Consider the following 115,343-nt stretch of genomic DNA (forward strand, 5'->3'; position numbering starts at 1 on the left):
CTTTTATTATTTAATGCATGTACTGAACGAGCTTCCGAAACAGCCTGATGACTTAGAACCGTTAATGCCGTGGAATGTTGAGTTGAACGGTTAAGTCAAGTGTGTGTTTGCTCGGACGTTTACCAAAGGCACTTCTATCGCCAGCATTTGCAGCGATTACACCGACCGTGAGTAAATCCTTTTCGAGACAGAGTTGACGGGGTAACTCTTACGCCAAAAAATTTACTTCAATCTCTATTTATGCGTCGGAAGCTTAAACCCCAAGCCGAATTATCTGCCTTCCTCAGTTCTGCGAATGCGCATAGGCAAAAACTTTTTTAAAGAAACCAAAACTTGTTTAATTGGACTCGATATCCAGTATTTTCCAGCTATAAACATAGTCATCCAAAGCATATGTCGGCGAGTGCCATAGTACATTGAGCACCAAGGAGCATGCGTTATCGGTCCTTCATAAAGCACTTTTTTAAATACTTTTTTTTGTAAGTTAGCGATTTTAGGTTCCATTGAAGCCCCCATCATATACCGCTTGCCCAATGCTAAATAATCGTACAATGTCATAAAATAAATAAAGCCACGCTTAAAAATGCCAACCTCTTTATTTATCCAGATGCACGAACCTTCAACCAAATCATTGAGCGGTGGAAGTTCACTTACTAAATCAGCATTCTTAGGTATGTCGGATAAATAGCGATGGGGGACATTTGCGTTAAGCACATAACCGCCTACTACTAAATTACCGTCAAAAAAAACTCTTACCACTGATGCCCTTTTCAAATACTCTAGACTAGCATTATTCCCAGAAGCAGAGCGATATAAGTTGCTGTACTCGTTCAGTTCGTTTTCTTTTTTAATCACTTTTGTCAACTGCATTTTTTATCCTTTATAACATTCGTATCGGCCTGGAGAAATAATGTTGTTAGGGTCTACTGCTTTCTTAATAACACTCCGTAAACTTAAAGCATCGAATTCCAGCGCATTAGGTGTTAGTGGCATTTCATCAACGGCACGTCTATAAGGTATCCAGCCCTTATCAATGTATTTGGCTCTTAGTTTTTTTATCGTATTTTCTGCTCGTTCTGTTTCCTGATGGTCTGATGCGTTGTAGTACAGGCTGATAATGGCTTGGCAAAGTAATGGCGTTACAGCGGTTAGTGTGACTGCCATTTCAAAACCTTGTTTTCGAAACTCAGATTCCGTTAATGACAAACACGCTTCGACATCCTGTTTTGTCATTGGCAAAGAAGGAGCTAACCATACAAAACCGCAACCACTATTGACCGGGTCACAGTCGACTCTCGGTGTAGATGTTTGATGCCGCCAGTAACATCCTTTAAGTGCGATATTATCCGGATCACCGCTAAAGATACCCATAGCTCTACATATTTCATTTGTTTTAGTTTTCAATGATTTAATATTGGGTAACCAGCTCGCATTCTCAGCCAGCCAATTAACCAACTTTGACGATTTTTGAAAAATTGAATAGGGAAGGGTGTATACATTGGCAATGCCGCTGAGTCGTTTTTTTATTCTTTTGGCTTTTGCTTTAGCTACCGTTTTACTGCCAAATACTAAAAATGTAGCCATCCAAGGAGATATTTTTAGTTTGTTAAGTAACTCTTCTAACTCTTTTTCTTCAGGCCCAACGTTCGGGTTCCATTTTGAAAAGTCAAACTGGGCAAATACACCAAGTGTGCGGTAATGATTTCCAATATGTGGAAGTGCATCAACCGTTCCTTCAGCCTTCAGCTCTCTCATTATTTCAATATATTCACCAATCGAGGATTTGTCTTTGAGTTTGACAATACATCGAAGGTTGCTTTCTGTACGAGGAACCAGTTCAAAGCGAATTCTTACTACCACACCAATATTGTTTTGGGTAAATAGTTCATGAAGTCCTGCGGCTGCTCCAACGCGCCCAATATATCGGCCTGTACTCGGCAACAATGAGTATTCCTCTCCATTGGGTGATATCAATTTGGTGATCGCAAAATGTCGTACCCTATATCCAAGTGGAGAATGCCCAAAACCTCGCTCCATAATATTCCCGACCACACTGGTGTTTTTGCCAGCGCCTGTGCAGTCCATCATCCAATTTGTATCTTTAAGAAATTCCGACAGTTGACCTTGTGTTACACCAGGCTCAATCTCTACGCTGCCCAAAACAGGATCAAAATCAACGATTCGATTCATTTTATGCATATCGAGAATGACACAGTTGTCTTCAGATGGGCAGCTTTTGCCATACCCCCAGTTTTTTCCGCACGAAACTGGGTATACCGGTATGTTATGCTCGTTCGCCGCCGCAACCACCTTCTGTGCCTCATCAACATTTTGCGGATAAACAACGCCGTGAACATGACGGCGATGCGAAAACAGTCCGCTGTTCGACCGATCGTCTTGAAGCTCAACTGACTTCACTACACTAATGCCAGCCAAACTATCTGGCACGCTACTCTTATCTTTCTTACTAGAATTCAAAGTTTCTCCTTTCAATAAATACTTATTTTTTCAAAGCGATTAAGACCGTATAATTTTTTTTTAGACGAACACCCTTGAAAAAACCATACAAAAACTTAAAGTGCACAAGATTAAAGTAACTGCTTTCGACAAATAAGACGTTAGAAGTCAAACGATTCCTGTGGGAGAGCAGATTACTAAAATTAAAATCTTTGAGTTTGGGAAAAAATCATGTCAAAGTTACTTGGTTAATGATTTTGAAAATTTATGCAAAACCGGTCGCTTTTATGTTGCTCAACTGTTAAGCAATTACCTTCGTAAGTGTTTTAAATCATTCATTTTTTACGCGCGAAAGTCTATGCATTTTATTAGTAGACTCTAGTGTAATAATCACACTTGTGAATAATACCGATAACATCATAAAGGTCGTTTGTATCGCCTCGAATTTAAACAAGTATTGAACGTAAACAATGTAAGTTTGAAGTTGAAGGTGTATCGCAAATATGGATAACTGTTTGCATTGCGAAAGAAGGTGATGAGGGTAACTTAGATGTTTTAACTTAGGATAAAGTGCAAAGATGAAAAAGATAGGTGAAGTCGTGGAGTTTGTGTGGTCGACAGTAACCTAGAGTTAACACTCGAAAAATTGAGTTAATGTTATGGCTATTTGAAAATTGAAAGTCGCTAGGCGTTGATTATTTATAGCGCTTTGATTAAAAAACTGATTAGACCGCTTGATTTTGAACTTGTAATGTATAAATAGAATTTACAGCGGCAGTTATGCATAAGCATGGCAAATCAATTCCATATCAAAAAATGGTTTCCAGGTTCATTGATGAAGAAGATGAGGAAAAAACAGGCCAAGAAGTGGAGAAAGCCTTATCGATTTTTGGAATGACATTGCAACAATGAAACTTTAGTTTGGAAAAGTGGATGAAGGTATGTCTCAATCATGTTTATGATTTATGGACCCAATAAATGCATTTCTATCTGGCGAAATCCATTTTTAGAAGTAATGCTTAAAGTCTCTTAATTAATCTCAAGTGTATGCTGAATAGATCTTTATTTGCCAAGGTAGCGCGGAAAATTAAGCGCAGGTAATAAAAATCTGTTTGTTATTTTTCTAGAGGATAACTGTTAAGTGAATTTGTTTTATATTCCGCTTGTTTGTGTGGAAATATAAATATTTTGAACTAGAGACATCGACTCGTTCACTACCTGTATGTATAATTGCTCAAAATTCGGTCGATACTACAGTGCTAGTTGCTAATTTGTATGGATTTTGAGTTCTTAACAGTAATAAATTCCTTAAGGAATCGCAAAACTTTTGTTGATTCATGATTTAGTATTTCTAAGTATTCCGATAAATTGTCGTGACTTATAACTGTGAATATTCATTACAAGTTGATAGTTATTATATCGATTAATTATTCGACTCTTTAGTTGGTTTTTAGAATAAAGCTTTCTATTTAATCTATAGTGGATTTTATTAGAAAAGAACCATTCTTTGGAAAATATTGATGCTTTGTTGTTTTTTCGAAATGAATTTTAGTTTAAGTACCAAATAGTGAGCTTAGTAGAGTGATTTTGAGGTTAATATGAAAAAGTTTGTTATGTTTTGTTTATTAATGCCGTTATTCTCATGCATACATAAGTCAAAGCTAAATCCAGGTGAGCCATTGCAACCATTGATGCAATCGCAAGGATATCTTGGTGTGGTGATTAATACTCTCGATAGTTTAAGTAATATTCAGTTTAAGAATATGCAAACAAATGAAGAGTTTTACGTTGGTAGCGTGAAAAAAGGTTCGTCTCATATTACGCTGCAGCTTGATGAAGGTGAGTATTGCTTTGTTGGCTTTGATGTGTATGGTATGAGGATGGATTACAAAACTAATGGTTTTTGTACTTTCGTCGAGGCTGGTGAGTTAAATTATTTTGCTGAGTTCGTGGTAAGGGATCCTGTGACGACAACGATTTTTAATTTTGATAAATATATTAGGTTGTTGAGCAAAGATTTTCCGAAATTGTGTACTGAATTTGTTGGTAAAGGTTGTGAATCATGAAGTATATACTATTGATTTTCTTTTCATCAATTTCATACGCAGCGCAAGTTAGTCGATCTGATTTTTGTGAAGCAGAAAGTGAGCTACGGTTTTATAGGGCTGGTATAGAAGCCGAAAGACATAACTTTCAAGAAGAGGCATTTGATATCTATTGTAATTTAGCGTTTTTGGGAGACTATCGGGCGCAGTATAAAATTGCACGGTACTATTATAGTGGTATTGAGGGATATAAAGAAAAAAATATTTTGTTCGCTTATTTATGGGGAAAGTTATCTAATAGTCAAGTTTACAGTAAAAAGCGTGCTGTGTTTGTCGACAAAATAAAAAAGGAACTTGATGAGACAATGAAGCAAAAAGAGAAAAGAGAACATATTGACGATAGAACAGAGCTGTTCATTAGTATTTACTCTTCAATCCCATCTGGAGTTCGTATTGACATGAAGTATGAACCAATTGATATCCATAAAATATTAAAAGAAAAGAATAGGAAAAGAGCACACGTTGGATCACGTATAAAAAAGTGATGCTTTTGTGTTTGAAGTGAGTGCTTTAAAAATGTTTAACTTAGGTAGTTAATAAGTAGTAAGTAGATCCTGAATTTATACAATAAACTAAGCATTCGATAAAATATCGGCTTACTTAAAGCCGATGGAGTAAAGTCTATGAGGGCTATTGCTCAAGTAATTTAGGTACAATTATGTTCGAAAATAATCGATACGAAAGATATATTCAACCCTAATATAAAGTTTAGCTTTTCGAGTAATTAATATAGAGGAAGCGCATTGAAACAGTTTATCATTTTAATTGTAGTTGTTTTCGGGTTCATAGCAGGATGTAAAACAACAACGGTAGATGGTGTTGAGGTTCTAACCAGTAGAAAGCTATCTAGTATAAATAAGAAAGAAGGTGTGGTTGCATTTGGACTTGATTCAAATTTGAATATAACGCGCCTTGATATTAGAAAAGGCGATGAACTGTTTTCAGTGAAGTACGAGAATGACTTCGTTGTTACTGCATTGTCTTCTGGAAACTATAGAATAGAAAAAATATACATTAATGACTTCCAATACTTTGATCTGGATGATAAGAGTAATTGGAGCTTCAACATTAAACCTGGAATTATTAATTATGTCGGTCATTTAAGAATTAAAAGGCTCCCTTATCAGAAGTATCATTTAGATGTAACTAATCGAGCATCATTTATGTATAAGTTTTTAGAAAGGAATCACTCTGATTTACTTGTAATATATCGAGTGGTTTACTCGAATTTATTTAATGATGACTTTTTTAATTTGGTTCAGGGAAAATGATTATGTTTAACATTAACAAGCATCTTCGGTTATTACTTATCATTATTTTAAGTATTGGTTACTTAAAAGCTGAAACAATTCCTGTTGATACATTGATTAGCAATGCAGATTACTCTTCGTTTAAACTATCGCCAAACGCAAAATATATCGCAGGACAAGGCTTTCACAATAATTCGCATACCATAGAAGTTTTAAAATCATGGGATAGTCAATCTTATGTTGTTCTGAGTTTAATTCATAATTCTAATGCGAAAATAAATGACTATATTTGGTTAGATAATAATACTTTGGTCGTTGATTATGTGAGTCAAACAGGAGCGGACTTGTTTGAGTTGATTGATATTGTAGAGCAACCAGAGTTGGATTTTCATAGCAAAGCAATCCCGTTTAAGGGAGAAATACTATCTGTCTTAGACGACAGTGAAGAAGTTATACTTAAACACGCCAATAGTCAGGAAAATGACTTTGACCTCTATCGTTTAAACTTAAGGACTTTTAGTCGAATTATTGACTTAAAAGACAAAAAACTCAATTCAGAAGGAAAAGCGAGGCACTTTTGGCTAGATGAACAAAATAATCTTGTAATGAAAAAAGTTATCGAAAACGATCAACTCACATACTATAGGAAAGTCGAAGGACGTTGGGAAATTTTTTATCGAGTAAATGGACTTGAAATATTTCAACCTATTAAGCTACTGGGAAACGAGAAAGTTGCTGTATTAAGTAATAGTGGTCGAGACAAAGTCGAGCTAGTGAAATATAATTTAGTAACGAGCGAATTTGATGAAGTAATTTACAGTAATGAACAGCATGATATCGAGAATGCTGGGTTTTGGAAAGGAACTGATCAACTGGCATATGTAACTTACCATTCGGAAGGTGTTCCAAGAACTCATTATTTTCAATCTTATAATAAAATACTTTCTAAATATTTATCAAAAGGTTTTAAAGGAAAAATCAAATATATTTTGAGTAGAGATGCAGCTGGTAAAAACGTTATTGTAAAAGTAACAAGCTCATCAGACTCTGGATATTTTTATTTGGTAAACCCCGATGAAAATAAAATAATGGGGTTGACACCCAGTTACGAAAAGTTACAGCGCTATAATCTATCTGAAACAGTTGTATTCAATATTACAAATTCGGATGGAAATAAAATTGAAGCGTTTTTTACCCCTCCAGTTGGAATAGATGAAAAATACCCATTGTTGGTAATGCCACATGGTGGTCCAATTGGTGTTCGAGAGTTGAATGATTACGATCCAGATTTACAGTTTTATACCTCGCGTGGTTATGGTGTATTAAGAATGAATTTTAGTGGCTCTTTCGGCTACGGTAGGAAATTTTTAGAAGCCGGTATTGGTGAGTTTGGGCGTAGAATAGAAGCTGACATTAATGAAGTTGTTAGTGAGTCATTTAGGCGATTTCCTATTGATGAAAGTAAAGTTTGTATAATTGGAGCCAGTTACGGAGGCTATTCAGCGTTAATGTCGACAGCGCAATATCCTGATCTTTACCGGTGTGCAGTATCCTCCTATGGAATATTTGATCTAGAGCTGCTTTATAACCAGTCTATTAGCTTCAATACGGAAAAACAGAATCAGAAAATAGCTAATGTTATCGGAGCGGAGGAAGATATTAAACATCGTTACTCAGAAATGTCTCCAGTGTATCATGCACATAAAATTAACGTTCCAGTGTTGTTTATTGTTGGAGGGGTGGATTATATTGCGGACTTAGAACACTCCTATCGTATGGCATATTTATTGGAAAAAAATAACAATAAAGATATCGAAATTATTACCTACCTGAGAGCAGGGCATGGTCCTGACAGTTTAATATCCCATCGTACTCAGCTGGTCATTATTGAGTCATTTGTGCGAAATGCACTTGGTTTTGAACAAACATTCGATGAAGTCATTAAAGAAGAGTTGGAAAATACGCTTACATATTTAAATGCTCGCAATGTAAATGAGGAAGGCCGCAAAATCAGCAACCGGTTGTCACGAATGCTAAAGTCCTATCATTAAAGTATCTCGTATTTTTGCTGCGGAGTGTAAATAGTTTAAGAAGTTGGAGATTGACTCATGAATAAACAAAGATTATTTATGACTGTTCGAACTCAATTTTTGAGTCCCTTTTAAAAATAAGAAATCAAATATTAGTATGATTCATCTATTTTTTAGAGCTCAAATTTCATGTTTTCCATCATTTTTTAAATGGAATAATTCATAGCCACTCGGAAATTAAGTATTCTGCCCGCCATGGTATGCGAAACAATGTGTAAAAAAATGCATGATTCGTTATTTCACTTTTCTCTGGCTAAACATTAGGGCTTTTTCATTTTACCTAGCTGTAGAACCACTTTCTTCGGACTTAAGTCCTATTTTATTATCGGATATTTAGATTTTTGAACTCCCTCATTAATTGATAAAAAAGATTCGCTCGAACGTTATAAAAATATTGCAGATTTCAATCAAGTTCTACACTATAAAACGCACAATATTGTGACTCAAAATATTCCATGGAATTGCCTGAAAGAGAGTACGAAATTCGTCAGTCGAACTATTAATAATAATTTAACTTGAAGGTGTAAATATGAAAACTTACATTGAAGTAGCTATGTTTGGCTTACTTTTATTTTTTCATTGTCAAAATGTGGAAGCCAGTACTGAAATAGAAAACGCGTCCAGTCGTAGCTTAAGTGTATCTTACAGTTCTATTACGGCACAAAATGGTAAGTGTTTAGACGAGCATTGGGATCACTATCGAGACGTTACAAACCCTGGTCGTATACAAGTTTGGGATTGCTTTGAGCCGAATGCAAATCAAAAGTGGTTTTATAACCTAAGTACTCAAGAAATTCGGTTGCAAAACGGTCAATGCCTAGACGTTCATTACCCTGATTATGTCAATAAACCTGCGGTGGGCAAAGTTCAGGCTTGGTCTTGCAGTGGGCAAAACAATCAAAAATGGATTTATGAGTCGAGTACAAAGCTTTTAAAGTCAACCAATGGCATGTGTCTGGATATTCAAGGCTCGGCCTACAATAACGGAAGCAATGGCCCTTTTGTACAACTGTATCGTTGCAAGTCAGCGTCGGAGTGGCGAGAAAACCAAAAATGGAATTTATCCGGTGCATCGAGTGGAACGATTGATCTCAAAGACTATTTATTTAACAGTGACCCTCGATCGGCCAATGTTCATCGAATATATGGAGGTGAGTACGATGGGGCGTCTAAGCCAATTCGGGCTTATGTACCTTCCAACATTCGTATGACCACGCCTCCCGCTGGAGCTACCGGTTTTTACATCGTTAAAAACGACGACGGTACGCATTTCGAAGAGTATTATTATGATAACAGTCACTTTTACTTAGTGAGAGACACTTCATGGGATAGACACTGTCACAGCAGTAACGTCAATGAAGATGGAGACAGTTTTGAGCTGCGTGATGCGGGGACAAATAAGTTAGGCGGTAGGTTTTTACCACGATATGTGGTCCCAAACGGCCAGCCTGTAACGGTAGGTAACTTTAGAATTATTGCGCGTTCCGATCGCAATGGACTGGAATGCGATAGTAATTGGGCCAATCCCCAGCAAGTGACAAACAGAACATTAACGTTTACACACCATAATAGCCTAACTTTGGATACCGGTTTGACGTTTAACGATGTTATCGAAGTCAATGTAACGAATGGTCCCGGAGTTGGAGAAAAATATTTCTTTGCAAGGAATAAAGGATGGATTGGGTTTGTGGGTGTAGGCGGTAATGTCAGTAGCTATGTGTTTGAAATGCCTTCTCCAAGAGAATATGCTGTGAGCACCAATGTTGAACCATATCGAAGTTGCACAACCAATAATACATACGGTTGGTATTGGTCGAATCCTCCGATGTATTCGTTCTACGGTAAAGACGGTAATGATTATTATGCGAGTACGTTTTGGCACAACAGCGGGTATTTGGCTTATGGACCATACGATCGTAGTTTTGGCAAAGGGATGCATACCGCAAGTTTTTACTTAAGAATTGGTTCCTATTCTTCGAGACAAAAAGTGGCAGTTATCGATGTAGTGTCTAATGTTGGTAAAAATGTCTTGGCTCGAAAAGATATTTACAGCACTGATTTTGGTGGCAGTAATAAGTGGGGAACTTTTACACTCGACTTTTATGATCCTTGGTGTGGCGATTTAGAAACTCGAGTGCATTGGTTAGATAAAGCCAATATGCATTATGGTCAATCGTGGATTAATAAAAGATAAGTCAATATTCATGCTAACCATTGAAAAGGGCTATTTCAATGAATAGCCCTTTTCAGTTCAGTTACATTATTAATGCGATTAAGATTGAGTTGATTTTAATAGTTGATGCTCTTTAAACGATTGATACGTTAACCATCCCAAAAGTGCAATGATGAAAAACGTAATGGGTGTCGCACCGCCAAAACGTAAGCTGATCTGAAAGTACAAATAGGGAATGAATATCACGGCAAACATTGCGGACCAATAAGATCGTTTGAACAACCCTATAGTTATTCCTATCAGCAATAGGATATTGATAAAAAAGGAGACCGGAATTATAAAAAAACCTCGGCTTTGTGCCAGTGACTCAGGGTAGACGATCTTTTCTCCATCCCATTCTGCCTTTGGTTGAGGAGTGTTCTCTAGATGGTCTTGGCTGACTATGCTTACGCCAGCCCATTGAAGTGTCTGGTTTTCATCAAGGTGGGTTAAAATTTTACCATAGAGTAATAAGTGAACAATTAACGCTAAACTGCAAATCAATAAGCTTGCATTCAAGCGCCAATTAAATGCTTTAAAACGAGATTGAGCTGGTTGGTTTTTGCTCACTCCTTGCTTGTCTTCCAGTACATTTCTTTCAATGTTAAATACGGATAATAACGAGTTTAATGTCTCCATTGAGCAAGTATGGGTATTTTCGACTCGTTGTATCGTTCTCAAGTTCACATTGCAAAGTTCTGCGAGCTGCTGCTGTGACCAACCTCTCTCGCCTCGCATGTTCTTAACTACATTTTCTTTTAATTTCATACACATCACGTGTTCCCCCGGTAAATCAAAGTAGACTCAATATACCGGGAGCACGGCTCCTTTTTATACGACATTTGTACGACTGTCGTAATGATTTCACAGTGTTACACCTGTTATTCACACAAGACTAGTCGTTTTCACGAAACGCTGGTGTAATCCTCCCAAAAAAATTGAAGCCGTTAAAAGTAAAAATTCACATTCTTTTTAAGGCATGTCGACTTTCAGTTCACATTGATAGGGATACTTGACTGAAAGGGCTCGTTAATAATATTGAGTATTGTACTTTTCACAGCCAGAGCTTGCGATTCAGGCTTGGTGATATTGTCGTTTGTATTTTTTATTGTTTGGAAAAACGTAGGTTTTGGGATGGAATGTCACCTGTCTTGTTACTAAATTCACCTACGGCTTCTAAATTAACATTATCAAACAAAACGTTTCCTTTTCCACTCAAAAAGAAGCCATACGCTAATACGCCCGTTTTTTCTGGCACGTCAAGCGATAGTGTCATCTCGGTCCAATCGGTGTCCGATTCGATAGCCGAACGTTCAATTTCAGAGTTCGTAAAGGCTAGGACATCATGGCCTTGAAGGTGACTGTCTGCCCGGAGGAATAGTGAAACGGTGCCGTCAAGATTATCGGCTTTAACCTTCAGGCTAAGCTCGACTTTTCGATTTCGAAAGTGCTCTTGCCACCCTTTTTGCATTAATGTGATAAATCCTTTGGGGTTGTCGTTTGTATGGTAAATGAGAGCGCTTGGGGCGGGTAAACCTTCAGCTTCTTCTAAACAAACTTTATAGTCCGTTGGGTTGCTTCCCGAAATTATCCAGCCTGAAATCGGCTTGCAGGTCTCATTCACTGCTTTGTGCGTGAAGCCCATATATAAAGGAATAAAAATGAAACAAAACAAAATAGGCAGTCGAAAGGCCAGATATCGCACTTGAGTTGTTGTGTACCACTTTTTTGCTTTTCTCGGTACGACTTGAGAGTAAGAATCACTCTGAGTCTCAAGTTTTTGAATCGTAGGCACCGAGACATTGTCGAGGCTTTCATTTTTCCTTGTTGTCGGTGAATTGAGTTTAACGTCGACAATGAGTTGATAGCCACTTTTGGGTATTGTTTTGATATAGGGCTGCTTTGACGGGTCTGCAGCAAAGGCCTTTCTAAGAAGGGCAATCAGTCGATTTATTGCGCTATAAGAAACAACCTGTTGTGGAAAAATGTTGGCTAAAAATTGTTCGCGCGTAACAACATCCGGAGCCCTTTCAATGAGTATCATCAGTGCTGCTGCACTTTTGGGCTCGAGCGTAATTAGCCGGTCATTCAGTGCGAGTGTTCTGTTTTCTAAGGTGAACGTAAATTCACCAACTTGATAAGTGCGCAAAACTAAAACCTTTTATGACTTTACACGTCCATCACATTTTCCTCTAATTTATATCAAACATTTGCGATTAAAAATATGGTTAATATTGTCTTTCGTTACTAATTTCCTAAGTAGTGCGATTTGTTTACATCTAAAAAGGAGTAAATTTTATGCGAAAAAAGAAATGGGTCATTGTTCCAATATTGTTGAGTTCGTTTATTTTCAGCTGCTCATCGAATAACTCTCAACCCAACCAAGAGCAACAAGAATTACCCCAACAAGCGCAGCCTTTGCCCGTTGTTGACTTTAGTAGCAAAATTGATCGGCTTGTCACCTTTGCCCGAGTGGCGACGAATATAGAGTTTTTTTATCCAGGAGATGGCGCCAAGGCAACGGATTGGGATAACTTTCGAGTTTATGGAATGTATCGTATTAGCCAAACCAATACCCAAGAAGATTTTATCAATGAAATGCGATCATTGTTTGAGTCCATTGCGCCCGATGTTACCTTCAATGATGCGAATAAAAAGATTCCTCAATTTGAGGCCGGTGACACCATTGTACTCTTAGCGCAAGCTGGGTATTTAGACAAATTTAGCACTAAACCTTCCGTGTATTTTCGAGAGTATGAAACCCTTGATTTTTCATTACTGGGAACAGAAGCGTATCATCCGTCCTCGCTTAATTATCAGTTTGACTATGGCAATTTAACTTTCGATATGCCGCTGGTGCTTGAGTACCAAGAGGGGCAAAGTGTCCCTGAAGGCAACGCTTTTACCGATAGTACCGAGTGGGAGCTGCCGATGAACGTTGAAAACCCCTATGCTTGTTTGTCGGCGTCAGCCAAATTATGGGCCGTAATACAAAATTACTGGCCATATTTCGAAACGATTACAGTCGATTGGGAGCAAGAGCTTCCGTTATTGCTTGCCAGCTGTGCGTCGGATAACCGAGGTGACGCTGTTCGTCAAATGATGCAGTCACTCACTAAACTGGAGGACAATCATGTTGGTCTTGCCATCAATGCGGGTAATCCCTTCAGTGACTCATTTGGCCTTTACACTTTACCTGTAAGTTTCGATTGGATAGGAAATCGGTTAATTGCGATATACAAACATGGTGAAACCGCACCAAGCTCAATCCGTTTAGGTGACGAATTATTAGCCATTGACGATATAGCCGTTAACGAAATCGTAGAAGAATTTGCGCCATTTACTTTGAAGTCAACGGACAAACGGAGACATTGGGCTGCGATGTTTTATATGTTACGTCGTCAGAAAGACACCATGGTAAAGCTTACTCTTAAAAACCATCAGGAAGAGGTTTATGACTTAGAGCATCCTGCGAGCGAGGCGATTTATGAGCTTATTATTCCGGCGATGGAGTCTTATGCTCATTTTACCAACACTCAACATAAGGTACTGGAAAACAACATTCACTATGTTGATCTTTCCATTACTTACGAAGACGATGTTGAAGAGACCATTGAAAAGCTGCAATCGGCCGATGCAATTGTTTTAGATTTTCGCAGTTACCCAGAAAGTTGGAATGGCTGGCGTAACACTTTGGCGCACTTTTCCGATAACCCGATACTTTCGGCCCCTATGTATATCAATATGCCCGCGGCACCTGACCGGAGCGATGTGTATAAGCACTTTATTCCACAAAGCATTGAGCCCGCACTGCCTAGAATTAATGTGCCGACGGTGGTGTTAGCGTCTCGATACAGCCAAAGTTCAAATGAGCATGCACTTGCCTATATTCAAGATGCTCAGTTACCCATTATGGGTGAACCTACTTCAGGTATAAATGGCAATATCACGGAAGCTTTTGCCAATAAAGGTAAGAGTAATGGAGGGCTTCGGTTGATATTTACAAGCATGGAAGTGACACAACATGATGGTAGCCCACACATTGCGACGGGGATTGTTCCTGATATTTATGTTGAGAGATCGATCCAAAGTTTTCAGCAAGGGGAAGATAACCAACTGCAAGCGGCTATTGATTATTTGTTAAGTCGTCTGTAATGCTATTGCGAGAAAAGTAATGACAGGTGTGCTTTTCTCGCTCTTTCAATAACTCAATCATCTTCCGAAAGCATGTATTCATCTTGCTTTATTAATTCAGCAATCTTTTTGGCCAGATCAATACGAACTTCGTCGCTGCACAGTCCTTTAGGAATTTGTGTTTTTATAAAGTTGTCAGCGATAAAGCCACCATAACGAACGCCTTGCACAAAAGCTTTGAATTTTATTTCAACGTCGGCGGCAATTTTATTGGCGCTGTAATTTTTAACCTTGGCGTAACCTGCGAATTTTTTAATGTTTTCGTGAAGTTTATCGTTGAATGCTTTCGAATTGGTGTTGACATCCAAATAAGTGTCTAACGCGCATAATTCGGACAATAGGTTAATATTAAGTACGTAATTATAGCTTTCAATCATATAGCTGTTAACGGTATTGCCGAGTTCTGTATTTTCATCGGCAGCGGTAGCCGATAAGGATAAAACGGAACACCAGGTGACGAGTATTTTGTTAATGGTTTTCACATCGGGCTCCCGGAGTAGCTAAGTCTTTGAAAACTATAGCCTACGCTGATTGAATTGCCAATGGCGTAGGCGCTAACTTGATTAACGCAAGTAAAACATATAAATCAGTTTATGGATCCAACGGCCATAAGGCGGCAGGGCTAATTTAGTGGAGTTGATGCGCCCACGTTTAAATACGGCCTTAGCTTTGGAAAAGGTTAAGAAGCCTTCGCGTGCGTGATATTGGCCCATTCCTGAGGGCCCAATACCACCAAATGGCAGGTCTTCCTGGGCCACGTGCGTAATAGAATCATTGATACACACTCCACCAGCATGAGTCTCGCGTAACACTTTTTTCTGAAGCTTTTTATCAAACGTCATAAGATAAAGTGCGAGTGGTCTTGGCCTTTTTTGGATTAAGCGAAGGGCATCGTCTATGTTTTCATAACTCATTATGGGGAGTATTGGACCAAAAATTTCTTGTTGGCTGAGATTTAAATGTGAAGGCGGGTCAATCACCAACGTTAGTGGAATTTTACGCTTGCCAGGCTCGAACGTTTCATTAGCAGGGTTTATCTGTATTAAGTTGCAACCGGCGGATTCCGCCTCGGCGATCCAGGCTTGCAGTCGACCGTATTGCGAGCCATTGACAATGGCCGTGTAGTCGGGGTTTTCTGCGATATGTGGATACATCGTCTGAAATTGATTCTCGAGCACTTCAATTAAGCCTGCGACTCTGTCTTTTGGACACAGAACGTAGTCGGGTGCGACACAGGTCTGTCCGGCATTGAGGCATTTACCATAAAGTAACCGTTCGACCGCGATATCCAGTGGTATGTCATCATCGATAATAACCGGTGATTTGCCGCCCAGCTCTAAGGTCACAGGGGTAAGATTATTAGCTGCTGAGCGCATGACATGTTTACCCACTTGAGTGGAGCCGGTGAAGAACAAGTGATCGAAAGGTAAGGCGGAAAACCCTGCAGCAATATCGGCATCGCCTTCTACGATTGCAACTTCGGTGTGATCGAAAACTTCTTCAATCATTTCACGAATGATGCGATTGGTATAGGGGGTAAACTCAGACATTTTTATCATGGCGCGATTACCCGCCGCTAATGCACCAATCAAAGGTCCGAGTGAAAGATAAATGGGATAGTTCCAAGGTACAATAATGCCGACGACTCCCAGTGGTTGGTATTCGACCCAGGCTTTTGCGGGTTGGAACAACCATCCTACGTGACGCTTTTCCGGTTTCATCCAACGACGCATCTTTTTTAATGCGTAATTTAACGACATGACGGTCGGAAGGATATCGGCAAGTAATGAGTCGTCGTTAGAGCGATGTGAAAAATCCGCGCTTAAACTTTTTAATAAACGTTCACGATTTTTCAACAGGCTTTTTTTCAGAGCGCGTAACATTTCTTTGCGCTCTTTGAGACTTGGATAGGGCTGTGCAGTAAAGGCATGCTTTTGCTGTTCAAAAGTATCCTGCATAAACACCCGACTGTCGTTACTGCGAGCCGGTTGCAAATCACTTAATGCGGTATCATCAATCGTAGCTTCGTTTTTTTTGACGGTCATAGGTTCAGTGACTGACATGTTGTTGTTGCTCAAAGTCATGGATTATTGAGTTAATCCTTGGGTTAAACGACACGATTTTTCAGTTGCCCATTCTGAAAGGCTAACACATTTTGTGCAAGTTGGTTGACTAATCTTTGCCGTGCTTCAACACTTGCCCAGCCGATGTGTGGCGTGAGCATCAAGTTTGGAATATCCTTTGCTAACAGTGGGTTATCCGCGGAAGGTGGTTCTACCGACAGCACGTCGAGACCGGCTGCAGCCAGTTGCCCTTTTCGCAGTGCTTGTGCCAGTGCGATTTCGTCGATCAGGCCACCGCGTGCCGTATTGATCAGCACCGCACCGGGTTTGAGTTGCGATAAAAACGATTGATTGACCAGTTTTTCTGTTTCTGATGTTAAGGGACAGTGCAAACTGATGACATCGCATTGAGGTAGCATTTCGTCCAAGCTGATTTTATTAAACGCTTCAGGTCTACCGGGCAATTTTGCAATAAGTATTTTCATCCCTAAGGCGCGAGCGACATCGCTCACGGCTTTTCCAATGGTGCCATAACCGATAATGCCTAAGGTTTTTCCCGACAATTCATGGAATGCCTGTGGTAAAAGGACAAACTGCTTTTGATTGTGCCAGCCCTGTTCTTGTAACGCTTTCTGAAGTTGCGACAGTTTTGAATAAAGCGAAAGCAGCAAACTGTACGTGATTTGCACCACACTGTGGGTGGAATAGTCGCTAACATTGCTAACGGCGATGCCCAACTCTTTAGCGGCGTTCAGATCCACATTGTTGGTACCGGTTGCGGCAATGGCGATGAGTTTGAGCTGCGGTAATTGACTTAACACATCGCGATTGAGCGGCACTTTATTGCTGATAATCACTTCTGCATGTTGGCTACGCGTTAGCACTTGTGGCGGTTGAGTATAAGCGTGAAGCATGAGGGGATCGCAAGCTGTCCGTAAAGCAGAAATATCGATGTCCCAGTGCTGATCGAGCAGCTGCTCACCTTCAAACTGAGGTATCATCGTTGCGGCGTCGAGAAAAACCGTATTCATGGTATTTCAGCCTATTCAATGAAAAAGGAAATTTGCCCCAGAGTACCAAAGTCGGCGTGATAATTTCCGGGAGTTGCTGGTATCATTTTACCCAGTGCACCAGTGATCAGCAGCTGTTCTTTTTCTAACGAATATCCGTTATGTAGCAATGTATTAACAAGCCACAGTAAGGCTTGCCATTGATCACCGAGCGCATCGCTACCCTGTCCGTTGTTGATTGCTTTGCCATTGAGCGTCAGTGTCACCTGTAACGCGTTTAATTCGGCGACGGCGTCGATCGATTTGGCCTTGCCAACAATGAACCCATTAGCGGCGACATTGCCAGCGATAATATCAATGCCCTGTAATTGTTTGAGATTGGCAAAATCAAGATTGGGTAATTCGATCACCGGCAAGACTTCTTTGATCAACGACTTAAGGTGCGACACATCTTTAACCGGTTGGGTGATGGGTTGCCCAAGTCGAAAGCCGATTTCCGTTTCGAGCATTAATTTTCCAAATTCGTTGTGATGAATTTTCGTGCGTTCAGTAAAGTCTCCACTTTGAAACAAAACACCCGTCAGCGATGATTTTACGTTGAACTTTTGTTGCCCGGCGGTGGAGGTTAAGCCGGCTTTATAACCGGCGACGGTGTCATCTTTCTGTCTAAGCTTTACGTAATTGCGCTGTATCTGGTAAGCGGTATGGGCATCAATGTGGGGTTGACTGAGGGATTGTGAAAGAAGCGGGATTGGCTCCTTTTGCTGCCACTGTTTGAATAATTGAATGGCAAAGTCGTCCTCAGCAAAGAGTGTTTGTGTGCCAGCCAGTATAATGAATAGCTGAATAAATAGCGCTAAGAGATGTTTCATGGCGTAAGTGAGTGTTTGCATTAAAGGTTGTGCGAGCATAACCGAAAATGAAGTTTTAACAAAGCCTGCATGCTACTCGTTTAACTGGTAGAATGCCGCCATGAATACGCATCCTATATTACATTTTCTAAACGACGCTCAGCAGCAAGCGGTGACTTCCGATGCGCCGGCGTTGCTGGTATTAGCTGGAGCTGGCTCGGGTAAAACTCGCGTGCTGGTGCACCGCATAGCTTGGTTGATCAGTGAGTGCAATATTTCACCGCACGCGTTAATGGCGGTTACTTTTACCAATAAAGCGGCGCATGAAATGCGCTCACGAATCGAGGACTTGATGGGTCGGCCAGCCAACAGCATGTGGATTGGCACCTTTCATGGGCTGGCACATCGACTGTTGCGTGCACATGCCAAAGATGCCGGATTGGACGATAACTTTCAAATTCTCGATTCCGACGATCAATTGCGCATTGTCAAACGGGTGGTGCGTGAAATGGGGCTGGACGAAGATGAGTGGCAGCCTAAGCAGGCGCAGTGGTTTATCAGTGCGAAAAAGGACGACGGCTTACGACCACAGGACATAGCCCACAACGGTGACCTTTTTACCTCAACCATGACCAGCATTTATTCCCATTATGAGGATGCATGTCGCCAATCTTCCTTGGTGGATTTTGCGGAATTATTGTTACGCGCTTACGAACTATTACGCGATAACGAGCATTTACGAGAACATTATCAGCAACGCTTTCGTCATATTCTGGTCGATGAGTTTCAAGATACCAATGCCATTCAATACAATTGGATAAAACTGATAGCACATCGTCACAATGAAATCACCATTGTGGGAGACGACGATCAGTCGATTTATGGGTGGCGTGGAGCACGTATTGAAAATATTCATCAGTTTCAAAAAGATTACGCGGATTGCGAAACCATTCGCTTGGAGCAAAATTACCGTTCCACATCGACCATTCTCCAAGCCGCCAATGCCGTAATTGCCAACAACAATGATCGACTGGGTAAAAATTTGTGGACGAGTGGTGATCAGGGCGAACCCATTTCATTGTACGCGGCGTTTAATGAACAGGAAGAAGCGCGGTTTATCGCGGCACGCATTCAAGATCACGTTAACCAAGGTAACAATCACAGCGAATGCGCAATCTTATATCGCTCAAACGCACAGTCGCGAGTACTCGAGGAAGCGTTATTACAACGTAATATTCCTTATCGAATTTACGGTGGACTACGATTCTTCGAGCGAGCGGAAATTAAAGACACGTTGGCTTATTGTCGCTTAATAACCAATCGAAATGATGACGCTGCGTTTGAGCGTGTCGTTAATACCCCAACTCGTGGTTTAGGACAAAAATCCATTGAAACAGTGCGTGAAGTGGCTCGAGCCCGACAAATTTCTTTATGGCAAGCCGCCAGTGCGGTTGTTGAAGAAAGTCTGTTGCCCGCTCGTGCGAAAAATGGCTTGATGACGTTTCAAATGTTGGTTCAAAACCTGACGTTTGAAACTCAAGATCTTGAACTTCACCAACAAATTGATTTTGTGATTGAAGCATCCGGTTTGTTGGAAATGTATCTGAGAGAAAAAGGCGAAAAAGGCCTAGCACGCAAAGAAAACTTACAGGAGTTGGTGTCGGCCGCGCGTGAGTTTGATGCCGATGAGTATGGGTATGACGATCCTGATTTTGAAGCCGAAGATGAGGGCATGCCTCCACTGGTTGCTTTTTTGTCTCATGCATCTCTGGAAGCGGGTGATACGCAGGCCGAACAATACGAAGACAGTGTTCAATTAATGACTCTGCACTCCGCGAAAGGACTCGAGTTTCCTATTGTGTTTATGACCGGAATGGAAGAAAAATTGTTTCCGCATCAAATGTCGATGGACGATGCCGATGATCTCGCTGAAGAACGCCGTCTTTGTTATGTGGGTATTACTCGCGCCATGAAAAAGTTGTACTTATTACATGCTGAAAAACGTCGTTTATGGGGTAAAGAAACTTATCCTTCCATTTCTCGTTTTGTGCGTGAAATTCCCCAGCAATTGATCGAAGAAATCCGTTTAAATGCTCAAGTCTCACAGCCCATGTTTAATCGCAGTTCGTTGTTCGACAGTGATGATGGCCCGGAAGGTTTTCAACTAGGACAAATGGTGGAGCACCCAAAGTTTGGGCAAGGGGTTATTTTAAATTTTGAAGGGAGTGGTCCACAGGCTCGGATCCAAATTAATTTTGAGTCGGTTGGGCCGAAAACATTGGTGATGGCTTACGCTAAATTGGAGCCGGTGACTGTTTAAGGGTTTTAAGATGCATTCGAAATTGATGATGAAACGTCTGGTTTCTATGAATATGGTTTTAACCGTATTTTTATTATCGGGCTGTATTTCTATTGAAACACCCAAGCATTTGGTAAGAGATACGGTTGAAGTAGGTAAAGAGGCCTATCGCGGCATTCGAGATTGGATAAACGAAGAGGACGCACAAACCAGTGACCGTCAGTTCCAGCATCAGGTTGTACTGTCTGAGTCCATGACCGAAGAAGAAGGGTCGTTGCAATGTGTAAAAGAGCTGAAAGAGCAGGCACGGGAACAGCTTAATGTGTACAAGCTGGAAATCACGCACCTGGCATTACAATACCCGCACGACTCCGAATCAAAAATGATTCAATGTCAGCTATGGGCTAAATCATAGGTTTGGGTAAGACCTTTTCGTATCACATCCACATCCCAACTGGTAATTTCGTGATTGTGACCAAACGGATCGTTGAAATACAGCGAGCAAGTGACCTGGTGATCGGTGTATCGTGTCAGTAATCCTTGTTGTTCCAAATAGCTTTTCCAGTACAAGAACCCTTCACCGTCCACTTTAAACGCTAGCGCGGAGAGTTTTGGGTATTCGTCTCGTTGAAATATCGCCAGATGAATGGTTTCGGACTCATCTTCTAAAGTAAGTGGGCCTTTGGCGTCGTCCCATATTTTCAGTTTGTCCACTATATGAAACCCGAAATGACGTGTATACCAGTTTACGGCTTCGTTTTTGTCAGTGACGTATAAATGAATGTGATCAATACCCTGAAATTTCGGTCGCATACATGACTCCTTATTTATTGGCCATGAGTGAATTGAAGTATCTAAAAAAAGCTAAATCGTCAGACGGAGTCGCTGGTCGTTTCGATGGGTGTAAAAGGCCGTTAAAACGCGTTTTCAATGAGCTGGTCTCGCTTTTATCTGTGGATTGCATAAAAACCTCGGTCGGTTGAATGTTGATGAGAATCAGTGTAAAACCTCAAGTTAACTTTAGGTCAAGGGGGTTTTATGGAAAATACGAAAAAAAGCTGGAGCGTCGGTAAAGTGGCAGAGCGCTCAGGAGTTTCTGTGGCAACGCTGCACTTTTATGAAAAGGAAGGTTTGATCAGCAGTTGGCGCAATGCGGGCAATCAGCGGCGATATGATCCGGCCGTCTTAAGACGCATTGGTGTTATCAAAACCGCACAACGATTGGGTATATCGCTTAAAGAAATTGCTGAAGAGTTGGCTCGATTGCCGGACAATCGGACACCTACCACCTCCGACTGGAAGCGGTTATCAACACATTGGCGAAAAAGCCTGCAACAGCGTATTACCCAATTGGAACAATTACGTGATTTGCTCGACGGCTGTATAGGCTGCGGGTGCTTGTCTCTCAAGAAATGTAAGTTGCGCAACCCTGATGATGAAGCTTCAAAAATTGGTGATGGTGCGGTTTTTCTAAAATAAATCCAACTGTTTTAGAACACAAAGCTTTCACTATCGTTCCTTTAAGTATCACATCCTTTTCCGTAAATGTGGTGGAATGGATGAACGGTTAAGTTTACGTTTTGGTTATCACCATTTGAGTCGAAGTCATAGGTATTGTTCAAGCCGCTTAAATTGATTGGACGAGAATGTTTAATAGCGTCCATCATTTGACCCCATTGTTGATAAGAAACCACATTTTCCTTTTTATTGGTAACTGCACGTAATGCGGTTGAAAACCTCAAAGAGTCGATTTCACTCTTACCTAACGCTGCCGCAATTAAGTATACCGAGTCATACACAAAACTTGCCGTATAGGTTGTACTGGATATTTCTAATGTGTCTTCAATGCCTTGTATAAACGTTTCGTTTTTACGGTTAAAGTTAGGAACGACCGAAAAAACACAAGCTTGATATTGATCGATATTATGATCGCTTAACGGGACTTGTCTTGCGTGTTCCGCAAACAAAATAGTGGGTAGTTTTGATTGTGTATTATTTTTCCATTGTTGAAAAAACGGATTAATATGCTCAGGGGCAACAGGAAAAAATATTAAATCAATGTTTAAACGTTCCATTTTTTTTATTTCTTCACTGAGATCGTAAAGATCATAATTCACAATCTTGCTAAGCGAATGATCGAACACTACTCGACTTGGCGATTCTATGAGCTTTTGCTTAAGTTCTTTTGCGAGCTCCTCGCCAAAAACATCACGCTGATAAAGAATGGCTATATTTTTAAACTTATTAGCTTCGATAAATGATTTTGCTTGCGCGGTTATTTGTCGGTTGGTAGCCGTGACCCTAAACACTAAGTCATTATCATCTAATTCACTGATTGCATTGGCATTTGAAGCCGGAAGAATCATCGGTAAATTTTTACGTACAGTAACTTGTTTCGCTAAAGTCATTGCATTATCAGAGCTTAATGGGCCGATTAAAGCTTTAATGCTGTATTTTTCTAGCATGTGTCTTGCAACTTTAATGCTATCGTCTGCACGACGATCGTTATCCGCTTTAATGATGATCAGTTGTTTACCAAGTACGCCTCCTTGCTGGTTGATCTCATCTGCGGCTATTTCTGCCGCCGCGTAAAGTTCAACCGATGTACTCTGTTCTCTTGAAAATGGGGCCATGATGCCGATAGCGATTGTTTTTTCGTCCATTTTGAGACGATGGGCTTGCAAAATACCGAGCCCGCGTACCTGACTTACTGGTACCGCAAGTAATTCACGCAAGGACAATTGCATCAACTCGCTGTCAGACGGCTCTGAAGCTGAGCTAAGCAGTAGGCTTAAGAAAAAAATAGGTTTAATGCTAATCATAGTGAATCGTCTTTCTCACCAAATTACCAGCGAATGGTGCTTGTTAACAGTATAGTTCTTTTAACAAATTCCCGTTTAGAAGAACAATAATAAATGTATCTTTATTCGGTGATCGGTGCAAAAAGTTGTGCCCAATCAACATCACTGATTTGTTGTACGGAACTTAAACTGCTTTGATAAAGCCCTTCCGCCAGTTGTTGCTTCTGCAATTGCATTTTCAAAATGCGTTCTTCGACCGTACCTCGAGTGATCAATCGGTACACAAATACGGGTTTATCTTGTCCGATTCGGTAAGCGCGATCGCTGGCTTGATCTTCCGCTGCTGGATTCCACCAAGGATCAAAGTGAATCACCGTATCTGCGGCGGTGAGATTGAGCCCTGTACCACCGGCTTTCAGGCTAATTAAAAATACAGGGTAAGCACCCGATTGAAAGCGATCGACCAATTCACCACGTTTACGAGTTTGACCCGTTAGCATCAAAGTGTCGATGTTTAATTCGCTCAAGTGTTGGTGGATGAGATCCAGCATGCGAGTAAAGGATGAAAAGATCAGAATTTTACGTCCTTCTTCGATCATTTCTGGCAAAACCGTGAGCAACCAATTCAGTTTAGCCGATTGATGGACTTGTTCAGTCGCAGAAAACTTGACTAATTGAGGATGGCAACAAATTTGCCTGAGTCGAAGTAAAGCGTTACTGATCAAAAGTTGATTTTTATTACCCTGTTGATGCAATGCCTTTTGGATCTCTTCCGACATGGATAAACGGACCGCTTCATAAATATCGGCTTGCGTTTGTTCCATCTCAACGAATTGTTCAAATTCAGTCTTAGGAGGTAATTCGTTCGCTACTTTATCTTTGGTTCTGCGCAACATAAATGGCGCTACGCGATCGGCCAAAGCTTGTTGCACTTTATGATCCTGTTGCTTTTCAATAGGATGACGGTAAAGACGATTAAATTGTGCTTCGTTGCCTAAAAAACCGGGCATGAGAAAATGAAACAGACTCCAGAGCTCGCCGAGATGATTTTCCATGGGCGTTCCCGATAACGCGATTCTATGGTCGGCTTTTAATTGATAACAATATTTGGCTAACTGGGTTTTTGAGTTTTTTATTGCTTGAGCTTCATCGAGAACTATGGTGTGAAACACCAATTTTTTGAGTTGATGAAAATCGCGCTGTAAAACTCCGTAACTGGTAATGACAACATCATGATCCTCAATCGCTTCAACCCACGAATGTCGATCGGAGCCATAAAAAACCAGCGAAGATAAGTCCGGTGCAAAGCGTTGACATTCGTTACGCCAGTTAGCGAGTAGACTGGTGGGTGCTAGAACCAAACAGGGACGATTCAATTGCTGATTGTTTTTGGTGCGTAATAGCAGTGCTATGGTTTGCAATGTTTTACCGAGTCCCATATCGTCGGCCAAAATGCCTCCGAGTTGATGCTTTTGTAAAAACTGAAGCCATCTCAACCCGTCCAATTGATATTCACGCAATTCAGCCCGTAAGTTATGTGGTGCTAGAATATTGGAGTCGGTCGTGTGATGACTGAGTGATTGTGCTTTTTTCAATAGCCATTGATCGCCTTGCCAGAGCAGTGGTTGTTGTGACGAATCGAGCTGTGCGAGTCGATTGAGTTGGCTTTTGGGGAACTTTAAATTTTGAGTATCGGTAAGTGGCTTTCTCTCAAACAATTCGCGTAAAATGGTAAGGATTTGCAGCAGACGATCACTTTCCAGTAACACCTGCTCTCCGGTTTGTAGTTGCAAATTTATCTGGTTCACAGCGTGCAGGTTTTTCCAGTCAATTTGTTTGCTTCGAATGGCTTGTACCAAATCGGGTAAAATATTAACGGACTGACCATTAATTTTAATGCCCAGTTCTAACGCGAACCAATCTTGTTGATCGTAAAGCTCGACGTACCAGTCCTGAATTTTTTGATGATCGAGACGGAAACTGTGATCGAATTCGATACGCCAGTCATGATGAATCAGGCCCCAAAGCCATACTGCGAGTTGACCAAAATCCAAATTGAGATCGCGATCGGCTATGTCAAACTTATTTGCAATAGGGTACTCTTGAGTTGCCGGAATACTGGCAACCGACTGCAGTTGTCGCCAGGCCGTAGCAACTTGTTGTTTTTGCGAGTCATCAAGAAGTTGATGGTGAGTAATAAGCTCCTGACTGGAAAACGACTGATTATTTTCATCGACAAAGTAAAGTTTTCCAGTATCCATAAATAGCGGTTTTTCACTGCGCCAGGGAAAAATAAACTGATGCGATTCCAATTTTAGCCATGGGATTAATTTTCCTTGTACCGAGTGAATAGGTTGCGCCTCGAGATGTTCGATGGCTCGATTATTTGAAACATCAAAATAAAAATCATTCACAATTTTATTTGAATTTGTGGTAGGCGCCGATTGCTGCTGGCGTTTTATCGGCGGTCGTGAACTGGCTTTCCAAAAACACCGGCGACTGGCGAGAATTTGACGAACCAGTTCTTTGCAATGAGCATCGCTTTCCGATTTTATTCGTATCAAGTGATCTTGTTGATGCACAGAACCTACGGCTGTCGCTTTTTGTATTAAGTGCAATATGGATTGATCGAGCAAAGAGATAAATTTAGGGAGCTTTAAAAAGTTTAATTCATCGACTTTTAACTTATCTTTCATCAGGTATTTTTTATCCTGAGTTAGATACCCTTTATAAAGTGAGAAATAAAATCCCTCATCATCGAGTTTTAACAGGTAAAGTAATCGATGTCTTGCCATATTGGGGTAAGGGTCGACGCTTTGTTGTTGCAGCCACTGCAGTCCGTTTTGCCACAATGAAGCGTTATCGCTAAAGTCTTTTACGCCATAGATGATTTGATGCAGTCGATGTTTCGACTCTATCGCCAGTGCCGCCATGTGAATACAAGGGCTCGCTTTCATGCACTGGCAATGATTGCCATCTTCGGTAAGTGGCCAGCTGATTTCGGTCTTAATTTTTTTATCGCCGATTAAAAATTCCGCTTCGATCCAGTGTGTTGAACTTTCATGGTGCCAATACAAGATCTGGCTTTGCATTAATATTCGCAAAGCGTCAAATAACCGCTTTTCGCCAAAGAGATTTGAGAGTTGATCTGTTGGACCTTTATATGCCAGTGGCCGGATCAGCATGAAAGAACGTATTCTCTGATAAAAAATTAAGTTAAGCTGACCATGCTATCAAATTTGAAGATAAAGTATTAAGGAAAAATTGTGATAGCCTTGGAGCTTTTCCATACCGGCTTTATCGGTGTGTCTTGCATCTCCGTGCACGAACGGGAATAATCCCTACCCAATAAAATTAAGATTAAGGGGAAAAGGTATGAAACGTCGTGCTTTTGTTGGGGCCATGGGAGTTGGCGCAGCCGCAACCTTGGCTGGATGCCAGTCTCAAACGCAAGAGTGCTCTGAAAGTACTCAATCAAAATCCGGCAAAGCCATCGAGTGGACCATGATCACGACCTGGCCGAAAAACTTTCAAGGGTTGGGTGAAGGGGCTGAATATCTTGCGCATAAAATAAATGAACTCAGTGGTGGCCGATTAAATGTGACTGTGATGGGTGCCAATGACCTGGTGCCGGCCATGCAGGTGTTTGATACGGTCGCATCGGGTACTGTTCAAATGGGCCATGGTGCGTCTTATTATTGGAAAGGTAAATTACCGGCTTCTCCCATTTTTTCCGCGGTTCCTTTTGGGTTAAATGCGCAAGAAATGAACGGTTGGTTATTTAAAGGCGGTGGTCTTGAACTCTGGCAGGAACTTTATCAACCGCTGGGATTATTGCCAATGCCTGCGGGTAATACTGGCGTACAAATGGCGGGTTGGTTTAATAAAGAAATCCACTCACTCAAAGATATTCAAGGATTGAAAATGCGCATTCCTGGTCTTGGGGGGGAGGTTTTTAAACGTGCGGGTGGTACACCAGAGTTAATTCCTGGTGCTGAACTGTTTTCTGCGTTAGAACGTGGTCGTATCGATGCAACGGAGTGGGTTGGACCCTATAATGATTTGGCTTTTGGATTACATAAAGCGGCAAAATTTTATTATTACCCAGGTTGGCATGAGCCCGGCACGACGTTAGAAGCCATTATTAATTTGGATGCCTATAATGCCTTACCATCCGATTTACAAGCCATTGTAAAGTCGGCTTGCATTATGGCTAACTCCGATATGCTAGCCGACTTTACTGAAAAAAATAATGCTGCTCTAAAAACACTGATCAATGATCACAATGTCGTAATGAAACGACTTCCCGATGATGTATTAAAGCGCTTTGAAGAAATTTCACAACAAGTCGTTGAAGAGCTTGCTGAAAGTGATGCGTTTGCCCGTAAAGTATACGAGTCTTACAAGCAATATAAATCGCAGGTTTATAATTGGCATAAAGTATCCGAACAAGCGTTTTACGCGTTACGTTAAAAAATCGCTATGCAATACAGAACATTTGGAAACACAGACCTCACTTTATCTCAGATTGGATTTGGCGGCTGGGCGATAGGCGGACAAAGTTTTGGTAAAGTTTCGCGTCACGATGCTTTGGCAGCCTTAACGCAAGCAGAAGATCTGGGCTGCAACTTTATCGATACCGCTCCTGTGTATGGTGAATCGGAATCGATCATCGGTGAGTTTTTACGAGGTCGCCGCGATAAGTGGGTGTTGGCCAGCAAATACTCCAGCGTTAAGCACTCTCTTGAAGATACATTGAACTTGCAACTGCAACGGCTCAATACGGATTATATCGATTTTTACCAAATTCACTGGGCTTCCAATGATATCGCACTTTACGAAAAACTGTATCGATTAAAAGAGCAAGGTAAAGTGCGCTATATAGGTGTTTCGTTGGCCAATATTACCGATATTGACTATGTCATCGATAAAACAGCAATTGATGGTTTTCAAGTTCCTTTCAGTTTGCTCGATCCTTTTCCTTTATTACAAAAGCTCGATAAAATTCAAAAACATAATATCGGCGTGATTGTGCGATCTTGCTTACATTTTGGCTTTTTAACGGGTAAGTATTCTGCGGATGCAAAGTTTTCGGACCCGAATGATCAGCGAAGTCGTTGGACTCAATTACAGATCGAAAACGCGGCCAAAAAAGCGCAAACTTTTTCTTTTTTGGAAAATGCAGAAAGAACTTTACTAGACGCGGCTATAGCCTACCCACTCGCATTTGAACAAGTTTCTAGCGTTATCTTGAGTCACAAAAATCAGCGACAAGCCAATCAAAACTTTAGTATTCAACCGGTTTTGAGTGAGGTTGATTTAAAGCAAATTGAGCAAGTTCAGAAACAAATGGGGTTGCGACGCTTTCCTATGCGAGAGCAAATGAAATACTGGTTGTCTCGAATTAAGCAAAAATTAAGGTAGTGTGAAAGGAAATAATCCATTTTTACTGGAATGGCATTTTTACCACTTATTTTGTTAATTATTACCTTACTTTTCAGTCAATGCACACGTACTTGACACTTTATAATTTAAAATAACTGATTATTACTTTTTAAGGAGTAAATCGAATGAAAGGTTTAAAATGGCTTGTAAGTGGACTCGTTTTAATTTCATCTGTATTAGAAGCTAAACAAGGTGAAATGTATATTGGACCGGAAGTCGGTCGTGAAAATTTTTATATCAAAGAAAGTTACTCGATTGCTGAAGGTAAAGACCAGGCGGATAATGTGAGCTTGGGCGTAAAGGTTGGTTTTCGTTGGTACGAAAACTTTCTAGTCGAAGCGGTGTACAGTTCCTCGACTAATGAAGGCATATTTAACTTCGATGGCGATTATGACCTTGATCAGCTAAAAGTATCTGCAGGTTATTCTTTTAGTATTTCAGACACGGTTCGTTTTACCCCCGTTGTTGGTTATAGTGATTGGGCTTTCGAAGCGCATGAAGGTCAGCTATTAAATCCAGGTGATGAGGAAATAAAGCGTCGAGAAGGCGGCGATTGGCTTTATCAGTTGAATCTGGAATTCGAGTTGAGTCAACTGGTGCTCCTTAACTTTTCTTACTCCGATAACGATTACGACTTTGGAAATGTTGAGTCTTTAATGGTAGGCGTTAAATTTGAATTTTAATATAAAGCTCAGTGAATGGAGTGAAAAGTATAAACACGCTCTATTCACCGTAAATGTGTTAAAGATATTATGTTGCACCAGAGTAAATATACTTGGAGATTGTACATGAAGCTAATAAAAAGCCTACTAGCAGTATCACTCATTACTTATCTGAGTGGTTGTAAGCTTTATACGCCACATAAAGTCATCCCAGTGAGTAAACGTTTTGAACAACAATCCAACGTCTATTTACTCGAAAAACCTACGTTTACCGTGACCGGCTCTGAGTACGAAAGAAACATAGGAAAATATCGAATTGAAAATGTGAATACTTCTTTTCAAACCAATACCGATGAGTTTCAGGTGACCTTAGACGACCTGCTGAATAATGGCACTTTTACGGAACATCAGTTTCATGAAATTCATTTAGGTATATGGAATAACTTTGAATTAGCGCAATCGATGTCGTTTGATTTTTCATTGAGTGATAAGACTTTATGGCAAGCTCAGTGCAGCTATTTTATTATGGCGCAAAAAAGAGAAAGTATGTCTTCATTAGATAGAGAGTCACGCTTCATCTATGGAAAGTATGAGTGCTTGTATGACAATGACAATGAAAAATTATTTCTCACCTCAGAAGGTAATCGTTTTAACCAGTGGCGTGTTGATTTTACAGGCGACACTCACCATATCTCTATTATTCCGACCACTCGAATGGGATCAGAACTTATTACCGATTCAGGCGAGCGTTACTTGAAGAAAGAGAAATCACACCCTGACAATAAAGCAACCGGATATTATTTTAAATTGAACGATAAAATTGTAGCGGCTGTTGCAACTCATGGGTACAAGTCTAACTTATGGATTCATAGAGAAGTGCCTGAAAAAGAGAGCCAATTAATTACCACCATCGCTTACAGTTTATTGCTTATGGAATGGGAAGCGAATTACGATGAAGGTGAATCGAATTATGCCGTCCTTGAGTCGTTAATTGAAAAACAGGGATTCAGGAAAGTTAACCAAGAATAACGCAGATCGTGAGCCAATAGGGATTTCTATAGGCTCACTGCGGCGCTGAGCTACTCTTTCAATTGCTGTGGTAGCCAAGTTGCCAGTTCTGGAAACACGCCTAACAAAATTAAAATGCCAATTTGAATAGCGATATAGGGTAATATTCCTCGATAAATTTGACTGGTGGCCACGCTTTGTGGCGCTACACCACGCAAATAAAACAAAGCAAAACCAAAAGGTGGTGTTAAAAAGGAGGTTTGCAAGTTAATAGCGATCAATATGCCCAGCCAAATCGGATCGACGCCCATTTGCAGCAGTATAGGTGCGACAATGGGCACCACAACATAGATGATTTCAATAAAGTCGAGAATAAATCCAAGTAAGAACATGATTAACATCACGACGATCAATGCACCAACCACACCGCCAGGCATTTGGCTCAGGAAATTTTGGACTTGGTGATCGCCTCCCAATGTCCGAAACACCAACGAAAAAATAGAAGCACCGACCAGAATCATAAAGACCATCGATGCTGTTCGGGTGGTGGAGAGCATGACTTCTTTAAGCTTTTCCCAATTGAACTGACGCTGAATAATCGCGAGCAGCATGGCTCCCGCAGCGCCAATACCTGCCGCTTCTGTTGGTGTTGCTTTACCCGTAAGGATTGAACCTAATACCAAAAAGATTAAAATCAGTGGAAGAAATAAACTGACGACCAGTTCATCGAAAGAAATGCTTTCTTTATGTTGCACCTTGGGTGCTATGGAAGGATTGATCCAAGCTCGTATTAACACGTAGATCATATAGGACATAACCAACAATAAGCCGGGAATTAAGGCGCCAATGAAAAGGTCTCCTACGTTTACCGGTTCACCACCATAAGAGCTCCGATAGGCCGATGAGATCGCTTCGCCGAGCAAAATCAGAACGATGGACGGTGGTATGATTTGGCCTAAAGTACCAGAAGCACAAATGGTTCCCGTTGCTAATGCTGGGTTGTATCCTCGTTTAAGCATTACTGGCAAGGATAACATCCCCATGGTGACCACTGTTGCTCCTACAATGCCGGTACTGGCAGCGAGCAGCATGCCTACAAGGATCACCGAAAGCGCGAGACCTCCGCGAATGCCACCAAACATCCGTGACATTGAATCGAGTAAATTTTCGGCTATTTTTGCGCGCTCTAGCATAACGCCCATAAATACAAACAGTGGTACGGCGACCAATACCTGGTTGTTCATAATGCCGAAAGTGCGATCAAAGGTCGCATTGAGTAGCAGTGGGTTAATCCAGTCGAATGCGACACCAAGCCCAGCAAACAGTAAGGCACAGCCCGCAAGAGAAAAGGCTACCGGGTATCCTGCCATCAACGACAAGCACACCAAGGCAAACATAATAAAGGGTAACCATTCCATCAGGCTTGCACCTCCGTTTTATTGCTACGCCATTTTTCGGCGTTTAACATCAGTTGATGCAGGCCTTCGATAATCAAAAGAGCTGGCATGATAATCACCAACGACTTCAGCAGAAAAACACCAGGCAACCCCCCGGCTTCTGGAGACGCTTCCTGCAGTTTCCAACTGAGCGACACGTACCGCCAGCTGCTGATCAAAATAAACACAGAGACCGGAATTAAAAATAACAGTGTGCCGGTTATATCGATCAACGCTTGCGTGCGCTTGGAAAAACGATGATAAAAAATATCAACTCGAACGTGCTCGTTCGATTGCAACGTGTAAGCTGCGCCTAGCATAAACACGGCGGCATGCATCCAAGTGACGGATTCTTGAAGCGCAATAAAGTTAATATTAAACAAGTTGAAGTTGCTCATTATGGAACTGGCGAACATGCCCAGTACCATCAGTAAGGTCAAAAAAGAGACGCCGCGGCCGCTGTAAGAGCCAACGGCCGACAGAAAGCATTTTGTACGGTTCCACATGGTGGTTGGATCCCTGAAATTCGTTTATAAACAAAGTTATCCACAAGGCTGTATTTGGCCCGAGTTTTTGCGAAATTGTGAATGTATATGTGGATAAGTTTATATCTTTTTGTTTTTTAAGTACTTTTTTTATTTTGCGAGGTCGCTTACTTTACCGGATTTTTACGAATTTGTGAATTGTCATATTGTCAGAGCATTTACGATTAAAGTTATTCACAAATGATAAAATTATTTAAATCTTTTAAAAATAACAAGTTATGACACTTTGTTTACAGTTTACATGAATATATAAAGCTAACTTACTATATCTCGTAATTATATATTTACCAGTCATTGTTCATTATGAACGATCTTTCCTTTTTTCGTAAAACAGAATGTCAGATGGTCCTAATACTCGCAACCTGAAAAAGAATCGGTAAAATGTGCCCTCAAACTACAATTGCACTCTCTCCGCCAACGCCTTAGCCGTTTGACGGTTCGATAGAACAGGAATTATTTGATGCCTTCTGATAACCCAGTGATCCTCGTGGATGGCTCCTCTTATTTGTTCCGGGCTTACCATGTCCCTCAATTGCAGCGCATGTCCAATTCTGAGGGCATGATGACCGGCGCTATTTTTGGCGTGATCAATATGATCAAGAGCTTGATGAAAAGCTACCCGAACTCGAAAGTCATTGTGGTATTTGATGCTAAAGGCAAAACGTTTCGTAATGATCTTTATCCTGAATATAAAGCCAATCGCCCGCCTATGCCCGATGAATTGCGACTGCAAATTGAGCCGATCCATAACATCATTCGTGCGATGGGGTTACCGCTTTTATGTATAGAAGGGGTTGAGGCGGACGATGTCATTGGCACACTCGCGCATCAGGCTACAACTCAAAAACAGGAAGTGGTCATTTCGACTGGCGATAAAGACATGGCGCAGTTGGTGAATGAGCACGTTACGTTAATCAATACCATGGACAAAAATAATCCGATTACTGATGTGGAACGCGTCGTTGAAAAGTTTGGCGTCAGGCCCGAACAAGTGATTGATTACTTGGCGCTGATGGGTGACAAGGTAGACAACATTCCTGGTGTTGAAAAATGTGGCCCGAAAACCGCTGCAAAATGGTTAAACGAATACAATACGTTGGAAGGTGTGATCGCCAATGCCGACAATGTGAAAGGTAAAGTCGGTGAGAATTTGCGTAATGCCTTAACTCAACTGCCACTTTCCAAAGATTTGGCTACCATCCGACTGGATATCCGTCTGGATCAGGATCTCGACAACATTACGATGCAGGCAGAAGATCACGACGGTTTAGTTGAGCTCTATAAAACTTATGAGTTTAAAACTTGGCTTCGAGACGCTATGGCCCATTCAGCGAATGAAACGCCAATAAGTGAAAGCGAATCGAACACCCAAAATGCAGAGCGACAGTACCATACTCTTTTGACTAAAGCCGATTTTGCCAAGTGGAAAGAAAAGCTAGAACAAGCCACGTTATTGGCTTTTGATACCGAAACCACCAGTCTCGATTATATGACTGCAGAACTGGTAGGCATGTCTTTCGCTGTAAAGTCAGGAGAGGCCGCTTACCTTCCTTTGACCCACGATTATTTAGATGCGCCAGAACAGCTGGAGTTGCAATGGGTGTTGGCGGAACTTAAGCCGATTTTAGAATCGAGCACCATTAAAAAAGTCGGGCAAAATTTGAAATACGATGCCAGTGTACTCGCGCGATATGGGATTGAAATGAAAGGCATTGCCTTTGACACCATGCTGGAATCTTACATCTACAACAGTGTGGCAACGCGCCATGATATGGATTCATTAGCATTAAAATACTTGGGTGTTGATACCATTCATTTTGAAGACATTGCCGGTAAGGGAGCTAAACAAATCACCTTTAATAAAGTCGAGATTGAAAAAGCGACTGAATACGCTGCAGAAGATGCCGATATTACGCTGCAATTGCATGAAAAACTATGGCCTTTATTAGCAAAAGAGGAAGGACCCAAAGGAGTGTTCGAACATATTGAAATACCGTTATTAAGCGTGTTATCAAAAATTGAGCGTACCGGAGTATTGATTGATGCACAGCTGTTACGAGAGAAAAGTCAACAGTTTGCTGCGCGCATGTTAGAGCTTGAAAAAAAAGCTTATGACATTGCGGGCGAAGAATTTAATTTGGGTTCGCCTAAACAGTTACAGCGCATTTTATTTGAAAAACTGGAGCTGCCAGTGATTAAGCGCACACCCAAAAAACAACCGTCTACGGCCGAAGAAGTGTTGCAGGAATTAGCACTCGACTATCCGTTACCGAAAGTGATCATGGAATATCGCGGACTCTCAAAACTAAAGTCGACTTATACCGATAAGTTGCCAGAAATGATCAACCAACAAACAAAACGCGTGCATACTTCTTATCATCAGGCGGTTGCCGCAACCGGACGTCTGTCGTCGACCGATCCAAATTTGCAGAATATTCCGATTAAAAGCGAAGAGGGGCGCAGTATTCGCCAGGCGTTTATTGCGCCAAAAGGCTATAAAATTATTGCGGCGGACTATTCGCAAATTGAATTGCGTATCATGGCGCACTTGTCACAGGATGACGGTTTGCTCGACGCGTTTGCACACAACAAGGACGTCCATCGTGCGACTGCGGCTGAAGTGTTTGGTGTGTCTCTTGAAGCTGTGAATAGTGAACAAAGGCGTCGTGCAAAAGCGATCAATTTTGGGCTTATTTATGGAATGTCAGCATTTGGCTTGGCAAAGCAAATAGGCGTTGGGCGTGAAGAGGCTCAGCATTATATCGATACTTATTTTGCTCGCTATCCAGGTGTCGAAGCCTACATGAATGACACTCGTTTGTTAGCGGCGGAAAAAGGTTACGTAGAAACGCTTTACGGCCGCAGGCTTTACTTACCAGAAATCAACTCCAGTAACGGTATGCGTCGCAAAGCGGCAGAGCGAACCGCTATCAATGCACCGATGCAGGGGAGTGCTGCCGATATCATTAAACTGGCCATGTTATCCATTGATAATTGGATTAATGAAGCAAAGCCCGATTGCAGAATGATCATGCAGGTACATGATGAGCTGGTATTTGAAGTGTCAGAAAGTGCGGTGGATACCGTTTCAAACACCATTATTGAGTTGATGCAAAATGCCACTGAACTCAGTGTTCCTCTGTTGGTAGAGGCCGGCATTGGGGAGAACTGGGACGAGGCGCATTAGTTGATATCTCATTGGAGAATAAATAAATGACTGGTCATACTGCAATTGACTAAGACACATTTTTTTACATCTGTGCATACCAAATTTTTGAAACCTTTTTGCCCGTTGTTCGTCTTAATACACAGATGCCAATGACGGCGTCTTCCCGCGACACCCTCCTTCTTGCGGGATATTGGATTCGGTTTCCCCAAGCCGAATTCGTATTGCCTCCAACGTGCTAGCGTGTGGGGGCTTTCTTTTTATGGGCCAAGCATAAATTATCGTTTTCTCTAACGGTTTACATCGCAACAAAACCGGGCAAAGCTTTTACGCGTTTTAACCAATGACAAATTTGAGGAAATGGGCTTAAGTTAAACCCACCGTCGCTCGCCGCGTGTGTGTACGCGAACAAGGCGATATCCGCAATACTGGCCTGATTGGAACCAAACCAATTCTGACTTTCAAGGTGTTGCTCCATTACCGACAATGCCTGTTCACCTTTTTTAAGCAAGGTTTCAAGTTCACTGTTTCGCGGATGATCAATCGGTAGAAATTTTTTGATAAATCGTGCCACAGCAATTGCAGGCTCATGGGTGTATTGTTCGAAGAACATCCATTGCAGCACTCGCGCTTGCGCTATTTTACTTTGCGGAAAAAATTCGCTGTCACGAGCCAGATAAAAAAGCCCTGCGTTGGATTCTGGCAAGCAGGTACCATCTTCTAATTCTAATACGGGAACTTTTCCGTTTTTATTTTTCGCTAAAAACTCAGGTGTGTGCGATGCGCCCGACAATATATCAACTTCTTCCCAGTGATAATTGAGCTTGAGCAGTTCAGCCATGAGCTTTAATTTGTAGCAGTTTCCGGATTGTGCCATTCCGTAAATGGTTATCATGGGATGCCTTTTTAAAATTTCAGTGATTCGATGTGAAACACGTGCGCTAATAATATCAGTGCAGACATGGTAATAAACGAGGCGAACATATAGGCGATGAAAAGTAAAAGCGAACGCCATAATGCTTGCCAAAAACTTAATTGAAACAGTTTTAGCGTTGTCCAAGTTAGATAAATGGGTGCGATTATAAAACGGGTGTACTCAAATTTAACTGGAAGAATCACCGCGATAAGTGAAAGTAATATCGTAAACAATAAATAGCCACTCCAGCAGTAGCACAATATGACATAGCTCTGCGCCCAGTTTATTTGAAATTTTCTAAAGATGACTTGAAACGCGAAAGCGGTGAGCGCCAAAAATACAAACATTAAATAGTTAATTAAAACAATGATTGATTTAGCGATATCTTTTTTTCCGGCGAAAGTTACGTTGATATCCAGAGAAATGATAACAAATGCATAAATTGCAGCGACAAAAAATAGAAATTTAAAAGGATTGGTGTAAATTACTCTTTTGCCATCGAGATAATCGCGGATCATTTGTCCGGGACGTGTTAGCAAATCGCGAATGACGCGCACAAATCGAAAATCCAACTCGCTGGTTTTACTGAAAAACTCACCGAGTACCGGTCGAACAGCAATCTCTTGTTCTGCCTTCTGCCCGCAAAAAGAACAGATGGGGCCATTGAGTGGTTGATTGCAGTTCAAGCATTGTTTGATATCAGGCATATTATTTGTACTGTGCTGTGGCCTAGCCTCAGTATAGTGGATAGCCCATATCGCAACAATCAGCTTTGCAATCTGTTGATGGATGATTAGTATTAACTGTACTTAGGCCCAAGTTAATTCAGGAGTAATCAAGTTATGAAAGTTGCGGTGATATTATCGGGTTGTGGAGTATTTGATGGGGCAGAAATTCATGAAAGCGTGCTGACCCTTTGGGCACTGGAACAACAAGGCGCTGAATACCAGTGTTTTGCACCCGACATGGAACAGGCCCATGTGATTAATCATTTAACCGGTGAAGAAATGCCGGAAAAGCGCAATGTGCTGGTTGAGGCAGCACGTATCGCGCGGGGTAAAATTAAAGATATAAAGCAAGCCGATGTGAACCAATTTGACGCATTGATTTTACCGGGGGGTTTTGGTGCGGCAAAAAATCTTTGTGATTTCGCGTTTAAAGGCAGTGAGTGCAGTGTTAATCCCGATGTTTTACATTTTTGTCAAGCGATGGCAGAAGCTCGAAAACCGGTTGGCTTTATTTGTATTGCTCCGGCGATGATCCCTCATGTGTATGGCAAAGGTACCAAGCTGACGATAGGAACCGATGAGGAAACCGCAAAAACGATTGAAACTATGGGCGGTGAGCATGTGGCTTGCCCGGTCAATCAATTTGTGGTGGATGAAGAGCGAAAGGTTGTTTCAACCCCGGCTTATATGTTGGCTGGTAATGTTTCTGAAGCGGCCAGTGGTATTACCAAGTTGGTGACAGAAGTGGTGCGATTGGCAAAAGCTTAACCGTTGGTATTTTTAATTTATCGCGTCTTTAGTATAAGCTTCAGGCGCGATTTCTAAACACCTTTCAATTTCCGAAAAACAAGTAATGCGCTGATCACTATAATTGGCAACAAACTCACCAATAACACACCTTGCCATTGAAACTGAAATAATAACCAACCGGAACTGAGTGCTGCTAATGCTTGTGTTCCAAATACACTAAAATCATTAAAAGCTTGAACTTTAAATTTTTCGGCACTGCGATAGGTGGTGGGCAACAAGGCGGTTCCGGCGACAAACAAAAAATTCCAGCCGATTCCAAGCAGTACCAACGCAGTCCAGAAAGCGACAAAGGTTTGAGATCCGTAAGCGATCATTAGGCATAAAATAAACGCCAATAATCCCAAAAACATCACGCGATAATAGCCGTATCGATTCACCAGTTTTCCTGAAAAAAATGAGGGTAAGTACATGGCCGCAACATGAGATTGTATTACCCATTTGGTTTCTTCCAGTGAATGATGAAAGTGGTTGTGCATGCTCAATGGCGTCGCGGTCATTAGAAAGCTCATAACACCATAACCAACCGCTGCCGCTGCTACGGCAACAACTAATTCGGGTTGTTTTAAAATCAAACTTAAAGGTCGACCTTGTAAATGGGCGTCGGCAGCCTGCAGTGTAGAGTTTTGAGTAAAACTCAGGAGCAACAATCCCAAAACATAAACCAGTGTGAGAAGTAAAAATGAACCGGCATAGTCTTGCGGTAAAAGATGCTTTCCCAATAAGGAAAGTTCAGGTCCAATAAACGCGGCCAATATGCCACCGAGTAAAATGGTGGATGCGGTTTTGGCTACTGAATCCGGAGAGACTAACTCGATCGCAGCAAAGCGGTATTGTTGAACCGCCGCAACGGATGAGCCGATACCGGTCGCGGCCAGACAAAATAGGGTGAAACTTTGTAAGGATAGGCTGTAACTGGCAAGCAAAGCAGAAGCAACGCCTAATAGTGCGTAGCCTAAAAAGACTTTTTTACGGCCGAACAGACTCATCAACCAAGAGGTTGGTAAAGTATTGGCGGCTAGACCAACGATTCCGAGCGCCACAGGGAGAGTTGCGAAAGACGGATCCGGTGCGATGTCACTGCCGATTATGCCGGCAATTAAAACCAGCATGGAAGTGCCTGAGAGCATGAGTGCGTAGCAGAGAGTAAACAGCCAGACTTGTGACGGAAGTTTTTCAGACAATGAATCTTGTTCCATTAACCGCAGAAAGGCATGCAAGGTAACTGGAAAGGCCACGAAAGGCAAAATTTTGCGGTTAAATTTGACCTTGTCGCTGACAACTGGTTTGATCGAGCACTTTAACAATAAAATCAAATTGGTGATTCATTTATGAGCCAACCGTCCAAAGGACTCGATCCCAAAGCCTATCGGCCGCTTAAGCCGGGCGAAACCTATCAGCCGTATATTCCAGCACAGGAGACTCTCGCCGAGTTTACATTTAAATCACTGGGTTTAGGTATTTTATTTGGCATTATCTTCGGAGCTGCTAATGCCTATTTGGGCCTTAGAGCTGGATTGACGATCAGTACATCCATTCCGGTGGCCGTTATGAGTGTCGCTGTATTTCGATTGCTCGCTAAAGGGGGCATTAAAAGTACCATTCTCGAAACGAATATTGCTCAAACCACTGGCTCGGCGTCTAGTTCGGTTGCCAGCGGCGTCATTTTTACCCTTCCTGCACTCTTTATGTGGGGGGTTGCACCCGATTTGCTACAAATGACGATTCTCGCCATGAGCGGTGGTTTGCTTGGCATACTGTTTATGATCCCACTGCGTAAATATTTGATCGAAAAAGAACATGGCAATTTGCCTTATCCAGAAGGAACCGCTTGTGCAGAGGTTTTGGTGGCGAACGAAGCCGGAGGCAATCGCGCCAAGTTTATCTTCCTGGGTATTGGCGTTGCTGCTTTGTTTAAAACGTTAACGTCTTGGATAAAAGTCATTCCCGATCATGTTTCTTTTAACATTCCGTTTGTTAAAAAAGCGTCGGTGGGTGTTGATCTTTCGGCTGCGTTATTCGGTGTCGGTTACATTTTAGGACCTCGTATTGCGCTGATTATGGTGGGCGGAGGACTTTTGTCGTCGCTGATCATTATTCCTTCGATCGCATACTGGGGTGACGCTCGGACCATTCCCCTTTTTCCGGAAACGATTAATCTGATCAAAGATATGTCGGCCAGTCAAATCTGGACTCGTTATGTTCGTTATATTGGCGCTGGCGCGGTGGCAACGGCGGGTATCATCACTTTAATCCGCAGCATTCCGGTGATGTTAGAAAGTTTTAAAGTGGGTGCTAAGCAATTAGAACAACGTTCTCATGAACACCAATCGGGCGCGGTGCCAAGAACCAGCCGCGATTTACCACTGAAAGCTGTGGGCGTTGGTGTACTTGCTGTGGTATTGGTTTTGACAATAACCCCCAATGCCTTTGGCGCAGTAGGGGGCATTGATACCCGGTTAGTGGCTGCTGTTTGTGTCGCAATCTTTTCATTTTTCTTTGTTACTGTGGCGTCTCGAATTGTCGGGCTGGTGGGAGTGACGTCAAACCCAACCAGTGGAATGACAATCGCGGCACTGTTGGGTACGGCGACTTTATTTTTGGCAATGGGATGGACTGACAGCAGTGGAAAAGCAGCTACGCTGATTGTCGGTTGTGTGGTTGCCATTGCGGCGTCGATTTCTGGCGATACGTCACAAGATCTTAAAAGTGGTTTCCTACTCGGTGCAACGCCGCGTAATCAACAAGCGGCAGAGTTAATCGGCGTTCTCACGTCGGCTACTTTTGTTTGTTTGGCTGTTTTGCTGTTAGCCGAAACGTTTGGTTTTGGCAGTAAAGAGTTACCGGCACCACAAGCGACATTGATGAAGTTGGTGATTGATGGTGTCTTGGACCAAAACCTGCCTTGGACTTTGGTTGCCATTGGTGCGGGTATCGCAATTGTTTGCGAACTGTTTAAAGTGCCATCTTTACCTTTCGCCGTAGGCGTGTATTTGCCGGTATCGACAATGACACCCATTTTTATCGGCGGCATGATCCGACATTACTTTGAGAAACGCACTAAAAACCAAGAGAAATTGGAAGCTCGACGCGAAAAAGGTGTGCTGTTAGGGTCGGGCTTTGTAGGAGGCGAGGGTTTACTGGGTGTTGGGATCGCTGCGGTAGCTTTTATCCAATCGCAAAAGCCTGCAGGTATCGGTACTGGATGGGCTGGCAGTGATTGGTTTGCGATGGTTGCAGGTGCTGTTGCTTTCACTTTGCTGGTGGTTTGGTTTTTCCGATCGATCAAACGGGCAGAAGTGGAGTAACCTGTAGCATAAGCTTCGACCCTTTCAGGTCGAAGCTTATCAATAAGTAAAACAATCGAAATTCGGGATACGAACTTTCTCTGTTTTAAATGGGTAAATATTTTTTTACCTATTGAGTGTTTTATTCCGAGTTGGAGTTACAATAGCGTTTTATTTAAGAAGGATCCTTTTATGGCTATTATCTCGCAAGTCGCTTTATTTCGTTCCAGGCCATTGCAAATAATAATGGCGCTGACCACCGTTATACTTACGATTTTATTGTTTTTTGGAAAACCCGATTACTACCAGAGTCGCAGTATTAAACAACTCTGGGAATCCGGACACTTTGTTCTGTTTTTCTTATTAACTTTATTATTACTTATGATCCCTAAACTCTACCGCGATAATCGGCCTCGTTGGTGGTTGATTCTTTTGATCGGTGTTGTGTTGGGTTTTGCAACCGAAGCGATACAGCTGTTGGTTGGACGAAATTTTGAGTGGAAAGATTTGCTGAATGATGGCCTGGGTATTTTGGCCATGTGTTGTGTGTACTGGTTGTTTGTTAGCAACAATAAAGTGATTAAAGTTGTTGCTTTGTTCATCGCCCTATGTTTATTCGTTGTAGGTATGCGTGATCTGATTTACTCGCTGATTGATGATTACGATATTGAATCATACCCCTATATTTTGTCAGACTTCGAATCACCCTATCAGTTATCACGCTGGGACTTTAATTCAGCGGAATTGAGCTTAAGCTCAGAATTTCTAGTCGATGGTAATTGGGGAATGAAAGTTCAATTTTTTCCTCACCAATATCCGGATATTACCTTAACAGAATTTCAACACAACTGGAGTCTTTTTAATTACGTTGAGCTTACCCTGTATAATCCGCAAAGTTTTGCATTACCCTTTGTCTTTAAAATTTATGATCGCGCACATCCCGATAGCGACTACGCGTTCAGTGACCGTTTTAATCGTGAAATTGAAATGAAGCCGGGAGTTAATAAAATTAGAGTGGCTTTAAAAGACATACAAAACACGCCAGTAAATCGAAAAATGGACATGCAACAAGTCTTATCGATGAGCTTGTTTATGATCGACTTACAACAGCCCATTACGTTTTACATTGATGGCGTGCAGTTGGTGAAGTAATGTTGAGTTCCACGAAGCGTTTATTTATTTTGCGATGTTAACTGTTGCTCCAAATCGTCTAATGAATAAACCTCAGGTAAGCAGGCTTGAACGGTGCATACTTGAGCGTAAGCCTGATGACCCACAGGAAACTTATTCTTTAATATTTCTGGAAGCTTTCCAGAATTAGGAATAAACAATACGCAATGTTGATAATTAAATTTTTCATCCAGATGCTGCTGCCACTTAAGGCCTTGTTCCTGCTCGGCGCGGATCACTACCAGTTTTAAATGCTGCGCATTGAGCAGTGCTTCGATCATGGTCGCACAGGAAATTGGCGATTTGTTCATGTGTTTTGCCGCAGAGGCTAACACCTGGTCAACAATTTCCTGATAAGTTTCGTTAGCCAATAACAAGCCAAGCGGTAACAACACTTTCGCTGCGATCGCATTGCTATTCGGTAACGCGTCATCATGAAAGTGAGTCGTTGCGACGGGTAATTCACCAGAATTAGAGTAACAAAACGCACCATCTTGAAAAAAGCGCGTGATCATTTGCTCGACGACTTGCATAAGCCATAGCATCCGATCCGGATCCCATTGATACTTTAATGACTCCAGTAGCGCTTCTGCCAAAAACGCATAATCGTCCAAAAAAGCACTTTGATACGATTCACCGTCTTTATAACAAGACAGTAGACGAAAATTTTGCCACATAAACTGATGAAGGAAGTCGAGCGTATGAGTTGCTGATTCAATCATCAGCTCGTTATTTAGCAGTCGGCCAGACTTAAGCAAGGCAGTCACCAATAATGCATTCCATCCGGTTAGAATTTTATCATCTCTTTCGGGTCTTACACGTTGATTGCGATAGTTCAGTAACTTTTGCTTGATTGGATCAAATTGCCATTGCACTTGTTTTAAAGGCAAGTCGAGTTTTTCAGCCAATGACTCGAGGGAATACCATTGATGCAAATGCCACTTGCCTTCAAAGTTAGGCGCTTGTTCCAGACCGAAAGCAACTTTCGCTAATTGCCATTCTTCATTAGTTAATAAAAAAGAAATTTCTTGCTTATCGAATAGATAAAATTTACCTTCTTCTTTTTCACTATCGGCATCCAGAGTTGCATAAAACCCACCTTCAGAATGATGCATTTCTGTGATTAACCAATGAAACGTGTTTAAGCAAACTTCGGCAATGGAAGGCTCCTTGTTAAATCGTGCGAGTTCGGCATAAAAATCCATTAGTACGGCATTGTCGTACAGCATTTTCTCGAAGTGCGGAATACCCCAGTAATGATCAACACAGTAGCGAAAAAATCCGCCTGCCAGATGATCGAATAAACCGATGCGAGACATACTTTGCGATGCCAACATTATGGCTTTGTACAGCTCTTCACTTTGCTCGGGACGCTGTAAAATGATAATTTTTAATAACGATTTTAATAGAGCACTTTGTGGAAATTTGGGTGCTCCTTGTAACCCACCCCATTGTGGATCGCAATGCTTCAAATATTGTTCGATAAATTGTTTTTGTATGTTATTGGAATCCAAAGGATGAGAGCTTGTTCGATTGAGTTCGCTTAACTTGTGCGAGATATGCAGACTCATGTTTTGCACATCGTCATATTTATTGTGATAAATATCGACAATGGTCATTAAAATTTGCTGCATTGATGCCATTCCTTGCCGTGGCGTTGGCGGAAAATAAGTACCGGAAAAAAATGGAATCAGAGATTGAGGCTCAAGAAACAGCGTTAGTGGCCAACCACCACCACGTTGATTTAATAACTGATGGGCTTGTTGGTAGAGCTTATCAAGATCGGGGCGCTCTTCGCGATCAACTTTTATACTGACAAAATGTTGATTCAAAATTTTGGCGGTTTGCTCATCCGCAAAGGATTCATGCGCCATGACATGACACCAGTGGCAAGCCGAATAACCAATCGACAAAAAAATCGGTTTATTTTGCTGTCTTGCATATTCGAGAACTTGCGGTTGCCATTGTTGCCAATGCACCGGATCATCCCGATGTTGAAGTAAATAAGGGCTTGGCGCAGTTTGCAAATTGTTTTGACTAAACGATGACACAATCACCTCAATTGTGTAAATTGACGGTTACCCAAAGCAAGGGGTGAATCACATAACTATACACCTTTTCATCTGCCGGCTGTGAAAACTATGCCCGAAATTTTATCGTTACTCGACTGGTTTGCGTTGTTCTGGTTTTGCATTTGTTGGCTGGGTTACGCTTTATTTGCTTACCGGAATGCGAAATCGAGTCCAACGTTGGCTTCTGCACTCACGGGTGTACGCGGAATTTGGATGTCGCGTGTATTGGATCGCGATGTACGTATCGCCGATGTCACTGCACTGGGTATCTTACAAAGGAATGTCACGTTTTTTGCGTCAACCACCATTTTTATCCTCGCAGGATTATTAACCGTTTTGGGTGCTACCGAGCAAGCGATTGAGTTGACCAATACGTTACCATTCATCATTGAAAATACACGAGCCAGTTGGGAAATAAAGTTACTGGTATTAGTATTTGTGTTTGTGTATGCCTTTTTTAAATTCGCCTGGTGCGTACGTCAGTATAATTTTGCCATTGTGATGCTCGGGGCTGCTCCTGCAACGGATGCCATCGACTCTGATAAAGCGTGTTTTGTGGTCAATGCGAATTTGCTATTAACTCGAGCCAATAACTCTTTTGCACACGGTTTAAGAGCATACTCGTTTGCGATGGCCATTCTTGCATGGTTTGTACAGCCCTGGTTATTTATCATCGCAGCAACTTGGGTTGTCGCTGTTTTATATCGACGCGAGTTTCATTCGCATACATTAGAAGCTCTAAATGCTGCGAGCAGTCTATCGAAGTAACGAGATAGGCTCCGTCGCTTAGTTTAAGCTGCCGGTTGGACGCTCACAGCACACTTGATTGCGACCTTTCTCTTTTGCTCGATAGAGTGCGCGGTCTGCTCGTTGAAAAACATCGCTGCTGGTATCTGTGCCGACAAATTCCGCGACTCCAAACGATGCAGTAATCTGTAACGTGCGAGCACGAGTTAATTTTATGGTTTCTTGGCCGACTTTAATTCGCAATTTGTTGATGGCTTTGGTCGCTTCTTTGAGCGGTGTTTCCGGCATTAAAATCACAAACTCTTCGCCACCAAAGCGGGCAATAAAGTCGGATTCCCGAATACCGAGCCGCAAAATTTCCGCAACTTGTTGCAAAACTTGGTCACCAGCATCGTGCCCCAGCTCATCATTGACCTTTTTGAAATAATCAATATCGACCACTGCTAGACTCAATGGGCTGCGATAGCGGCGCCAACGTAAAAACTCTTGTTCCAATCGTTCTTGATAGGCGTAGCGGTTGGGCAATTGCGTTAACGGATCGTTATGGGCGCGGTAGCGCTGTTCTTGCAAATTGTTTTTCAACAGCTCGGCTTCTTCTTCAGTAACCTGAAGTTGCTCTCGCATAATCGTCAGCTCTGCAAGCGAGGCTTGTACGCGATTATTTTGTGCTTTTTTAAAGCGATTAACACTGTTGATGATGTGTTCAAAACTGGACAATAACCGAACTTTTAAGTTACCCAGGCCGCTGGCATCGCTGATTTCTTGCTGAAGTTCTGCAATCGTACGTTTGAGATCATCATCCAGCTGCTGAGTATCGGCAATCATTCCATCGTGACTGACGGCTGCTTGGTTTAGATAAGACGCCACATTTAATAATCGTTTATTCAGTTTTTGCAAGAAGCTTTCGAACTGAACATGCTCTTGGCTGGCGGCTTCCAGTAAAGCGGTTGCGATCTGCTCTATCAGTGGGGACAGCTGTTCGTATTGTTGCAAACCCGACAATTGTTCTTTGATAGTACCGGTGGCTTTGCGATACACGTCGATAGTGCCGAGTTGCTCGACAAAATTATTGAGCGCATCGCGCAAGCGTTCGGGAATGGAGCTGGTTCTTTCGGCAGTGGGGCGTTGTTCTAAATGAACATCGGATGCTTGGAAATCTTCCTCTTTAGGCTTTGAAGATTGGCGCCGGAACAGATCCCAAACACTCTTTTTTGCGGTAGGTTTTGCAAGTTCCGTGATTGTTTCGGTCAGTTGTTGTATGAGTTCAGGTAGTGAAGACTGTGCCGCCTGCTTTTTCAATCGACGCAGTTGTTTTTGGGCATTGCGAGGCAGGTTGGCGGCTAACAGCTGATCGATCAACATGAACAACAGGGCTTGCGGATCACTTTCTGGATCGATTGATTTTTCATGATCTTCTTCAATGTCACGCAAACAACGCGTAATGTCATCGACGATGCTTTTCAATGTGTCGTTATCGACATTTTGTTTCAGTTGTTTGCGTAAATGGCTCAAGTGTTGATCCAAGGTCGGATCGACCCCCATTCCGCTGTAGCTAACGAGCATCAAATAACGGCGCATTTGTTCCATGCCGTCGGTGTTTTCGTTTGACTCTGTCATCATAAAATTAAGCGTAACTGCTCAAGGCATAATCCGGCGCGCGCGCCTGAATTCGGTCGGCCAGTTCCTTCGGCAGTTTGATGTCCATGGCGATTGGCAAGTGATCGGAAATCACATCGGGCAGTACTTCAACTCGTTCCACCATTAAATTAGGGCTAACGATGATATGATCCAGTGATTTACGCGGTTTCCAACTCGGGAAAGTGGGTTCGCATCGATCGGCGATGCGTGTCGTTAATCCTGCCTGTTGAAATTGCTCAGTGATCCAGTCGGGTTCGCAATTAAAATCGCCCATGATGGCAAAGTAATCATGGGACTGCAGAGCTTCGGCAATGTAATGGATTTGCCGACGTTGTGCTTTTTTCAGTAAGGCCAAATGCACAACCATGACCACTAACGAATGTTGGCCATCACCAAAGCTGACTTCCAGCGCGCCGCGCCCTGGAATAATTCCGGGCAGACTGTGGTCGACCACAAGCTCGGCGGGTATTTTCGATAGAATACCGTTGGAATGCGCCGCGATGGTAGCCAGGTTGCGGTTGCATTGCAGGTGCCAATGTGGGAATCCGGCATGATCGGCCAAAAATTCCACTTGATTAATGTAACTGCTGCGTAAACTACCGGCATCGACTTCCTGTAAGGCGACAACATCGTAATCTTTAACCAAATCGGCAATTCGCGTGAGATTGAGATGTCTTCCAGAGTGAGGCAACACATGACGCCAGCTTTTGCGCAGGTAATCGGAATAGCGCGCGGTGTCTATACCTACCTGAATGTTAAAGCTCAACATGCGTAAGCGTTTAAAACCATTGGTAGTCTTAAGGCCCGGTGTGTTTGCAAGTTCGACCATGGATTTTTGTATTACATCGCTTCACTTTGTTGTAAGTAGCGAAGGATCTCCAGTAAACGGGCGGGTGTTTTGGCCTGATTGGCATTAATGCTGTAACGCCCTTTAAAAATAATAGTCGGCACAGTCGAAATAGGGTAACTACGAAGACGATTTTGTATTGATTTTAACCGTTTCGGTAATTCCGAGTCGTATACAGCTTGCTCAATACGCTCTTTGTCGTCACTGAGCGCGGAAAGGAGTTGCTGGTAAACTTTGGCTTCGCTCCAGTTGGGCGGTGTTGACTGAATGGCTTCGAATAATTGTAGGTGATGTTCGGTATTCGCATTCAGCGATTGCGCCATTAATGTGAGCCGGGCTGGCGGTCGCCAGGCTTCACGAAAAACCGCAGGCCACAAAGTGACCGAAAACTGGCTTTCGCTCAGTGCCTGATAAACATGGTAACTGGATTGTGAACCGTACCAAAACACCAGTACCAGTTCGGGTGCGGATTTATCTATTGAGGTGAATAATGTGTAATCTTTGCCTTCGATAACGGAAGGAATTTCGGTTGTCAGACTGTTTGCTGTCGCAGATGATATTGCTACGGATAAGCACAACGAAATAATAGCGATAAGTTTTTTCATAGCGTCGAATTTTTTCTCATTTTCAATTTTTTTAACTGTTAAGTGCTTCACGCCAGCGGCATTCCATCCGACAATTGAATTTGGTGTCAGTTCGCTGGCGCTACCTGCTAATAATATATGAATGATAGGCATTTGAAGCCTTGAAATATTGACTTCAATCTTCGAATTATTGGAGCCTTTCAGGCACAAAAAAGGCGACCCGAAGATCGCCTTTTTGATTGACCATTCAATGCAATTAATGCAAACCGACCAAGTAATAAGCCAACGCTTCGATCTGTTCGTCACTTAATTTTGCTGCAATATCACGCATCATACGGTTACTGTCATTATCTCGCTTGCCATCACGAAAGTCTTTCAGTTGTTTGATGGTATAAGCTGGATTTTGACCGCCTAAAGACGCAAATCCTGCTGAATCAAGACCATTTCCTTGAGGTCCGTGACAGGCGGCACAAGCCGGAATTTTACTCGAGGCATCGCCAGCGCGGTAAAGGTTTTGGCCCAGAGTAATGTACTTATCCGGAACCGCTGCGTATTGAGTTTCTAAATTGGCATAGAATGCGGCGATATTGCGAATATCCTCTTCGCTTAATGCGGTCGCCTGTGCGCTCATGAGCGGATCGCTGCGCTCGCCGGATTTAAAGTCGTGCAATTGTTTCTCAATATATTTGGCGCGTTGCCCAGCCAGTTTTGGGTATTCCTGAGTCATGGTTTGATTGCCATCGCTTCCGTGGCAGGCTGCACATGGACCTGCTGCGAGCTGGCCTTTAGCAGCATCGCCGGTCGCGACAGAAACGCTTGCAAACCCCAAACAGGCAAATAGAACTGCGAATTTTTTCATTGTTTGTCCTTATTATGGCGGAGACTTTTCAGGGCTGATGTTCGCCCTTCTAATTATTTGTTCAGAAACTGGCTTTCGTACCCGGGGCGCCGTGCTAAACTTGCGCCAAATTAATGAAAGTGGCTGAATTATAGGGAAACTGCCTGTAAAAAGCCATAACCTGAAACGGGACTTCTGATGAGTTCACAAAAGCAGAAACCGAAAAAAATTAATCCTTTCCACCAAGCGGTCTATCTTAAAGGCGCAGCGGAACTGATTCAATTACCTCCGGACGGCGGAATTGAAGTGGCGTTTGCTGGTCGTTCCAATGCTGGAAAGTCGAGTGCATTAAATGTGTTATGCGAACAAAAGTCATTGGCACGTACCAGTAAAACCCCTGGTCGAACGCAGTTGATTAATTTGTTTACCTTGGACAGCGATCGCCGTTTGGTCGATTTGCCTGGATACGGATTCGCCAAAGTGTCGCTTGATGTCAAAGAGCGTTGGCAAGCAACGTTGAGTCAATATTTGCAGCAACGCAGCTGTCTGAAGGGGTTGGTGGTGCTGATGGACATCCGCCACCCACTGAAAGAGGTCGATCAGCAAATGCTACACTGGGCGGCGGAAGTGGGGTTGGCAACGCACGTGTTGCTGAGCAAGTCCGATAAATTAAAGCAGGGTGCAGCCAAAAGCACGCTCTTAAAAGTAAAAAAAGAAGTTCAGACCATTCATCCTGAATTCACTGTACAAAATTTTTCATCATTGAAACGTCAGGGATTTGATCAGTTGATGCTAAAGCTTCTCGACTGGTTTGAGTATAAAAACGAGGCATCGAATGAGGGTGAAATGAAGGGATAAAGGCGATTCGGTCTAAACGATTGTGGTTTTATTACGACATTTTTTATAACGAAAAACACCGCTATCTGCGCAAAAAATACGCGAAATGGTTTGATTTTTGCCCCTTCGGTTTGAGAAAATACGCGCCATTTCAAAATGGGCCCACAGCTCAGGAGAGTTCTATGCCAACCCGATTCGAATTAGCTAATGCTATCCGTGCGTTAAGTATGGATGCTGTACAGCGAGCTAACTCAGGCCATCCCGGTGCACCCCTTGGAATGGCGGATATCGCCGAAGTTCTCTGGAACGACTACCTCAATCATAGCCCGAAGAACCCTCAATGGGTTAACCGCGATCGCTTTGTCTTATCCAATGGTCACGGGTCCATGTTGATTTATTCTTTGCTCCATCTGACCGGTTACGCTTTGACATTGGACGATTTAAAAAACTTTCGTCAATTGCACTCGAAAACACCTGGACACCCCGAATACGGTTATACACCCGGTGTCGAAACCACCACGGGGCCTTTGGGTCAGGGGTTGGCCAACGCGGTTGGTATGGCCATCGCGGAAAAAACGCTTGCCGCTCAATTCAATCAAGCGGAATTTAATATGATCGATCACTACACCTACGTGTTTTTGGGTGATGGTTGTTTGATGGAAGGTATTTCACATGAAGTCTGTTCTTTGGCCGGTACTTTGGGACTCGGCAAGTTAATCGCATTTTATGACGACAATGGCATTTCTATTGACGGCGAAGTGGAAGGCTGGTTTTCCGACGATACACCAAAACGTTTTCAATCTTATGGTTGGCAGGTGATTTCTGCAGTGGACGGACACGATCCCGATGCAATCAAAGCTGCCATAGAGCAGGCCCGAAGCGAAACCAATAAGCCTACGTTGATTTGCTGTAAAACCACCATTGGTTTTGGCGCGCCAACCAAAGCCGGTAAAGAAGAATGTCACGGTGCACCGTTGGGAGCCGATGAAATAGCCGGTACACGAAAGAATTTAAACTGGCACCATGGTCCTTTTGAGATACCGGATAACATTTACGCAGGTTGGGACGCACGCGAAAAAGGTGCGACGCTGGAAGAAGAATGGAACAATCGGTTTATTGCTTATCGGGATGCGCATCCCGAACTGGCTGCGGAACTGGAGAGACGGCTAAACGGCGCTTTACCGGCCGATTTTCAAGCCAAAGCGATGGAATTTATCCGTAACACACAAACGGAAGCGGCCAAAATTGCCACGCGAAAAGCGTCGCAAAACGCCATTGAAGCTTTTGCCGCGGAATTACCCGAGTTATTAGGCGGTTCGGCCGATTTGGCTGGTTCTAACCTGACGTTGTGGAGCGGCTCAAAAGGCATCAGCGCCAAAGAAGCCGACGGCAATTACCTCTATTACGGCGTGCGCGAGTTTGGCATGGCAGCGATTATGAACGGTATTGCTTTGCACGGCGGATTCATACCCTACGGCGGTACGTTTCTGATCTTTATGGAGTACGCACGAAATGCCTGTCGTATGGCTGCCTTAATGAAGCAGCGTGCGATTTATGTCTTCACCCACGATTCTATCGGTTTGGGTGAAGACGGTCCGACCCATCAACCGATCGAACAATTGACTAGCCTGCGCACCACTCCGAATATGTCGCTATGGCGGCCTTGTGATGCGACTGAAACGGCGATTGCTTGGAAAGCAGCATTGGAACGAAACGACGGTCCGACGGCTTTGGCTTTATCTCGTCAGGGATTGCCTGGCTTAAAGCGTTCCGAAGAACAACTGGAAAATGTCGCTAAAGGCGGTTATATCCTGCGTGATTGCAACGGTACACCGGAGTTGATTTTGTTGGCAACCGGCTCAGAAGTGGAGCTGGCGCTGAAAGCCGCAACCGAACTCGATAAAAGCGGTTATCAAGTACGCGTGGTTTCCATGCCGAGTACCGATTTATTCGAGCAGCAATCGACTCAATACAAAGAAAGCGTCTTGCCTTCAGCCATCATTTCGCGCATTGCGGTAGAAGCTGGATACCCGGATTTCTGGTACAAGTACGTCGGTTTGCAGGGCAAAGTATTGGGTATGCCGACCTTTGGGGAATCGGCACCAGCCGGTGCGCTGTTTGAAGAATTTGGTTTTACCACCGAAAATTTGGTGGCAATGGCTGAAGAAATGCTAGCGAAAAACGCCGAATAAATACATTACAACCAAGACACAAAGTGAATGCGGGTGATCACCGTTCGTTAGAAATCGGGACACCGCACTCAAAAGTACCACGGCGAAATCCGAGAGGCTTTCGCTTTACTTTTTACAAGTACCCGTCATCAACAGTGAGGTAAACAATGACAGTAAAAGTTGCCATTAACGGCTACGGCCGTATTGGTCGCATGGTTTTACGTGCTATTTACGAGCTCAACCGTCAGGATGAAATTAAGGTTGTGGCTATCAACTCTTCCCATCCTATTGAAACCAACGTTCACTTAACTAAATACGATACCACTCACGGTCGCTTTGAAGCGGATGTTACGGGTGATGAAACGCACATGTATGTCAACGGTGATCCGATCGCTATGTTGGCGGATCGTAATCCGGAGAACCTTAAATGGAGTGATTACGACGTTGACGTGGTGCTTGAGTGTACCGGTGTCTTTAATGACAAAGCGGGTGCGTCGAAGCATTTTGTTGGTGGTGCCAAAAAAGTATTGATCTCAGCACCAGGTGCAGCGGATGTCGATGCCACCATCGTTTATGGTGTTAACGACGATATCCTCACTTCTGATCATCAGGTGGTTTCCAACGCATCTTGCACCACGAACTGTTTGGCTCCTGTTGCGAAAGCCTTGAACGAAGGTTTAGGTATTGAGAGCGGTTTAGTGAATACCATCCACGCGTATACCAATGACCAGCGCATCATCGACAACCAGCACAAAGATTTACGTCGTGCTCGTGCCGCGGCGATGTCTGTCATTCCAACCAAAACCGGTGCTGCCAAAGCGGTTGGTTTAGTGTTACCTGAATTGAACGGTAAGCTCGACGGATTTGCGATGCGCGTGCCTACGGTTAATGTTTCTGTTGTCGACTTAACCTTTACTGCGAGTCGCAATACCACGGTGGAAGAAGTGAATGAAATCATGAAAAAGGCGGCCGACGAGCATGTGTTGTCGTACAACGACGAGCCGCTTGTTTCAGTGGACTTCAATCATCACTCGGCGTCCAGTATTTTCGATGCCACACAAACGCGTGTGATTGGCGGAAACCTGGTTAAAGTGGTTTCCTGGTATGATAATGAGTGGGGCTTTAGCTGTCGTATGCTGGATACCGCCATCGCGATGATGAAGGTTTAGTACAGACACTAGAAACAGTGCGTCGCTGTGGCGACGTACTGCGCAACCGTTACAGGACTAACCACAGCATTGCGTTTTTCAGTTACAATATCGCCCCAACTCCATCCAATCAATTCAATTCGAAAAGGCTTTCCATCATGTCAGTGTTACGAATGACCGATCTCGATCTTCAAGGCAAACGCGTACTGATCCGCGAAGATCTCAATGTACCCATCAAAGACGGTCGAGTGACCTCCGATGTTCGAATTCAGGCCGCAATTCCGACCATAAAACTGGCGTTGGAAAAAGGCGCCAAAGTGATGGTGATGTCACATCGGGGGCGCCCAACGGAAGGTGAGCTCACTGCCGAAGACTCGATGGCGCCCATCGCCGAACACCTTAATCAATTGCTTGATGTTCCGGTTCGATTGGTTTCGGATTATCTTGACGGCTTAGACTTGAAAGAAAAGGAAGTAGTGCTGTTTGAAAACGTGCGTTGTAATGTCGGTGAAAAGAAAAACGATGACGCCTTATCAAAACGTTATGCAGCACTGTGTGATGTGTTTGTCATGGATGCCTTTGGTACTGCCCATCGGGCACAGGCTTCGACCCATGGAGTCGCTAAATTTGCACCCGTTGCTTGCGCCGGTCCTTTACTTGCTGCAGAACTGGATGCCTTAGGTAAAGCGTTAGATAACCCAGCACGCCCAATGGTTGCTATTGTTGGTGGCTCCAAAGTATCAACCAAATTGACCGTGTTGGATGCGCTTTCTAAAATTGTTGATCAATTGATTGTCGGTGGAGGCATTGCTAATACCTTTATTGCTGCAAAGGGTCATAACGTTGGCAAGTCCTTGTACGAAGCAGATTTGATACCGGAAGCCAAAAGACTGATGGAGCAAGCCGAAGCTCGTGGTGGCGAAATTCCGGTACCGACAGATGTGGTGGTCGGTGAAGCATTTTCCGAAAGCTCGCCTGCAACCTTAAAGTCGGTCGAAGCCGTCAACGATGATGATATGATTTTTGATATTGGACCGGAAACGGCAACCAAGTTGAACGACATTCTCGCCAATGCAAAAACCATCGTCTGGAATGGTCCTGTAGGTGTGTTTGAATTCGAACAGTTTGCCGAAGGCACCAAATCGATGTCGCACGCAATTGCTGAGAGTTCTGCTTTTTCTATTGCTGGCGGTGGCGATACGCTGGCTGCAGTGGATCAATTTGGCATCAAAGACAAAGTTTCTTATATCTCTACCGGTGGAGGGGCTTTCCTCGAGTTTCTCGAAGGCAAAACATTACCCGCGGTAGACATTTTGGAACAGCGTGCAGCGGAATAACTTTTAAAATATAAGATTACCCAACATCAGGAAGAACAGAGGAAACCGAAATGGCTTTAATTTCAATGAGACAGTTACTGGACCACGCCGCTGAGCATGGTTACGGCGTACCTGCATTTAACGTGAATAATTTGGAACAGATGCGTGCCATCATGGAAGCAGCTGATAAGACGAATTCGCCAGTGATAGTGCAAGGCTCGGCTGGCGCTCGAAAGTACGCCGGTGCACCCTTTTTACGCCACTTGATACTTGCAGCGATTGAAGAGTTTCCCCATATTCCTGTGGTGATGCATCAGGATCACGGAACCAGCCCAGCCGTTTGTCAGCGCTCTATTCAGCTCGGCTTTTCCTCGGTGATGATGGACGGCTCCTTACGTGAAGACGGTAAAACGCCAGCCAGCTACGAATACAATGTGGATGTCACGCGTCGTACCGTTGAAATGGCACACGCCTGCGGTGTTTCGGTAGAAGGTGAGCTTGGCTGCTTGGGCTCATTGGAAACGGGTGAAGCCGGCGAGGAAGACGGAATCGGTGCCGAAGGCAAGTTGTCACACGATCAATTGTTAACCGACCCAGACGAAGCTGCCGATTTCGTTAAGAAAACCAAAGTTGATGCCTTAGCAATTGCGATTGGTACTTCACACGGTGCGTACAAATTTACCCGACCACCCACAGGCGACATTCTAGCGATTGATCGTGTGAAAGCCATTCACGAACGTATTCCTAACACACACTTGGTGATGCACGGTTCATCTTCTGTTCCGCAAGACTGGTTGGCGGTAATTAACGAATTTGGTGGCGAAATTCCGGAAACGTATGGTGTTCCGGTGGAAGAAATCGTTGAAGGCATCAAGTACGGTGTGCGAAAAGTCAATATCGACACGGACTTACGCTTAGCATCAACGGGCGCCATTCGTCGTCATTTGGCGCAAAACACCAGCAATTTCGACCCGCGGAAATATTTTGCTGAAGCCACTAAAGCCATGACCGAAATTTGTATCGCACGTTATGAAGCTTTCGGTACGGCAGGTAACGCTTCGAAAATTAAACCGATTTCTTTAGAAGGCATGTTTAATCGCTACGAAAGTGGTGAGTTGGATCCAAAAATCAACTAATCGATTTGGCATGTATTCGATTATGTAACCCGGGAATGGCGTAGCGTCTCCCGGGTTTTTCTTTCGCTTTTTCATTGCCACCGTTCTTTAAAACTTTTAAATTGCCTTCATGGAAGATAACAATCCCAATCCTTACAAGACCAGCAACACCATTGAAGTTTCGTTGGAGCAACGGTTAATCGACGAGCAAAACCTGTTTGGCACGATCCTGGGCTCATTTGTTGGAGCAGTACCTGGATTCATCCTTTACCTATTGATCATTCCATACCCCTTTTACGCTGTTGCTGCTTATTTTGTTCCGGGGTTATTTATCGGCTTTTTTGCCGGATTTATGGGCCGAGGACTTCATAAATTACATCGGATTGCCAGTGCTCTGGTCACTTTGTTTTGTGTGGTAGTGGTTAGTTGGTATTTTGAAATACAAGGTATTGGTGTAGGGCTGTCCCTCATCAATTGTGTCGTCGCTGCTTTCTTGGCCAATCGACATTTATCGCGTGATGAGGAAAATGCGGTATTCGAATACAAAATAGGAATAAAACGCTAATCTTACTTTTTGTGAGCTGTTATAAATAACAGAAAGGCGACCCAAAAAAATCTAAATTAAATGCAGCATTCGTTGATCGCATCTGGTAGATTCCTTTATTAATACACGGTTTTTGCATCGAATAAATAACACACACTGGTCGTCATTTTTGAATGTTTTTTGATCAAAAAAAGAAAGATTTTTTCCGCCCGCTAACCAGCAAATATCGCGAACAAATTGTAGGCTGTTTGCAGGCTCTTTATGCGCAACTATATACCGCGCAAGCCGATTATCAATCGATAAACACAAGGGAAAAAATTGTCTCCCTGTTTCAGGAAACCGTTACACGTTCACCCGTATTCGATTCCGATAATGAAGACGACAGCTCATTGCCAGTAAAAAACGATCGCGAACAAGCCAATTGGATCCTTAATGGTTTACTGGAATACGGATGGCTGGAAAAACAAGTCGATGAAGCAACGTTGCAAAGCTCTTACGCTTTTACTCGCGTAGGTCGGCTATTTACTCAAGCGATTGTCGAAACCAACGGCGCGGCATATCGCACGCGTCATCGCAATACGCGCAATGTGCGTAATGCGTTAAAAGTGTTTGTGGAGCAAGGTGATGTGTATGATCTGCTCGACGCCTTCGAGTTTTCCGAGCGCATTATTTCGGATTTTAGTGATACCATTGCCGAACTTGACGAACGGAAACGTCAATTGGTGAAAGAAGTTGAAGCGCAACAACTGGTGCAAAAAGCCAGCGAAGAATTCTTCGAGTTTATGGAAAAGCGATTTATGCCGGATTTGGCGATTCGACTCTCGGCAGACAGTGTCGAAAAGTGGCGAGATGAAATTCAAGACTCCATTAACAAAGCACGTCGAAAGCGTAAAGAGTTTAAGGCGGATGCCGAAACCGGCTTAAGAAAAGTGGCGCCGGAGTTGATTGAACATCCCAAAGCGTCGGTCTACCTGATGGTGCTGGAACGCATTGAACAACGCATTCATCGTGCCTCTGAAATCATGTTGCCAGCATTACGTCAATCGTTGCATGGCTTTACCCGACGTGCCGATATCATCATGCGTCAATTGAGTTTTTCAGCGCAAGGTCGACAAAATGATATTGCGGAAGTTTGTCAAACCTTATCCCAACAGGATGAAGGTACCGTGAATCAAAAGCTGAAAGCAGCGGGCGAAAAACTTGCGCAAATTCAGGTGGCATTTTTTGATCCACAGCAAGTCAAACTTTACAATCGCCAGAAGAAACGCGTGGTTGATGCGCGCGCCGAAGAAGGTGCCAGTATGGATGACAGTGCACGAAAAGATTTATACATTCGACAAACCATCGAGCGCGCTTTTGCACTGAGTAATCAAGATATGGCAGAGTATCTGGTGAAATCGTTAGGCGCGGGTCATCGAATCTACTCCCATCAACTTCCGATCGATTCAGCTCGAGAATTATTAATGCGAGCGCATGCAATCGAAGTTGGTTCTGCCGGTCGACAATCCAGTGAATTTCAATTTCAGGTTGAGCCCACAGGCAAACGAATTCGAGATTCATATTTTGAGGCGGATGAGTTTTCGATTACTTTAGTTAAAAATTCAGATTCAACAATCAATAATTAACAATGTAGGATGGGCGCTAACCCATCAAAGTCAAATAAATCAAATGATGGGCTAGCCCCATCTTACGAAAAACGAACTATGAAATTAAGTCGAAATCTAGAAGAGTTATTAGAAGCTTACCACGTATCTTTCGCCGAGTTTCAGGAGTTGGTCATTCGGTTAATGAACTATTCTGTTTTATGCCGAAACGAAAATGCTATCGAACAGGAGCTGTATGACCGCTACGTACGAGTTGAAGAGCTGGTTCGTGATTATTTGTCGATCGCACAAATTCGATTGCATCACGACGGTCATTTTCAATACGTTCGTTTGTATCCGCCAGCAGCAGAAATTCCAGGCATTCGTGAGTCGGAAGAATCAAATTACAGTGGCAGCCTGCGCCAACGATTAACGCAAAACGAAGTAGCCTTGGTGTTAATTTTTCGATTGCAATACGATAAAGCCTTGCGAGAAGGTAAAATTGATGACAGTGGTTTTGCATTAGAGTCATTGGAGTCAATTTCCATAGCGATGAAAAATATGTTGCGTCGGCCGTTACCTGAAAAGCTCACTGAACGGAAAAAGATTTTCCAACGACTGCGTCAATTACGACTCATACAGTTTCGCGCCGATGAAGAATTTGAAAGTGGTGAAACCTGGATCAAAATTCATCCAATGATCGTCACTTTTGTAAACGAAGACGCTATAGAAGCTTTGTCGTTTGATGAAGAAATTAATGAACCGGAACAAGAGACGGAAGTATTCGAAGAATCGTAGCGGCAGACCTGTGTGTCTGCTCGGGTTCGAACATGTTTGACAAAAAGGGGTGGATGCATTGAACCGTCCCTGCAGCGATCGAAATCAATTGAGATAACACGATGGGTTTACACCCATCCTACGTGCAAAAAAAACTATTATGTATCTAAAAAAATTAATTTTAATTAACTGGGGCAATTTACCGAATTCAGAGTTTGAGTTTGGTCCACTGAATCTTTTTTCTGGCGGTAACGGTTCCGGTAAAACAACAGCAGCCGATGCGATCCAAACGTTAATGACGGCCGCGCATGAAAACTTGTTTCAGTTTAACCCGGGTCAGGACGAAACCACACAACGCGGTCGAGGCGGTAAAAAAGTACGTACTTTGGCGTCCTACATTCTTGGGTGTGACGATGGCAGTTATGCACGCTTGAATCCGACCGACGGTTACATTGTTGGTCTATTTCATCCGACTGACAATGAAGATGCGGTACCGTTCGCTGCAATGTTAGCGGTACGAGCTTACATCGAAAAAGCCGGAAAAAATACGTTACCCAAGCAAGACACACTTCAATTTTACATTGTTAAAAACCAATTCGAAGACAGCCAATTAGGCATCGAGCACCTGATTCTCGATCTAGGAGGCAATAAAAGCATATTGACATTAGAGAATTGCCACACTTCATTGATCCAGCATTTTGGTAACAATAATGTTGAAAAGTACGACACCAAGCGAGCCTATTTACGGCGCTTGTACGGGGCATTGCGAGGTAGGAAAGACGCCATTGGTGAAAATGAAGCGTTAAACGCTGCCAAAGCTTTTTCTCGGTTTATGGCTTACAAACCAGTACAAAGCATTGATCGCTTTGTTTCGGAAGAAATACTCGAAAAAAAGGATCTGGGTGAAGCCATTCGATCCATTTCCGGACAATTAAAAACCATTCATGGTATGGAGCGTGATGCTGCCCGTTTAACGGCGTCCATCGATATTTTGCAACAGGCCAGCGGTTTTTCTCAGCAATACATCGATCAATGGGTGGAGTTTCAATATCAGCATTATTTAATAGCACAACACGATTTTAATACACGCCAAAAGCATTATTTATCCAATAAAGATCAGCAAAAATATTGCGAAGATCAAATCAAAGAGCATCAAAGCTCCATTGAAATTACCCGTGATCGTCGTGAACAACTGCATGAGCAGCGAGTCGCATTGGAAGCACAGCGCTTGGGTATTACGGCATTGCAAGAAAAAGACGAGTTAAGCAAACGCATTAAGGAACAAGAGAAAAAGCTTTCCCAATTGGCGCAACTATTACTTACCGAAGATCAACAGTTACAAGCCAGTAAAACCGCATGTTCGCAAATTCTCGAATCGTTAAAGTCGCAAGATACGCAGCAAGCGATGATCGAATTGATGAGTAATGATAGCTTAAAGATCACTCGACAGTTTGAAAAGCAGGTAAAAGCCGATCCGTTAGATATCCAAGCATTGATGGGCAAAGATTTGATGAATGACATTCAGATGTTGGAGAAACAACTGGATGCTGTTAGAGCGTTACAATCTTCACAACACCAATGGGTAAACTTTTGGACTTTCGCAAAAGGTGATGAACCCAGTGTGGCTAAGAAAATTGCGTCTCGACTGTCGCGGCTAGAGCTCGACTATGAGCGTATCGCTCGTGAACGCCAAAATAAACTAAAGGAGTTGGAAAAACTCGACCAACATCAAGTGACTTATCCCGATTATGTTGTTCGAGCGATCGAAGCGATTAAACAAGCTTTACCGAAAGCCGATCCACGCGTGCTTTGCGATCATATTGAGGTGACGGATACACGATGGCAAGCGGCTATTGAAGGTTATATGGGTGGCGCTCGGTTCGGCATCATTGTGGAACCAGAGTTTGAAGCGGATGCAATTCGTGTTATTCGTGGTTTGCCTGGACGCGCGAGTAAAGCACGCGTGATCCAGGGAGAAAAAGCTTATCGTGATGCTGAGCGTTTGTCGCTTGATCCCGATTCGATAACGCACGTTTTGGCGTTTTCACATGCAACAGCCAAACATTATTTAATCGCCAGTTATGGTGCGGTTATTTGTGTTGATGATGCTGAGACTTTAAAAATGACCCGTCGCGGCGTAACGCAGGATTGTTTGGCATCGGGTAACTATGCATTATGGCGCTGTGATATTGATGAGTCTGATCTGGTGTTTGGTGTTGAAGCACGAAAACGTGCGGCGCTTGCCAAACAATCCGAACTTACTCGATTAACCGAACAATGGCAACTCACTCGTGATCGAATGCTGGCGCTAAAGCAATTGTTGAAATCGATTGAACAATTAAAGCACTTAAACTTGGCGGATGTGTTATCGCAAATGTTGGGATGTCATCGTGAATTGCAAAAGCTGGAAAATCTAATTCAACAAATTGACTTGGGTGATCATTCTTTACTGGAAGAAAAGCTTTTAGAATTTAAGTCACAAGAAGAAGCGTTACGTATTAAAGAAGATACCTTAATTAAACAAATTGGCCAGTTGGAAGAAAAGCTTTCCAGCCTGAAAAAAGCCATTCGCAAAATTGCAGACGAACAAGATAGTACTCAACAAAGAGTGGAAGAGTGCGAGCTGTCTTTAAAAGCCATTTGTGAAATTTGGCCCGAAGTGGACTTTAACGAGCGTCTTGAGTTGGCCGATCAACAGGCTCAAAATTTGGATGAAAGTTTGGCTCACCAGCAATTGGAATCTTTAGAAACGCAATTGCATGCCAGTGAACGCAAGCTGGACGAAGCCATTAAAACACATAATCAGAACAGCATGCCGGGTGATGCGATTGCTTATGATGTGTTTAATGGCGAATACAATCAGTCGTTGTTCAAAACGATCTGCAATCTGCAGCGTCAAATCGACTCCATTTATAATCGATTAAAAAACAATATTTTGGTGGAAAAACACGGACAGCTCACACAGCTGAAAGAAAGTTTTAATAACGCGTTTGTCAGCAACCTGTGTCACTCCATCCATCAAGCAATTAACGATGGTAAACGACAAATTGAGATCCTCAATCATGAGCTGCAATACCATCGGTTTGGTGATGATCGAGAAACGTTTCGATTCGATTTTGAGTGGTTGCCGGAATACAAGGAGTACTCGAAGTTTTTTGAAGAGATCATTCGCAGTCCTGAATTAGGCGACGGACAAACTTTATTCGATGCAAGTTTAAGTAATTCGTCGCAAAAAGTGCGCGACCGATTGATGACTATGTTATTGGATGAAGACGAAGACAAAGCTTTGCGAGAATTGGATCGTATTGCCGATTATCGAAATTACCATCGGTATGAAATTTACAAAGAAGTCGAGGGAAAACCGGCTATTCCATTGTCGGAGTATGGTACGGGATCTGGTGGTCAGTTGGAAACACCTGCTTATATCATTCGCGCGGCAGCGATCACCAGTGCGTTTCGGTTTAGTGAAGGTAAATCGCATTTGCGAATGGTATTGGTTGACGAAGCTTTTTCAAAGATGGATGAAACACGCTCGCGTGAGGTGATTCAATACTTAACCGATTCGCTGGGTTTGCAACTGGTGTTTATTATGCCTACCAGCAAGTGTGGCCCTTATATGGATTTAATCACTAACGAGTTTGTCTACGCCAAGTGTCCGAGCCCGACACCGCGCGGCGAATTGCATACTCGCGTGCTGGTGGATCGTAAAGTTTGTAACCAACAAAAAATACAGGAATTATGGGCGAGTCATCGCAATACGATTTATCAACAGGCGGAACTCGATTTTATGCAAAGTATTGCTACGGCAGACGAATAGATGTCGATCTCAAGATTGCAACGAGAACTCGCTCAATTAACAGAGCAAGTCGCTCCGGCAAAAATGGTAACGAGTGTTCAGTCGATTACACCCATGGTGGATGTTACGGCTGACGAATTCAAGCTGATAGAAAATGCTGTGCCGAAGCGTCAATACGAGTTTGCCACTGGTCGTCGCTGCTTAAAAGAGTGCATTTTGCAATTGGATAGTTCGTTTAGTGGTTCCATACTGAGAGGTGCGTTTGGTGAACCATTGTTGCCCGAAGGTGTCAGTGCAACCTTAACGCATCATCAGGAATTTGCATTGGCGGTGGCTGCGAAAAGTAACACGATTCGCGCGTTGGGCGTTGACCTGGTATTTTGTAATGAGTCGTTACCGGATGCTGAAATGATCAGCTACGAAAACGAACAGGTACTGGCAGAGCGTTTGGCTGAGGGGATACAACCTGCTTTGTTTATATTTTGTATCAAAGAAGCCATCGTTAAAATTCTTTCGCCGCGATTAGGTCAGTTTTTGGACTTAAAGGATATTGAAATTGATCAGAAAAATGAACGGTTTCAAATTCGTTTTCAAAATCAGATGTTGCCAATCCAAGTTGTTTACCATTTAAATAGTGAATGGATGCTGGCGTTGGCAGTGGATACACACTCAGAATTGTAAGTTACGGTGCCTTATAGCGTCTGCGAATGCATTGTTGTTTTCAAACGTAGGCTTCTAAATACCCCAATGCATTTATACTTTAATGTTGCAGGCGCGCCTTAGAAATCAATATCGGAATCAGAAAAACAGATCCGCCAATCCGATTTGTTCTGCAGTTGTTCTGTTAATTTTGGATCTTGAGTATAAAACATAAAGCGTGCACCGTAAGGGCGCTCAATAAAACCACGCGTTTTCAAAATCGAATACAATTCCGACTCTAACCCATGGTAAAGCAACAAATCGATATTATGTTGTTTACTCCACTCGATTAAATGATCAATTAAAATTGGGTAAATCGGTTTTTCTCCGACTACTTCGGATAGTTGTAGAGTCGACCGTCCATTTTCGGTGACTTGTTTTACCATTGCCATGGCGACCAGTTGGTTATGCACATCTTTTAATTGAAGACATTGGTATTGGCAATGCGTGGACTGGTGGTAGCGCCAGGTTAAGTAAGATGTGGACTTGGCTTGTGTGATACGATTTTCATAAGCTCGATACAAGTCCGCGTGCGCTTGGTCAAAAGTATCAATGGTACTGATTTGAAACTTACGGAAATCACTTTTATTGATTCGTTCGGACCATTGAGAGTAAACGGTAGCCGCTCTTTTTTTCAGTTTACTTTTCAGATCGTCATTGGCGGAAGCATCCAGTGCATTAAAACTCAATGGTTTGACCATGTAATCGATCTGCCCCATATCTTGCCAACCTTGACGTTTAAACATGGTAAAAGCTTCGTCAGAGATACCTAGCCCAATGAGAAAAGGATATCGGTGCATGAGAGCACCGATCATGGCCACACCGAGGCCTTTCATTTTCCACTCTGCGCGTACCCTTAAATCAATAGCGTAAGCACCATTGATCACATTGCCATGAATCGATAAAGGTATGGCGATGGCGCTTTGCTGGCCTACAACCTGTTCGTTTTGCAAACAGTAGATCCGTTTGTTATCAGGATGGCGTTGGTACAACCATTGATTAAAGTGTTCGTTTTGCTGACGAGAGTTTTTCCCAAACTCGGCACGCTGAAACTCCAGCAAAGCATCGTTTGCTTTAGCAGGCACGTCATCAAAAAAGGCGTCTTTGTATTGATGATAAAATTTATCGATCAGCGTGCGTTGCCGGTCCATGTTTTACAGCTCAACTTTTTCAATCATTTGCGGTTCAAGGTGCAAGTAGCGCGTGGTTTTTCGTTTGGCTTTAATATCTTGATAAATGTATTCGGCTTGTTGTTCGTTACAGCCAATTTTTTCAGCTAATTCAGCGGCCGATTTGTTGTGATTAAAATACCACACTGCCAAATCCATTTTTTGATAAGGTAATGCAAAATAAAATTCGTCTTGGCCTTGCTCTAAACTGTAGGTGTCGGTTGTCGGTGTCGAGCTACAAATAGGGTCAGGTAAACCCAAGTGTTTTGCCATGGCGTATACTTGAGATTTGTACAAGTGCGAAATGGGTTTAATATCGGCTGAGCCGTCGCCATTTTTGACGAAAAAGCCCTGATCGTATTCCAGGCGATTCGGCGTTCCAATCACTGCGTAATTTAAGCGATCGGCATGGAAATATTCGAGCGTTTTACGAATGCGTTGCTTGTGGTTGGTGGCTGCGACTATGGTTAAATAGGCTTTCAAAGGCAACATTTGCTCAAAGCGTTCACCCTGTGGATTTTCTACCACAATGTTGTAATGATTGATTTGTCCGTCAATGCCACCCGCAATCACGATTTTATTTTTCCATTCGCTGGTGTATTCCGGGAACACTTGTCGAATGGCATCGTCACGCCAACGATAACAACCAATGGCATCGAGTGTTGGAGCAATATTGTCGACGGTGTATTCAATGCCTAGGTGTTCTGCCAGCAATTTTCCGAGATCGCCACTGGTTGATGAGGAGTCTTTTTCCGGCATCAACAGCCCAAATACTTTTTTGGGTCCCAGCGCTTTTACCGCCAATGCGGCGCAAACGGAGCTGTCGATACCACCCGACATGGCAATCACAAATCCGCGTCGGTGCAGATCCTGACTCAGGATTTGACGCATTTTACTGGTGATTTTTTCTACTTCCTGATCGAAATCTATCGCCAGTTCTGGCGCGAGTCCGTATTGATCGGTCATTGTTGGTTCTCCATGTCTTGTGTCAATTGAAAGCGTTTGATTTTTCCGCTGGCTGTTTTTGGTAACGCTTTTACCCACACCAGCTCGCGCGGTATTTTATGCGCCGGTAAATATTGGTTGCAGTGTTTTTTTACGGTGAATAAGTGCTCTTTTGAAGCTTCACCCACTAAGTAAGCACGCAGTTTTTGTCCGAGAATGTCGTCTTCAACACCCACGACGGCAGACTCCTGAATGAAGTCTAGCTTGTTGATCACTTCTTCCAGTTCCATTGGATTGATACGATGGGCACCGACTTTGATCATGTCACTGTTACGGCCTTCGAGAAACAAAAAACCGTCGTCATCCAAATAACCCAGATCGCCGGTTTTTAACCATCCATCCTTCAGTGTTTGTTGGGTTGCGGGTTCATTTTGCCAATAGCCCTGCATGACGCTGGGGCCACTGATGTAAACTTCGCCTTTTTCGTTTGCTGGAAGTGGTAAGCCCCGTTCGCTTCGGATTTGAAGTGTCACATGTTTCAGTGGAATACCGGCCGAACCGAGCTTATCGGGTAATCGCTGTGGTGGCAGATAGCTGATTCGAGCGGTCGCTTCGGTCTGCCCATACATGACGTACAGTTGAGTTTGCGGTTGGCAACTGGCCAACAATTTTTCGGTCAGGTCTTTTCCCATAGGGCCACCGGCTTGTGTTAGATAGCGAAGCGGGGGCGGATTTTGCGGCCAGTCAGACCGAGACAAAAACAGACTGAAAGTAGAAGGTACGCCAGAAAAGCCAGTGGCTTTGAGTTGGTGCATTGTATTGACAATTTCTTGAGGGAAAGCCATTGAACCTGCCAAAATCACCTTGGCGCCGACATATATGTGTGTGTGTAAAACTGAGTTGCCGTAACAGTAATGAAACGGAAGCACGTTGAGTACGCTGTCTTGTTCGGTTAATGCAAGATAATCAACGATATCCTGAATATTCATCAGCAGGTTGTGATGACTCAGCAATACGCCTTTGGGGTTGCCTGTGGTACCGGAGGTGTAAATGATTTGCGCAAAGTCATTGGGTTGCGGGATATGCCAGTTGTGCTGAGCTTGGCACTCCAGAGCCGCCGACCAGTGATGTACTTCTTCCAATTCATTGGCACTGAAAGTAATGAGTTGGATATCGAGAGAAGTGAGTTGTTCACAATTGGCGTGAGTGAGCTTATCAATCAGTAAGCATTTAGCGCCAGACTGATGTACCAGCTTTTCAATTTCATGAAACTTGGCTTGGGGGTTCAGTGCGACCACCAGGGCACCGGCTTTCCAAATAGCGTAAAAAGCGATGACGTAGTCGATGGAGTTATCGATCACCAGGGCAACACGATCACCAGGTTGAATCCCGAGCTCGGTGAAATAGCTGCCGACTCGATCCACTTTCTGCTTCAGTGAGTGATAACTGAGTTGCTGATTTTTGTCTTGCAGTGCCATGGCATCGCTGTGCGACTCACAAACTTCCAAAAAACGCCGCACCAGGCTGGTGGTACTCATACCGCCGTCATCCTTTTTTGTTGCTTGGAGTACAAATTTACCCCTGCTTTTTCTTAATAAAGGCCAACAGATTGTTGATGGAGTCCAAGTTGGCAGGGATCATCTCGTTGGTTTCGACTTTAATGGAAAGCTCTTCATCGAGAAAAGTGATCAGTTCAAGTATGCCCATAGAATCGAGAATTCCGCTATCGAGAAAGGAGACATCATTTTGAAGCTGATTTTGATCGTCGGTGAACAGGTAATTTTCGAGAATAAAGGTTCTTAATTGCTGTTCGTAGTGGGTTGCGACTTCGGTCATTGTTTTTCGGTTCCTTCAGAGTGTGTTACATAAACTGTTCTATCAGCAGTTGGGTTGACAGTATGCCGACCAAAGCTTGCGACTCGGGGATCGACAATGCTTTTCCGGCGTCTGCCTTTTTTAACAAAAACTGTACTTTAGCGCCATTAAACAAATCGTTTTTATTGATGGCGTCGGGCGTTAGAAATTGGCGCAACGAGTCGGGCAGGTAACGACCGCTCATGGCTTTCATATCGGGTGCGCGGTAAGGCTGCTTATGCCGTTTTAGGATACCTTCCGGCAAGTAGCGACTCATGGCTTTTTTCAGCAAGTTTTTTTCATTGAGTGCTTTCATTTTGAACTTTGGTGGTATTCGATTGGCAAATTCGATGACACGATGATCGAGAAAAGGAAAGCGGCCTTCTACGGAATGCTTCGACAACATGCGATCACCTTGAGAACAAAGCAAATAACCACCCATCAGTGATTTGGCTTCAATGTATTGTGCTCGCTGAAACGGGTGCATCTTTGACAGTGCAGCTGGCAGTGAACTCATCATGGTATCCATTGCACGATCATTGAGCTCAGCATTTAAGGTATCGGAATAGAACATTTTTGCTTTGGCGGTTGTGCTCCAACGCGGCAAGTGTGAAAACGCTAAATGATCGGGTTGCTCTAAGGCTTCTCCAAAAAAGCGTTTTAAATAAGTGCCCTGACCACTGTCGGGCAAAGTGAGATAAGGATAAAGCTTTTTCAGTAACAGTGGACGAAATTCCGAAGTCGGATTTTTGGCCCAGAACTGACGCACTTTGGCTTCTTTAAAGATATCATAGCCTCCAAGTACTTCGTCAGCTCCTTCACCAGTAAGCACCACTTTGAATTGATGCTGGCGCACTAATCCTGACAGCATACCCATGGGTACCGGAGCCGTACGCAAAATGGGTGATTCGGTATGGTAGATGGTATCGGCAAAGTGCTCGGCGATGTCTGCGGTGTTGACCAACAAGTGCGAATGATCGGCATTAAGGTGATCAATAAGCGACGATTGATAAGACTTTTCATCGAAATCGGCTTCGCTGAAGTTCAAGGAGAAGGTGCGAAGTGGGCAGTCTCCGTAATGGTGGATCATGGCAACCAGAACCGAAGAGTCGAGTCCGCCTGATAAATAAGCCCCGACCGGTACGTCGGCACGCAAACGTATTCGGGTCGCATCGATCAGCAAGTCATGCAATTGTTCAGCTTGCTTTTCTTCGTCGCTGCTCCAATATTCGTTTTGATTGAGATCCCAATCCCAGTATTGTTGCTTTTTTACCTCGCCTTTTTCGACGATCAACATCTGGCCGGGTGATACTTCGTTTACTTGTTCGAAAATTGTGTTGGGACTGACGGGGGCCCAAAAGGTAAATATTTGATCGAGCGCTGCCGTATTTAACGACAGTTTCTGATTAAGTGCTGGTTGAATGGCTTTGATTTCACTGGCGAACAGCAGTCGGCCTTGGTCTAGGCTGTAATATAGGGGGCAGATACCCACCCGATCGCGCACCAGTACCAACCTTTGTTGGGAGTGATCCCAGAGTCCAATCGCAAATTGACCGTTCAGATGATCAACAAAATCGAGGCCATATGCCGCGTATAAATGCAAAATAACTTCAGTGTCGGATTGCGTCTGAAACGAATAACCGCGTTTGATCAAATCTTCACGCAGTTCTAGGTAATTGAATATTTCGCCATTGAATACCAACGATAAACGACCATCCGCGGTATGCATCGGTTGCTGGCCAGTGGAAAGATCAATGATGCTGAGACGGCGATGAGCCAAGCCAATGGGGTGTTGCAAATAAACACCACTTTCATCAGGACCACGATGAACAATGGCATCGGCCATTGCTTTAAGTTCCGACTCATTGGTGACGATGGAGTTGGCAGTTAGATTTAAAATCCCTGCTATGCCGCACATAGTTGCTCACGTCCTTGATTCGTTGTCATTGGGTTATACTGCCTAACTTTGCGATGAATACCGCAAGGAGCGCTAGTCTACCGAAATATGTGAATAAGGACAATTGTAGCTCGGAATTCTGGTAATCTCATCACGAAATATTTTTACTTGATTGGGTTCGCTGAGGGCGTAGCAGTTTGCATTTCCAAGAGACGTCTTCGGCATTGGTCAATTCGACAGCATCGAGAATCTCATACGTTTTATCGATGAAACGCCAATGCGACAGACTGACTTCTTGAACATGCATCGAAACGACGAAGTGACCATCTGGGCTGAGCAATTGTTCGTAATGTTTGAGTATGGCTAAGCAGTCGTCGAAACAATACAAACTCTCATTAAAAATGATGACGTCGTAGCGCGTGTTGTCATTAAAGAGAGAGGCATCGGTCGCTATAAATTGAGTGTTTTGATGACTGAATTTCTGGGCTTTATCGATTGCCGTTTGAGAAATATCAATGCCTGTGTAATGTTGATAAGGGAGTACCGATAATCGTTGCTGCAACACCCCATGACCGCATCCAACGTCGAGTATGCGGCCTTGATTAAGCACGTACTGGGTATAGCCGACAATAAGCGAATAATGAGCGAGCTCGGATAACTGATCCAGGTAATCCCATTTTCCATTATTGTAAAGTTCATCCCAAGCTTGCTGATCCAACTCTTTAACTTGTGGGCGATTTAATCCGACAGAAGCCATTAATCGCGTTTTAATCCGGCTGAGCATATCCATTTACCTGACTCGTAGTTTTAATTGTGCGCTATGTTAGCACAGAATTATCGTTGTGCTTATGTGTCAAACTGCCACTTTCGATTGGCATTGTCGATGGGGCGTCGGAAAAGGTAAAGTGCCATTTTCGCTGCGCAAAAGTGCCCCTGTTCATTCACTAAGTCGGCCTGTTCGACATTAAATCGACCTAACAACTGCGTGCTAGCTATGTCAGAGACATTCAATAGCGTATCGCCGGTAAAAATGAGTCGATAACCCGCCTCTTTCGCATCGGCAATGAGCGGCTTACTGACGACCCCGTGTGGGAAAGACATACTGTAAACCGTATGACCGGGTAGCATGTTTTCCAGTTGCTGTTTTGCAAGCTGCAATTGCGTTTTTGGCTGATCAACTTGCGTTAAGGGTTCATGGACCACGCCGTGCGTGCCCATATCAAATTGTTTTTGTGAAAGTTGTTGCAACTGTTCTAGACTGAGCATTTGCGGCGTTTCGGGTAATTGAGTCAGCAGGGATTCAGCCAGCTCCATTAGCTGTTGCCGATGGGTTGGACTGAACGTTTGCAGTTGATGGACCAACCGATACGCCTCAGCATCTGACTCCGGTAATCGATGTTCTTGTGCGGTGATGGCGTTAATTTGCGCTAGATGATGTGGTTGAAGAAGCCCACATCGCCAGCCGCTGAAAAACGTTTCTTGCCAACTCAACATGGGCTTTCCGATGGCGTCCGTGGTAACAAACAGTAACGGTCTGATGTTTTCATCTCGAGCGATGTTATTCGCGAATTGCAAGTTGTCGGCCCAACCGTCATCAAAGGTCACCAAAAGGGCGCGATCGGGCAACGGAATACCTTGTTGCACCTTTAAAAGCTGATCGGTGTTAATAACGTTGTAGTGTCGTTTAAAGAACGTTAGGCAGTCTCTGAAGAATGTGTCACTGACGGTCCAGACAGGATCCGCTTGTCGCCAGCGTGGATCATCGATAGGAAGGACACGATGGAATAAAACGACAGTAAGGCTGCGTTTATTGCGGATCCGATGAAAGCGATCCAGTATACCCAACCGATAAACAACTTGTTTGATAATGTTTTTTAGTTTTGCTGACAAAACATTGAACCTACTTCGAATCACCAGGTGATTGATCCTAATAGAAGCGATGGTTTCAGTCGAGCAGATTGAATGTTCTTTGTCGCAAATGGAGTCTGAATACAGAAAGGCTCAACGAGCGTTGAGCCTTTTAATTGATTGTTATTGTTTTTCGTATGCACCGATATCGTGTGCGCTTCCTGAAGGTCGATTGTTGTCATTGATGTCGATTGATGGCGCACTGACTGAGCCAAAAGAATCCGTTCCTTCATCAATAGCGGGACTGTTCGTTGAAAGCGTATAGTCGTCGTTATTGGCATCGGTGAATACATCGGCAATGGAAGCTATAAACGATTGTGCGTCGTAACCCATCGCCTGCCACTCGGTTAAGGATACCGTTGGGCCATCCGAGTTACTGTCTAACCGAAAAGTATTGGTGGTGATGTTGTAACTGGATTGAAAGTTGCTGTCTTGCAATGAAATGCTGCCATCGTCATCCAGCAGTATGTTGTTAAAGATGATGTGTTGTCCGGTATCGTCCGAAAACTTGATTGAAAAACCACCGTTATTCACTACGGTATTATTATAGATTTGGAAACCTTCTGGGCCAGCGGCCGAATCGATCAAAAAACCACGAATGGCATGGCGGCCATTTCGATAAATCAAATTGTTGCGAATGATGGAATCTTGAACGCCGTCCATATCAATGCCATTGGCAACATTATCGTATAAATGGTTCTGCTCCATAATAATGCCGGTGTGCAGTCCATCGGTACCGGAACCTACGCTCAGATCACCGTTAAAATGAATGCCGTTTTTGGCGTTGTTATAGCAGATGTTACCGCGCAGAGTGGTGTCATCAGAGCCGCCGTTCGCTAGATAAATGCCGTGGCTTTCACTGGAGTTGGCCGCGGTATTGCCTTCAATTAGAGAGTCGGCAACTTGCGAAAGGTAAATATTGGTCGAAGGGGAATCAAACACACGGTTGTTTCGAACAATGATTCCGCGCATGGGAGAGGTGGCCGAAGCGCCTCGTGCGGCTAATCCAAAATGGGTGTTGTCGGTATTGTTGACTCGAAATCCTTCGACGGTGACGTAATTCGCATCAGTAATGCGAATAATGGCATCGGTGGCATCACCGTGACGATTAATAATGACCGAGTCATCATTCGCTTTTACAACCAGACGGCTGTTTGATGTACCGCTCTTGTTTACGTTAAATCCTTCGTAGGTGCCAGCAAACACTAAGACAATATCGCCAGCGACCGCATCATCGATGGCGTCCTGGATTCGATCGTATTCTTGTTGCGAGCCAGCGGTATCATCGACACAAAGAACACTGGTTTCTGTGCAATCGTTCGATTCAGCCACAAAATGTGCCGTTACGTTGTAATTTCCGTTTAAATTAAAACTGCAACTATTGCTGTTTTCCGACGTGCACACATCGCCGCTCCAAGAGTCGAATTGAAACCCGCTGTTGGCAATGGCGGTTAGGGTGATGCTGCTGCCCTCAGAATATTGCGCATTACAACTGTTGCCACAGTTTATGGATTGGCCATCACTGACGTTTCCTTCGCCATCTACCGTAACACTCAAGGTAAACTGATTCGTAGAAACCTGAGAAAATAAAGGCGTTAGCGTCACATTACTGGTGATGGTAAAGCTGCAAGTGGTACTGGCCGAGTTGTCGCATTGATCACCGTTCCAGCGAGTAAACTGGTATCCTTGATCCGCGACAGCGGTGAGAGTTACCGATGCGTTTTCGCTGTAACTGCGCGTGCAACTGTCGCTGCAACTGTTTTGTCCAGAAAATTGAACTTCTCCACCTTCAAAAGAGTTGAGCATCACATTAAAGCTGGTTTCTGCAGTTGTCGGTGAAGACTTGCTTGATGAGCCGCAAGCTTGCAGTAACAATAAGCTTGCAATAAGAAATATCTCAAATAAGAATTTTTGTTGCGAAAATAAAGCACGCATAGTATGTCCTGATCCAATTGATCAAAGTAAAAGTGATGTTCCCATTCTATGCAGCGCTATTTCTTTTTACCAATGACATTTATTTAAAAAGTGAACTTATCGTAACTTTTTTTGTTGATAGATTTCTCTTTAATTTCAAAAAATGTTTTTAATACCTGAAGCTCTAAATAGCGTTACTGTGTCACATAGCGCGAAGGAGATGAATGGCCAAAATATTCCCAAATGTATTGGCTAAAACTTTTTTCATCGTTGCAAAAGCCGCGTTTAATTTTGGCGTCGATGCACATTTCTTTTTTAATGCGTGCTTCATTTGGCCAAGGCCATAAAGGTTGGTCCGTTAAGCGATTGAAATCTTTATCACCAGAAAAGCTTCCGGGTACACCGTACTGATAAAGTATTTCTGCGCCAACATTGGTTATTTTGTTGTGTAAGGGTTGTTCACTGCGCGTTGGGTATCGAATAGCTCCGGTTTTAATTGGGCTTTGTATCAGCTCATAACAATGTTCAATGCATTCGGCGACGTCAAACTTTTTTTCGGTAGATTTTGGGTTAAAGCTTAAAGAGTTTTCGACGCGACTGCCACGTGCATTGTAACCGGTGCGTGTTGCGCCAATCGTCAGACTGTTTTTAATGATGACGGAATCTTGTCCTGGCGAAACGCGAATGGCACTGATATTCGGTTCGGTTTGTGACATAAAAATGGAAACGTTTTCGACGACGCTGGGTGGATTGCCTGCGTCTTCATAATTGTAAGGACGGTTACCCAGGTTGACACCGCCTAATGCATTACCTGCAGCGACAAAGTGTTTGATGGTCCAGATGGGATCGCCACTGGTGAGGACGTTATCGGCTTCAAAATGCAGTCCTATGTCTTGTGAGTTAATGCTCATACTGCCGAGCCACTCGTTGCGTCCAAGAAAATAGTGCGTGCCGTCAATGGTATCGGTTTTAATTTTTTCTTTATTGGTGTGCTGCGCGGTTGCAAAGTCACCGTAGTATCGATCGTTGCGGATCAGACGATCGACAATGATGACATTTTGTACGGAGACATCGTGCGAATCGTATACCGAAAATCCAATGCTGGGATCGGCTTTCGGTGCTGACTCACAACCTGCTTTGTCGCAGCCATCACTGCGGATCACGACACGTCGCCAAACGTTGTGATGAGCGCGATAATTCATAGCGGAGAAACGACGGTTATTGGTCCATACCCAAACATCTTCAATCAAATTGTATTCGTTTTGATGGTGATGATCGTTTGTACCAATACTAAGCGTTCCTTCAACTCCGGTATTTTTAACGGTAACGAACTTTGTATTATACAACGATAAACCGCCAATCACTTTCAGGCCATCAATGGTGATCCATTGATCTTTACGTTGTTTGCGGCCAATAAAAATCGGATGTAAGTCGGGATTTCCGACAATCACGGCAGTACCCGGCTCAAGCGCTTTTATCTGTGTTCTATGTTGACGATTTTTTCCTGAAGGAATCGCTGCCGAAAAATCCAATGTGTCACCGTCATAATTGACTTCACGCAATATACCGGTTTTTGTTTCTATTGAATAAGTTCCGGGCATCAAAAAAAGTGTATTGCCTGGTCGAAAGTCAGAGTTATGAAACGCGTGGTAAAAGCTGCGCCAAGGGGTTTTAGTACTGCGTCCATCGTTATTGTCATCGCCTTCAGGAGAAATATAAAACTCGCCAGTGTTAGCGTGTTCGTGTGTTTTGGCGTTTACGGTGGTTACTTGACTAATGCAAGCGCTGATCAGTGTGATTAATAAACAAGTGATTAAAAAACGATTCATGTTATCCATTGGGTTTGTCCTTGAACGCACCGGATTATACAAAATCGTGAATGAGGGTCAATTGCTCTCTGCACTTCGAGAGCAATTGATTGGGGATATAAACAGAAGATATTTAGGGATAAATGGTGTCGGGCATGGTATTACCGAAGAATTCCCAAATGTAACTGGTTAATGTGATGGGTCCACCGTCACCACGTGTGTCGTTGGAACAAAAGCCGCGAGTGACTCCAGCATCAACACACATTTCTTGCTTGATGCGATCCTCGTTAGGCCAGGGCCACAAAGAGGTGCCTGTTAGGGTGTTGTAATCGGCATCTTCGACAATGGAACCATCGGTTCCGTAGCGATACAAAATACTGGCACCAATATCCACACCATCAATGGCATTGTCGAGGTTGGAGCCCGCTTCCACTTGCAGTGGATACAACAAGGAGCCGTCGGTGAGCGGATCCGAGTTCAATTCAATACAGTTTTGTATGCAAGTGGCTATATCGAAGTCGCCTTCGGTCGCCATTGGGTTGTAACCCGCCGAGTTTTCTACCGATGAACCATTCATGTTGTAACCAGCGCGCGTACCACCAATGGTAACGGTGTTGCGCGCAATAACTTCGGTTTGCTGCGGATCGACACGGATAACGCTGCGATTATCTCCGGCATTGGTCAAGATTAACGTTGCGTTTTCAATAACGGAAGGCGGTTGTCCGACATCGTCATAGTTATAAGGTTTGTTACCGATATTGATGCCGCCATCGGCATTACCTACCGCTATAAAATGCTTGATGGTCCAAATAGGATCGCCACCAGCGGTGACGTTATCCGCTTCAAAATGGAGAGCGGCGTCTTGTGAATTCACCGATAAATTGCCCAACCATTCGTTGCGACCTAAAAAGTATTGCGTGTCTTCGTTGTGCTGTGCGGTTGCAAAATCGCTGTAGGGTTCATCGTTGCGTAACTCGCGATCGATTATGATCATGTTTTGCACGGAAACATCTTGCGATTCGTAAACCGTCATACCAATACTGGGATCGGGTTTTGGTGCACCTTCGCATCCGGTTTCGTCACAACCGTCGCTACGAATTACAACGCGACGCCAGACGTTACTGTGCGCGCGATAGTTCATGGCTGAAAAGCGTTTGTTATCGGTCCAGATCCAAACGTCTTCGATCAAGTTGTGCGTATTGCCATTGTCATGATCGTTGGTACCGACACTCAATGTGCCATTAAATGAAGTGTCTTTAATCACTATGTATTGCGAGTTAAATAGTTGACCACCACCAATAAAGCGCAATCCTCGAATTTCAATAAATTGATCTTTTCGAGAGGAGCGACCAATAAACACTGGGAAGATTTCTGGGCTTCCTTCGACAATGGCATTGCCTGGTGTCGCCGCGCGAACGACGGTAGGAAACTCACGGCTTAAGCCAGAAGGAATGGCTGCCGAAAAATCCAATGGATCACCGTGATCAGTGACTTCTCGCATGATCCCGGTTTCGTTAGCGATGGAGTAGGTACCGTCGAGCAGTATGAGTTCATCACCGCCAGTCATACCGCCATTATCGGCATCGAACGCTTTTTCAAACGACTTCCAAGGCGTGGAAGCTGACTGACCGTTATTGCTGTCACTACCAGAAGGTGAAATAAAGTAAGTGGTAACATCGGGTGCGGTGACAATCACCGTAACGGTGCCTGAAACCGGTGTGTAAACACCATCGGAAACGGTGAATTCGAAGACTTCGGTTTCAACGGTATTATTGGTATACAACAACACATTGGGCTCGTTGCCAATACTGGCATTGGTTGTTCCGGAAAAGTCGTAAGTGAGCGTATCGCCATCACCGTCGGTTAACGGTCCCAATTCGATCTCGATTTCAACACCCACAACGGTGCTGGCATTGACGTCATTTGCGACCGGTGGTTGATTGCCAGATGTATCGACACTAACGGTAATCGAAAACGCCGATGTTGAAGCCGTGTTGGTACCGTCAGTAACCGAAACAACGATATCGGAATAGATTCCGATATCTCCTGCTTCCGGGGTGCCGTAAAGTCTTCCGGTCGTGGTGTCGAACTGTGCCCAACTGGGAAGGTTTTCAATTGAAGCTGTTAAAGTGCCACTGGCATTAGAAACGGTTGGCGTATAGTCGTACATCTGGCCGACAAAAACGCTGGTCGGGTAGTTTGCGACGATTGAAATATCTGGATTAGATGACGTTTCTGGGGAGCTACTGCCTCCACAGGCGGTCAATAAAACAGAAAAAGAAAACAATAGAAAAACCTTAGCAAAACGGCGTTTTGCTAATGAAAAAGAAAACACATACATGATTGCAGCCTGGAAAAATATCAGTCTTAAAATTGTATATGAAAAGTAAAATACCTACAAAAAAGTAGCTGGATTAAATTGAGAATTTGGTAATAAATCACAGTTTCAAAAATTAAAATTACCTTTACTGATAAACACTAAAAACTTTATCACTTAAAAGCATTTATAGAGTTGCTGTTTCAATCAATAAATTTTTACTTCAACCTTGATAAGTAAAGAAAGCAGTAAGAACATTGAATGTAAAATCTCGTATGGCTATATACACGAGGGTGTTTTATACATGGCTAATAGTAGAGCGCAACGAAAACACGAACCAGTGCGATCCAGCCAAGACTTATCATAAAAATTTTCCAAAAGTCTAACGCAGTAAACTTAATTTTACCTTCATTGGCTCTTTCAACCACTGCGGCCATTCCAAACAGAAAAAATTGTGTTTCATATTCAAGAGTCACGAACATTGAGCTGATTAAATAACCGACCATTGCCAAAGAAACGGCACGAGCGATGGAAACGTGCCGTTTCACTTTGGAGTTAATTACAAAATAATAAATGTTATAAAAAGCCCAGTAATAGGCTGCGACCCAGAAAAACAGCCCCGGAAATCCAAGTTCTCCCATATTTTCAATCGCGGAATTATGCGCAATCAAACTGCCGGTGTAGCCGGCGTAGTTTCCTCGGCCAATACCAAACACAGGATTTTGTGTGACCATTTCCAGCCCTTGCATCCACATATCGACCCGATGTTGTGCCGAATTATTTTCGTCTTTCACCTGAGTAAGATGACTGGGAGCTAACAACAAAACGGAAAATGCCAGAGCGCCTACCGCAATCAATTTGGAAATGGATATGTTAATGTGTTCGATGCTGCGCATCAGAAAATACAAACCAAAAATACCAATCGTTGCTAGAAAGCCGCCGCGAGATCCGGTGTACCAGATCGCAATTAACAGGGGCACCAGTGCTGCCAAGGTTAAAAGCTTTTTAAAGGTGCCGAAATGTTTGTCCAGGTACTGAAGAACAAAGGGCAGGCCGAGAGTATAGAGCACACAAAATACGCCAGGACCGTCGAAAATATTTATCCATTGAGTACGCCCGGTTCCACCGGCATCGAGTACGCTTTGATCGACCCAGCCTAAGCTTTGCCCCGCCCAACCAATACCATCGGGTGATAATTTGTGTTGAATGCCTTCAACCACAATGACATAAACCAGTATTAAGACTCGAAATCCAGCACGTTGTAAGCCTTCCAGATCTTCAATGGTCGCAACAACCAACTTAAACAGAATAAACCACTTGATGTAATTGACGATTTTTTCGCTGGTTAACGCATTGCTGGGGTTGACGATGGAGGAAACGATGATCCAAAAAATATAGGCCAATAGAAAATAATCGAGCGTGTTAAACTTGGTAAAACGATCGATTTTACCTTTTGCAGCAAGCACGATCATCCATATTGGGTACACGATTAAATCGGTTCGCCAGCCGACAAAGGGCTCAATCCACAATTGAGGAGCAATAAGCAGCGTAATTAAATACAAAAAAATCATGGAATGATTGAATGCCTCAGTCTGATTCAGTGCAAGGTGGTCCGACGAATTCTATACGCTGTATTGCGATTAGCCACCTTTCCATAGCGCTGTGGATCATAGCACAATCAGCGGTTCGAAATAACTACTGACAAGGCCAGTGCAATTGCCTAAAATAACGCATGTTTTAGTCAGATAATCGAGAGTCAATTATGGATTTTTATCAGGATGTTTTTTTTCGAGCCATGGATAAGTTGCGGGGGCGAAAAACCATAGATCGACTGCAGTTTTTAAGGAAATCCCAACATTGGGATCGCGAGCAGATTGAAGCTTGGCAATTAGCGCGACTCAATGAGTTGTTATTGCAGGCACGTGATCATTCGCCTTTTCATGCACCGCGCTTGTCGCACATTGAATTGCCTTTCACTTCATTAAAGCAACTTGAGCAACTTCCGCTGCTTAAAAAAGACGATATTCGTCAGTATCAGCAACATATTAAATCGACCAACATAGCAGATGATCGCTTTGTTGAAAGTCGTACCGGTGGCTCAACTGGAGAACCGATGTTTTACTATTGGGATAAGCGCGGAATGGATTGGAACCGAGCCAGCGTTTATCGCGCTGCGGAATGGGGAAATACCCGCTTGGGCGAACGCACCGTGCAAATGTCGGGTTCACATTTTGATTATTCACAAAGTCAAAGTTTGCAAAATAAAATCGTGTATTTTCTACAGCGATATCGTGATTATTCCGTTGCCTTTTTAACCGAAGAAATTCTGGAAAAGTATTATCAGCAACTGATGCAATTTAAACCGACCAGTATCTGGGGTTACGCCAGTGGTATCAGCATCTTTGCCAGTTTTATATTGAATCATCACCCAGATGCCGACTTTTCTTTTTTGAAAGCGATCATGACCAGTTCAGAAAAACTATGGCCACAGCAACGTGAAGTGATTAATAAGGCATTTCAAGGAGAAAAAGTTTTTGATCAGTACGGGAGTCGTGAGCTTTATATGGGCTCTGAGTGTTCAGCACATCAGGGCTATCACATACATGCTGAAGTCATCATTGCCGAAATTGTTCGTGCCGATGGCAGTCAATGTGAACCCGGAGAAATGGGTAAAGTTGTGTTAACGGATATCAGTAATCATGCGTTTCCTTTCATTCGGTATGAAATTGGTGATCTTGGTGTGATGGAACATCCTGGCCAATGTGAATGCGGTAGGTACTTACCTCGCTTACGTTCGATTGAAGGGCGTATCGCTGATGTGATCACGCTTTCTGATCGCATTCTAACACCGCCAAACTTTGCTACTCTTTTCAGTGATATTCGAGGCATAAAAGCGTATCAAATTCGGCAGGAATCTATTGATCATATCGATATCTTAATTGTACCCGATGAAAATTATTCAGACTCGTTCAAAGATTATGTAAAGTCCTCTACGGAACAAATGGTCGAGGGTAAAGCGAGGGTTGAAGTACGTGTGGTGAATGATATTGAAGTACCGGAATCGGGCAAGCGGCGTTTTATCGTTTCCAAAGTCAGTAATCACCATTTTTAGCGACAGTAAAATTCGTAAAACCAAATGGTCAATGGGGATTGAGTAACGTTTTTTAGAAAAGACGGTTTTACTCAAACTCAGGGTTTTGCGGTACGCTAATTTTTCAGTTCGGAATACAATTTTAACCACTGTTTTTTAATGAGTTCCCAATTCAATGATTGCAAATACTCGCTGGCACTTTCAATTAAATTGGCGCGTATTGTTTCGTTTTGCACTACCTGTTTCATGAGTTCTGCTAACTGTAAGTGATCATTGATAGGCGCGAGTAAGCAAGTGGGCTTTTCTAATTTCATAAACGGTATGCCACCGGCTTCGGTCGTAATCACAGGTAAGCCGCTAGCAAAGGCTTCAATAATGGAGCCTGGCATATTGTCGACATTGGACGTATTGAGCAATATATTGGCGCGAGCGAAATACTCGGCCACTTGATCATTGGCAACATTTCCGGTGAGTGTGACTCCGTTTACGTTGAGTTTATTGATCAGCGATTCGATATCATTGCGCTCTGGACCATCGCCTAAAATTAATAGTTCAGCGTTCGGATAGGTTCTTTGAAATTCCGAAAAGGCACGCACCGCACATTGAACATTGTAGACGGGTGTTAAGTTTCTCACCGAAAGAACAACCGGTTTATCGAAACTGCGCTTTTGAGATTGAAAGCGTTCGACATTGGCGTGATTAGCGATAATATCAACGGCGAAACCAAAATTTTCAAAAACCTGTGCCAAATATTTGGAAGGCACAACAAAACGATCGCATTGACGCATACTCCAGGTCAGCAGTCGGCGCCGGTTTTCAAAAAAAGCCTGTGCGCCTCCTCCATGATAATGGAGTATTATGGGTTTTCGGTAAATTTTGGCAAATACCATTGGCGGCAGTGTAAATAAATAAAAGTTTAATCCGGAGGCACTGAATACGTGGATCACATCACACCGAAATAAGAACAGGCACTGCAGCAGAAAAAGTGTAAATCGGTAAAATGTTTTAACCAATGGAATCTTTAATAATCCATTTAAAAAACGAATGTTTGGATTAGTGACCACTCGAATGACGTTAACGTTTTCTTCAGACATTCGATTAGCAAAGTCTTCTGCCAGTACCGTCATTCCTGCAGCGGGTGGAGGGTATTCGGAAACGAGTCCCAATACCAGTGAGCGTTGCTCATCTTGTGGCATTATAAAGTTCCAATAGAGATTTTTTGCTTTTGATAATTCGATAATACATCGTTCAAAAGGGTTGCTGTTTTATCGTAGTCATCATGAAACAAAAGAATTTCGCCAGCTTGCAGCTTTTTCGGATCTACCGTTTTTAATACGGTCGTCACATCATCGTATGAGTCTCGGCTATCCAAGGACCACATCACCACTTTTACTCGAAACAACAAGGCGCAGATCAATACCGATAAAGTCAGATCACCGTAGGGCGGGCGATAGAGATCGATTTTGATTCGGTACTGCTGTTCGAGTCGACGCATAAATTTAAAATCTTTGTATAACTCACCAAGGGAGAGTCGCTTTACGCTTTTGTGATCAAAGGAATGATATCCGATACTGTGTCCTTCATTTTTTGCCTGTTCGACAACGTGAGGGTAGTTTTCCATTTCTTTTCCGACCCAAAAAAAGTGTGCTTTCTGCTGAAAGGCTTTAAGCGTGTTCAAAATCTTTACGCTGTTTTTTGGGTGAGGACCGTCATCGAAGGTGAGGTACACACCATTTGCGTTACCTTTTCGAATGACGATTGGTTTCAGCAACCCGTACAATAGTTTTCGCACTCGATCTTTCACTAATCCGCTACTCCACAGCCTCAACAATTTTTCGGGCATTATCGTGCCAGGTGTGTTCACTCATTAACTTGGTATAGGCATTTTCTGCCAACTGGTGCCGATAGTTTTCATCTCCTATCAATTTCAATAGTTGCGCTTCCAGTTGCTGCATGTCCAGCACATCAAATATAAGTGCAGTCTGATCGTGTTGTAAAACATCGGTTATGGGCATTAGTTTCGGTGCGACAATTGGTATTTTCAATCCCATAAACTCAAACATTACCACCGGCGAACCAAATTCATTGGAATGTGTGATGACCGCAATATCGAGCATTGATAAGTAATTTTGCACTTCAGCTCTTGGCACCGCTCCTGTTAATACAACCTTGTCTTCCAGTTGTAGTTCAGCTGCTCGATGCCGGAAAGCATTCAGAACTGCACCATCGCCTATTAGCAGTAGTCTCAAAGCATCGTCTTGTTGCTGCAGTTTGTTAAACACTTCAAGAAGCAAGTCCAAACGATCCCAATGATCAAACCAACCCGCAAATCCGATGACTTTTTTGCCCTTTAAGCCCAGTTTTTCTTTCAATGGGCCACTTGAGCGTTGACCGCTGAATTTTTCCGGATCGATGGCGTTTGGAGTGACCAATACCCGTTCGTCTGGAAAACCGCGTTCACAAATCATCGACTTTAAATACGATGAAACCGTGTGAATATGAAAACAGCGTTTAAATAGAAAGCTCTCAAAGCGATCACATAGCCACTTAAAACTTTGCTTGCGTGCGCGATCTTTAATACCGCTGACTTCGTTCGCTTCCAATATCAATGGAATACCGTATTTCTTTGCCTTAATCGCACCCGCTATCAAATAAAACGCGTAGCGTTCGTAAATTAAATCGTATTTTTCCGAAGCTAACGCTTTTTCAAGAGCGCGAGCGGCAACCACATTGTAAAAAATTTCGGCGCATTCAAACAAAAAGTTGGGTAAATGCTTACTGATAAATTTCCATAAGGATTCGACACCGCGCGTTTCTACCTTAGCTTTATCAACCGGCGCATCGCCAGCTTGTGCAAGTGGATCCACACCAGCAGGAGACAAAACTGTCACCGAATGGCCCAGCTTTTCTAATTCCCGCACTATACTGGTGATGTGTACGCCTTCAGCACCTCGTCCTTGTGTTCGGTGGTGATAAAGAATTTTTAATGGTCGTTGGCTCACAGAAGTTTCGCCTCGTAAAGTTGTCTGTATTTACGGTTAACAATGGATTGATGGAATTGATTTAGAAACAGTTGATAACCGGCTTCGCCCATTTCTGAAATGGCTTTGGGTGTCTGGCAAAAATATCGCATGGCATTGACTAGGCTGTCTGTTGTTTGATCGATGATCATTCCAGTTTCATTATTAATTACGGTTTCCGGTATTCCACCCACATTGGTGCCAATTACCGGTAACTTTAAACTCATGGCTTCAAGGATCGCAATTGAAATTCCTTCGTATTGCGAAGTGACAACAAACACATCCATCGTTTTAAGAATTTCGGCAACATTGTCAGAAAAACCGATAAAACTGACGTTTTCATTGATACCCAGTTGTTTTGCTTGCGCTTCAAGATTGGATCGCTCAGGTCCATCGCCCACCAGCGTGAGGTGTATGTTTTCTTGGTTTTTAAGTTGCGCGACACCGTCGATTAGTAAGCGGTAATTTTTTATTTTAGCGAGACGGCCTACGGCAACAAACTGAATTGGCTGGCTTTCTTTATGTTGATGGAGCTCAACCTGCCCATCAAGACCGGCGATACCGTTATGAATGGTCATGACTTTCTCTTTGGGATAACCCATTTGATTGATCAAGTCGTTACGAATGGCATTAGACACGCAAATATAAGCATCAACATAACGTGCCATGCGTCGTTCCAAAAAGTTGCGTAAGCGTTTTTTTATTTGGGGAATAAATCGTGGAGCGTAGTCAATGTAAGGGCCGTGAATCGTATGTAAACATTGTTGTACTCGACAACGTTTTACAGCCATTGTTGCTTCCAGGTAAACGCTCCAATTATGAATATGAACAATATCGACATTTTCTTCGGAAATGAGATCAACGAGTTTTCCGATTACCGAGAGATCATTATTTTCACCGGCATGCAAACAGACGATGTTGATTCGTGGATCCGCTTCTTTGACAAGTTCGCCGGTACGTTTGGTTAAGCAAATGGTAATTTTGTAATCATTGACCATGGAATTGGCTAGGTTGAGCAATACCTTTTCAGCACCACCAAATTCCAGCGACTCTATGACGTGTAATAGATGCTTCATGGTTGTTTGATCAATTGCTTGATGGTTTCATACATTTGCCAGGTGTTCACGTATTTTAAATGATATCCGGGTTGATTCAGGTAGCGTTCGCTGAGGTCTTGCCACAGCTGTTCGAATCCTCCTTGCTCGAAAAACATTTTAATATTTTTGGGTTGCAAACCATGGGTGTGTAGTTTTATAAAAATATGCTCTTCAGCACCTTGTACATGAACATTCGCGGCTTCCCATAAGGCGAGGCGTTGAGCACTTGGTGGCGCATCACCAGAGAGTTCTCCACTTTCAATTTTGGGGATCACGCCCAGTTTTCGATTTTTCCAGTTCAGCATCAGCGGCCCTTGGATCATCAATAACTGATCTTTAAACCATTGCCCAACTTTGGCCCTTTCTCCGGTATCGTGCGATTTAGCGCAACCGGTTTCTTTTGCCCAATAAATGGAATTTACGGTTTGCGTTTGTGTGTCACTCGGTGCGGAAGGCATGGTCATATCGTAGACACAACCGGTATCCAACAAAACTTCAATCTCGTTGTTCACTCCGCACCAACGCCCATCAGGACGAGAATTATCCAGTGCCCAGTTACCATGAATAAAACCGTAGACCAACTCATCGGCCTCATTAGTGCGCAACAGTTGGTGTTTATTCGACATGAGCTGTTTAAAGTCATTCAGTGTTTGCCGCAAGTTTTCTGCAGTATCGTCATCGTGATGTAAATGAATATCGACGTCACCAAAGCCGCGGTCACAGGTTTTCTTGAGTTCTGAAATGATGTATTCGTCGTATTCTTCGATGGGGTAAAAGTAGGAGTGCTGTGGGTGATTGCCATCGGAGTCACGGTATTTTACTGCAATCGCTTCATAATTTTTGATCCAGCTGTCGACCAAACCTCGAGCGGTTTGTTGCGGTACCCCTTGAAAATAAGGTTCATAATGATCGGCAATGGCAAAGTAAATATACTTTTTCGGTGCCTTATTTTTTCGTTCGCTATGAGATTTTATGTAGGGTAAAATCCACAAATGCATATTACGTGATTTTAAAATCAGATAAAGTGCCAGCGCTGAGAAAACTGTTAATAAAAATACAATTGCCAGATATATCATTTATCGTTCAGCCTTTTTCCATTGAACCTGGTTGGTGTTTTCCAGGTAGCGTAAAAACCCTAAAAAGAGTGCAAAATTCATCACGGTAAAATACATGGGTACATAAATCAAAGTGGGTAACGATTGAGTGCGTCGTTTCCATCCATATAGGGCAACAGCGTAAAAAGCAATTTGCGCCAGCAGCAAACCGCCAACCAAAGGATCTTGCCATAACATCATGGAGCAAATAAAAATAATGATTAAAAAGTGCGGTGCAAGCCAACGTAATAACTTGTGACTGATGAAAGCAAAAGCAAACCAATGCGTAGGCGGAAACAAATAGCTTGATTCGAATCGTGTGGTTTGATATCCACCAAACGTCATACGAATTTTCACATTAATATCGTCCATTAAGTCGATTGACGCTGGTTCAGTGGATTTGGCATTTTCTTCGTATATGACCCGCCGACCGCTTTTAACAATGTCAAATGTGATGGCCGCATCATCATTAACTTTGTGAGCGGGAATGGGGTTAAAGCACTCACGTCGTACTGCTAAAATTTCGCCTTCGGCTGCGGTGATGGAACCAAGTTGGCTTTCTAACCGTTTGATTGCGGCTTCGTAGCGCCAGTATAAACCGTCACCGGCTGCTGCTTCACGATCGCTACTATCGTAAATATGTTTGGCACCGGTTACAGCGCCTATCTCGTCGTCCTCAAAATGGCGTATCAGTTGTTTAATAGCGTCTTCACTAAAGTCATTATTGGCATCGGAAAAAACAAGAATATCTCCCGTTGAATGTTCTACCGCACGATTCAATGCAGCGGATTTTCCTCCCCTTTTCGGGTCGTGGAGACCAATAACGCGATCAGAATATCCTTTGACGATTTCAGCGGTGCTGTCGTCGGAACCGTCAGAAACAACAATGATTTCTAATTGATCGCGTGGATAATCCAGTTGGAATGTATTCGACAGCTTTTGTTCGATCACTTTTTCTTCGTTGTAAGCCGCAATAATAAAGCTGACTTTTGGCACATTATTGAGTTCATCAACCTTAGAAACTTTTAACTCGTGTTCGTCTATTTTGTTGTAGGTCAGTACTTTTAATAACAGGGGATAACCAAAATAGTTGTAAAGAAAAAGTACCGCACTTGCCCATAACAGAAAGTAAAGCAAAGATTCAATCATGATTGTGTTCCTTTAACCGACTCAATGGTGAGCATCACTTTTTGTAAACTGAGTTTAAATGAGTTTAATGAGGAAGCTTTTTGGGAGTTGACGTGAAACCGTTCACCAAAGTGATGTAAGAAAAATAGTATCAATAATAGAGTTTGTTGTTGTTCGTTAATACCGAATTTTTGACAGTAAAATTTTATACGTTGGCTATCTTGCTCGGAAAGATCTCCATCAAGGAGCTGACAAAAAGCTTGTCCAAATTGGCAGTGCTGCTTGGTTTCGTTGTTGTAATTGACGAGATAAAACACATCGAGTAGAGGAAATCCTTGCAGTTGAGACAGTTCCCAATCAATAATTGATGCAATTTGGTACTGTTCATTCAGCAAAAAATTTTCTAACTTTGCATCACCATGAAATGTGACCGATGGCAACGATAACCTTTCAAGCTGAGCATTAATAAACGCTTCCACTTGTTGGATTTGAGCTTCGTAACCAGGTGTGCGTTGATTTAAAGTGGTTACCCAACGTTGTATGTATTGTTTTTGCTGTTCAATATCGAACGTATTGTTATACGTTGACTCGGCGAGTTGCATGAGCGCTTCAAAAGCATTGTCAGTCATTGACTCAATTGCATGGTGAGGCACGTCGACTGTGAGTCCGATGCCTTGCTGCATGATAAAGGTATTAAATCCATGAAGTAAGCAGTGTTTTACCTCACCATTCACTAAATTTTTGTTATTCTCGTGATCAAGCAAAGTTTTAATCGTATGCATCTCGTTATGGCGCTGTTCTACCGCAGCTTGACTAAAAGCGAGTACTGCAACATAGCGCCGTACTGGAATAGCGGCATCAGCAAAACTGAAAATCAGCTTACCAAACTTATAGAAAACACCTGTCCATTGAATGTCTTGTTGAAGCTCGAGTTGATCAGCGACTTCGGACTTTAAAATGTCAATAAGATTTGGCGAAGCGTTTTGGGATTGCACCATCCAAATGTGAGTATTGTTAAAACATCGACAGAGCGTTGAATTAAAAAGTAACTTTCGGACTTTTTCTTTCGCTAAAAAGGTGTTTTTATTGGTAAAGTAATGTTGGTGTGCAAAAGAGTCGTGAATGTTATTTTGATAACAGGTTGATGGTAACCAATTAATGATTGCATCAGGAAAAATTTGTTTCATTTGTTGTAGGCGATTAAAGCGAAAGCAGTTCAATGCTACCGATAGAGGGTGTTTTCGAAAATTTGTTAACCGATAGATGTTCGCTTCCAAACATATGAGCGCACGTTTGTCTTTTAAGTGCTGGTGATAAACGATTTGTAAAAGCGAATCGTTTGCGGTATGCGAATAGTCTTGAATAATGGCTGCGTCAAATTGTTGTGTTTCTAAACTCTCAATGTCAGGATTGACAACCACTTTTGAAGCCAGTTGTCGTAAGAAAATGAGAGTGGACTCATCGAAGGTGCCCAACATTAGCAGTTCACCAAAAACAGCATCCCCAAGCATCAACCACCAGGGTAAAGGAGAGCTTTTGGCGACAAACCCTTGTGCAGTATCATTCATAGTTATTTAATAAAAGACTTTAAGTAGTAGTAAAACATGGGGATTCTGGCGTTATAACTGATAGCGTGTTGCAGTTGTTGGCGCGCTTTATGTGAGTGTTTTTTCCAGAGTAACGATTTAGCGTACTCAAAATGAATATTTGACAAGGCTTTCGCTGAATCAAAGCCCGCATTTTGGCAGGCAACATTATTTGCTTTAACGAAACGGCTGAGCACGCGTATGTTGTTTTCAAAACTGTCACCGTCGGAACTCAGGCCGTCTTCACTAACGTAAATCGTTGCTAACACTTGATGCAAATAGCCAATAGGAAAGAGCAGCGCAATACGAAAATAAAGATCCAAGTCTTCAGCAGACTTCAGTGATTCGTCGAACAACCCTACTTGATCGAGAACCGATTTTTTAATCATGACGGTAGGTAAGCCAAAATAGGGATCTTCGAGCACTTCTTTCAGACCATAAATGGCACTTTCGTTGTGAGGGATCACTTGAAACTTTTCTTTTAACACGCCATCTTTGTTAATTCTAGCGTCGGTAAAACAAAGGCCAATTTCCGGGTGTTGATTAAAAAACTTCAGTTGTTGTTTGGTTTTTTCGGGTTTCCAAACGTCGTCAGAATCGGCGAAAGCAACAAACTCACCTTGTGCCTCTTGAATGCCGCGATTACGGGCTTGAGATGCACCACCATTTTTCTGATAAATGTATCGTACTTTGTCATTAAATTTTTCAATCACCTGTTGAGTGTTGTCGGTGGAGCCATCATCCACCACGATGACTTCCAGATTTTGATACGATTGATCGAATATGGCATTCAGTGATTTTTCCAGGCAGTATGCCCGGTTATAGGTGGGTAAAATAACGGTTACCAAAGGCTTTTCCATATTAATGTTCTCCAAACAACTGAGGAAAGCACATTAAGGCTTTAAAATGACTGTTGTCGATATAATACTCGACGTGTAGTCGCTTCAAAGTAAAATGCTCTTTTAATGGTAAAGCATTCACGCCCGATAGATAAGAAAAACCAATTTGGTAGCCCAGTTCTTTTGCGATATCGATTGTAGTCTGGTTAAAGGCATTTTCGTTACCATCAGGGTAAGATACCGACACCACCGGATGTTTTAACTGCTGTTCCATAATCGCTTTTGAGTGCTCCAACTCGAACCGTTGTTCATGATCGTCTTGCTGAGTCAGAATAGGGTGAGTGACTGTATGAGAGCCGAAGTCGATCACTGAAGCATCCATTTCTCGCACTTGTTCCCAGTTGAGCATTTTGCTTTGGCGATTATTTAATTGACTGATGAGATCGGCATGTTGAGTAAACAAGTGATTTAATGCGATTTGACGATCGGAATTGCTGATGGCTTTAAAATCGGAGAGTACACGTGCGATGGCTGCTTCACGGTTTTCTCCATTAAGTCGATAGTTTTTATTCAAAGGTTTAATGACGAGCTCGTCGCCTGGAAATCGACGAACCAACGCCGCCAGTTGATCAAACCATATAGAACCATCACTGGATATAAAATCAGTACTGATGAATATCGTTGCTGGACAATTGTACTTTTTTAAAATCGGAAAGGCCGAATGGTAGTTGTCATCGAATCCATCATCAAAGGTTAACAAAACCGCATTTTTGGGAAGAGGTATCCCGTCATTAATGTAATGTTCGAGCTGGGCCATGCTGATGGGGTTGAAATATCGAGTTAGAAACTTCACTTGAAACTCGAACTGTTGTGTTGAGGCGCTAATAAGTTCGAGATCGTAATCGTAATTTTCCGGATTGATATCGCACACTCGATGATAAGCCAGCACCAATAAATTATTGTGTCCGCTGCCTTTTAGTCGAGTCATCAAACCATCGGGAAGTGTCCAGTCAATTAATTTAGCAAAGGCATCTTTTTTTCTCATGGACTATTCCTTGGCTGTTTTACGCATAATTTTTATACGCCAAAATTGAGCCACTTTTTCGCGTTCACTCGCGTCAAGAAACCAGTTAGATTTAAGTAGCGCAATCAAATAAAACGATACTAATACCGCCTTTAGCGGCATGCTAATATAAAGTGCCAGAGAGCTAATGGGTAACGACATTAAGTAAAGTAAGCAGGCGAACAGTAGGCTGAGTAGCATTCGTTTGTTATCGTAAGTCACAGCAAAATATTGTTGTGACTTTTTATGCATGAGTATAAGTGATATTAAACTGGTTACAATTAATGTAATGCAGGCCCCGTAAATACCCATAACAGGGATCAAGGAAAGATTGCCAACGGTACTCACTATCGCTGACACTACGCCAATATAGAAAAAGTATTTGGTTTTTTTTGCGTAAAGGATTCCCGTCTGAATGGGGTAGTTCATGATTTTTAATATGGAAGCAATCATGATGATAGGTACAATGACACTGGCCGGCCAAAACTCTTTTGCAGAAATTAACTTCAGCAAATCATCGATAAATAAACTGATCCCAAGCGCTACAAACACCGTGGTATAACATAAATATTTTACGATATCACTTTGGATTGCGGCAGCATTGTCATTTTTCATAATGGAAAAACGAAATGAGCCGTAAGAGCGACTGAATGGTTCGCCGATCAACTGTTCGATAATCATGCTGAATTTCATTGCCAGCATATAGATACCAACGGTACCCAAAGCATCGAGGTAATTTAAACTGAACTTATCGACATTAGAAGCGATAAGCGAGGTGATGGTGCCCAGTAAAAAGGGTAAACTGTATTTCAGAATTACGGTAAGCTTGTGATAGTGAAAGGCCAATTGACACCGAGAAAGCGTAAACACGGTCAGAATCAACCAACCGATTAATACAGCAATGAAATTGCCAAGTAAAATTCCGAGTACGCCCTGATTAGCGAAAATCACTAAGTAAATATTCAACGCAACTTGAATTAAAAGTTTCGCAATTGCAATGTATACAAAAAATAATGAGCGCTCTATAGCGCGAACATAGGCCAAACAAATTTGTGACGACAGCTCAAAAACGAGTGTACCGAGTATGATTAAAACGCCGTTGCTGTAGTCTTCTGATGAAAATACCAGTACCGAAAGCTCTTGATACCAGATGCCAACCAGTGATACGCCAACCAAACTCAGTACGAGAGCGGCGATGTAATTGGTGGAAATCACAGCATTACGATTTTTATCATCGTCGTAATCAAAGTAAAAGCGCAACGTCGCATGGGCCAACCCAATAGAAAGGAAGCCTGAAATTACCGCACTCACACTGTAAAACAGTTCCAGTGCGCCATATTCGCTGGGTGTTAAGTAATTGGTGTAAACCGGTAGCAGTAAAAACGCACCAATGCGGTTGATCACGTTACCAATCGCATAAATGTAGGAATGTTTGAAAAAACGGCCGATTTCTTTTTTCTGTTCTGCCACGCTAAAACCTGATTATGCTTTTGCTGGTGAAAGTAATTGCATGTCGGTTAATACCTGTTGCATGCTGGTCCAGGAAAAATCTTGAGTGAGTTGCCGTAATCGCTGCTCGCATTTTTCCAGATTGTTGTAATGTCGGAACTTTGAAAAGCGACTGATGCCGTTGATACGGGGTTGTTGCGGATCGACTTCCCAAGGATGAATATAAAACACGAAAGACCGATTATTATTATTGAGTTGGCGCAAAGCCCAGCGCGTAAACGGATAAGGAAACAAACGAAAATAACCGCCACCAGCAATCGGTAAGGTGAGTCCTGCTTTTTTGAGCGTTGAGATTGGAAACTCCACCAGTTTTGCACCGGAAGGTGTCGTTAATAGGTGGGGCTCGGGGTTGATATCCGGAATGCCGTAGTTGTCATGGCGCATCGGAAAAATACTGGAGTCGTATTGGTATCCAGCTTCGGCAAGAATGTCCAGTGCCCAAAGTGATTTTTCGGTAATGGAGTAAGTTGCAGCGCGATAACCTAAAATCGGCTGTTGCACCAGATCTTCGAGCAACGCTTTGGAATCGAATGTTTCTTTACGAAACACTTCAATTTCCTGTTTATAAATCAATTTGTGGGACATACCGTGTGAGGCAACTTCATGCCCTCGCATTGCGATTTCTTTCACCAGTTGTGGATATCGCTGGGCAATCCATCCGAGTACGAAAAACGTTCCCTTTTGCTGGCGTTCATCAAGCATGTCGAGGATGAGATGCGTGTTCTTTTCTACACGACAATCGTAAGTATCCCAGTGGTTGGAGTCGACGGCTTTGCTCATGGCCTCTACTTGAAAGTAGTCTTCAACATCGACCGTAAAAGCGTTGCGGATTGAGTGTTTTGGCACCAGCGAAAATCCTTTTCAGTTGTGATTGCAATTGGTTCGATGCAATCCGATAAGGTTTTGACAAGGGCGGCTATTTTACGATTATTGGGCGTCAATTACTACGCCCAAGCTTTAGGGTTTAGCCAAAAGTAAAACCATTATCGAGGTTATACTCCCAATTTTCGAATGTTAAGTTACGGTAGGGTAACCTTCTAAAACTCAATTTCGAATGGAAGCTTGTGTGCTCGCTTTCCGGTTGCTTGGAAAAGAGCATTGGCCAACGCCGGAGCCAGTGGCGGTACGGCTATTTCTCCCACGCCGCCAGGAGCATGTTGGTTGCGCATCAATTTCACGTGAATGTGCGGTGTATCGGCGATAGTCGGAATAGGGTAATCGTGAAAATTCGACTGTTTCACCCGACCTTGCTCAATATTGATTGCTGTGCGGGTTGCGCTCAGTGCGTACAAAATACCGCCTTCCATTTGCGCGTGAACCGCATTGGGATTAATCACTAGTCCACAGTCGGTTACACAGTAGATATCACTGATTTTAATACCATCATTGCTTTTAACCAGTTTGACCACTTGCCCGCAATAACTGCCAAACCCCTGGTTGAGGGCAATACCGAAAAACGTATCGGGCGAACTCGTGATATTCGAAAACTCGACCAGGGTTTCAAACAGCTGTTGCAGTCGCGGATCAGACTTCAAACGTTGACGTCGAAAATTGATGGGGTCTTGTCCGATATGATGTGCCAGATGATCAATAAAGGATTCAATGACAAACGCATTATGAGCGGGACCAATGGCACGCCAAGAGCCGACGGGTACGCCAGTTTTTTCCACGTGATAATCGATGTGTAGACCTTCCAGTTGGTAAGCTATATTGCTCGCTCCTCCGGTTGAGCGGCCGTGAGAGGGGCCGACGACTCGATGTTGCCAGTGCTCGATCCGTGCTTCACTGGTGTTGTCCGACAAATGGGCGGCAATTTTGTGCAAGGTATAAGGGCGATAGTAGTCGTGTTGAATGTCTTCACTGCGTGACCAAATCAACTGAATTGGAAAGCCACTTTGCTGCGCGATTTGTACCGCCTGTTGAACAAAATCACTTTGCAATCGACGACCAAAGCCACCGCCCATATTGGTGGTATGAAGTCGAATGTCGCTGCCAAACATTTTTGCCATCACTTTTTTAACGCCCGATTCGAGCAATTCGCGCGCGATGCTTATCGCTCCAGCTGGATTCTGAGTAGGCGTCCAGATATCACAACCGTTATCGTCAATTTTAACGGTGCAGTTCATTGGCTCCATCGTGACATGGGCCTGTGAAAAGATTTCAAATTCGGCGCTCAGTGTTGGTGCACTAGAAGGGGCTGCTTTTCCTTTTTCTATTTCTGGAGAGCCTGGTTGTTGCAACAATTGTTGGTAGGAGCGGCGGATGATGGCATCGCTTTTGGGTGACGGTACGTCGTGCCATTCGATATTCAATTGTTTTAAGGCCCGCTCCGCTCGCCAGTAACTGTTAGCCACTACGGCAACGGCATTTTTTAACTCAACGATGGCTAGCACGCCTTTGGTTTGTAAAACATTATTTTCCGTTACCGACTTCAACTTGGCGCCAAATTGAGGTGCTTGAGCGATGGCGGCGTATTTTAAGTTCGGAATTCGTTGGTCGATGCCGTAATGGATGTTTCCAGTCACAATGGCTGGGTCATCCCTATTTTTAAAAGAAGTGCCGACTTTTTTTAGCGCCTGATTTTGTTTTAATACCGGATTTTGCGGAGGTGTTTGCAATTGAGCCAGACGGCTTAGTGTACCGTAGTCTTGGCTTTGTTGATTGTCGGTACGGATCACTTTACCCGCTTGAGTGATACAGAGAGAGTCTTTAATTGACCAGCTGCTTGCCGCCGCAGCGATCAACATCGCACGCGCCGAAGCGCAAACTTGACGTAACGGTAACCACATTTCAATCATGCTGGCGCTTCCTGCCGTGGTCATGTTACCGAGCGCTTCATCATAATCGACGGATAACACTTCAATTGCATCCCATTCGATATCCAATTCATCGGCAACAATGGCGCACAATGATGTGCGAATACCTTGGCCCATTTCCATTTTTGGTAGGGTTAATAGCGCAAGCCCTTGAGCGGTTATTGTAAGCCAGGCGTTGGCGACAAAACTTTCGGAGTCGGAGCTTGACGAACAGCCACTTAACGGAATACCTAAAGTTAATACTCCGCCGGTGGTCGCACCGAGACGTATAAATTGGCGTCGATTAAGCGGGAGCGAATTGTTATGGTTCATTTGGGCTCCTGAAAAGGGTCGATTAAAGGTTAGAAACGGCCTCTGGGAGAGTAACTGAAGCCGATGGCAATGGAACTTGAGTCTGCACCGTAAAACGCCGATGTTGTGCCGTCACTTGAAGCCTGCCGTTGGCTTAACTCAACAAAAAAAGCGACATCGGAATTAAATGATTGGCTGTAATGTATTTCAGTAAGCGTCACTTCGTTTTCTGTCACTGGAGCCAGCGGATTGTCGAAATTATTTTTGGTGTAGGTCACATTCATCGATAAGGTCGCACGGTTATTGGCACGAAACAAACGACTGATGGGGTAACTGCCCGAAAGCGTTAGCCCGCGTTGACGCTCTCTTTCGTTCATTACCGTACTTTCGGTATGGGTTCGAAACATACGTGTGGTGATGTTAAAGCCATCGTTCGTGTAAATGTAGGACAATGAGGCTTCGTCCACTTTTTGCGCGTTAATAAAGTTATTGCTTTCGCTGTCAATGACGGCTTCACCGCCAGAAAAGTCAACGTCAATCTCGGAATCAAAACCGGTACGAGCGTAAAAGCGCAGCGATTGGGTAAAGTTCATTTGCCGGTTTATAGTAAGGCTTGCCAGTTCGGTATCGAGCTCATTTTTAAGATCGTCTTGAATAACCGATTGCCCAAGTTCCACTTGAACACGTGTGGCACGGCCGCTCACGACCCACCGTAAAAATACATCGTATTGTTGGTAATCAATGCCGCGACTGGATTCGTATTCTACATTTTGCTGGCTTCCGACCAGATAAAAGGTTTGGCTGGAATTTAATTGCCTCTGGTAGTCCAAACTGAGTTGTTCAGTGTGCCGTGAACCGTCGAACGTATCGGTGCCAGTGCTGATGTTGTTATTGCGAGTTTTGGTATAGTTGCCAGTAATATTAACGCGTTCAACCGAGCTCAACCGAAAAAAGTAAGCGGGTATCGCAGCAATGGTATTGGTTTCGCGAAGATTGCCAACCGACTGAGTGGAAAATCGGTTTTGTGGCGATTGGGTTAACGTATCGACCAGTCGAAAAGTAAAGTTACTGGTTGTAGGGTGGTAATTGAGACTGCCGCTGAATTCTTTTTGCTTTTGATCGTCGGTGGTTTCGTCAGAAAATCGCTCGTGATTAAATGTGCCGGTAAAGTTGGCATCCCAATTTATATTACTGCTGTTGCGTAAACTAAAGGAAAAACCGGTCGCATACGTATTGCCAGCACGAGGCGTTGCGCTTTGATTGATGTTATCGCTGCGGCGAACATTACTGTTAATGGTGTACTCGTACTCTGCACACCATCCTGTAATCGAAGTGACGGTGGTTAGCAGCAAACAAATCCTTGTTAAATTGATTTTCATATTAAAACTCGTTCAACACCACACCCGCCAGTTTTTGTTCGCCAACCGCCAACGCTGCGTACTTGATTTCTTCCTCGCTGCACTTGCCGTAGGGAACAACCAATATGATTTTGTCGCAAAGATCGGCCAGTATTCGAGTATCGGCCGATTGCGTGATACTGGGTGCATCGATAATCGGAAAACGCTCTGGGTAACGGTGCAAAATATTCGACATTAGACGTTTCATTTTACCGGACGTAAAGTACTCTGCTGCATTGACCCGGCGTTTACCCGATGGTAACAGGCGCACACGTGGAATCGGTGTTTTATAGAGTATTTCTTCGTCACTGTATTGCTCACTTTCTAGATAGTCAATGACACCGATATCGGAATCCACATCGAGGAATTCCTGCAATTGAGGATTGTTGATATTAGCATCGATTAACAGCGAAGTTTTTCCTTCATCTAAAGCAAAAGTCGCTGCCAGATTGACCGCTACTTGGCTGCTGCCGCCCCCGGGCACAACAGATGTGATTAACGTGGTGAAATTTTCTTTTTCCGATTGAGCGAGAAGTTTGGTGCGCAGGTTTCGATACGTATTGAGCAGTACGGTGTCTCGCATATTTGCATGGATAATCCCTTTAGCATTCAACTCTTGTTGACTGAATACTTTACCTTGCGCCATTTTCGAAATCATCTTTCGCGCGGACGCCAAATTAGCCGGATCTTTACTGCGTGCAATGGTGGACTGCTTCTCTTCGGCGACTTCTTTGGCAACGGCTTCTCTTACTTTTTCTTCATCGGCTTCTTCACCGACAACGCGCATTGCTTTTTCAATAATACTCATAGGTTACCTCGGATGCGCAAGTAAATTTGAAAACCGTACAAGGTCCAAACAGACAGTACCACCAGCGTCATTACAGTAGCCTTTAAAGCGATGGCTTTGCGTTGTGCTGGTGTACTGGCAGGATAAACCGCAGCTAATACGTTTAATTTTAGCTTATCCGTGAAGAAGTGCTTGTCGCGAACTTTTTGGTCAAGCAAGCTTAAGCCAAAAGCAACGCCCACCGGGATCGCGAATGATAAAACCAATCCAGCGAGGATGATGTGGGTAAAAGAAATACCTTTTGGCGTTATTGGAAAGGTCGCATCTTCTTGAACTTTAACCGTTAACCCCTGGTTTTCAATGTCGATGTTCATTGAAATACGTGCATTTTCCCGTTGGGACAACAGTTGCTGATACATGGTGCGATTGACCTGGTTATCGCGAGTGAGTTCGGCCAGTTCTGCTTCTACCGCGTTAATACGGTTTTTGGTTTCGCGTTCGCGCTCCATTAGTGTTTCAATTTGTTGTTTGCGCGAGGTGAGTGATGATAATTCCGTTTGTGAACGTAAAATCTGACGCCGTAATTCTTGAGCGATAGGACCATCTCGTAACTCGGTTGTTCCGGGGAGTGTTCCTTTTTTGCGAGCCTCTACTTCTTTACGAATTTGCTCCTCAAGCGCGGCGATTTGACTTTTCAGTTGAACAATATCTGGGTAGTCGTCCATGTAGGTCAGGCGCAAATCTGCTAGCCGGCTTTCGAGCTCGCCAATGCGCGAGCTCAGTTGACTTTCTCGAGCAATACTGGACGCATTTTGTGTTCCGCTTTCTCCAGCTAATTGACGTTCACGCGCTTGCAGTTTCGAACGTTCTTCGTAGATTTGCATTTCTACGCCTTCCAGTTGACGTTTTAATTGCAATAGTCGCTCGTCTGCAGCAGTATCCGCACCGGGTGTTGCATCAATATTTTTGGCTCGAAATCGTTTAATGGCTTCTTCCGCTTCAATCAATTTGCGATGGTACTCTTCAACTTGACGGTTGATAAATTCGAACGCCTGACGGCTTTCTTCGCGTTTGGCTCGAAGTGACTCTTCAATAAAGATATCCATCATTAATTTGGTGGTATCGTAGGCTCGCTTGGGGTTTTCATCACGGTAATTAATGGTGATCAAATTGCCACGACTTCCTCGAATTTCGGTGCGATTGCGAATCGACTCTTTCTTTTTATCTTTTTCTACTTCTGTCGGTTCAGAGTCGAACCATTGGGAATTTTCTAAAATACGGTCCATCGATTTGCGACTGAAAATAATTTCTCGCGCAATTTTGGCGCGATCCACTGCGCTGGCGTTGACCGCCGAGTCGGGCAACAGAGGTTGTAGAATACTTTGTTGTTCGACAAATACTGAACCAGAGGAATCAAACTCTTTTGGCCAAACGAGTGCCAGAGCTAAAAATGCGATGGAAATGATGACGTAGAGCGTTGTTACCAATACTTTGCGTTGCCAACTCTCTCGAAAAAGTCGTTTGATGAGTTCGCCGATGGATAAATTCATAAAACTGCTCGATTAAAAGGTTCGTTCTGGAATAGAAATGATGTCGCCAGGTTCAATCGCGATATTGGTACGCATATCGCCATCGTTTAGAATATCGAACAGCTCGATATCAATCGTTTCCATTTTGCCTTTAATTTTACGGAACAACTTTGTGCTGTTGGCGGCAGCAAACTCATTTAACCCTCCAGCTTCCAGCACAACATCCAATACGGTCATGCCTTGACGAAAGTTAAGAGAACGGGGCGCTCGTACGGCACCGGTAACGCGTACACGTGATAAAAACTCATGACTGCGCAGTTGAACCAAAATGACGGTGACTTGCGGGTCTCGAATGAACCGAGTCAGTCGTTCAGAAACTTCGGTGGAAACTTCCGCTGGCGTTCGACCTCCGGCTAATACTTCTCCGACGAGAGGCACGGTGATCATACCATCGGGGCGAACTGGAACGGTGATGGATAGGTCTGGATGTCGCCAGACGTTTACCGCAACTTGATCGTCAACACCGATATGGTATTGATCCACCAATATACGCGAGTTTTCACTCACTTCCGGGCCGTAACTGACGGTTTCCGGTAAATTATTACAGGCCGCTAAAAATACCAAACACACCAATCCTACTAGTCTTTTCATTGTCTCCCCCTATCGAGCCCCTTTACCCAATATTATCACTTCAACCGTTTGCAACAATACCAACGCATCCATTAAAACCGAGTGATTTTTTATGTAGTACAGATCATATTGTAGCTTATTATAAGCGTCATCGAGACTGGCGCCGTAGGGATATTTGAGTTGTGCCCAACCCGCTAAACCGGGTTTCACACGATGGCGTGTATTAAAGAACGGAATTTTCTGATCCAGCTCGGCAACGAACTCTGGCCGTTCAGGTCGCGGACCAACAATACTCATATCCCCTTTGAATATATTGATAATTTGCGGTAACTCGTCGATTCTCACTTTACGAATGAACTTGCCAATGCGTGTGATGCGGGCGTCATTCTGGCTGGCCCATTGAGCTCCGTTGGACTCTGCATTCACTATCATGCTGCGAAACTTGAGCAGTTTGAAAACTTTGCCATTTAAACCGACACGTTCTTGACTGTAAAATATTGGCCCTTTAAAACCACTTTCGATGTATATGCATAATGCGGTCAATAAAAGAATGGGAAACATAATGATTAAAATGACCGCACTAAAAACAAAATCGAATAACCGACGACAAAATGCGTCAAAGCTACCCTGTTGACTGCTCTCTGAAAAAATCATCCAGCTCGGATTGAGCATATCAAGACGAACCATTCCTTGCTCACGTTCCCAGAAAGAGACTAAGTCGATAACATTCACTTTTAACAGTTTGCAGTCGAGCAGTGCATTCATAGGCATTCGATTGCGGCGGTCACTAATGGCGACAACCACTTCATCAATATCGTAAGCCAGACAGTAGTCGGCCAGGTTATCGCCCGGTTTCACCAGAAAGCGTTCATCAATAACCGCTTCTTCACCGGGAACCTCAACAAAGCCGTGGATCACATAACTTCGACGGGAGGGCGCCAGTGCTTTAATAGAGTTGCCCGAGCCCAATAAATTTTTGACTTGTTCACTGGCCCCGAGCACCAGAATTTTTCGTCTGAGTAATCGGCCGTCCACGGTGTGATGGAAGATAAGCCGTGTAATGACCAGACCAACAAAGGCACTCAAGAATGAGTACGCCAGTAAACCGCGACCGAGCAGTAATTCTGGCACCAGGTAATAAAGCACAAAGAGCGAAAGCCCACCAAGCAGTAGACTGATAAACACACGTACGACGATCGAAGGAAAATAATGATCACCCTGTGGGCCTGGTGTTTGGTATTGGCCCATGGCAACCAGTGAAAACATGATTAAAACGGCAAATGTGAAGGCTCGCCAGGCGAAATTGCTGAGTTCCTGATCATCGGGCTGCCAAACGAGTTCACCGAAACGTAAGTATTCACCCGCATAAACGGCCATAAATAATACGGCGAATTCAAATGCCATCAGCAATAAGAAAGGCGTTCTGAAGTGATGATTAAAAATTTTTATCGAAGCCATCGTCACCTATCCCTGTAATGGTCGAGCATCCCTGTAAGCGCGAATGAACAGCTTACGGCATAATACTTACCAGGAAAATATATACTTTATGAAGCTGCAATTGATATTGAATGTCGTCGATATTCAACATCGCACATTGAAATGAATATCCCAATCAGAGTTCGCTGTTGGGAAGGCGGAAAATTCTACAGTCAGCGTATACAAGTGTCAATCACGCATCGTGTGATGAAGTTCAAAATTTAGTTTCGAGATATCGGTATTAGTGCGTTGTGGCTTGTGCTTCAACAAAAGTGATGAGACTTCCAACGGTCTCAAACACTTCCGCAGTTAGATCGTCATCATCAACCGTAAAATGAAAGCTTTCTTCCAGTGCGGTTATGATGGATACGATAGCCATGGAATCGAACTCGGGAAAGTTGCCCATCAGCGGTGTCGTGTCCGACAAATCTCGGGTGGACAGGTCTAATGACAAGGTGTCAATCAGGAGCTGTTTCACGCTGGTGGCTAAATCTGACTGCTTCATATCGGGATCTATTACAAAATTTGGCGCGATTTTATCAATATCCGCTCGTCATTGCACATAATTATTTGGTGGTAAATAACCAGCGGTTACCGACAAGTTCTAGAATTATCACGTTATTTTCCTTATGCTATCGGCAACTCTAATCGTGAGAATAATCCCGTGACAGCACAGCAGACTTCATTCGATAAAGACAAAATTAAAATCGTGTTACTGGAAGGCATTCATGCCAGTGCAGAAAAAGTATTTCGAAACGCTGGGTATAATCAGGTGGTGACCGCCAGTAAATCCCTCCCCCTTGGCGAACTTAAAGACGTACTGGCTGATGCGTATTTTCTTGGTATTCGGTCACGTACCCAGATCACACCTCAACTGCTCGATCATGCGCCAAAACTTGCAGCCGTTGGCTGTTTTTGTATTGGAACGAACCAGGTTGATCTGGCGACTACCGAGATCCGGGGTATTCCGGTATTTAACGCGCCTTTTGCTAATACACGAAGTGTAGCCGAGCTGGTTTTGGCAGAAATGATTCTGCTACTGCGAGGTATTCCGCAAAAAAACGCCGGTGCGCATCGTGGCCAATGGTTAAAGTCGGCAGCCAACTCCTATGAAACGCGTGGTAAGACACTGGGAATTGTCGGTTACGGTCACATCGGTACACAAATTGGCATTTTGGCAGAAAATTTGGGTATGAACGTGCAATATTACGATATTGAAAGTAAGTTGGCGTTAGGTAATGCGCAACCGTCTGAGAGTTATGAGCAATTACTCGCAACATCGGACGTGGTTACTTTTCATGTTCCGGAAACGCCTCTAACCAAAAACATGATGAATGAGGAAGCGTTTCAACATTTAAAGTCGGGCGCCATTCTGATTAACGCATCGCGTGGTACGGTCGTGGATATCGATTGTTTGGTTGAAGCATTACGCTCGGAGAAGGTGTCCGGTGCCGCTATTGATGTGTTCCCGGTTGAACCAAAATCCAATCAAGATGAGTTTCTATCGCCACTGCGTGAATTTGATAATGTCATTCTGACACCGCATGTTGGTGGCAGCACCATGGAAGCACAGGCCAATATTGGCATTGAGGTGAGTGAAAAATTGGTGAAATACTCGGATAACGGCTCGACTTTATCGGCGGTTAATATGCCGGAAGTGGCTTTGCCTTCTCACGCCGGTAAACATCGCATTTGCCATATTCATCGTAATACGCCGGGCATCTTAGCCAAAATCAACGACATTTTTTCGTCAATGGACGTCAATATCGCGGCGCAGTTTCTGCAAACCAGTGAGCAGGTGGGGTATGTGGTTACCGATATCGATCAATCGTCGAGTGACAAAGTGTTTGAAGAGCTGAGGCAAATTCCAGGAACCATTCGAACGCGTATCCTTTATTAGTTCACTGCTGGTGATTTCGCTTTAACCTGAGAAGCATTGCAAGCAGGCGGCCCTGAGTGGTGTGGTTGAAACACTTTGCCCACCACAAAGGTACCGGGTGAGCCCCCAATTCTTTTTTGAATGTGTTTTCCGCGCCCATCAGTAAATTGTACTCGGTGTATGCGTTTTGAATAGCGGACTGTATGGCAAAATAATCAGCGACTTTACCCGGTGTGGGCTTCATATTATGTTGGAATCCACTTTGGTATGCGTAAATGACTGAGCGACATTTCAGGTTGTACAAAACCGAAACCGGTTTGTCATTCACTTTTAAAAGTCTCAGTTCTAACATATCGGCGTGGTGCAATAAAGGAAGCACCGTTTGATGAAATTGAAAGAATTTTTTTGATGCGAACAACCCTTTTTCACCCACCGATTGCCACCGACTTTGATGTAACAGAACCAACGTATCAAAAGACGAAAGAATATGGGAGTCTGAAGTAACCAGGCTTTCTTCAATGTGTTCCAGTGACGTGAATTTTCTTAAAGAACGTAACAAATTTTTGCGTTTTTCTGTCGGTAATTGTTGGAGATAATCTTCCCAAGTAGAAGGTAAAGAAACAACCCAGGAAAAGTGATAGCTTCGGTTTCGCGAAAAGATGCCTTGTTTATTCATTAAGGGTTGCAATTGATTGATAAAATGTGAGTCTGGCAGCAGTTTGTTTAATGCGAGCCAGTCCCACTCGGTGTCTTGGCATAATATATTGGCGATAGCCTCCAAACAGCCTGATGCATGATTGGGATCGAGTAAGATGTCTTGATTTTCGCTGGCCACTTCGTCTTTTTCGTCTTCTCCTTGTCCGATAAAACGCAAACATTGCGTGCCGAAAGGGCCATCGCAACGGTACAAAGGCATTAGACCGACCAATTGCTCTCCACAGCGGACCGTAATGATAAACAGTTGCCAGTCTTGCGCATGAAATACCTGCCACCAGGTATGAAGCCACGGCCAGGAAATAAACGCATTGTTTTTGGAACTGCGGTACAGCAGAGATTGCCATTCATGTTCGAGCTGAGCAAACTCTGTTGACGTGGTGATAACTTTGGTGAGGTAATTGTGGGTTGTGTCGGCTGACAGTTCCTCACCGGTGAGTGGAAGTTGCATTCACAAAGAACAACCGTCTTATTTTTAAGTCATTAAAGTTTAGGTGAGAGGTAGCGTTTTGCAACTTTAAGGTGATCGAAATAGGGGGATGCGGCAGGCATCAATCCTGCCGTTATGAGCAAACGATTTAAGCAGTAAGCGTTTTTACGCCATCTTTGGTTGCCAACAACAATACATCAGCACCACGGGCGGCAAACAGGCCATTGGTAACAACACCGACGATTTGATTAATTTTTTGCTCCATCGCAATAGGCTGCAATATATCAAGGTTGTGCACATCGAGGATTTGATTCCCATTGTCGGTGATGAAGCCTTCGCGATAAACAGGATCGCCACCCAGCTTCACCAGCTCTCGAGCGACATGACTGCGTGCCATCGGTAAAACTTCTACTGGAAGCGGAAACCTGCCCAGCTTTTTGACCAGTTTGCTTTCGTCGGCGATGCAGATAAATTTTTCAGCCACAGCAGCAATGATTTTTTCGCGGGTAAGTGCACCACCCCCACCTTTAATCAGCTCCAGTAAATGATTACTCTCATCAGCGCCGTCGATGTATACAGGTAATCGATCAATGGCATTCAATTCGAACACTGGAATGCCGTGTTGCTTCAATCGAGTGGTGGATACTTCCGAACTGGATACCACACCTTTAATAAGATGCTTTTTAGTGGCCAGCGCATCGATGAAAAAATTGACGGTTGAGCCGGTACCGACGCCAACGACTTCATCTTCTTCAATAAATTCGAGCGCTTTTTCGGCAGCCTGTTGTTTCAGTTCGTCTTGAGACATGGGAACAATCCTGAGTGTTTTAATGGAAGCGATGTCGACTATTATAAACGGCTAATGTAGAAACCGCATTTAAAGCAAGGATAAAATGTAATGCCACTGTTGCGAGCTCACCGGTAATATCGACAGTCGCGAACCTTTGCGCAGCAAGGCGAAGTCGTCTTCCAGTAAATAGTTTTGCAGCTTCAGTTGTTTAAGAGTGATCGGTTGTTTCAGTTTTTCTATGAATTTTACATCCACCATAAACCAGCGTGGGTTGTCCGGATCGCTTTTTGGATCGTAGTAGTGGTTATTCGGATTAAAGGCCGTGTGATCCGGATAGCCACTGCGGACGATTTCAACGATGCCCACTATTGCTGGCACTTTGCAGCTGGAGTGGTAAAAAAAAGCCTGATCGCCAACCTGCATCTGGTCGCGCATCATATTGCGAACTTGGTAATTTCGGACACCATTCCAAGGTTCAGTCTGACCTGGGCAAGCGATTAAATCATCAATACTGAAGCTGTCCGGCTCCGATTTCATCAACCAGTAATTCATGTTCATTCGTTGGAAATGTTGAGGCGTTGCTCAAGTATAAACAAGCGGCGGGGTTAAAGTAAGCACTGGCTAAAGTCGGAAATCAACAACGAGCTATCTCAGCAATAAATAGGGGTTGCATCCGTGTGGCTTATAGGTGTAAAGTCTTTAACCCCCCTGCGCAAGGAATGAACAAAAAGATTCATCTGTTCGGGGGATTAAGGAAGCCAAAACTGAAGGAGCTCGATAAAAAAATAAAAAAAACCCGAATCTTAGGGTTTGGAGAGCACCATGAAGAAAAAGCCAGACATACTGGTGGTGCTGGCGGCTGTTTTAGGGTTGGGCATTGCGGTATCCAGCGTTGGTAGTACGGGTGATGTAAAACCCGAAGCGCAGGTTAGCAAGACTCAGGTCGCTCAGTTACATCAGTAATCAATAAGAAAAATAAAATCCCCCGCGCTTCGTCGCGGGGTTTTTATTGCCTAAGAAAAAACCTTCGAATACTCGAGTTTATAATTGAGCGGTGGTCACTCGTGGTGCATCGAAGTGATAGATACGTTGCGGTGTGATCACCGCGTCTAAGGGTAAATCCCAAGGTTCGACGGGTAATCCACTCACCAATTGTTGTTGATAAGCAACACCAACAAAAATCGGACGTTTCGAATCGTGACGTACATGCGCAAATGTCCGATCGTAAAAGCCTCCTCCCATCCCCAGTCGCGCGCCGTTGGTATCGAAAGCGACCAGTGGAAACAACACCAGTTCCAATTGGCTGATGCGGCAAAACCGATTGGGTAATACATCGGGTTCTTTAATTTGAAACCGGTTTTCAACCAGGTGACTGTTTATACGATAGGGCGCAAACCAGAGTCGATTCGGTGGCAATGGCCTTAGCACGGGTAAATAAGTCTTTTGATTTTGCTGCCAACAGTGCTCAAAAACCGAAGTTAAACCGAGTTCGCCATCTTGCGCCAAATAACCCGCAACATGTTGGGATTGTCGGAACAGAGACCATTGTTTTAATTGTACCAATAAGGCTTCGGCGGCTCGTTGTTGTTGTGCCGGTTCGAGCGTTTGACGAAATTGACGAATGCGCTGACGCACTTGTTTTTTATGTTGGGTAAGAGAATGGATCATATTAAAACGCGCTACCCGGAATGCCGTTACAGGTATTGGCCCTAGAACCCAAGGCTCTAGGTGGGAGTCTTGGTAATGGATCAGGCTTTCCGGTACATGCCGGACTTGCACACCACCATCAACAACCCAACTCCCTGTTACAGTATTATCGGCTCAAGGACGTTCTCTGCTGGCGAACACCCCAGGTAGCACTGGCTGTTATGTTAACTCTAACTGGCTATCGGATGCTAATACTTCTTCGATCTTGTACTTAAGTTGCGATAGCCGAGACGTATCGACCGTTGATTTGCCGCTGTCTTTGCTACCGTAGAGCAATTCAAAAGCCAAGTTCAGTGCCGCCATAACGGCAATACGCTCCGTGCCCACCACACGGCCACTGTCGCGAATTTCGCGCATACGGCCATCAAGAAAACGAGCGGCTTCTTGTAACTGATCGCGTTGTTTTTCCGGGCTGGAAAATTGATACTCGCGCTCCAGAATACGCAGGGTGACCGAATTGCTGTTACTTTGGCTCATAGAGGGTCCTGTTTACCTATCCCATAGACTTCAGTCGACTCACAATAGACTCGATCTTATCGGTGGCCAGACGGTTTTTTTCGAGCAAACGCGCTCGATCGGCGATCAGCTCGTCTTGCTTTACTTTCAGAGTTCGGTTTTCCTGTTGTAATTGATGAAACCTCTCCAAAAGTTGCTCAACCCGACTTTCCAGTTGAGAAATTTCTGAATTTTCCATAGCAAGCTGTTGTTTTTTATAATGGTTTAAATATAGAGCCACGCGCACTTGGGGTCAATGATATAATCGCAACATCGGACCGATAAGGTCACAAAAAAGCGAATTTTAACCTTATGAATAGTGAACAGTTACTAACTTTTGATGATCTGGAAGACTTGTTAGCCGGCGCTAACTGTGAAACTCGAGCCAGTGAGTTTCAGGGCATGGTGTGCGGATTGTTTGCCGCAGGTATGAGTAATGATAGCAAGAGCTGGAAAATTCCGGTAACCACCCATTTAAACGAAGGTAAATTGTTTCCAGCAGAACAAATGCAGCAATTGGATAACTTTGTTGCAGCGACGGCGAGTCAATTGGAGCAGGATATCTTTCAATTGGAGTTGATGCTGCCCGATGACGTCGCGCCACTGGAAGAGCGTCTTGAAAACGTCTGTGAATGGAGCCAGGGCTTTTTACTTGGCTACGGAATGCAAACCGGCAATCAAAAACTGGAAAGTGACGATTTGAACGAAGCATTGGAAGATTTGATGGAAATTGCCCAGGTGGATTTGGAAGTGGAAAATACAGAAGAAATGGAGCAAGCCTTGTATACCGTGATCGAGCACGTTCGCGTTAGCGCACAAGTGATATTTTTGGAAACGCGCAGCTTGCTTCAGCAGGCAGTGCAAGAGTCGCGCAACTCTAACCATTCATTACACTAATACAAAAACAAGTAGCGGAGTCATTTGTGATCAACCAACAGGAATTCGCACGTCGCCGACAACATTTGATGCAAACCATGGAGCCCGGCAGTATTGCCATATTGGCGTCGGCCGAGGAGCTGGTACGCAGTCGCGACACTCATTTTATGTTTCGTCAAGACAGTGATTTTCATTATCTTTGCGGATTTCCGGAACCCAATGCGGTGATGGCTTTGATCCCGGGGCGGGAGCACGGCGAGTTCGTTTTATTCTGCAACGACAAGGATCTGGAAATGGAAACCTGGCACGGTCGTCGGTACGGGCCAGAAGCCGCAAAACAAGCCTTTGGTGCCGACGATGCCTTTCCCATAGATGATATTGACGACATTTTACCAGGCATGATGGAAGGGCGACTTCGTATTTATTATGAAATGGGCAAAAACAAGGAGCTCGATAACCGCATCATGAACTGGGTCAATAAAATACGAGCCCAAGTTAAGAAAGGTGCCCAACCGCCGGGCGAGTTCATTGATTTGCGTCATCCGCTGCACGATATGCGCTTGTTGAAGTCTGCGGCGGAAATTAAGCTGATGAGGCGTTCGGCACAAATCGCTGCCGATGCCCATATCCGGGCTATGAAATGTTGCCAGCCAGGAATGAGTGAGCTCGATATCGAAGCAGAAATCCATTATGAGTTTGCAAGGCAAGGCGCGCGTTTCCCGGCCTATTCGTCTATTGTTGCTGGAGGTGACAATGCCTGTATTCTGCATTACACGGAAAACGAAAGTAAGCTGAAAAGTGGAGAGATGTTGCTCATTGATGCCGGTGCAGAATACCAGATGTATGCGTCTGATATTACACGCACTTTTCCAATTAACGGTAAATTTACTCGTGCGCAAAAACAACTCTATCAGCTGGTATTGGATGCGCAGTTGGCAGCCATTGAAACTATCAAGCCAGGCAATCACTGGATGCAGCCGCACGAAACTGCGGTGGATGTACTGACCGCTGGGATGATCAAACTCGGACTGTTGCAAGGCGATAAACAAACACTGATCGAAGAAGAAGCCTACAAGCGGTTTTATATGCACAAAACCGGACATTGGATCGGACTCGATGTACACGATGTAGGCGACTATTCCATTGATGGCGAACCACGCATACTGGAGCCTGGCATGGTCATGACGGTTGAGCCAGGCATTTACATTCCTAAAAACACCGAAGGTGTCGATAAAAAGTTCTGCGGGATTGGCATTCGCATCGAAGATGATGTGTTAGTAACCGAATCAGGACACGATGTGTTGACTGGTGGTGCACCCAAATCTATTGACGCGATTGAAGCGTTGATGGCGAAATAATCGATGAACGATCAATACGACCTGGTCATTGTGGGTGGCGGTATGATCGGTGCCAGTTTGGCTTTAGCTCTGGCGCCGTTACCTTTGTCCATTGCCGTGATTGAAGCGGTACCTGTGGATCAGCGACAACAACCCAGTTTTGATGATCGCTCCGTGGCATTGTCTTACGGTTCGGCCAAAATTCTCGACACCATTGGCATCTGGTTACAATTGAAATCCCAATTGGCAGCGATTGAACACATTCATGTTTCGGATAAAGGACACATGGGGATGTGTCGTTTGCACGCAGAAGATTACGGCGTCAATGCGCTCGGTTTTGTGCTGGAAAATCGGGAAGCCGGAAACGTGTTTTATCGCGCTATGCAAGCCTGCAACAATATCGATGTCCTATCACCAGCACGGGTAATCGCGATCAACAACCCCACCGACGCACAGACTGAATTAACGCTTGAAACGGAAACCCGACAACAAACCATTGCTGCTCGACTTTTGGTTGCGGCCGATGGAACAGCATCGCCTTCGGCAAAAATGTTGAACATGACCGCAGAGCGAGAAGATTATTCACAAGCGGCTCTAGTTTGTAATATCGCTACCGATCAAAAACTCAATGGTTGGGCGTATGAGCGATTTACCGACTCTGGCCCCATTGCTTTTTTACCCCTGACTCGAAACCGCATTTCCGTTGTGTGTACCTTGCCTCCGCAACAAGCTGAACATTGGCAATCGCTTTCCGACAACGACTTTATCAACGCATTACAAGCGCGATTCGGTTTTCGTGCCGGACGAATCACGCAAGTGGGTACGCGTTCAGTTTATCCGTTGCTCAAACAAAAATTAAAACAGGGCTACAGTCAACGCGCTGTGTTTGTTGGTAACGCTTTACATACTGGCCATCCGGTCGCTGGGCAAGGATTTAATTTGGGATTACGTGATATTGCGACGTTAGCAGAAACCATTGCGGGCGAAATTTTTTGTTCGCGCCAGGCCGATATTGGCAATCATAAGTTACTGGAAAGTTATTGGCAAAATCGACAAGTGGATATAGAGCAAACGTTAAAAAATACCGATTTATTAGCACGATTGTTTGTGAATGATAACACTTTGTTAAGCCTTGGACGCAATGTGTCACTGAAGTGGTTGGATGTGATTGCACCACTAAAACGCAAATTTGCCGAGCAGGCCATGGGGTTGCGCAATGATTTACCGCTTCTGGCTCGTGGCGTTTCGCTCACGGAACAACAATTGCAGCAAAAAGTACGGGAATAATGCATGGCGGAAAAGTTTGATGTGATCATAGTTGGTGGTGGCATGGTCGGCCTTTGTCTTGCTGCACTGCTGAAAGAAACCATGCAGGTAGCAGTGATCGATCCCGAACCTTTACCGACCATTGGCGATTTAAAACTCGATGCAAAAGCACAACAATACGATTGTCGCGTCAGCGCCTTATCACGCAGTAGCGAAAATATTCTCAAGCGTATTGATGCTTGGCAAAAAATACCGTGGCAACGCGTGACGCCTTATCAGTCGATGGTGGTGTGGGAAGCCAATGGCAGCAGTGAATTACGGTTTACAGCGCAGGAACTGGCGCAACCTGATTTAGGGCACATTGTCGAAAATCGGGTGATACGTGCCGCGATTGCCGAAACGGTTTATCAACATTCCAACATTGCATTGTTTCACGAACAAATTGAATGCCTGGAGCGTGAGGAACAACGCGTCTATTGTAAACTAAAAAATGGTACAAACCTGGATGCAACCGTGTTGGTGGGTGCCGATGGTGCGTTATCGTATGTACGTGAACAATTTCAGTTTGTAACAAAGCAATTGCATTACCAACAACAAGCGCTGGTGGCAAACATCAAAACCGAACAGCGACATCAATTTACGGCTTGGCAGCGTTTTTTATCAACCGGCCCAATGGCCTACTTACCTCTTCCTGACGCTCATACCTGCTCTATTGTCTGGTCGGTTGATAACGAACTTGCTCAGCAATTATTAAGTCTGCAAAGGAGTGCATTGGAACAACGAATTGCAACAGCCCTCGATCACCGATTGGGAAAGGTAATGTTATTAAATGATATAAAAACATTTCCGCTTATTGCTCGACACAGTGATCATTATGTGCAACAGCGTGTAGCGCTGATTGGCGATGCGGCACATACTGTTCATCCACTGGCGGGTCAGGGCGTTAATCTTGGATTCTCTGATGCCGCTGAATTGGCGAGACAATTGTTAACGTTGCACAGCGATAAAAAAGATTTGGGAACGCAAGTTAACTTGAGAGCTTTTGAGCGTAAACGCAAAGGACAAAATCACTTAATTCAAAAATCCATGACGGCTTTGAATTGGATTTATAAACAACAAAATCCAGCCATTGTTATGGCAAGAAATGTGGGAGTGAATCTAATCGATCGAAACCCTTTGATAAAAACGGAGCTCATTAAGCAGGCAATGGGATTGTCCGGAGATTTGCCTGAATTTGCTCAGAGTGTCAGTCAGCTGTAGTAGTATTCGTGGCTCCAACTTTTTGTATTTTTTTTATTTTAATTGAGTTCAAATCTATAAAAAATTCCAGTTATTCCATTTCCATATTTTAAGAAAATATTTTGAAAAAACACCGATAAAATATCGCAAATAATGATGCAAAATTGGTGTGGCTATCTATACTCAACACCCTTGTTTGTTTTAGGCAGTTAAGGAGGGCGAAGTGAATCGATGCTTAACTTTAATAGCCGCCATGATGTTGTTCTTTTCAACTCCCGGTTATACCTATAACTTTTTTATTTTGGGGCTTTCTGGCCAAGATTCTTTTTCAATCACTTTTGTTAAGGCTGAAGATGCGATACGGTTTTTTGGTGACACCAGTGTAACGGACTTTTTACCTGGCTATGACGATGGTACGGGGCCAAATGGTATTCGAACGGCTTCACCCGCACAATTTATTTTGGATTTTCGTGGTTTGCCAATGGACCTTCGATTTGATGCGGGGTCGGCGACGTTAATACTGCAAATAGAAAACTTAGGGATTTTTCAAACCTTCGAAGGGGCAACTCGAGAACAAAGTACCGATCTGTTTTACGAGTGGTTTGAGAATGGTAATGCTGACGTCGATCGGATCATTGCTATTTTGCAGCTCGTTTCGCCGATTGATCCCGTTGCTGGAAACCCGTCATCATTGATGGACCAAATGATCGACTCTGTCAGTATCGATTCTATGTGGACGCCAGGCGCGCTCGATCGGTTCGGTGGTCCAGATATTCTTCAGCAAGATCAGCGAAGAAATGAAAGTCGAAGAGAAGACTCTCCCGATCGTGAAAGTGGCACAGTGGACGTTGAAGATGGTGGTGAGGCTTCTGAAACCGGCCGCCTTTCATCGTCAAATGATCGATCAGACGCTTCACATAAAGATGACTATGATCCGGATAAGAGCAACGATTCGACAGCCGGTGAAAATGACGGCCGATTTGGTATCGGTATTGAAGCGACACAATACGATACGAATAATGGTACGGTTGATCAGGTGCGCATTCCCATCACCTACCGTAATCAGTTTGACAATGCCCCCGGCAGTGAATTAATTATCAAAATGCCGGTAGCCATGAATGAAGTGAATGGTGCGAAAACCTACACGATTCCTTTAAGTGTCACTTTGCGTTGGGCGATTCAACGACACTGGACTATTACGCCATCTCTGGCGTACGGCATAACGGGGTCAGAAGAGTTGGGTTCGGCTGGAAAAATGTCAGGGTACTTTTTAACAAGCAGTTATGTTTTTTCATTAGACAACGCGGTGTTAACCATGGGCAATATGATCGGTAATACCGAAACTCTCAAAACGGAAATTGGCGATTTTACCAGTGATCCCGGTACTGAATTTCAAGTGTATCGAAATGGGCTTTTATACAGTCAATATGTCAATTGGTTCGGTGACGACGAAGATGTACTCGAGTTATTTTTTGTCAATACGACTTACGGCGGTGATGATCTTTATGTGGATCAATACAATGTGATTGGCCTGCGATTAGCGCCCAATGTGGGCAAAGTCGGACAACCCAGCAGTTATCATTTGGGGGTGAAATACTTACATTCGGATGATATTACTGCCATTTCATTTCGAGCGGATTACTGGTTTTAAAGACCTTATTATCTGTCTCATTTGGAATCGGAAAAATTAATCGTGCTTCTAATCCGCCGGGCGCTAAATTGGTCAGCATAATTTCGCCGTGATGCAAATCGACAATGCGCTTAACGATGGCCAAACCTAATCCGGATCCTCGACCCGTTCTCGCCTGTTCGCCGCGGGCAAAAGGTTGAAACAATCGTTCAATATCGATGTCTGGAATGCCTGCTCCGTGATCCGATACGGTAATAATAATGTTGCCATGCTCTTGCCAGGAAGCAATTTCCACCGGTGGCGCACCATACCGAAATCCGTTTTCGATTAAATTACTCAGTAAGCGTTTCATGGCCAGCGGTTTTACCGGATACAACGAAAGAGGTTTTAGCTCGGCACGGATTTCACGTTGGTGCAATAGATTATTTTCTACGATGGGTTCTATAATGTGGTTGATGTCGAGCCATTGCTCGGATTCGTCGCGGCCATCACGCACAAACGAAATAAACTGATCGATAATGGCGTCCATATCTTCAGTATCGGCGATGATACCGTGTTTGGTTTCTTCATCGGCAGACGTTAAAAATTCCGAAGCTAATCGAATACGAGTGATGGGTGTGCGTAAGTCGTGGGAAATACCGGCCAGTAACAGGGTGCGATCTTCTTCCAATTGATGAACGTCTTTCGCCATTTGGTTAAAGGCTCGTGTCACTGCAATCAATTCTCTTGCACCTTGTTCTTTTAATTTGCCGGGATAATCACCTCGGCCAATTTCGCGTGCGGCCATTTCCAGTCGTTTGAGTGGACGATGTAATTGACGAGCGAAAATCCAACCGCCCAATGCACTGAGTAGAAAGATGATTGTTAAATAAGCCAGCGGAACCAGGTAAATCCAGAAATCAATCCGAATGGATGGAATTCGGATCCAGATATCTTTTTGACGTGGGTGCAAAATCCAATAATAAGCGATATCTGATTCCTCAATTCTGAGTTCGGTGCCTTCGCCCAAATAGTTGGCCAGTTGATCGGATAAACTCTGATAATATATTGCACGATCAAGTCCGCGTCCGAGTGCTTCTTTAAAAGCAAAGGCTTCTATGCCGGTGGCTTTTTCAAATTTTAGACGAACGTGAGGTGACACGTTATTTTGCTCGTGGATCACAATGGTATTCATCTGGTTGGCTAATTGTTTCATCAGAATTTCATTGCTGGGTTGAACCACCCAAAAGGCAGTGACAAACAGGTATACCAAAAGGTTGATAAACAATAACCCTGCGACTAAAAGAGCGGTACGGCCAAATGCGCCTTGCGGGAAAAGTTTCATGGATAATTCAGTGTCGAGTCGCGAGTTTCGAGCAAAAAGTAAGGAAGAGGTGTCGACTTCCAACTTGCGACTCGTTACTCGCAACGGTTGTTATGCAGCGCCACCATCAGGAACGAAAACGTAACCCACACCCCAAACGGTTTGAATGTATCGTGGTTTGGCTGGATCTTCCTCAATCATGCGTCGTAAGCGCGATACCTGTACATCAATACTGCGTTCTAACGCACTGTAATCTCGGCCGCGAGCCAAGTTCATTAATTTATCGCGTGAAAGCGGTTGGCGCGCGTGTGACACCAGTGCCTTTAAAACGGCAAATTCGCCGCTGGTGAGATTCATCACTTCTTCACCACGACTCATCTCGCGTGTCGCCAAATTCAGTTTAAAGTCACCAAATGTAATTTCTTTTTCTTCTGCGGTCGGCGCTCCTGGAATTTCTTTGGTACGGCGACGAAGAACCGCCTTAATCCGCGCTAATAACTCGCGTGGATTAAAAGGTTTCGCAAGATAGTCGTCGGCGCCTAACTCCAATCCGATGATGCGATCAACTTCATCGCCTTTGGCGGTCAACATGACTATCGGAATTTGATTATCGGCGGATCGTAAGCGGCGACAAATGGAAAGGCCATCTTCGCCCGGTAACATCAGATCGAGTACCATTAGGTGATAGTTCTCGCGTTCCAGAAATCGATCCATTTGTTCGGCATTGGCGACGGTACGCACAATATATCCTTGTTCCTTCAAATAACGTTCAAGTAAGCTGCGTAAACGCAGATCATCATCAACAACCAGAATTTTTGGAGTTTCTTCAGTCATGGCGACTTCCTGTACAAATCATTGTTGTTTTCGTCGAACGGCACTCGTTTAAGTTTAGCACCGTCAATTTTTCTCATGCTATCAATGTTTTAGGGATATCGACAAGCGCGGCTTTGTAACAGTAGCTTAACAGATCCGGCCGAGTCCGTTAGTCCGCTAAGTGAAGCGCTGTTTTATGAAGAACAGGAATACGACTCACGGAGGATCATCTCAGTCCGTATCGGTTGGTGAGAACTTCACGGCAATCGGGTGGGTATTGCGCTCCCCATTTGTTGATGCATTGGTTATAATCGCGCGCCTAAATCATTATTCAAATCGAAAAGGTGAGGGATGCACGCTCTCACTGCTAGCAAGCTCAGGATAGTTTTATGTCAAATATTGCACAGCGCATCGCCGACATACTCAATGTTAAAAGCCAACAAGTAGACGCGGCGATCCAACTCCTTGATGAAGGCGCAACCGTC

Annotated in this window: 96 protein-coding genes and 1 other RNA gene (1 of these 97 running past the window's edge); 38 read left to right on the forward strand and 59 right to left on the reverse strand. The window is 43.6% G+C overall.

Going from position 1 to position 115,343, the window contains the following annotated elements; genetic code table 11:
* Positions 1-270 precede the first annotated feature (270 nt).
* Both ACTUJY_RS15240 and ACTUJY_RS15245 read right to left on the reverse strand, forming a co-directional pair.
* Positions 271-870 (reverse strand): hypothetical protein, encoded by a 600-nt coding sequence (locus ACTUJY_RS15240; RefSeq protein ID WP_463616972.1) that lies wholly within the window; start codon positions 868-870, stop codon positions 271-273.
* A 3-nt stretch (positions 871-873) separates the two neighbouring features.
* Positions 874-2,478 (reverse strand): FAD-binding oxidoreductase, encoded by a 1,605-nt coding sequence (locus tag ACTUJY_RS15245; protein WP_463616973.1) that lies wholly within the window; start codon positions 2,476-2,478, stop codon positions 874-876.
* Positions 2,479-3,237: 759 nt separating this feature from the next.
* Here ACTUJY_RS15245 and ACTUJY_RS15250 point away from each other — a divergent pair.
* From ACTUJY_RS15250 to ACTUJY_RS15275, 6 genes are all read left to right on the forward strand, one after another.
* Positions 3,238-3,369, forward strand: a complete 132-nt coding sequence (locus ACTUJY_RS15250; protein WP_463616974.1) for a hypothetical protein — start codon at positions 3,238-3,240, stop codon at positions 3,367-3,369.
* Between the two features lie 686 nt (positions 3,370-4,055).
* Positions 4,056-4,523, forward strand: coding sequence for a hypothetical protein (locus ACTUJY_RS15255; protein ID WP_463616975.1), 468 nt, complete (start codon positions 4,056-4,058; stop codon positions 4,521-4,523).
* Positions 4,520-5,047 carry a hypothetical protein gene (locus ACTUJY_RS15260; RefSeq protein ID WP_463616976.1) on the forward strand — a complete coding sequence of 176 codons (528 nt, stop codon included), beginning with the start codon at positions 4,520-4,522 and terminating at the stop codon, positions 5,045-5,047. The genes ACTUJY_RS15255 and ACTUJY_RS15260 overlap by 4 nt, the downstream gene beginning before the upstream one ends.
* A gap of 258 nt (positions 5,048-5,305) precedes the next feature.
* Entirely contained in the window at positions 5,306-5,833 is a 528-nt protein-coding gene (locus tag ACTUJY_RS15265) for a hypothetical protein (RefSeq protein WP_463616977.1), read from the forward strand.
* A gap of 2 nt (positions 5,834-5,835) precedes the next feature.
* Complete coding sequence (locus ACTUJY_RS15270) at positions 5,836-7,863, forward strand: alpha/beta hydrolase family protein (RefSeq protein WP_463616978.1); 2,028 nt, start codon at positions 5,836-5,838, stop codon at positions 7,861-7,863.
* Positions 7,864-8,431: 568 nt separating this feature from the next.
* Positions 8,432-10,096, forward strand: a complete 1,665-nt coding sequence (locus ACTUJY_RS15275; RefSeq protein ID WP_463616979.1) for a ricin-type beta-trefoil lectin domain protein — start codon at positions 8,432-8,434, stop codon at positions 10,094-10,096.
* A 78-nt stretch (positions 10,097-10,174) separates the two neighbouring features.
* Here the strand turns inward: ACTUJY_RS15275 and ACTUJY_RS15280 are convergent, their stop codons facing one another.
* Positions 10,175-10,882 carry a helix-turn-helix transcriptional regulator gene (locus tag ACTUJY_RS15280; protein WP_463616980.1) on the reverse strand — a complete coding sequence of 236 codons (708 nt, stop codon included), beginning with the start codon at positions 10,880-10,882 and terminating at the stop codon, positions 10,175-10,177.
* 337 nt (positions 10,883-11,219) lie between these two features.
* Positions 11,220-12,263: a winged helix-turn-helix domain-containing protein gene (locus tag ACTUJY_RS15285; protein ID WP_463616981.1), complete on the reverse strand. Its 1,044-nt coding sequence runs from the start codon at positions 12,261-12,263 to the stop codon at positions 11,220-11,222.
* Between the two features lie 149 nt (positions 12,264-12,412).
* Here ACTUJY_RS15285 and ACTUJY_RS15290 point away from each other — a divergent pair, with 149 nt between their 5' ends.
* The gene (locus tag ACTUJY_RS15290; protein ID WP_463616982.1) at positions 12,413-14,269 is read left to right on the forward strand and encodes a S41 family peptidase; all 1,857 of its coding nucleotides are present in this window, start codon (positions 12,413-12,415) and stop codon (positions 14,267-14,269) included.
* Positions 14,270-14,322: 53 nt separating this feature from the next.
* Here the strand turns inward: ACTUJY_RS15290 and ACTUJY_RS15295 are convergent, their stop codons facing one another.
* The 4 genes from ACTUJY_RS15295 to ACTUJY_RS15310 all read right to left on the reverse strand — a co-directional run bounded on the left by ACTUJY_RS15295 (position 14,323) and on the right by ACTUJY_RS15310 (position 18,274).
* Complete coding sequence (locus ACTUJY_RS15295) at positions 14,323-14,790, reverse strand: hypothetical protein (RefSeq protein ID WP_463616983.1); 468 nt, start codon at positions 14,788-14,790, stop codon at positions 14,323-14,325.
* A gap of 81 nt (positions 14,791-14,871) precedes the next feature.
* Positions 14,872-16,371 carry a coniferyl aldehyde dehydrogenase gene (locus ACTUJY_RS15300; protein ID WP_463616984.1) on the reverse strand — a complete coding sequence of 500 codons (1,500 nt, stop codon included), beginning with the start codon at positions 16,369-16,371 and terminating at the stop codon, positions 14,872-14,874.
* Between the two features lie 44 nt (positions 16,372-16,415).
* Positions 16,416-17,402, reverse strand: a complete 987-nt coding sequence (locus ACTUJY_RS15305) for a D-2-hydroxyacid dehydrogenase (RefSeq protein ID WP_463616985.1) — start codon at positions 17,400-17,402, stop codon at positions 16,416-16,418.
* Positions 17,403-17,413: 11 nt separating this feature from the next.
* Positions 17,414-18,274, reverse strand: a complete 861-nt coding sequence (locus tag ACTUJY_RS15310) for a 2-keto-4-pentenoate hydratase (RefSeq protein WP_463616986.1) — start codon at positions 18,272-18,274, stop codon at positions 17,414-17,416.
* Between the two features lie 79 nt (positions 18,275-18,353).
* Between ACTUJY_RS15310 and uvrD the strand changes: the two genes are divergently transcribed.
* The gene (gene uvrD / locus ACTUJY_RS15315) at positions 18,354-20,552 is read left to right on the forward strand and encodes a DNA helicase II (RefSeq protein ID WP_463616987.1); all 2,199 of its coding nucleotides are present in this window, start codon (positions 18,354-18,356) and stop codon (positions 20,550-20,552) included.
* A 10-nt stretch (positions 20,553-20,562) separates the two neighbouring features.
* The gene (locus ACTUJY_RS15320; RefSeq protein WP_463616988.1) at positions 20,563-20,946 is read left to right on the forward strand and encodes a hypothetical protein; all 384 of its coding nucleotides are present in this window, start codon (positions 20,563-20,565) and stop codon (positions 20,944-20,946) included.
* Here the strand turns inward: ACTUJY_RS15320 and ACTUJY_RS15325 are convergent.
* Positions 20,925-21,344, reverse strand: coding sequence for a VOC family protein (locus ACTUJY_RS15325; RefSeq protein ID WP_463616989.1), 420 nt, complete (start codon positions 21,342-21,344; stop codon positions 20,925-20,927). The two genes, ACTUJY_RS15320 and ACTUJY_RS15325, sit on opposite strands and share 22 nt — an antisense overlap.
* A 225-nt stretch (positions 21,345-21,569) precedes the next feature.
* Here ACTUJY_RS15325 and soxR point away from each other — a divergent pair, with 225 nt between their 5' ends.
* On the forward strand, positions 21,570-22,010 hold the full coding sequence (gene soxR / locus ACTUJY_RS15330; RefSeq protein WP_463616990.1) for a redox-sensitive transcriptional activator SoxR: 441 nt from the start codon (positions 21,570-21,572) through the stop codon (positions 22,008-22,010).
* Between the two features lie 41 nt (positions 22,011-22,051).
* Here soxR and ACTUJY_RS15335 read toward each other — a convergent pair whose 3' ends face one another.
* On the reverse strand, positions 22,052-23,353 hold the full coding sequence (locus ACTUJY_RS15335) for an ABC transporter substrate-binding protein (RefSeq protein WP_463616991.1): 1,302 nt from the start codon (positions 23,351-23,353) through the stop codon (positions 22,052-22,054).
* A 101-nt stretch (positions 23,354-23,454) separates the two neighbouring features.
* The gene (locus tag ACTUJY_RS15340) at positions 23,455-26,424 is read right to left on the reverse strand and encodes a DEAD/DEAH box helicase (protein ID WP_463616992.1); all 2,970 of its coding nucleotides are present in this window, start codon (positions 26,422-26,424) and stop codon (positions 23,455-23,457) included.
* A gap of 283 nt (positions 26,425-26,707) precedes the next feature.
* Here ACTUJY_RS15340 and ACTUJY_RS15345 point away from each other — a divergent pair, with 283 nt between their 5' ends.
* The 4 genes from ACTUJY_RS15345 to ACTUJY_RS15360 all read left to right on the forward strand — a co-directional run bounded on the left by ACTUJY_RS15345 (position 26,708) and on the right by ACTUJY_RS15360 (position 30,468).
* Positions 26,708-27,805 carry a TRAP transporter substrate-binding protein gene (locus ACTUJY_RS15345; protein WP_463616993.1) on the forward strand — a complete coding sequence of 366 codons (1,098 nt, stop codon included), beginning with the start codon at positions 26,708-26,710 and terminating at the stop codon, positions 27,803-27,805.
* Positions 27,806-27,814: 9 nt separating this feature from the next.
* The gene (locus tag ACTUJY_RS15350; protein WP_463616994.1) at positions 27,815-28,756 is read left to right on the forward strand and encodes an aldo/keto reductase; all 942 of its coding nucleotides are present in this window, start codon (positions 27,815-27,817) and stop codon (positions 28,754-28,756) included.
* 146 nt (positions 28,757-28,902) lie between these two features.
* Complete coding sequence (locus ACTUJY_RS15355; protein ID WP_463616995.1) at positions 28,903-29,460, forward strand: outer membrane beta-barrel protein; 558 nt, start codon at positions 28,903-28,905, stop codon at positions 29,458-29,460.
* Between the two features lie 105 nt (positions 29,461-29,565).
* Positions 29,566-30,468, forward strand: a complete 903-nt coding sequence (locus tag ACTUJY_RS15360; RefSeq protein WP_463616996.1) for a hypothetical protein — start codon at positions 29,566-29,568, stop codon at positions 30,466-30,468.
* 50 nt (positions 30,469-30,518) lie between these two features.
* On the opposite strand, the gene ACTUJY_RS15365 is transcribed toward ACTUJY_RS15360, so the two are convergent.
* Both ACTUJY_RS15365 and ACTUJY_RS15370 read right to left on the reverse strand, forming a co-directional pair.
* Positions 30,519-31,868, reverse strand: coding sequence for a TRAP transporter large permease (locus tag ACTUJY_RS15365; RefSeq protein ID WP_463617095.1), 1,350 nt, complete (start codon positions 31,866-31,868; stop codon positions 30,519-30,521).
* Complete coding sequence (locus ACTUJY_RS15370; protein WP_463616997.1) at positions 31,865-32,389, reverse strand: TRAP transporter small permease subunit; 525 nt, start codon at positions 32,387-32,389, stop codon at positions 31,865-31,867. Before ACTUJY_RS15370 ends, ACTUJY_RS15365 begins: the two co-directional genes overlap by 4 nt.
* Positions 32,390-32,888: 499 nt before the next feature.
* Between ACTUJY_RS15370 and polA the strand changes: the two genes are divergently transcribed.
* Positions 32,889-35,615, forward strand: a complete 2,727-nt coding sequence (gene polA, locus ACTUJY_RS15375) for a DNA polymerase I (protein WP_463616998.1) — start codon at positions 32,889-32,891, stop codon at positions 35,613-35,615.
* Positions 35,616-35,892: 277 nt separating this feature from the next.
* On the opposite strand, the gene ACTUJY_RS15380 is transcribed toward polA, so the two are convergent.
* Both ACTUJY_RS15380 and ACTUJY_RS15385 read right to left on the reverse strand, forming a co-directional pair.
* Complete coding sequence (locus tag ACTUJY_RS15380; RefSeq protein WP_463616999.1) at positions 35,893-36,489, reverse strand: glutathione S-transferase family protein; 597 nt, start codon at positions 36,487-36,489, stop codon at positions 35,893-35,895.
* Positions 36,490-36,500: 11 nt separating this feature from the next.
* A complete protein-coding gene (locus tag ACTUJY_RS15385; protein ID WP_463617000.1) occupies positions 36,501-37,217 on the reverse strand; it encodes a DUF3667 domain-containing protein in 717 nt (238 codons plus the stop codon).
* 135 nt (positions 37,218-37,352) lie between these two features.
* Here ACTUJY_RS15385 and elbB point away from each other — a divergent pair, with 135 nt between their 5' ends.
* Complete coding sequence (gene elbB / locus ACTUJY_RS15390; protein ID WP_463617001.1) at positions 37,353-38,006, forward strand: isoprenoid biosynthesis glyoxalase ElbB; 654 nt, start codon at positions 37,353-37,355, stop codon at positions 38,004-38,006.
* Between the two features lie 53 nt (positions 38,007-38,059).
* Here the strand turns inward: elbB and ACTUJY_RS15395 are convergent, their stop codons facing one another.
* The gene (locus ACTUJY_RS15395) at positions 38,060-39,229 is read right to left on the reverse strand and encodes an MFS transporter (protein WP_463617002.1); all 1,170 of its coding nucleotides are present in this window, start codon (positions 39,227-39,229) and stop codon (positions 38,060-38,062) included.
* A 147-nt stretch (positions 39,230-39,376) separates the two neighbouring features.
* Between ACTUJY_RS15395 and ACTUJY_RS15400 the strand changes: the two genes are divergently transcribed.
* Both ACTUJY_RS15400 and ACTUJY_RS15405 read left to right on the forward strand, forming a co-directional pair.
* Positions 39,377-41,353, forward strand: coding sequence for an OPT family oligopeptide transporter (locus tag ACTUJY_RS15400; protein WP_463617003.1), 1,977 nt, complete (start codon positions 39,377-39,379; stop codon positions 41,351-41,353).
* 171 nt (positions 41,354-41,524) lie between these two features.
* Positions 41,525-42,484, forward strand: coding sequence for a VanZ family protein (locus tag ACTUJY_RS15405; RefSeq protein WP_463617004.1), 960 nt, complete (start codon positions 41,525-41,527; stop codon positions 42,482-42,484).
* 20 nt (positions 42,485-42,504) lie between these two features.
* Here ACTUJY_RS15405 and ACTUJY_RS15410 read toward each other — a convergent pair whose 3' ends face one another.
* On the reverse strand, positions 42,505-44,553 hold the full coding sequence (locus tag ACTUJY_RS15410) for a thioredoxin domain-containing protein (protein WP_463617005.1): 2,049 nt from the start codon (positions 44,551-44,553) through the stop codon (positions 42,505-42,507).
* A gap of 90 nt (positions 44,554-44,643) precedes the next feature.
* Between ACTUJY_RS15410 and ACTUJY_RS15415 the strand changes: the two genes are divergently transcribed.
* The gene (locus tag ACTUJY_RS15415; protein WP_463617006.1) at positions 44,644-45,342 is read left to right on the forward strand and encodes a DUF599 domain-containing protein; all 699 of its coding nucleotides are present in this window, start codon (positions 44,644-44,646) and stop codon (positions 45,340-45,342) included.
* A gap of 18 nt (positions 45,343-45,360) precedes the next feature.
* On the opposite strand, the gene ACTUJY_RS15420 is transcribed toward ACTUJY_RS15415, so the two are convergent.
* The 4 genes from ACTUJY_RS15420 to ACTUJY_RS15435 form a co-directional block, all read right to left on the reverse strand.
* Positions 45,361-46,941, reverse strand: coding sequence for a GGDEF domain-containing protein (locus ACTUJY_RS15420; RefSeq protein ID WP_463617007.1), 1,581 nt, complete (start codon positions 46,939-46,941; stop codon positions 45,361-45,363).
* A 4-nt stretch (positions 46,942-46,945) separates the two neighbouring features.
* Positions 46,946-47,788 (reverse strand): endonuclease/exonuclease/phosphatase family protein, encoded by an 843-nt coding sequence (locus tag ACTUJY_RS15425; protein WP_463617008.1) that lies wholly within the window; start codon positions 47,786-47,788, stop codon positions 46,946-46,948.
* 11 nt (positions 47,789-47,799) lie between these two features.
* Positions 47,800-48,543 (reverse strand): thioredoxin domain-containing protein, encoded by a 744-nt coding sequence (locus ACTUJY_RS15430; protein ID WP_463617009.1) that lies wholly within the window; start codon positions 48,541-48,543, stop codon positions 47,800-47,802.
* A gap of 103 nt (positions 48,544-48,646) precedes the next feature.
* Complete coding sequence (locus ACTUJY_RS15435; RefSeq protein WP_463617010.1) at positions 48,647-49,249, reverse strand: c-type cytochrome; 603 nt, start codon at positions 49,247-49,249, stop codon at positions 48,647-48,649.
* A 177-nt stretch (positions 49,250-49,426) separates the two neighbouring features.
* Between ACTUJY_RS15435 and yihA the strand changes: the two genes are divergently transcribed.
* The 10 genes from yihA (at position 49,427) to ACTUJY_RS15485 (ending at position 63,196) form a co-directional block, all read left to right on the forward strand.
* Positions 49,427-50,086, forward strand: coding sequence for a ribosome biogenesis GTP-binding protein YihA/YsxC (gene yihA, locus ACTUJY_RS15440; RefSeq protein WP_463617011.1), 660 nt, complete (start codon positions 49,427-49,429; stop codon positions 50,084-50,086).
* Between the two features lie 161 nt (positions 50,087-50,247).
* Positions 50,248-52,257 carry a transketolase gene (tkt, locus tag ACTUJY_RS15445; RefSeq protein WP_463617012.1) on the forward strand — a complete coding sequence of 670 codons (2,010 nt, stop codon included), beginning with the start codon at positions 50,248-50,250 and terminating at the stop codon, positions 52,255-52,257.
* A 146-nt stretch (positions 52,258-52,403) separates the two neighbouring features.
* The gene (gene gap / locus ACTUJY_RS15450) at positions 52,404-53,405 is read left to right on the forward strand and encodes a type I glyceraldehyde-3-phosphate dehydrogenase (RefSeq protein WP_463617013.1); all 1,002 of its coding nucleotides are present in this window, start codon (positions 52,404-52,406) and stop codon (positions 53,403-53,405) included.
* A gap of 137 nt (positions 53,406-53,542) precedes the next feature.
* Positions 53,543-54,721 carry a phosphoglycerate kinase gene (locus ACTUJY_RS15455; RefSeq protein WP_463617014.1) on the forward strand — a complete coding sequence of 393 codons (1,179 nt, stop codon included), beginning with the start codon at positions 53,543-53,545 and terminating at the stop codon, positions 54,719-54,721.
* Between the two features lie 50 nt (positions 54,722-54,771).
* The gene (gene fba / locus ACTUJY_RS15460) at positions 54,772-55,836 is read left to right on the forward strand and encodes a class II fructose-bisphosphate aldolase (RefSeq protein WP_463617015.1); all 1,065 of its coding nucleotides are present in this window, start codon (positions 54,772-54,774) and stop codon (positions 55,834-55,836) included.
* Positions 55,837-55,945: 109 nt separating this feature from the next.
* Complete coding sequence (locus ACTUJY_RS15465) at positions 55,946-56,380, forward strand: hypothetical protein (protein WP_463617016.1); 435 nt, start codon at positions 55,946-55,948, stop codon at positions 56,378-56,380.
* A 152-nt stretch (positions 56,381-56,532) separates the two neighbouring features.
* Positions 56,533-57,984: a Wadjet anti-phage system protein JetA family protein gene (locus ACTUJY_RS15470; protein ID WP_463617017.1), complete on the forward strand. Its 1,452-nt coding sequence runs from the start codon at positions 56,533-56,535 to the stop codon at positions 57,982-57,984.
* A gap of 78 nt (positions 57,985-58,062) precedes the next feature.
* A complete protein-coding gene (locus ACTUJY_RS15475; RefSeq protein WP_463617018.1) occupies positions 58,063-58,740 on the forward strand; it encodes a DUF4194 domain-containing protein in 678 nt (225 codons plus the stop codon).
* A gap of 139 nt (positions 58,741-58,879) precedes the next feature.
* Entirely contained in the window at positions 58,880-62,536 is a 3,657-nt protein-coding gene (locus ACTUJY_RS15480) for an ATP-binding protein (RefSeq protein WP_463617019.1), read from the forward strand.
* Positions 62,537-63,196 carry a 4'-phosphopantetheinyl transferase family protein gene (locus ACTUJY_RS15485; protein WP_463617020.1) on the forward strand — a complete coding sequence of 220 codons (660 nt, stop codon included), beginning with the start codon at positions 62,537-62,539 and terminating at the stop codon, positions 63,194-63,196.
* Between the two features lie 98 nt (positions 63,197-63,294).
* Here the strand turns inward: ACTUJY_RS15485 and ACTUJY_RS15490 are convergent, their stop codons facing one another.
* The 11 genes from ACTUJY_RS15490 to ACTUJY_RS15540 form a co-directional block, all read right to left on the reverse strand.
* Positions 63,295-64,365: a GNAT family protein gene (locus tag ACTUJY_RS15490; protein ID WP_463617021.1), complete on the reverse strand. Its 1,071-nt coding sequence runs from the start codon at positions 64,363-64,365 to the stop codon at positions 63,295-63,297.
* Positions 64,366-64,368: 3 nt separating this feature from the next.
* A complete protein-coding gene (gene nadE / locus ACTUJY_RS15495; protein ID WP_463617022.1) occupies positions 64,369-65,349 on the reverse strand; it encodes an NAD(+) synthase in 981 nt (326 codons plus the stop codon).
* Positions 65,346-66,866, reverse strand: coding sequence for a class I adenylate-forming enzyme family protein (locus ACTUJY_RS15500; protein ID WP_463617023.1), 1,521 nt, complete (start codon positions 66,864-66,866; stop codon positions 65,346-65,348). Before ACTUJY_RS15500 ends, nadE begins: the two co-directional genes overlap by 4 nt.
* Before the next feature lie 37 nt (positions 66,867-66,903).
* Complete coding sequence (locus ACTUJY_RS15505) at positions 66,904-67,164, reverse strand: acyl carrier protein (RefSeq protein WP_463617024.1); 261 nt, start codon at positions 67,162-67,164, stop codon at positions 66,904-66,906.
* Between the two features lie 25 nt (positions 67,165-67,189).
* Positions 67,190-69,100, reverse strand: coding sequence for an asparagine synthase (glutamine-hydrolyzing) (gene asnB / locus ACTUJY_RS15510; RefSeq protein ID WP_463617025.1), 1,911 nt, complete (start codon positions 69,098-69,100; stop codon positions 67,190-67,192).
* A 130-nt stretch (positions 69,101-69,230) separates the two neighbouring features.
* Entirely contained in the window at positions 69,231-69,869 is a 639-nt protein-coding gene (locus ACTUJY_RS15515; RefSeq protein WP_463617026.1) for a class I SAM-dependent methyltransferase, read from the reverse strand.
* 56 nt (positions 69,870-69,925) lie between these two features.
* The gene (locus ACTUJY_RS15520) at positions 69,926-70,969 is read right to left on the reverse strand and encodes a polysaccharide deacetylase family protein (RefSeq protein ID WP_463617027.1); all 1,044 of its coding nucleotides are present in this window, start codon (positions 70,967-70,969) and stop codon (positions 69,926-69,928) included.
* 141 nt (positions 70,970-71,110) lie between these two features.
* The gene (locus ACTUJY_RS15525) at positions 71,111-72,922 is read right to left on the reverse strand and encodes an InlB B-repeat-containing protein (protein ID WP_463617028.1); all 1,812 of its coding nucleotides are present in this window, start codon (positions 72,920-72,922) and stop codon (positions 71,111-71,113) included.
* Positions 72,923-73,095: 173 nt separating this feature from the next.
* Positions 73,096-74,739 (reverse strand): hypothetical protein, encoded by a 1,644-nt coding sequence (locus ACTUJY_RS15530; RefSeq protein ID WP_463617029.1) that lies wholly within the window; start codon positions 74,737-74,739, stop codon positions 73,096-73,098.
* A gap of 103 nt (positions 74,740-74,842) precedes the next feature.
* Positions 74,843-77,050, reverse strand: coding sequence for a putative Ig domain-containing protein (locus ACTUJY_RS15535; RefSeq protein WP_463617030.1), 2,208 nt, complete (start codon positions 77,048-77,050; stop codon positions 74,843-74,845).
* A gap of 284 nt (positions 77,051-77,334) precedes the next feature.
* Positions 77,335-78,597 carry an O-antigen ligase family protein gene (locus tag ACTUJY_RS15540; protein ID WP_463617031.1) on the reverse strand — a complete coding sequence of 421 codons (1,263 nt, stop codon included), beginning with the start codon at positions 78,595-78,597 and terminating at the stop codon, positions 77,335-77,337.
* Positions 78,598-78,788: 191 nt separating this feature from the next.
* Here ACTUJY_RS15540 and ACTUJY_RS15545 point away from each other — a divergent pair, with 191 nt between their 5' ends.
* The gene (locus tag ACTUJY_RS15545) at positions 78,789-80,138 is read left to right on the forward strand and encodes a phenylacetate--CoA ligase family protein (protein WP_463617032.1); all 1,350 of its coding nucleotides are present in this window, start codon (positions 78,789-78,791) and stop codon (positions 80,136-80,138) included.
* A 95-nt stretch (positions 80,139-80,233) separates the two neighbouring features.
* On the opposite strand, the gene ACTUJY_RS15550 is transcribed toward ACTUJY_RS15545, so the two are convergent.
* The 18 genes from ACTUJY_RS15550 to ACTUJY_RS15635 all read right to left on the reverse strand — a co-directional run bounded on the left by ACTUJY_RS15550 (position 80,234) and on the right by ACTUJY_RS15635 (position 100,884).
* Complete coding sequence (locus tag ACTUJY_RS15550; protein ID WP_463617033.1) at positions 80,234-81,313, reverse strand: glycosyltransferase family 4 protein; 1,080 nt, start codon at positions 81,311-81,313, stop codon at positions 80,234-80,236.
* Complete coding sequence (locus tag ACTUJY_RS15555; RefSeq protein WP_463617034.1) at positions 81,313-81,960, reverse strand: polysaccharide deacetylase family protein; 648 nt, start codon at positions 81,958-81,960, stop codon at positions 81,313-81,315. Before ACTUJY_RS15555 ends, ACTUJY_RS15550 begins: the two co-directional genes overlap by 1 nt.
* Complete coding sequence (locus ACTUJY_RS15560; protein ID WP_463617035.1) at positions 81,929-83,119, reverse strand: glycosyltransferase family 4 protein; 1,191 nt, start codon at positions 83,117-83,119, stop codon at positions 81,929-81,931. Before ACTUJY_RS15560 ends, ACTUJY_RS15555 begins: the two co-directional genes overlap by 32 nt.
* A complete protein-coding gene (locus ACTUJY_RS15565) occupies positions 83,116-84,213 on the reverse strand; it encodes a glycosyltransferase (RefSeq protein WP_463617036.1) in 1,098 nt (365 codons plus the stop codon). The genes ACTUJY_RS15560 and ACTUJY_RS15565 overlap by 4 nt, the downstream gene beginning before the upstream one ends.
* On the reverse strand, positions 84,210-85,310 hold the full coding sequence (locus ACTUJY_RS15570) for a hypothetical protein (RefSeq protein ID WP_463617037.1): 1,101 nt from the start codon (positions 85,308-85,310) through the stop codon (positions 84,210-84,212). The genes ACTUJY_RS15565 and ACTUJY_RS15570 overlap by 4 nt, the downstream gene beginning before the upstream one ends.
* Positions 85,311-86,477: a glycosyltransferase family 2 protein gene (locus tag ACTUJY_RS15575; protein ID WP_463617038.1), complete on the reverse strand. Its 1,167-nt coding sequence runs from the start codon at positions 86,475-86,477 to the stop codon at positions 85,311-85,313.
* Entirely contained in the window at positions 86,474-88,024 is a 1,551-nt protein-coding gene (locus ACTUJY_RS15580) for an aminoglycoside phosphotransferase family protein (protein ID WP_463617039.1), read from the reverse strand. Before ACTUJY_RS15580 ends, ACTUJY_RS15575 begins: the two co-directional genes overlap by 4 nt.
* A gap of 2 nt (positions 88,025-88,026) precedes the next feature.
* Positions 88,027-88,902, reverse strand: coding sequence for a glycosyltransferase family 2 protein (locus tag ACTUJY_RS15585; RefSeq protein WP_463617040.1), 876 nt, complete (start codon positions 88,900-88,902; stop codon positions 88,027-88,029).
* A gap of 1 nt (position 88,903) precedes the next feature.
* Positions 88,904-89,926 (reverse strand): polysaccharide deacetylase family protein, encoded by a 1,023-nt coding sequence (locus ACTUJY_RS15590; protein WP_463617041.1) that lies wholly within the window; start codon positions 89,924-89,926, stop codon positions 88,904-88,906.
* Between the two features lie 3 nt (positions 89,927-89,929).
* Positions 89,930-91,414 (reverse strand): lipopolysaccharide biosynthesis protein, encoded by a 1,485-nt coding sequence (locus ACTUJY_RS15595; RefSeq protein WP_463617042.1) that lies wholly within the window; start codon positions 91,412-91,414, stop codon positions 89,930-89,932.
* Between the two features lie 12 nt (positions 91,415-91,426).
* Positions 91,427-92,299, reverse strand: a complete 873-nt coding sequence (locus tag ACTUJY_RS15600; RefSeq protein ID WP_463617043.1) for an XrtA system polysaccharide deacetylase — start codon at positions 92,297-92,299, stop codon at positions 91,427-91,429.
* 191 nt (positions 92,300-92,490) lie between these two features.
* Positions 92,491-94,581: a xanthine dehydrogenase family protein molybdopterin-binding subunit gene (locus tag ACTUJY_RS15605; protein WP_463617044.1), complete on the reverse strand. Its 2,091-nt coding sequence runs from the start codon at positions 94,579-94,581 to the stop codon at positions 92,491-92,493.
* 29 nt (positions 94,582-94,610) lie between these two features.
* Entirely contained in the window at positions 94,611-95,939 is a 1,329-nt protein-coding gene (locus ACTUJY_RS15610) for a hypothetical protein (RefSeq protein ID WP_463617045.1), read from the reverse strand.
* A gap of 1 nt (position 95,940) precedes the next feature.
* A complete protein-coding gene (locus tag ACTUJY_RS15615) occupies positions 95,941-96,765 on the reverse strand; it encodes a CpsD/CapB family tyrosine-protein kinase (protein WP_463617046.1) in 825 nt (274 codons plus the stop codon).
* A complete protein-coding gene (locus tag ACTUJY_RS15620) occupies positions 96,762-98,294 on the reverse strand; it encodes an XrtA system polysaccharide chain length determinant (protein WP_463617047.1) in 1,533 nt (510 codons plus the stop codon). The genes ACTUJY_RS15615 and ACTUJY_RS15620 overlap by 4 nt, the downstream gene beginning before the upstream one ends.
* Before the next feature lie 12 nt (positions 98,295-98,306).
* On the reverse strand, positions 98,307-98,924 hold the full coding sequence (locus tag ACTUJY_RS15625; RefSeq protein WP_463617048.1) for an XrtA/PEP-CTERM system exopolysaccharide export protein: 618 nt from the start codon (positions 98,922-98,924) through the stop codon (positions 98,307-98,309).
* Between the two features lie 9 nt (positions 98,925-98,933).
* Positions 98,934-100,361 carry a TIGR03013 family XrtA/PEP-CTERM system glycosyltransferase gene (locus ACTUJY_RS15630; RefSeq protein ID WP_463617049.1) on the reverse strand — a complete coding sequence of 476 codons (1,428 nt, stop codon included), beginning with the start codon at positions 100,359-100,361 and terminating at the stop codon, positions 98,934-98,936.
* 259 nt (positions 100,362-100,620) lie between these two features.
* Positions 100,621-100,884: an acyl carrier protein gene (locus ACTUJY_RS15635; protein ID WP_463617050.1), complete on the reverse strand. Its 264-nt coding sequence runs from the start codon at positions 100,882-100,884 to the stop codon at positions 100,621-100,623.
* A gap of 159 nt (positions 100,885-101,043) precedes the next feature.
* On the opposite strand from ACTUJY_RS15635, the gene serA reads away from it, so the two are divergent.
* Positions 101,044-102,279: a phosphoglycerate dehydrogenase gene (gene serA / locus ACTUJY_RS15640; RefSeq protein WP_463617051.1), complete on the forward strand. Its 1,236-nt coding sequence runs from the start codon at positions 101,044-101,046 to the stop codon at positions 102,277-102,279.
* Between the two features lies 1 nt (position 102,280).
* On the opposite strand, the gene ACTUJY_RS15645 is transcribed toward serA, so the two are convergent.
* From ACTUJY_RS15645 to ACTUJY_RS15655, 3 genes are all read right to left on the reverse strand, one after another.
* Positions 102,281-103,423 carry a GNAT family N-acetyltransferase gene (locus tag ACTUJY_RS15645; RefSeq protein WP_463617052.1) on the reverse strand — a complete coding sequence of 381 codons (1,143 nt, stop codon included), beginning with the start codon at positions 103,421-103,423 and terminating at the stop codon, positions 102,281-102,283.
* 127 nt (positions 103,424-103,550) lie between these two features.
* Complete coding sequence (rpiA, locus tag ACTUJY_RS15650; RefSeq protein ID WP_463617053.1) at positions 103,551-104,210, reverse strand: ribose-5-phosphate isomerase RpiA; 660 nt, start codon at positions 104,208-104,210, stop codon at positions 103,551-103,553.
* Between the two features lie 69 nt (positions 104,211-104,279).
* Positions 104,280-104,744: an EVE domain-containing protein gene (locus ACTUJY_RS15655; RefSeq protein WP_463617054.1), complete on the reverse strand. Its 465-nt coding sequence runs from the start codon at positions 104,742-104,744 to the stop codon at positions 104,280-104,282.
* Positions 104,745-105,014: 270 nt separating this feature from the next.
* Between ACTUJY_RS15655 and ACTUJY_RS15660 the strand changes: the two genes are divergently transcribed.
* On the forward strand, positions 105,015-105,155 hold the full coding sequence (locus ACTUJY_RS15660; RefSeq protein ID WP_463617055.1) for a hypothetical protein: 141 nt from the start codon (positions 105,015-105,017) through the stop codon (positions 105,153-105,155).
* A 78-nt stretch (positions 105,156-105,233) separates the two neighbouring features.
* Here the strand turns inward: ACTUJY_RS15660 and ACTUJY_RS15665 are convergent, their stop codons facing one another.
* The 4 genes from ACTUJY_RS15665 to ACTUJY_RS15680 form a co-directional block, all read right to left on the reverse strand.
* Positions 105,234-105,860, reverse strand: a complete 627-nt coding sequence (locus tag ACTUJY_RS15665) for a 5-formyltetrahydrofolate cyclo-ligase (RefSeq protein ID WP_463617056.1) — start codon at positions 105,858-105,860, stop codon at positions 105,234-105,236.
* An 8-nt stretch (positions 105,861-105,868) separates the two neighbouring features.
* A non-coding RNA gene (gene ssrS / locus ACTUJY_RS15670) (6S RNA) lies at positions 105,869-106,051 on the reverse strand.
* 7 nt (positions 106,052-106,058) lie between these two features.
* On the reverse strand, positions 106,059-106,376 hold the full coding sequence (locus ACTUJY_RS15675; protein ID WP_463617057.1) for a cell division protein ZapA: 318 nt from the start codon (positions 106,374-106,376) through the stop codon (positions 106,059-106,061).
* 16 nt (positions 106,377-106,392) lie between these two features.
* Positions 106,393-106,593, reverse strand: coding sequence for a TIGR02449 family protein (locus tag ACTUJY_RS15680; RefSeq protein ID WP_463617058.1), 201 nt, complete (start codon positions 106,591-106,593; stop codon positions 106,393-106,395).
* A gap of 113 nt (positions 106,594-106,706) precedes the next feature.
* Between ACTUJY_RS15680 and ACTUJY_RS15685 the strand changes: the two genes are divergently transcribed.
* The 5 genes from ACTUJY_RS15685 (at position 106,707) to ACTUJY_RS15705 (ending at position 112,763) form a co-directional block, all read left to right on the forward strand.
* Positions 106,707-107,291, forward strand: a complete 585-nt coding sequence (locus ACTUJY_RS15685; RefSeq protein WP_463617059.1) for a UPF0149 family protein — start codon at positions 106,707-106,709, stop codon at positions 107,289-107,291.
* A gap of 26 nt (positions 107,292-107,317) precedes the next feature.
* Positions 107,318-108,628: a Xaa-Pro aminopeptidase gene (gene pepP / locus ACTUJY_RS15690; protein WP_463617060.1), complete on the forward strand. Its 1,311-nt coding sequence runs from the start codon at positions 107,318-107,320 to the stop codon at positions 108,626-108,628.
* A gap of 3 nt (positions 108,629-108,631) precedes the next feature.
* The gene (gene ubiH / locus ACTUJY_RS15695; protein WP_463617061.1) at positions 108,632-109,894 is read left to right on the forward strand and encodes a 2-octaprenyl-6-methoxyphenyl hydroxylase; all 1,263 of its coding nucleotides are present in this window, start codon (positions 108,632-108,634) and stop codon (positions 109,892-109,894) included.
* Between the two features lie 3 nt (positions 109,895-109,897).
* Entirely contained in the window at positions 109,898-111,133 is a 1,236-nt protein-coding gene (locus ACTUJY_RS15700; protein ID WP_463617062.1) for a UbiH/UbiF/VisC/COQ6 family ubiquinone biosynthesis hydroxylase, read from the forward strand.
* A gap of 202 nt (positions 111,134-111,335) precedes the next feature.
* Entirely contained in the window at positions 111,336-112,763 is a 1,428-nt protein-coding gene (locus ACTUJY_RS15705) for a hypothetical protein (RefSeq protein WP_463617063.1), read from the forward strand.
* On the opposite strand, the gene envZ is transcribed toward ACTUJY_RS15705, so the two are convergent.
* Together envZ and ompR are read right to left on the reverse strand one after the other, a co-directional pair.
* A complete protein-coding gene (envZ, locus tag ACTUJY_RS15710; RefSeq protein WP_463617064.1) occupies positions 112,726-114,066 on the reverse strand; it encodes a two-component system sensor histidine kinase EnvZ in 1,341 nt (446 codons plus the stop codon). The two genes, ACTUJY_RS15705 and envZ, sit on opposite strands and share 38 nt — an antisense overlap.
* A gap of 90 nt (positions 114,067-114,156) precedes the next feature.
* The gene (gene ompR / locus ACTUJY_RS15715; RefSeq protein ID WP_463617065.1) at positions 114,157-114,879 is read right to left on the reverse strand and encodes an osmolarity response regulator transcription factor OmpR; all 723 of its coding nucleotides are present in this window, start codon (positions 114,877-114,879) and stop codon (positions 114,157-114,159) included.
* A gap of 368 nt (positions 114,880-115,247) precedes the next feature.
* Between ompR and ACTUJY_RS15720 the strand changes: the two genes are divergently transcribed.
* Positions 115,248-115,343, forward strand: partial view of a Tex family protein gene (locus ACTUJY_RS15720; protein WP_463617066.1) — the 5' end (the start) only. The gene runs 2,214 nt beyond the window's last position; 96 of the gene's 2,310 nt are visible here — the first part of the coding sequence; it begins with the start codon at positions 115,248-115,250; the stop codon falls past the right edge of the window.

This window comes from Pleionea sp. WD8-19 (assembly GCF_055326765.1).

What these genes read in the sequence shown, in the direction of transcription:
- ACTUJY_RS15240 (WP_463616972.1), bottom strand. Translation starts at nt 870, where the DNA reads ATGCAGTTGACAAAAGTGATTAAAAAAGAAAACGAACTGAACGAGTAC.
- ACTUJY_RS15250 (WP_463616974.1), top strand. Translation starts at nt 3,238, where the DNA reads ATGCATAAGCATGGCAAATCAATTCCATATCAAAAAATGGTTTCCAGG.
- ACTUJY_RS15255 (WP_463616975.1), top strand. Translation starts at nt 4,056, where the DNA reads ATGAAAAAGTTTGTTATGTTTTGTTTATTAATGCCGTTATTCTCATGC.
- ACTUJY_RS15260 (WP_463616976.1), top strand. Translation starts at nt 4,520, where the DNA reads ATGAAGTATATACTATTGATTTTCTTTTCATCAATTTCATACGCAGCG.
- ACTUJY_RS15270 (WP_463616978.1), top strand. Translation starts at nt 5,836, where the DNA reads ATGTTTAACATTAACAAGCATCTTCGGTTATTACTTATCATTATTTTA.
- ACTUJY_RS15275 (WP_463616979.1), top strand. Translation starts at nt 8,432, where the DNA reads ATGAAAACTTACATTGAAGTAGCTATGTTTGGCTTACTTTTATTTTTT.
- ACTUJY_RS15280 (WP_463616980.1), bottom strand. Translation starts at nt 10,882, where the DNA reads ATGAAATTAAAAGAAAATGTAGTTAAGAACATGCGAGGCGAGAGAGGT.
- ACTUJY_RS15290 (WP_463616982.1), top strand. Translation starts at nt 12,413, where the DNA reads ATGCGAAAAAAGAAATGGGTCATTGTTCCAATATTGTTGAGTTCGTTT.
- ACTUJY_RS15300 (WP_463616984.1), bottom strand. Translation starts at nt 16,371, where the DNA reads ATGTCAGTCACTGAACCTATGACCGTCAAAAAAAACGAAGCTACGATT.
- ACTUJY_RS15305 (WP_463616985.1), bottom strand. Translation starts at nt 17,402, where the DNA reads ATGAATACGGTTTTTCTCGACGCCGCAACGATGATACCTCAGTTTGAA.
- ACTUJY_RS15310 (WP_463616986.1), bottom strand. Translation starts at nt 18,274, where the DNA reads ATGCAAACACTCACTTACGCCATGAAACATCTCTTAGCGCTATTTATT.
- uvrD (WP_463616987.1), top strand. Translation starts at nt 18,354, where the DNA reads ATGAATACGCATCCTATATTACATTTTCTAAACGACGCTCAGCAGCAA.
- ACTUJY_RS15320 (WP_463616988.1), top strand. Translation starts at nt 20,563, where the DNA reads ATGCATTCGAAATTGATGATGAAACGTCTGGTTTCTATGAATATGGTT.
- ACTUJY_RS15325 (WP_463616989.1), bottom strand. Translation starts at nt 21,344, where the DNA reads ATGCGACCGAAATTTCAGGGTATTGATCACATTCATTTATACGTCACT.
- soxR (WP_463616990.1), top strand. Translation starts at nt 21,570, where the DNA reads ATGGAAAATACGAAAAAAAGCTGGAGCGTCGGTAAAGTGGCAGAGCGC.
- ACTUJY_RS15335 (WP_463616991.1), bottom strand. Translation starts at nt 23,353, where the DNA reads ATGATTAGCATTAAACCTATTTTTTTCTTAAGCCTACTGCTTAGCTCA.
- ACTUJY_RS15340 (WP_463616992.1), bottom strand. Translation starts at nt 26,424, where the DNA reads ATGCAAAGCCAGATCTTGTATTGGCACCATGAAAGTTCAACACACTGG.
- ACTUJY_RS15345 (WP_463616993.1), top strand. Translation starts at nt 26,708, where the DNA reads ATGAAACGTCGTGCTTTTGTTGGGGCCATGGGAGTTGGCGCAGCCGCA.
- ACTUJY_RS15350 (WP_463616994.1), top strand. Translation starts at nt 27,815, where the DNA reads ATGCAATACAGAACATTTGGAAACACAGACCTCACTTTATCTCAGATT.
- ACTUJY_RS15355 (WP_463616995.1), top strand. Translation starts at nt 28,903, where the DNA reads ATGAAAGGTTTAAAATGGCTTGTAAGTGGACTCGTTTTAATTTCATCT.
- ACTUJY_RS15360 (WP_463616996.1), top strand. Translation starts at nt 29,566, where the DNA reads ATGAAGCTAATAAAAAGCCTACTAGCAGTATCACTCATTACTTATCTG.
- ACTUJY_RS15370 (WP_463616997.1), bottom strand. Translation starts at nt 32,389, where the DNA reads ATGTGGAACCGTACAAAATGCTTTCTGTCGGCCGTTGGCTCTTACAGC.
- polA (WP_463616998.1), top strand. Translation starts at nt 32,889, where the DNA reads ATGCCTTCTGATAACCCAGTGATCCTCGTGGATGGCTCCTCTTATTTG.
- ACTUJY_RS15380 (WP_463616999.1), bottom strand. Translation starts at nt 36,489, where the DNA reads ATGATAACCATTTACGGAATGGCACAATCCGGAAACTGCTACAAATTA.
- ACTUJY_RS15385 (WP_463617000.1), bottom strand. Translation starts at nt 37,217, where the DNA reads ATGCCTGATATCAAACAATGCTTGAACTGCAATCAACCACTCAATGGC.
- elbB (WP_463617001.1), top strand. Translation starts at nt 37,353, where the DNA reads ATGAAAGTTGCGGTGATATTATCGGGTTGTGGAGTATTTGATGGGGCA.
- ACTUJY_RS15400 (WP_463617003.1), top strand. Translation starts at nt 39,377, where the DNA reads ATGAGCCAACCGTCCAAAGGACTCGATCCCAAAGCCTATCGGCCGCTT.
- ACTUJY_RS15405 (WP_463617004.1), top strand. Translation starts at nt 41,525, where the DNA reads ATGGCTATTATCTCGCAAGTCGCTTTATTTCGTTCCAGGCCATTGCAA.
- ACTUJY_RS15415 (WP_463617006.1), top strand. Translation starts at nt 44,644, where the DNA reads ATGCCCGAAATTTTATCGTTACTCGACTGGTTTGCGTTGTTCTGGTTT.
- ACTUJY_RS15420 (WP_463617007.1), bottom strand. Translation starts at nt 46,941, where the DNA reads ATGATGACAGAGTCAAACGAAAACACCGACGGCATGGAACAAATGCGC.
- ACTUJY_RS15425 (WP_463617008.1), bottom strand. Translation starts at nt 47,788, where the DNA reads ATGGTCGAACTTGCAAACACACCGGGCCTTAAGACTACCAATGGTTTT.
- ACTUJY_RS15430 (WP_463617009.1), bottom strand. Translation starts at nt 48,543, where the DNA reads ATGCCTATCATTCATATATTATTAGCAGGTAGCGCCAGCGAACTGACA.
- ACTUJY_RS15435 (WP_463617010.1), bottom strand. Translation starts at nt 49,249, where the DNA reads ATGAAAAAATTCGCAGTTCTATTTGCCTGTTTGGGGTTTGCAAGCGTT.
- yihA (WP_463617011.1), top strand. Translation starts at nt 49,427, where the DNA reads ATGAGTTCACAAAAGCAGAAACCGAAAAAAATTAATCCTTTCCACCAA.
- tkt (WP_463617012.1), top strand. Translation starts at nt 50,248, where the DNA reads ATGCCAACCCGATTCGAATTAGCTAATGCTATCCGTGCGTTAAGTATG.
- gap (WP_463617013.1), top strand. Translation starts at nt 52,404, where the DNA reads ATGACAGTAAAAGTTGCCATTAACGGCTACGGCCGTATTGGTCGCATG.
- ACTUJY_RS15455 (WP_463617014.1), top strand. Translation starts at nt 53,543, where the DNA reads ATGTCAGTGTTACGAATGACCGATCTCGATCTTCAAGGCAAACGCGTA.
- fba (WP_463617015.1), top strand. Translation starts at nt 54,772, where the DNA reads ATGGCTTTAATTTCAATGAGACAGTTACTGGACCACGCCGCTGAGCAT.
- ACTUJY_RS15465 (WP_463617016.1), top strand. Translation starts at nt 55,946, where the DNA reads ATGGAAGATAACAATCCCAATCCTTACAAGACCAGCAACACCATTGAA.
- ACTUJY_RS15470 (WP_463617017.1), top strand. Translation starts at nt 56,533, where the DNA reads ATGTTTTTTGATCAAAAAAAGAAAGATTTTTTCCGCCCGCTAACCAGC.
- ACTUJY_RS15475 (WP_463617018.1), top strand. Translation starts at nt 58,063, where the DNA reads ATGAAATTAAGTCGAAATCTAGAAGAGTTATTAGAAGCTTACCACGTA.
- ACTUJY_RS15480 (WP_463617019.1), top strand. Translation starts at nt 58,880, where the DNA reads ATGTATCTAAAAAAATTAATTTTAATTAACTGGGGCAATTTACCGAAT.
- ACTUJY_RS15485 (WP_463617020.1), top strand. Translation starts at nt 62,537, where the DNA reads ATGTCGATCTCAAGATTGCAACGAGAACTCGCTCAATTAACAGAGCAA.
- ACTUJY_RS15490 (WP_463617021.1), bottom strand. Translation starts at nt 64,365, where the DNA reads ATGGACCGGCAACGCACGCTGATCGATAAATTTTATCATCAATACAAA.
- nadE (WP_463617022.1), bottom strand. Translation starts at nt 65,349, where the DNA reads ATGACCGATCAATACGGACTCGCGCCAGAACTGGCGATAGATTTCGAT.
- ACTUJY_RS15500 (WP_463617023.1), bottom strand. Translation starts at nt 66,866, where the DNA reads ATGAGTACCACCAGCCTGGTGCGGCGTTTTTTGGAAGTTTGTGAGTCG.
- ACTUJY_RS15505 (WP_463617024.1), bottom strand. Translation starts at nt 67,164, where the DNA reads ATGACCGAAGTCGCAACCCACTACGAACAGCAATTAAGAACCTTTATT.
- asnB (WP_463617025.1), bottom strand. Translation starts at nt 69,100, where the DNA reads ATGTGCGGCATAGCAGGGATTTTAAATCTAACTGCCAACTCCATCGTC.
- ACTUJY_RS15515 (WP_463617026.1), bottom strand. Translation starts at nt 69,869, where the DNA reads ATGGATATGCTCAGCCGGATTAAAACGCGATTAATGGCTTCTGTCGGA.
- ACTUJY_RS15525 (WP_463617028.1), bottom strand. Translation starts at nt 72,922, where the DNA reads ATGCGTGCTTTATTTTCGCAACAAAAATTCTTATTTGAGATATTTCTT.
- ACTUJY_RS15530 (WP_463617029.1), bottom strand. Translation starts at nt 74,739, where the DNA reads ATGGATAACATGAATCGTTTTTTAATCACTTGTTTATTAATCACACTG.
- ACTUJY_RS15535 (WP_463617030.1), bottom strand. Translation starts at nt 77,050, where the DNA reads ATGTATGTGTTTTCTTTTTCATTAGCAAAACGCCGTTTTGCTAAGGTT.
- ACTUJY_RS15540 (WP_463617031.1), bottom strand. Translation starts at nt 78,597, where the DNA reads ATGATTTTTTTGTATTTAATTACGCTGCTTATTGCTCCTCAATTGTGG.
- ACTUJY_RS15545 (WP_463617032.1), top strand. Translation starts at nt 78,789, where the DNA reads ATGGATTTTTATCAGGATGTTTTTTTTCGAGCCATGGATAAGTTGCGG.
- ACTUJY_RS15550 (WP_463617033.1), bottom strand. Translation starts at nt 81,313, where the DNA reads ATGCCACAAGATGAGCAACGCTCACTGGTATTGGGACTCGTTTCCGAA.
- ACTUJY_RS15555 (WP_463617034.1), bottom strand. Translation starts at nt 81,960, where the DNA reads ATGCCCGAAAAATTGTTGAGGCTGTGGAGTAGCGGATTAGTGAAAGAT.
- ACTUJY_RS15565 (WP_463617036.1), bottom strand. Translation starts at nt 84,213, where the DNA reads ATGAAGCATCTATTACACGTCATAGAGTCGCTGGAATTTGGTGGTGCT.
- ACTUJY_RS15570 (WP_463617037.1), bottom strand. Translation starts at nt 85,310, where the DNA reads ATGATATATCTGGCAATTGTATTTTTATTAACAGTTTTCTCAGCGCTG.
- ACTUJY_RS15575 (WP_463617038.1), bottom strand. Translation starts at nt 86,477, where the DNA reads ATGATTGAATCTTTGCTTTACTTTCTGTTATGGGCAAGTGCGGTACTT.
- ACTUJY_RS15580 (WP_463617039.1), bottom strand. Translation starts at nt 88,024, where the DNA reads ATGAATGATACTGCACAAGGGTTTGTCGCCAAAAGCTCTCCTTTACCC.
- ACTUJY_RS15585 (WP_463617040.1), bottom strand. Translation starts at nt 88,902, where the DNA reads ATGGAAAAGCCTTTGGTAACCGTTATTTTACCCACCTATAACCGGGCA.
- ACTUJY_RS15590 (WP_463617041.1), bottom strand. Translation starts at nt 89,926, where the DNA reads ATGAGAAAAAAAGATGCCTTTGCTAAATTAATTGACTGGACACTTCCC.
- ACTUJY_RS15605 (WP_463617044.1), bottom strand. Translation starts at nt 94,581, where the DNA reads ATGAACCATAACAATTCGCTCCCGCTTAATCGACGCCAATTTATACGT.
- ACTUJY_RS15610 (WP_463617045.1), bottom strand. Translation starts at nt 95,939, where the DNA reads ATGAAAATCAATTTAACAAGGATTTGTTTGCTGCTAACCACCGTCACT.
- ACTUJY_RS15615 (WP_463617046.1), bottom strand. Translation starts at nt 96,765, where the DNA reads ATGAGTATTATTGAAAAAGCAATGCGCGTTGTCGGTGAAGAAGCCGAT.
- ACTUJY_RS15620 (WP_463617047.1), bottom strand. Translation starts at nt 98,294, where the DNA reads ATGAATTTATCCATCGGCGAACTCATCAAACGACTTTTTCGAGAGAGT.
- ACTUJY_RS15625 (WP_463617048.1), bottom strand. Translation starts at nt 98,924, where the DNA reads ATGAAAAGACTAGTAGGATTGGTGTGTTTGGTATTTTTAGCGGCCTGT.
- ACTUJY_RS15630 (WP_463617049.1), bottom strand. Translation starts at nt 100,361, where the DNA reads ATGGCTTCGATAAAAATTTTTAATCATCACTTCAGAACGCCTTTCTTA.
- ACTUJY_RS15635 (WP_463617050.1), bottom strand. Translation starts at nt 100,884, where the DNA reads ATGAAGCAGTCAGATTTAGCCACCAGCGTGAAACAGCTCCTGATTGAC.
- ACTUJY_RS15645 (WP_463617052.1), bottom strand. Translation starts at nt 103,423, where the DNA reads ATGCAACTTCCACTCACCGGTGAGGAACTGTCAGCCGACACAACCCAC.
- rpiA (WP_463617053.1), bottom strand. Translation starts at nt 104,210, where the DNA reads ATGTCTCAAGACGAACTGAAACAACAGGCTGCCGAAAAAGCGCTCGAA.
- ACTUJY_RS15655 (WP_463617054.1), bottom strand. Translation starts at nt 104,744, where the DNA reads ATGAATTACTGGTTGATGAAATCGGAGCCGGACAGCTTCAGTATTGAT.
- ACTUJY_RS15660 (WP_463617055.1), top strand. Translation starts at nt 105,015, where the DNA reads ATGAAGAAAAAGCCAGACATACTGGTGGTGCTGGCGGCTGTTTTAGGG.
- ACTUJY_RS15665 (WP_463617056.1), bottom strand. Translation starts at nt 105,860, where the DNA reads ATGATCCATTCTCTTACCCAACATAAAAAACAAGTGCGTCAGCGCATT.
- ACTUJY_RS15675 (WP_463617057.1), bottom strand. Translation starts at nt 106,376, where the DNA reads ATGAGCCAAAGTAACAGCAATTCGGTCACCCTGCGTATTCTGGAGCGC.
- ACTUJY_RS15680 (WP_463617058.1), bottom strand. Translation starts at nt 106,593, where the DNA reads ATGGAAAATTCAGAAATTTCTCAACTGGAAAGTCGGGTTGAGCAACTT.
- ACTUJY_RS15685 (WP_463617059.1), top strand. Translation starts at nt 106,707, where the DNA reads ATGAATAGTGAACAGTTACTAACTTTTGATGATCTGGAAGACTTGTTA.
- ubiH (WP_463617061.1), top strand. Translation starts at nt 108,632, where the DNA reads ATGAACGATCAATACGACCTGGTCATTGTGGGTGGCGGTATGATCGGT.
- ACTUJY_RS15700 (WP_463617062.1), top strand. Translation starts at nt 109,898, where the DNA reads ATGGCGGAAAAGTTTGATGTGATCATAGTTGGTGGTGGCATGGTCGGC.
- envZ (WP_463617064.1), bottom strand. Translation starts at nt 114,066, where the DNA reads ATGAAACTTTTCCCGCAAGGCGCATTTGGCCGTACCGCTCTTTTAGTC.
- ompR (WP_463617065.1), bottom strand. Translation starts at nt 114,879, where the DNA reads ATGACTGAAGAAACTCCAAAAATTCTGGTTGTTGATGATGATCTGCGT.